The following is a 111972-nucleotide window of genomic DNA, read 5'->3' on the forward strand; positions in this document are numbered from 1 at the left end:
CGAGGCCGGCCACGCGTCGCGTGACCGGCCTCGTCGCAGAGTCTGCGGTGATCAGAGGATCACTCGCCAGCCTCGTCCTCCACAGCCACGTTCTTCACGCGGTTGGTGTCGACCAGGACGCCGGGGCCCATGGTCGTGGAGAGCGAGATCTTCTTGATGTAGCGGCCCTTGGAGCTGGCCGGCTTGAGACGCAGGACCTCGTCGAGGGCAGCGGCGTAGTTCTCGGCGAGCTGGAGCTCGGAGAAGGAGGCCTTGCCGATGATGAAGTGCAGGTTCGAGTGGCGGTCGACGCGGAACTCGATCTTGCCGCCCTTGATGTCGGACACGGCCTTGGCCACGTCCGGCGTCACGGTGCCGGTCTTCGGGTTCGGCATGAGGTTGCGGGGACCGAGCACGCGACCGAGGCGGCCGACCTTGCCCATCATGTCCGGGGTCGCGACCACGGCGTCGAAGTCGAGCCAGCCGCCCTGGACCTTCTCGATCATGTCGTCGCCACCGACGAAGTCGGCGCCGGCCTCACGGGCAGCCTCGGCCTTGTCGGCGTTGGCGAACACGAGGACGCGGGCGGTCTTGCCGGTGCCGTGCGGCAGGTTGACCGTGCCGCGGACCATCTGGTCGGCCTTGCGGGGGTCAACGCCGAGGCGCATGACGACGTCGACGGTCTCGTCGAACTTCTTCTTGCTGTTCTCCTTGGCGATCTTGATCGCGGAGAAGGGCGAGAAGACCTCGTTCTTGTCGAACTTGGCCGCGGCCTCGCGGTAGCTCTTGCTGCGCTGCATGTCTGGTTACTCGTTTCTTCCAGTGTGGTCAGTGAGCCAGCGCGGCTCTGCCACGGGATGTGGTTCGGGGAGGGAGGATCAGTCGGTGGTGATGCCCATGGAGCGGGCGGTGCCTTCGACGATCTTCATCGCTGCGTCGATGTCGTTGGCGTTGAGGTCGGGCAGCTTGGTCTGCGCGATCTCACGAACCTGGTCCTTGGTCAGCTTGCCGACCTTCTCCTTGTGCGGGACGCCCGAACCCTTGGCCAGGCCGGCGGCCTTCTTGATCAGCTCAGCGGCCGGCGGGGTCTTGGTGATGAACGTGAACGAACGGTCCTCGTAGATGGTGATCTCGACGGGGATGACGTTGCCGCGCATCGACTCGGTCTGGGCGTTGTACGCCTTGCAGAAGTCCATGATGTTGACGCCGTGCGGACCGAGGGCGGTACCGACAGGCGGAGCCGGGGTCGCGGAGCCAGCCTGGAGCTGGACCTTGACCAGGGCTGCGATCTTCTTCTTGGGAGGCATTTCTTGATCCTTCTGATCGTGACGTCGTGGTCTTGTCGAGCCGGACCGGGATGCCTCCCGACGGGCTCTGCCACCTGGGTGTTGCTCACGCCGCAGACGCGACGCTGGCGCGGATGCCGTTCACACGGCAGCGCCGACCGTCGGACAGTCTCGCATTTCCACCCCGGAGGGAGGAATTCGACGACTGCCGCACGGCCGGCGGCGCTGGTTGCCTCAGACCCGCTGGATCTGGCTGAAGCTCAGCTCGACCGGGGTCTCCCGGCCGAAGATCTCGACGAGGGCCTTGACCCTCTGGGACTCACCGTTGATCTCGGTGATGGTCGCGTGCAGCGTGGCGAACGGACCGTCGACCACCATCACGGAGTCGTTGACGTCGAAGTCGGCGACCTCGACCGGCTTCTTCGCGGCGGCGCTGCCCGACGACTTGGACGAGGCGGCCTCGGCCTCGGCCTCGGCCACGGCGACGGCGCTCGGGGCGAGCATCGACTCGACCTCGCTCATGGAGAGCGGGACCGGGTTGTGCGCGTTGCCGACGAAGCCGGTCACCGACGGGGTGTGGCGCACGGCCGACCAGGACTCGTCGGTGAGGTCCATGCGGACCAGGACGTAGCCGGGCAGGACGGTGCGGGTGACCATCTTGCGCTGGCCGTTCTTGATCTCGGCGACCTCCTCGGTCGGCACGACGATCTCGTGGATGTACTCACCCATGTCGAGGGCCTGGATGCGGTTCTCGAGGTTCGCCTTCACACGCTTCTCCATGCCGGAGTAGGTGTGGATGACGTACCAGTCACCGGGCTTGGCCCACAGCTCACGACGGAACGCCTCGAGCGCGTCGACCTCCTCGGCCGGCTCCTCGGCGGACTCGTCGTCGGTGTCGGTCTCCTCGTCGGTCGCGACCTCGTCGGTCACGTCGACGTCGACGTCGTCACCGCCCTCGGTGGCCTCGTCGTCGATGGACTCGGTCGCCTCGAGGTCGGCCTCGGTCGGCTCCGGCGAGTCGTTGTGCTCAGACACGTGCTGCTCCGTCACTTGGTTTCACTGGTTGCTGGTCGCGCTCAGGCTGCCAGGCCTCGGTCAGTTGGTGCCGCCGGTGAAGGCCCAGAAGACCAGACGTCCGAACCCGAGGTCCATGAGCGAGACGAGGGTCATCATCACGACGACGAAGACCATCACGACGATGAAGTACGTCACGAGCTGCTTCTGCGTCGGCCAGACGACCTTGCGCAGTTCTGCGATCACCTGGCGCAGGAACGTCACCGGGTTGGTGCGGCTCGTGCCCTTCTCAGCGCGAGGCTCGTGAGCCTTGGCGTCCGACACGTTGCCCTCCATGGTTTCGATGACGTTTCGATGCTGGTGCTACGAGTTTCCTGCCTCGGACAAGTCCTGCTGTTGCAGGGCACGAGGGACTTGAACCCCCAACCTTCGGTTTTGGAGACCGATGCTCTGCCAGTTGAGCTAGTGCCCTCCGACGGATCCCCCGCTCATTCCTGCCGGTTGAGGGGCAGGGATCAGCATGTGGGAGAACCACCAGTCGGAGAGTGTACGGGGCTGCTCGGGTCTCGTCCAAACGCCCTACGATGTGTCCATGACCGAGACTTCCTCCCCCAACCCCGCCAGCACCCCTCGTGACAAGCGCGTCTCCACCCGGATCGCCGCGATCGCCGAGTCCGCGACGCTGAAGGTGGATGCCAAGGCCAAGGCGCTCAAGGCCGAGGGACGTCCGGTGATCGGCTTCGGCGCCGGCGAGCCCGACTTCCCGACCCCGTCGTACATCGTCGACGCCGCGGTCGACGCGTGCCGCGACCCGAAGAACCACCGCTACACCCCCGCGGGCGGCCTGCCCGAGCTCAAGCAGGCCATCGTGGAGAAGACGAAGCGCGACTCCGGCTACGAGGTCACCCCCGCCCAGGTGCTCGTCACCAACGGCGGCAAGCAGGCGATCTACGAGGCCTTCGCCGCGATGCTCGACCCGGGTGACGAGGTCATCGTCCCGGCCCCCTACTGGACCACCTACCCCGAGGCGATCGCCCTGGCCGGCGGCGTGCCGGTGGAGGTCCTCGCCGACGAGACGCAGGACTACAAGGTCACCGTCGAGCAGCTCGAGGCGGCGCGCACCGAGCGTACGAAGGTCCTGCTCTTCGTCTCCCCCTCCAACCCCACCGGCGCGGTCTACACCGCCGACGAGATCCGCGCGATCGGCCAGTGGGTCGAGGACAACAACCTCTGGGTGCTGACCGACGAGATCTACGAGCACCTGGTCTACGACGACGTCGAGACGGGCTCGCTGCCCGTGCTCTGCCCCTTCCTCGCCGACAACTGCGTGGTCGTCAACGGTGTCGCCAAGACCTACGCGATGACCGGCTGGCGGGTGGGCTGGATCATCGGCCCGACCGACCTCATCAAGGCCGCCGGCAACCTGCAGTCGCACGCCACCTCCAACGTGGCCAACGTGTCGCAGCGCGCCGCGATCGCCGCGGTCTCCGGCGACCTCGCCGCCGTCGACGAGATGAAGGTGGCCTTCGACCGCCGCCGCAAGAAGATCGTCGAGATGCTCAACCAGGTCGAGGGCATCTACTGCCCCACGCCGCTGGGCGCCTTCTACGCCTACCCGTCGGTGAAGGGCCTGCTCGGCAAGACCTACGACGGCAAGGTCATCGACTCCTCGGCCGACCTGGCCGAGTACATCCTCGAGAAGGCCGAGGTCGCGGTCGTCCCCGGCGAGGCGTTCGGCTCGCCCGGCTACCTGCGCCTCTCGTACGCCCTGGGCGACGACGACCTGGTCGAGGGCATCACCCGCATCCAGAAGCTCTTCTCCTGAGCCACCGGCAGCCTCGGCTGCCTCCCGCAGGGGCGTCCCACCCGGGGCGCCCCTGCGGCGTTTCCGGACGCATGTAGCGTCTGGCCATGGCTCGTGACATCCGCGCGCTTCCCAAGGCGCACCTGCACCTCCACTTCACCGGCTCGATGCGTCACGCCACCCTGCTCGAGCTCGCGGAGCGCGACGGCATCACGCTCCCGGAGTCACTGGTCGAGGACTGGCCCCCGCAGCTCTCCGCGGCCGACGAGAAGGGCTGGTTCCGCTTCCAGCGCCTCTACGACGTGGCCCGCTCGGTGCTGCGCACGGAGGGCGACGTACGACGCCTGGTGCGCGAGGCCGCCGAGGACGACGTCCGTGACGGCGGGCGCTGGCTGGAGATCCAGGTCGACCCGAGCGGCTACGCGGCACGCTTCGGCGGCATCACCGCCTTCACCGACCTGGTGCTCGACGCGGTCGAGGACGCGTCGCGCGAGACCGGGCTGGGGATGGCGGTGGTGATCGCGGCCAACCGCACCCGCCACCCGCTCGACGCCCGTACGCTGGCCCGCCTCGCCGCGCAGTACGCCGGACGGGGCGTGGTGGGCTTCGGTCTCTCCAACGACGAGCGCCGCGGCCGGACGGACGAGTTCCGCGGTGCCTTCGAGATCGCCCGACGCGCCGACCTCGCGCTGGTGCCGCACGGCGGCGAGCTGCTCGGGCCGAGCCACGTGCGTACGTGCCTCGACTCGTTGGGGCCCACACGCCTGGGCCACGGCGTCCGCTCCTCGGAGGACCCGCAGGTGCTCGACCGGATCGTGCAGGCCGGGATCGCCCTCGAGGTCTGCCCCGTCTCCAACGTGGCGCTGGGCGTCTACCCCGACCTGAGCTCGGTGCCACTGCCCCAGCTGCTCGAGGCCGGGGCCACGGTGGCGCTGGGCGCCGACGACCCGCTGCTCTTCGGGTCGCAGCTGGCCGGGCAGTACGCGACCATGCGTGCCGCGCACGACCTCGAGGACGACCAGCTCGCCGAGCTCGCCCGAATGTCGGTGCGGGCGTCCCGCGCGCCGAACTCGGTGAGAGACTCCGTACTCGCCGAGATCGACCTCTGGTTGAGCGAGGCCGACAGCAGCGGCGAGGGCCGCACCACGGAGAGGAAATCATGAGCGACCCCAGCAACCCCTACGGTGAGCAGCCCGACCCCACCAACCCCTCCGGCCAGGAGAACCCCTACGGCACTCCCCCGGCGCAGAACCCGTACGACCAGCAGCCCTACGGCCAGCAGTCGCCCTACGGCCAGCAGCAGTCTGGCTACGGCCAGCAGCCGTCGTACGGGCAGCAGCCCGGGTACGGGCAGCAGCAGCCGGCGTACGGTCAGGGATACCCGCAGGGCTACGGCCAGGGCGGCCTCGCGCCGGCCAAGCCCAACCACCCGTCGGCCACCACGTCGATGGTGCTCGGCATCATCGGCCTCGGCAGCCTGGTGATCGCCTGCGGCATCGGCCTCGTCCTCTCCCCCTTCGCCTGGGTCATGGGCAGCAAGGCGGTCAAGGAGATCGACGCCTCCAACGGCCAGCTCGGCGGCCGCGACCAGGCGCGCGCCGGCCAGATCATGGGCATCATCGGCTCGGTCATCCTGGTCCTGGGGATCATCGCCATCATCGCGTTCATCGCCTTCGCGGTCTCGGTCGGTTCGTCGGAGAGCGTCTACTACGACGGCTACTGAGCCCTGCGGCCGTCGGACGACGGCCGCAGCCTCGGCGAGCCGGTGCCCACCGGCTTCGCCGTTCTGCCTCCACGCGTCGCCGGCGTGCACCACCATGGTCCCGACCGAGCAGACGAGAGGAACTCCGTGAGCGACCCGAGCACCCCGCCCAACCCGTACGGCGACCCCGGCCACGGCCAGCAGCCGGGCTACGACCCCTACGCCGTCGGCGGGCTCGGCGGCGGACCGGTCGCCCACCCGCGGGGCACCACCGTCCTCGTGCTGGGCATCCTCGGCCTCGTCTGCTGCGGCTTCCTGGCGCCGGTCGCCTGGGTCATGGGCGCCAGCGCCGACAACGACGTCAAGGCCTACCCGGGCCGCTACAGCAACGCCGGCTCCATCAAGGCGGGCAAGATCCTCGGCATCATCGGCACGGCGATCATCGTGCTCACCTTCCTGGCCGTGATGCTCCTCTTCGCCTTCGGTGCCTCCATGGGGCTGGACAGCTCGAGCACCCCGAGCAGCCCGGAGGACTGGTCCGGCGTCCAGTAGGTCAAACCAGCCCTCTGGCCGACCGGCCGCGTCTCCCCCTAGGGTCGAAGAACCATCCCCGACCAGGAGGGACGACCCCCACGATGGACATCGTCCTCGTCCCGGGTCTGTGGCTCGACGCCTCGGCCTGGGACGCCGTCACCGCCCAGCTCACCACCCGTGGCCACCAGGTCAGCGCGCTGACCTTGCCCGGGCAGGGGGACGACCACCCGGACGCGACGCTCGACGACCAGGTCGACGCGGTGGTCGCGGCGGTCGAGTCGGCCGAGGCTCCCCCGCTCGTCGTCGGACACTCCGCCGCCAGCACGCTGGCGTGGCTGGCTGCTGACCGACGCCCCGACCAGGTCGCCGCCGTCGCACTCGTCGGCGGCTTCCCGGCGACCGACGGCACGACGTACGCCGACTTCTTCCCGGCGAAGCGCGGCAAGGTCGCCTTCCCCGGGTGGGAACCCTTCGAGGGACCGGACACGGTCGACCTCGACGCGCAGGCCCGCGCCCGGATCGCCTCCGGCATGCACCCGGTGCCGCACGCCGTCACCTCGGCCGAGGTCCGCTACCGCGACGAGCGGCGCCACGGCGTCCCGCTCACGCTGGTCTGCCCGGAGTACACCCCCGACCAGGCCCGCTCGTGGGTCGAGGCGGGCGAGGTGCCGGAGGCGGCGGCCGCCCAGCGGCTCGACTACGTCGACATCGACAGCGGCCACTGGCCGATGTACTCCGCTCCCCAGGTGCTGGCCGACCTGGTGGACGGGCTCACGCACCGCTGAAGTCGGCTCGGCTCAGAGCGTCAGGCCGACGAGCACCGGCTCGTTGACGAGGCGTACGCCGAAGGCCCGCTCGACGCCGTCACGCACGGTGCGCGCCAGGGTGAGCAGGTCGTCGGCCGTCGCACCGCCCCGGTTGGTCAGGGCGAGCGGTGTGCTTGGTGGAGAGGCTGACGCGGCCCTCGACCTCCGCCGGGCTGAACCCCTTGGCGAAGCCGGCGTGCTCGATCAACCAGGCCGCGCTCGACTTCACCGAGCCGTCCGGCTGCGCGAAGCGGGGCGCCCCCTCGGGCAGCGCCGCGGCCTGCTCGGCGCTCAGCAGCGGGTTGGTGAAGAACGAGCCGGCGCTCCACGTGTCGTGGTCGGCCGCGTCCAGCACCATCCCCTTGCCGGCGCGCAGCGCGAGCACGGCACGGCGTACGTCGGCGGCCGGGGCCCGCTCGCCGACGTCGACGCCGAGGGTGCGGGCGAGCTCGGCGTAGGCGACCGGCGCGGAGAGCGACGCCGTCGGCAGCTGGAAGGTGACCTCGAGGATGAGGTGGCGGTCGGGCTCTGCCTTGAAGCGGCTGTGCCGGTAGGAGAAGCCGCAGTCGGCGGCGGAGAAGGTGCGCTGGCGCTTCTCGACGCGGTCGTAGGTGCGCATCTGGGCGATGGTCTGGGCGACCTCCTGGCCGTAGGCGCCCACGTTCTGCACCGGCGTGGCACCGACCGAGCCGGGGATGCCGGAGAGCGCCTCGACGCCGCTCCAGCCCGAGGCGACGGCGTGCGCGACCAGGTCGTCCCAGACCTCGCCGGCGGCGACCTTGAGCACCGCGCCACCGCAGGAGGCGTCGTGGGGCTCGACGTCGGCGGAGATGCCCCGGGTGGCGATCCGCACGACGCGGCCCGCGAAGCCGGCGTCGGAGACGACCAGGTTGGAGCCGCCGGCGACGAGCAGGACCGGGATGCCGCGCTCGTCGGCCTCGGCGACGGCAGCAACCAGCTCGGCCTCCGTCGTGGCCTCGACCAGGTCGGCGGCGGGACCGCCCAGACGGAGCGTGGTCAGGTCGGCCAGGCGCACCTCAGGCACCGGACTCCTGCGCGTCGCCGGGCAGCACGACGACGGCCTTCGGCATGCCGAGCACCTTGGCGCCGCCGCTGGTGACCAGCAGGGCCAGGCTGACGACGTCGCGGCCGTCCTCCTCGGTGACGCTCTTCACGGAGGCGGAGACCTCGACGCCGACCGCGCCCTCGGCGGGGACGACGACGGGGTCGGTGAACTTCGAGCCGATCTCGCGGACCTCGGCGCCGGGGAACCAGTCGGTGACGGCGCGGGCCATCAGCGCCATCGTGTACATGCCGTGGGCGATCACGCCGGGCAGTCCGACGGAGTGGGCGACGGCCTCGTCCTGGTGGATCGGGTTGTGGTCGCCGCTCGCCTCGGCGTAGGCGACCAGGTCGGCGCGGGTGATGGCGAACGTACGCGGCCCGAGCTCGGCGCCCTCGGCCGGCAGGAGGGGCTGGTCGGCGCTCATGCGTCCTCCTCGGTGGCCTCGCCGCGGTGCACCAGGGTGGCGGTCGCGGTGCAGACGAGCTCGCCCGCGGCGTCGGTGACGGTGCTCAGGGTGCCGATGATGTCGTTGCCGCCGATCTGGCGCAGCCGCGCGACCTCGAGCGTCGCGACCAGGGTGTCGCCGGCGACGATCGGGCGGGCGTACGTGAAGCGCTGCTCGCCGTGGACGATCCGGTGCAGCGGGACCTGCTCGGCGTCGAGGAACGTCTGCATCGCCTCGAACGCCAGGACGATCGGGTAGGTCGGCGGTGCCACCTCGGCAGGGGCTCCCCCGGCCGCGGCGGCGAAGGCCGCGATCGACTCAGGCGTGACGTGGTGCTCGGCTGTCGGCGGGAAGGTCCGCCCGACGAGCGAGGAGTCGAGAGTCATGTGTTCCAAAATAGCGACAGACCCACCCGAGCGCGTCGGGCGGGTCTGTGCGGAAAGTCTGTTCGCGTCAGCGGGTCTCGCGGTGCGCGGTGTGCTTGCGGCAGCGCGGGCAGAACTTGTTCATCTCCATACGGTCGGGGTCGTTCCGACGGTTCTTCTTGGTGATGTAGTTGCGGTCCTTGCAGTCCACGCACGCAAGGGTGATCTTGGGGCGAACGTCAGAGCTCTTGCTGGCCACGGGAAGTCCTTAGTCGAATGCTGGTGTGATGCCTTTGCCGATGCTACCGGCTTGATGGAGATCAGGCTTCGTAGCGAGGGCGGGACTCGAACCCGCGACACCACGATTATGAGTCGTGTGCTCTAACCACCTGAGCTACCCCGCCACCGGGAGAGCGCCGCCCCCGTGAGGGGCGGCCAACTCTTTCCCAAGCCCCTTTACGGAATCGAACCGTAGACCTTCTCCTTACCATGGAGACGCTCTGCCGACTGAGCTAAAGGGGCAACGAGGAAGAAGATTACACAGGTCCTTGCACCGTGCAAAATCGCCCCCCACCTGCCGGACCCGCGGGTGTCGTCGCCGCTGGTCAGGCGCCCATCCGGGGCCACGGACGAGCCTCCTCGAGCTGCAGCGCGAGCTGCAGCAGGAGGGCCTCCTGGCCCCACCCTCCGCACAGCTGCATCCCCTGCGGGAGCCCCGCGGCAGTGGTCGCCAGCGGGAGGCTGACGGCCGGGTCGCCGGTCGCGTTCTGCAGCGGCGTGAAGGCCACCCAGTCCATGAGCCGGTCGATGACCTCCTCGTAGGGACGCGTCGGGTCGAGGTGGCCGACCGTGGGCGTCTCGGTGGCCAGCGTGGGCGTGAGCGTGACGTCGTACGCAGCGAAGTGGCGCTTGGAGGCCTGCTGCGAGGCGCCCATGGCGGCGATGGCGCCGGGCAACTTGGCGATGTTGCGGCGGCAGTGCCGCGCCAGGCCGAGGGTGAGATTGTCGAGCTTGGTCGAGTCCCACGAGGTGCCGCGGGCGCGCGGCCCGGTGCGCACCAGGTACATCGCGAGCATCGACCAGTAGAGGAGGAAGGCGTCGGCGAACCAGTCCGGGACCGGCGGGTCGACCTCCTCGACGTGGTGCCCCAGGGCCTCGAGGTGGGCGGCGGTCTCGAGGGTGAGGCGGCGCACCTCGGGGGTGGCCTCGCGGCCGATGCCGGCGGTGACGACGGCGATCCGCAGCGGCCGGTCGATCGGGCGGGTCACGTCGCCGACCGGGCCAGCCGCGGGTCGCGGTAGACCTTCTCCGCCTCCCGCAGGAAGGCGGCGGTGTCGCGGACCGAGCGGGTGAGGACGCCGTCGGCCACGATGCGTACGGGCATCTGGCGGGTCATGGCGTCGGAGGGCACGCGCCCGCGGGTGGGCTTGAGGCCGACCAGGCCGTTGACGGCGGCCGGGATGCGGATCGAGCCACCCCCGTCGTTGCCGTGGGCCAGCGGGACCGCCCCGGTGGCGACCAGGGCGCCCGCGCCCGAGGAGGAGGCGCCCGCGTAGTGGTCGCGGTGCCACGGGTTGCGGACGGGGCCCTGGCGCGGGTGGTCGCAGGCGCCGGAGAATCCGAACTCGGAGAGCCGGGTCTTGGCCAGGTTGACCGCGCCGAGGCGGTGGAAGAGGCGGGCGACGTCGCCGTTGACCGGGCTGGGCTTGGCGACGAAGGCGTCGGTGCCCTCCTGGGTCGGCAGGCCGCGGACGTCGACGTTGTCCTTGAGGACCATGGGGAGGCCGGCGAACCAGCCGCGCTGCGCGCCCTGGGCGCGGACCCGGGCGCGGCCGTAGTCGCGGACCGCGACGGCGCCGAGCTCGGCGTCGACGGACTCGATGCGGGCGATCGCTGCCTCGACGAGCTCGCTGGACGAGACCTCGCCACGCTGCAGGCGCGTGACCAGTCCGACCGCGTCGTCGGTGCCGAGGGCGTCGTCGGTGAAGGCGTGGATGGGCTCCATCCCGGCACCCTAGTGAGTCAGGTGACCTGACGGGAAGGAGTCGCGGACGCGCTGGATCGCCTCAGCGGTCGACATGCTGGGCCACGGTCGACCCATGTACGCAGCTGCCGTCGCGTCCGAGAATCCCCCACGAGCCCGTCGCCGCGACATCTGGAGGCCCGCAGCAGCTCGACGTGACGGGCGGGGACGAGGTCGCCGACCACGTCGACTGGATCATCCGGGGGAGCGACAAGGCGGCTGTGGGCTCCAACCGCTGATCAATGCCGAACCTGGTGAAGCAGCACCCGTTGCGCGATCAAAACTGTCGGCGGCCACTGGTTGGGTTGACCCATGGAAGCCACCACCCGCCCCGCCGACTCGGCCACTGCCGCCGAGCTGCTGCGTGAGCTGGGTGCGCACCGGCAGCTGATCGCGGCCGCGGAGGCCGAGGAGCTTGAGCTGGTCTACGCGTGGGTGGTCAGCCACCCCGCGCTCGGTGAAGGCGGGGTGCTGTCGGCCGATGAGTTCCCGGGCGGTGCGGGTACGCCGGGGGTGGCGGCCTTCACCGCGGAGCCGTTGGCGGGGGTGCTGCGGGTCTCGCCGGCAGCTGCGCAGTCGTTGCTGGCTGACACGGTGGATCTGGTGCACCGGTTGCCGCGGCTGTGGGACCAGGTCCAGGCCCTCGAGGTCGCCGTGTGGAAGGCCCGCCGGATCGCGACCGCCACCCGGTCGTTGTCGCTGGAGGCAGCACGGTGGGTCGACCGGCAGATGATCGGCGCCGCTGGCTCGATCGGCGCGGCGGCGTTGGACCGGTTGATCGCGCTCGCGGTGGCCCGCGTCGACCCCGCAGGCCAGAAGGAGAAGGAAGCCGCCGAGCGGGCGAAGTGGGACGTCGACCTGACTCACCCGCGTGGCTGGGCCGGGACCAGCCAGCTGACCGCTGTCGGTGACACCGTGGCCCTTGGTGAGGTGATGGACCGGATCAGCGCCGACGCCGATGCCCTGGCTGGCGCCGGGGACGCCGACACAGTCGGGGCGCGGCGGGTGAAGGCACTGCTCTCGCTCGCTCGCGAAGGTGTCGACCAGCTCGCGTTCGGGTTCGCCGCCGCCGACGCCGCTGCGTCCAAGACCGGTCGCGGACGACCGAGGCAGGCACTCAAGCTGTACGTCCACGCCTCCCTGGCCGACCTGGCCACGCTGGCCGCGGGTAGCGGGTCGGACGACACCGCGGTCGCCGAGGTGGAGCGGCTCGGCCCGATCACCAGCGACCTCCTCAAGCAGTGGTCCGGGGTCACGAGGGTGACGGTCACCCCGGTCCTCGACCTGGCCGACGCCCCGTGGAGCCCGCGGCACGACCCGCCACCCGGATGCGCGAGCACGTGGTCCTGCGGCACCGCGGCTGCGTCTTCCCGTTCTGTGGTCGCGACGCCAGATCCGGCGACCTTGACCACGTGATCCCGTGGGACCCCGACGCCCCGTCTGGCCCGGCCAAGCCCGGCACGACGCCGGACAACCTGGCGCCCCTGTGCCGACGCCACCACCGCGCCAAGACCGACGGCCGCTGGCGCTACGTCGTGCTGACCGATCCCGCAGCTGACCCACCCGGAGATCCGAACAACAGGCCGGGCCATCCTCCCGACCACCTCTGGACCGGACCCCACGGCGAGACCTTCCTCGTCACCGGCGGCCCGACCGTCACGCTCGGCGACCCCTGACTGGTCAGACCAGGCCGACGAGCCACAGCACCAGCGGCAGCAGCACGCTGGTCGCCAGGGCAGTGAGACCCATGGACAGCCCGGCGAAGGCGCCCTCGGTCTCGTCCTCCACCAGCGAGCGCGAGGTGCCGATGCCGTGCGAGACCGCGCCCATCGCGAGGCCACGCGCTCGGTGGTCCCGCACCCTCAGCAGCGTCAGCACCGTCGGCCCCAGCACCGCGCCGAGGATGCCCGCGGTGATCGTCACCACGGCGGTCAGCGGCGCCAACCCACCCACCTGCTCGGCCAGCGCGATGGAGACCGGGGTGGTCGTTGCCTTCGGCGCCATCGTCAGCGCCAGCGTCTCGCTGCCCCGAGGAGCAGCACCAAGGCGTACGCGGTCGCGATCGAGACCGCAGCGCCGAGCGGGATCGCCACCAGCATCGGTCCGACCACCCGCGCATCCGCCGCACCTGCCGGTGCAGCGGCACCGCGAGCGCCACCGTGGCCGGGCCCAGCCAGAAGCTGACCAGGGTGGCTGCGTCGGCGTACGCCGCGTAGTCGACGTCGAGCAGCGTGATGCCGAGCGCCGTGCCTGCGATCCCGACGACCACGGGCTGCGCAGCCGGGTGGCCCTGGGTCCGATGACGCAGCCACAGCCCGAGGCGATAGCTCAGCAGCGTGAGCAGCACCAGCGCGGCCGGCGAGGTCAGTGCCTCACGCATCGCGACCTCCCGCCGCCGCGCCGTCACCGTCGCCCTCGACGCCGCCCTCGACGCCGGGCTCCGGGTGGTGACGACCGAAGCCCTGGACGATCCAGCCGACCAGGGCCAGCGCCACCAGCCACGACACCACCAGCGACACCCGATCGGGAGCGCCTCGGTGCGCAGCACGGCGAGGTGGGTCACGATCCCCACCCCGGCCGGCACGAAGAGCAGCTGCAGGTGCTTGAGCAGCCCGTCCGCCGCGCGCATCGTGCCGGAGTCGGCCGCCGGTCGACGCCACTGCAGCCAGCCGAAGAGCAGCACCATGCCCACCACCGGCCCGGGCACCGGCAGGTGCGCCAGCTCGACCAGCAGCTCCCCCACCACCTGGCACAGCAGCAGGACGGTCAGTCCGCGGATCACCGCGCCGCACCAGCGCCGGCACCACCCACGGCAGCCCCACGACGGTGACAGTCGGGCAGGTGCGGGTCGAACAGGCCGCAGGCCTCCATCAAGGCATACATGGTGGTCGGTCCGACGAACGTGAACCCGCGCTTCTTGAGCGCCTTCGACAAGGCAACCGACTCCGCCGAGGTGGTCTCCGCCTGCGGCACCACCTCGCGGGTGGGGGCGTGGGCGAGGATCAGCTCCTCCAACCCCCCGTCGGCCCGCAGCGCGACGACGGCTCGGGCGTTGACCAGGGTCGCGGTGATCTTGCTGCGGTTGCGCACGATCCGGGCATCGGCCATCAAGCGCTCGAAGTCGGCGTCGTCGAGGGCCGCGACCGTGTCGGCGTCGAAGTCGGCGAACACCTCCCGGAAGGCCGGTCGCTTCGCCAGGATCGTGCGCCACGACAGCCCCGACTGGAAGGCCTCGAGCGTCAGTCGCTCGAACCACCTCGCCTCGCCGTGCACACGTACGCCCCACTCCGCGTCGTGGTAGTCGCGCATCAGCGCGTCACCCACCGCCCACGGGCAGCGCGCGAGGCCGTCGTCACCGACCACGCTGGTGGGGTGGGTCATGCGGGCTCCGGGTCAGGTCGGACGGCAGGGTCGAGGCGCGGATCAGCTCCGCGGTCGCAACCGTACGCCCGGCATCACCGGAGCCGGAATGGGAGGTAGGTGCTGGTCGGGCACGACGCCGAAGCGACCCGGCACCACCCGGGTGCTGTCGTCGACCAGCTGGCCGTCGCGGTAGAGGGCCTGCTGCCACTCCTCGCGTGCAGCGACGACCTCCTCCTGGGTGCGGCCGACGAAGTTCCACCACATCAAGATCTGCTCGCCGAAGGGCGGCCCACCGATCAGCACCAGCCGCACGGCCTGCCCCGCGGAGAGGGTGATCCGGTGGTGGCCGGTGCCGAGGTAGAGCATCTCGCCGGGCTCGACGTCCTCGTCGCCCACGGTCAGCGTGCCGGCGTCCAGCAGCAACCCGTGCTCGTACGTCGGGTCCAGGTCGAGCACCAGCGCGCTCTCCGCGTCGAGCAGCAGCTCGGCGCCGAGCAGCGGGGTGAACGTACGCACCGGGGAACTCTCCCCCAGCAGCGAGCCGACGAAGACCCGGGCCTCCCAGCCCTCACCGCGGACCGGCTCGGGGACGTAGTGCTCGAAGCCCGGCTCGACGTCCTTGGAGTCGGCCGGCAGCGCCACCCACATCTGCACGCCGTGGAGGATCTCCGTCTCGGGGGTGGAGACCTCGGAGTGGCTGATCCCGCGCCCGGCCGTCATCAGGTTGAACTCGCCCGGCCGCACCATCGCGTGCACGCCGGTGGAGTCGCGGTGCTCGACCTCGCCGGTGAAGAGCCAGCTCACGGTCTGCAGCCCGATGTGCGGGTGCGGCGGCACGTTCATCCCGCCGGTCTCGGTGACCGGGTCGGGACCGTAGTGGTCGACGAAGCACCAGGCACGATCAGCGAGCGGTCGCGGGCGGGCAGCGTACGCCGCACGGTCATCGCCCGTGGCCCACCCAGCGGCACCTCGCGCGGCGTGAGCACCTCCACGGTCACGTCCTCGCCGCAGGTCAGCACCTGCTCGCCGGGGTCACGCTCGGGGTTGGTCACGACTGCCCTCCTCGTGGCACCAGGCGGATGACGACCGACTTCGACGCCGGTTGGCGAGAGCCGTCGGCCATGTGGTCGAGCGGCACCAGCGGGTTGGTCTCGGGGTAGTAGGCCGCGGCGCACCCGCGCGGCTGGTCGTAGGGCACCACCCGGAAGTCGTGCACGCGACGCTCGACGCCGCCCCACACCGAGACCAGGTCGACGTGGTCACCGTCGGCCAGCCCCGCCTCGCGCAGGTCGGTGGGGTGCACGAAGACCACGCGCCTCCCACCGGTCACGCCGCGGTAGCGGTCGTCGAGGCCGTAGATGGTGGTGTTGAACTGGTCGTGGGAGCGCAGCGTCTGCAGCAGCAGGTGACCCTCAGGCACCTCCAGCACCTCCAGCGGCGACGGCGAGAAGACCGCCTTGCCCTGCGGCGTGGGGAAGGTCCGCGAGTCGCGCGGCGGGTGCGGCAGGGTGAAGCCGCCGGGCCGGTCGACCAGCTCCTCGTAGCCGTCGCAGCCGGGCACGACCCGGCCGATGCGCTTTCGAATCTCGGTGTAGTCGCGCCGCATCGCGTCCCACGGCACGACGTGGTCCTCCCCCAGCGTCGCGAGTGCCAACGAGCAGACGATGTCGACCTCGCTGCGCAGCATCTCGGACGCGGGCTCGAGCGGGCCGCGGGAGGCGTGCACCGCCGACATCGAGTCCTCGACGGTGATCCTCTGGAGCTGGCCGCCGGTCATGTCCTTCTCGCTGCGCCCGAGCGGCGGCAGGATCAGGGCGGTCCGCCCGTGCGCGAGGTGCGAGCGGTTGAGCTTGGTGGCGACGTGCACCGTGAGCGCGGCGTTGCCCATCGCCTCCTCGACGACCGCCGTGTCGGGGGCCGCGGAGACGAAGTTGCCGCCCATCGCGAAGAAGACGTCGAGGTGGCCGTCGCGCAGCGCCTCTATGGTGGCGATCGTGTCGAGGCCGTGCTCGCGCGGCGAGGTGATCGAGAACTCCGCGTCCACCCGGTCGAGGAACCAGTCGGGCGAGCGCTCCCAGATGCCCATCGTGCGGTCGCCCTGCACGTTGGAGTGGCCGCGCACCGGGCAGAGCCCGGCGCCGCGCTCGCCGATGTTGCCCTGCGCCAGCGCGACGTTGACGATCTCCTTGATCGTCGCCACCGCGTTCTTGTGCTGGGTGATGCCCATCGCCCAGCAGATCACCGTGCGCCGCGACCGCTTGAACTCCTCGACCACCGCGCCAACCGTCGCCTCGTCGAGGCCGGTGGCGCGGCGTACGACGTCGGGGTCGAGGCTGCGGACGTGGTCGGCCCACCGCTCGAAGCCGACGGTGTGGCCCGCGATGAAGTCGTCGTCGAGCACCTCCTCGCCGCGGTCGTGGGCCTCGACGAGCGCCTTGCCGATCGCCTGGAAGAGCGCCAGGTCGCCGTTGATCCGCACCGGCACGTGCAGGTCGGCCAGCTCGGTGCCCTTGCCGATCACGCCGCGCGGCTTCTGCGGGTTCTTGAAGCGCATCGTGCTCGGCTCGCGCAGCGGGTTGATGGAGACGATCCGGGCGCCGTTGCGCTTGGCCACCTCGAGGGCGCTGAGCATGCGCGGGTGGTTGGTGCCCGGGTTCTGCCCCATCACCACGATCAGCTCGGCCTCGTGGACGTCGTCGAGGGTCACCGACCCCTTGCCGACGCCGATGGTCTCGTGCAGCGCGTCGCCGCTCGACTCGTGGCACATGTTGGAGCAGTCGGGCAGGTTGTTGGTGCCGAAGGAGCGGGCGAAGAGCTGGTAGACGAACGCGGTCTCGTTCGAGGCCTTGCCGGAGGTGTAGAACGACGCGCGGTCGGGTCGTCGAGGGCGTTGAGGTGCTCGGCGACGAGCGCGAACGCCTCGCCCCACTCGATCGGCTCGTAGTGGCTGGCGCCGGGGCGCAGCACGACGGGCTCCACGATGCGACCCTGTTTGCCCAGCCAGTACTCGCTGCGCCCGCGCAGCTCCTCGACCGAGTGCGCCGCGAAGAAGTCGGCGCCGACGTGGGCCTGGGTGGCCTCCTCGGCGACGGCCTTGGCGCCGTTCTCGCAGAACTCGGCGTGGTGCCGCTCGCCGGGCGCCGGGTCGGGCCACGCGCACCCCTGGCAGTCGAAGCCGTCGACCTGGTTGAGCTTGGTCAGCGCCACCGCCGCGCGGGGCACCCCCATCTGCCCGGTCGCGTGCTCCAGCGCCACGCGTACGCCCGTCACCCCGGCCGCTGCCTCGGCTGGCGGACCGACGCGCAGGGCGGACTCGTCGACGTCGTCGGTCGGCGGGGGCTTCACCATGGCCCCATCCTGCCCCGTGTCGCAGGAAATCCAAGGCCCTCCGGGTCTAGGAGCGAGGCCGACTCACATCGAGTCGGTCGGCTCCAGCTCCTCCGGCGCCTCGTGGTCCGGGTCGACGCGGGCCTCGACCAACCGGTCCTCGACGGCCAGGTGCCACGACCAGCAGAGCTGCCCGAGCACCACGAAGACGAGCGAGGCGATCGCGAAGGCGAGCGTGGAGGTCACCAGCAGCGGGGCCAGCAGGGCCGCCACCGTGGCGTTGAAGAGCAACGTGACGAAGGTCGAGCCCGACATCACCGCGCCCCGGCGCTCGGGCAACAGGTCGAGCGCCATCAGCTGCAGCGTCGGGTAGGCCATCGCGGAGCCCAGCGCGACCACCGCGCATCCCAGCACCGCCCACGGGGCGCGGTCGCCCCACGGGCTCGCGGTCAGGGCGACGCCGAGCGCGCCGCCGGCCAGCGCGACCGTGAAGCCGCCGCTCACCAGGCGCCGTCCGCTGATCCGGCCGGCCGCCCGGCCGGAGATCCACGAGCCCGACGTCATCGCCACGATCATCGGCTCGAAGAGCACCCAGAAGTCGAGTTCGCCCAGGCCGAGCAGCTCGCCGACAAAGATGGCGGCGCCGCCGATGTAGAGGAACTGGGCGCCGAAGAGCAGGGTCCCCGACCACGCGACGCGGTGGAAGGCAGGGATCCGGAAGACCATCGCCAGGCCCCGCACGATCTCCACCGGGCGCAGCGGCGTGCGCCGCGACGGCGGGTGCGTCTCGGGCAGCACCAGCACCGCGGCAGCGATCAGGAAGAGGCCGAGCACGGCCATGAAGCCGAAGACCCACTCCCACGACCCGAGCTGGAGCACCGCGCCGCCGACGACCGGGGCGATGGCGGGGGCGAGGCCGAAGATCATCGCCACCCGGCTCATCAGGAGCTGGGCCTGCGCGCCGGAGAAGACGTCCCGGATGACGGTGCGGCTCACGATCGTCGCCGCCCCCGCCGAGAGGCCCTGGAGCACGCGGAAGGCGAGCAGCGTCGTGAGGTCGGGCGAGAAGGCGGCGCCGATCGACCCGACCACGTAGACGGCCAGCCCGCCGATCAGCACCGGGCGTCGACCCACGGCGTCGGAGAGCGGTCCGTGGAAGATGCTCATCACCGCGAAGGCCGCCATGTAGCAGGTCACGACGAGCTGCAGCTGGGTCGTGCTGGCGTCGAGCTCGCGCCCCATCGCGGAGAAGGCCGGGAAGGGCGTGTCGATGCTGAACGGGCCGATCATCGACAGCAGCGCCAGGATGACCGGGACGACGACGAGCGCGCGTCGGCTGGTGGGGTCGAGGGCCCGAGAAGTCATCCGACGAGTATGCGCAGGCGCCCGCCCGGCCCGGCTGGGCGGGGGTCACGGCTCGTTAGGCTCGCCACATGAGTGACGCGCCCTCCCCCGCCGTGCCGACACCGCCCGTCCCGCCCGCCTGGTCGGCCTTCGTCGACGACGCCACCCTCCTGACCCCCGACGCCGCCCCGACCCCGAGGCGACCGCGGCCCACGCCGCGCTGCGCGACGGCAGCGCCGGCGCGCTCGCCGTGCGCGACACCGACCTGCCGCTGCTGCGCGGCGTCACCCACCCGCTGCGGGTGGTGCTGACCACCGGCGCCGGGGCCGTGGCCGGCCCGCTCGGGCTGGCCGCGCGGCTCGGGCTGGACGTCCGCGCGGTGCAGGTGGCGCTGCGTGACGTCGACGACCTGGCCGGCAACGCCCGCCGCGTCGTGGCGGCGGTCGACGCCGCCCGCGGCGAGGGAGTCCTGGGCGACGAGGTCGCGGTCCACGTCGAGGTGCCGACCGACCTGCCCGGCGGGATCGCCGGCAGCTGGGCGCGCGCGGCCGACGAGGTCGCCGCAGCAGAGCTGGCGCTGCACTTCCGGGCGGCGGGGGGCGTGGACGTACGGCCTGAGGAGGTCGCGGGGTGGCTCGACGCGGCCCTCGACCGGGAGACGCCGTACTCCGTCTCCGTCGCTGCGGCGGTGAGCGGGCGGGGCGATCGGCGCGGTCAACCTGCTGCTCGCCACGCGGCGGGCCTTCGACGGGGAGCCGCGTGAGGCGGTCGCCGCGGTGCTCGCTGACGGCAGCGGGGTCGTGGACCAGGCCCGCGCCGAGGAGTACCTGCCCGGGGCGCGACGCTGGCTGACGTCGGTGGTCACGAGCGACCCGGCCGGCGTCATCGCCGACCTGCGGGCGACAGGGTTGACCGACCCCGGCTGAGCCCGGCCCTCCCCACGCCGACCCCGCTACGCTCACGGGGTGAGCCTCTCGACCCCGCGCCCGATCCGCCTGCTGCTGATGCGCCACGGTCAGACGTACGGCAACGTCGCGGGCGCGCTCGACACGGCCCAGCCCGGCCTCGAGCTCACCGACCTCGGGCAGGCGCAGGCGCGGGCCGCCGCGCGCGCCCTGGCCGACCGCGGCGTGCAGCACGTCGTGGTCTCCACCCGCGTACGCACGCACCAGACCGCCGCGCCGACGGCCGACAGCCAGGCGCTGGCGCCGGTGGAGCTGCCCGGCATCCACGAGATCAGCGCGGGCGACTTCGAGATGGCGACCGACGAGGAGTCGGTGAGGGGCTACCTGCGCACCGTACGCAGCTGGGTCACCGGTGAGCTCGACCTGCGGATGCCTGGCGGCGAGACCGGCCACGAGTTCCTCGAGCGCTACGACGCCGACGTCGAGGTGGCCACCAGCGGCGGCCACGACACGGTGCTGCTGGTCAGCCACGGCGCCGCGATCCGCACCTGGGTCGCCTCCCGGGTCGCCGACGCGATGGGCCGGCCGGAGGCGGTGCAGCCGCTGCACAACACCAGCCTGATCACCGTCGAGGGCCACCCGCGCACCGGCTGGCGGCTGCTCGACTGGCACGCCGATCCGGTCGGCGGCGCCTTCCTGGAGGACGAGAGCGCGCCCGACCCGACGGGCGAGCCGACCTCCGACCCCAGCCTCAGCTGAGTCAGATCCAGCCCATCCGGCGCGCGGTGGCGACAGCCTCGTGACGGTTGGTCGCGCCGAGCTTGCTGACGGCGGCCGACAAGTGGTTGCGCACCGTGCCCGCGGAGAGGTGCACGCGCCGGGCGATCTCCTCGACCGGCGCTGCGTCGGCGGCCGCCTCGAGCACGTCGGCCTCCCGCGGGGTCAGCGGTGAGTCACCGGCGGCGATCGCCTCGGCGGCGAGCTCGGGGTCGACGTGGCGCCCACCGGCGTGGACCGTGCGCACGACCGCGGCGAGCGTCGTGGCCGAGGTGGTCTTCGGCAGGAAGCCGCGTACGCCGCTGGCCAACGCCCGCTTGAGGTAGCCCGGCCGCCCGTGGCTGGTCACGATCACGCAGCCGCAGCCGGGCAGCTCGGCCAGGATCGCGGTGGCGGTCTCGATGCCGTCGAGGCCGGGCATCTGCAGGTCGAGCACGGCCACGTCGGGGCGCAGCCGCTGCGCCACCGCGACCGCCTCGGGGCCGGTGGCGGCCTGGGCGACCACCTCGAAGTCGTCGTCGAGGTCGAGGATCTGGGCCAGGGCACCACGGATCAGGTGCTCGTCGTCGGCGAGCAGGATGCGGATCATCGAGCCTCCTCCGGGTCGACCAGGTGCAGCCGCACCACGAAGTCGGCGTCCTCGACGCCCCACGTGAGGCGCCCGCCGCAGGCCGCGGCGTCGGCGGCCAGCGTACGCAGCCCGCTCCCGTCAGGGTCCTCTCCTGTGGTCGCCCGCGCGGTCACGCCGTCGTTGACCAGCGTGACCACGCCGTCGTCGTGGCTGATCGAGACGCGGGAGGCGCGGGAGTGGCGCAGGACGTTGGTGACGCCCTCGCGGACCACGCGGGCGATCGGCTCGGCCCACCCGGCGGGAAGGTCGGCGACGTCGGTCTCGGCCACGATCCCGGCGGAGGCGAGCAACGCCCGCGCACCCTCCAGCTCCTGGTCGAGGTCGACGGGACGGTAGCCGCGGGCCAGGGCGCGCGCCTCTCGCAGCGCCTCGTGCGCGGTGCTGCGCACCTCCCGGATCCGGTCGGCGGCGCGGCCGTCGCCGCGCTCGGCCAGCGTCGCGGCCAGCTCCGCCTGGACGGCGATGGTGGAGAGGTGACGCCCCATCACGTCGTGCACGTCGCGGGAGAAGCGCAGCCGCTCCTCCGCCACGGCCAGGTCGGCCTGCGCGGCACGGGCCCGGTCGAGCTCGTGCACCACGCCGAGCACCCACAGGGAGCTCTGCACCGAGAAGACGAAGAAGGCGGAGACCGCCGCGCCGTAGATCCACATCCACGAACCGGAGATGCCGCAGATCGCGGCGGCGAGCGCGATCGCGGTCCACGGCACCCACCTCACCCGGGACCCACCGAGCGCCCACGACACGGCCGCGCTCAGCAGGTAGCTGGTGGCGAACCGCTCGTCGGGCTCGACGCCCCACCAGATCCAGGCGATGCCCGGCACGAGCAGGGCGGCCAGCGCCCCCAGCCACCGCCAGGGCAGCGGACCGGGCTCGAACCACAGCGTCATGAAGGCGACGACGCACCGGTCGACGACCAGGGCGAGTGCGACGACGTACAGCACCACGACGGCGAAGGCCACCGGGGTCGTGACCGTGCTGAGCGCGGAGAGCGCGCCCAGCACGATCAGCAGCAGGACCAGCCCGCGCAGCGACCACCGGGTGTAGAGGTCGATCCGCTGCACGTTGGTGCGCCCGGACCAGCCGAGCAGCGACTTGGCGCTGAGGCTCACGCGCGCGGCTCCCAGCGCAGCGAGCGCCGCGCGACAAGCAGCGCCACGACTGCCCAAGCCAGCAGGAGCCCGAGCGCCGGCAGCGCCTCACCCCAGGTCGCCAGAAACCCAAGGGTTGCCTCGTCAGCACCCGGCTCCACCCCGAACCAGGCCACCCGCACCAGGTCGTTGATCGCCGCGCCCGGCAGGTAGTCCAGCCACTGGGCCACCGAGTCGGGCACGGCCGGCGCCATCATCCCGGCCAGGGCGACGATCATCACCGGACCGCTCGTCAGCTGTGCTGCCTCGGCGGTGCGGGTCCACGACGCCGTCCACACGGCCAGAGCCGCGAAGGTGCCACTGGCCACCAGCACACCGAGGAGCAGGAGCAGCGGGTTGAGCGGCAGGTCGAAGCCCGCGGCCGCAGCGATCGGGATGCTGAGCAGGGTCACGGCCAGGATGATGGCAACTCCCGGGAGCGCCATCGAGGTGACGATCTCGGCGTCGCGGACCTCTCCGGTCCGCAGGCGCTTGAGGACCAGCTCGTCGCGACGCGTGACGAACATCGACAGCAGGTTGTAGTAGCCGGGGAAGAGCAGCGCCATGACCAAGGTGATGCCGAGGCCGGCGACTCCCGCCAACGGCGTGGGCTCGGGCGCCGCGAAGAGCAGGGCCAGCGGGACGAGCGGGATCACGAACCCGTAGAGCATGGTCGTGCGGTTGCGCACCATCAGCAACAGGTTGAAGCGGGCCAGGCCCGTCGTACGGGACAGGGCAGCGGGGGTGCTCATGCCCTTACTCCTTCACGGTCGGCGGCCAGGGCCAGGAAGACGGACTCGAGGGTGGCGCTGCGGGCGTCCAGCATCGGCAGGCTCACGCCTGCCGCACGGGCCGAGACGAGCAGGTCGGTGAGGGCGGGCTGGAGGTCGGCGACCCGCAGCACGGTGGTCTCGCCGTCGTGGCTGACCTCGGCGCCGGTGGGCCAGGGCAGCTCGAGGTGGCCGCGGAAGGAGATCTCCGAGGGGTGTCCGGCGATGATCTCGGCGACGGTGCCCTCGCGGACGATCTCGCCCGCCCGCATGATCGAGACCTGGTCGGCCAGCTGCTCGGCCTCCTCCAGGTAGTGGGTGGTGAGCAGCACGGTCGCGCCGCCGTCGCGCAGCTCGCGGACCAGGCGCCACACCGCGCGGCGGCTCTCCGGGTCGAGACCGGTGGTCGGCTCGTCGAGCACCACCAGCTCGGGGTGGCCGGTCAGCGCGCAGGCCAGGTCGACGCGACGGTGCTCGCCGCCCGACAGGCCACGCATCCGGGTGTCGGCGACCCGCTCGAGGTCGAGCATCCGCAGCGACTCCTCCACCGGGCGGGCGTCGGTGACGGTGGCGGCCCACATCTGCAGCGTCTCGCGCACCGTGAGGTCGGCGACGAAGCCGCTGCGCTGCAGCAGCACGCCCGTACGCCGGCGCACCTCGCGCCGGTCGGCGACGGGGTCGAGGCCCAGCACCCGCACCTGGCCGGCCGAGGCGGCGGCCAGGCCCTCGATGACCTCGAGGGTGGAGGTCTTGCCGGCGCCGTTGACGCCGAGGAGGGCATGGACGGTGCCGGGGCGCACGGTGAGGTCGACGCCGCGTACGGCCTCGAAGGCGTCGTCGCCGCTGCCGTAGGTGCGGCGCAGGCCGGCCACCTCGACGGCGTGGGGGTTGCGTTCAGTCATGGCTCAAGCCTCTCCCGGCTCCCGGGGCTCGGACAGTGTCAGGTGTCATGACCTCAGACGTTTCTCCCACGGCTCGGGCATGACGGATGTCAGGGGCGGTGGTCGTCGGGCAGCCACGCCTGACCGGAGCGCAGCACCTCGATCGCGCCCGGGTGGGTGCGGTCGAGGTGGGCGCGCGCGAGGCGGCGCAGCCTCACCAGCTGCACCAGGCCGATCGCCCAGCAGAGGTACTGCGCGGCGAAGGCCAGCCGGAAGTCGGCCAGGTCGTAGGCGCCGGCCCCGCCCGGCTCGACCGCGTCGAGCAGCAGGCCGATCAGGGCGATGGTGACCAGGGAGGCGACGAACCCGCCGACGTTGACCAGCGCGGTCGCGCGCCCGACCGCCCGCACCGGCGTGAAGGTCCGGATGATGTCGAAGCCGATCACCGAGCTCGGGCCGCCGGTGGCGACGCAGGCCGCCATCACCAGGACCAGCCCGACCGGGGCCGGCCCGTCGAGGAGCAGCACCACGCTCCACACGACGACGATCGCCACCACGACCACGATCGCCATCCGTGCCCGGTGCAGCGGCAGCCGAGCGGTGAGCTGGCCGATCACGGCACCGCTGAGGATCACCCACCCGGTCATCGCCATCAGCAGCGTGCCGGCGGCGACCTCGCTCCAGCCCTGGCCGCGGACCAGGAACGGGAAGCCCCACAGCAGCACGAAGACGTTGAACGGGAACTGGGTGGTGAAGTGCACCCAGAAGCCAAGGCGTACGCCGGGGTTGCGCCACACGCGCCCCACCGAGGCGACGACCTCCCGCAAGGTCTCCGCCGACTCGCGCACGACGGCGTACGGGGAGTCCTTGACGACGAGGACGACCGCGACCAGCAGCACGACGCCGATGCTGGAGGTGACGGCGAAGGCGCGGGTCCAGCCCAGCTGGTCGAGCAGCAGGGTGAGCGGGGCGGCGGCCACGACCGCGCCCAGCTGGCCGGCCCACCCGGTGAGCTGGGTGGTCATCGGCACCTGCGTGGGGCGGAACCAGACCGCGACCAGGCGTACGACGGTCACGAAGACCATGGCGTCGCCCGCGCCCACGAAGCCGCGGGCGACGGTGGCGACGACGAAGGAGTCGGCGAACGCGAAGGCGAACTGGGCGCTCGTCATCACCACCAGGCCGCTGCAGAGCAGGGCCCGGGCGCCGAACCGGTCGAGCATCACCCCCACCGGCACCTGCATGGCGGCGTAGACGACCAGCTGGAGCACGGTGAAGAAGGCGAGCTGGGTCGCCGCGATCCCGAAGCGGTCAGCGGCGAGCAGGCCGGCGACGCCGAGCGAGCTGCGGTGGAAGACCGCCAGCACGTAGACCGAGACGGCGACGGTCCACACCATCCACGCGCGGGACCTGCCGATGTCGTGGATCTGTTCGCCCTGCACCGGTCCAGTCTGCCCCAGCGGCATCGGCTCAGGCGCCGGGCATCAGGCCGGTCCGGGCGATCGCCTCGTCCAGCGCCGGTGCGAGGGTCCGCGCGAAGGTGGCGGTGAGGTGGGAGTTGTCGAAGTAGACCGTCACGCCGCCCACCACGGGCTCGCAGCGCTCGGGGCCGCAGATCCGGTCGTTGACGTCGACGGAGACCACGCCCGGGGCGTCGATCCGCTGGACGGCCGTCACCGCCGGGTCGGGGTCGAGCGCCACCCAGGCGGAGCGCTCGCCCGCGCACGGGTCGGTCTCCGGCAGCGAGGCGGCCAGGCAGTCGGGGACGGAGTCGATGCCGCCGTCGCCCGGCGCCGGGGTGTCGTGCACGACGACGACCCGGATGCCGGCGTCGGCGAAGCGGCGCAGCACCCGCTCGTAGCCCTCGACGAAGCCGTCGATGCTCGCCGCGCGGTGCGGGTCGCCGACGAGCGGCTGGCCGGTGCGGTTGGACATGACCACCAGGTCGGGCGCCCGCTCGACCACCTCGGTCACGGCGCGGTCGGTCCACGCCCGGCAGGCTCGGGTCTGGGCGGGGGTCTCGAGCCGCAGGTCGGCGTCGAGGGTGGCGCACTCGGAGACCAGCACGGTCGAGGTGCGCCAGCCCCGCTCGGCGCCGATCTCCTGCAGCGTCGGCAGCAAGTGCCCGGCGTGGGAGTTGCCGAAGAGGACCACGTCGTGGGCGGCGCCGGGCTCACCGAAGTCGCAGGTGACCAGCTTGAAGGCCGGCTTCCACGACCAGCAGTCCCTGCCGCCCACCTGCGGGTAGGCCTCCGACTTGTCCTCGGCCGCCTGCACCGGCGACGGGACCGGCTCACCGGTCGGCTCGTCACAGGTGAGCGACGGGTCGAGCGCCCCGGCGCCCAGGCACGGGTCGTCGCTGGCGAGTGCTTGCCGTACGCGGTCCTCCGCCGCCGCCTGGCGCTGCTCGACGTGCAGCACGAGGGCTCCGCAGACGACGAGTACGCCGGCCATCCCGACCGCGCTCCAGCGGTAGGTGCGCCCGGTGCGGACGTTCCAGGCGGCTGTGCGGAAGGGGTCCTCGACCCAGCGCGTGGTGGCGGCCGCGAGCAGCAGGGTGAGCACCACGATGCCGGCCGCGTCGAGCAGCCCGAGCGGCGCGGAGAGGACGCCGACCAGCACCACCAGCGGCCAGTGCCACAGGTAGACCGAGTAGGAGACGTCGCCGAGCCACTGGGCTGGGCGCAGCCCGAGGAGGCCTCCGGGTGAGTACCAGCGCTGCGGCGTTCGCGCCCAGATCACTGCGGCCGCGCCGAGGACCGGCAGGGCCGCGGTCCACCCCGGGAAGGGGGTGGCGGAGTCATAGGTCACCGCAGCCGCGACGATGGCGACCAGGCCGAGCCAGCCGACGAGGATCCGTGCCCCGGCGGAGCGCTCGCTCGTGTCACGGTCGAGCAGGGCCAGGGCCACCAGGCCACCGGCTGCCAGCTCCCAGATCCGGGTCGGCGTCACGAAGTAGGCGCGACCCGGATCGGTCGCGGTCAGGTGGACCGACCAGGCCAGCGAGGCCGCGGCGACGGCGCCGAGGCCGACCGCCCACACCAGCTGCGGGCGTACGCCGGTGCGTCGCGCCAGCCAGGCCAGCGCGCCCACCAGCAGCGGCCAGAAGAGGTAGAACTGCTCCTCCACCGCGAGTGACCAGTAGTGCTGGACGCCGGTCGCGGCGTCGTCGGCCGCCAGGTAGTCGACGGCGTCGGCGGCCAGCAACCAGTTGACGACGTAGAGCGTGGCGCCGCCGGCCTGCCGGGCGGTGGCGTCCCAGAGCGTCTCCGGCCCGACCAGCCAGGTCGCGACCACCGTCACGGCCAGCACGAGCAGCGAGGCCGGCAGCAGCCGTCGGGCCCGGCGCGCCCAGAAGGCGGCGAAGTCGGCCGCGCGCCGGGGCGGGCGGGCCAGGAGGTGCGAGGTGATCAGGAAGCCGGAGATGACGAAGAAGACGTCGACCCCGACGAATCCGCCACGCAGCGACTCCGGCGCCACGTGGTAGGCGACGACCACGCCGACCGCGAGGGCGCGCAGGCCCTGGATGTCGGTGCGCGGGGCGCGCGCGGTCGGGGGAGCCATGGCGCCACATCCTTTCAGGGTCGCTGCGCCGCGGCGGGAACGGCCGCGACAATGGACGCCATGTCCTCGAGCGCTGCGTACGACCTGGTGGTGGTCGGCGGCGGCATCGTCGGCCTGGCATGCGCGCGCGAGTGGCTGCGGCATCGGCCCGGGGCGCGCGTCGCCGTGGTGGAGGCGGAGGCGGAGGTGGCGGCCCACCAGACCGGCCACAACTCCGGCGTCGTGCACGGTGGCCTCTACTACGAGCCCGGGTCGCTCAAGGCACGGCTCTGCGTCGAGGGCGCGGCGATGATGTACGCCTACGCCGCCGAGCACGGCATCGCCCATGAGCGCTGCGGCAAGCTGGTCGTCGCGCTGCGTCCCGACGAGCTCGGCCGGCTCGACGAGCTGGAGCGGCGGGGTCACGCCAACCGGGTGCCGGGGCTGCGCCGGGTCGGCGCGGAGGAGCTGCGCGAGGTCGAGCCGAACGCGACCGGCATCGCGGCGCTGCACGCGCCCGGCACCGGGATCATCGACTACGCGGCGGTGGCGCGTCAGGTGGCGCGCGACCTGGAGGCGGCGGGCGCCGAGGTGCTGCTGTCGACCCGGGTGACGGGGCTGCGCGAGGACGCCTCCTGCGTGGTCGAGGCGGTGGGGCCGACGGGTCCGGTCCGCCTGCGCGCCGCCCGGGTGATCACCTGCGGCGGCCTGTGGGCCGACCGGATGGCACGCGTCTCGGGGGCCGACCCGGACCCGCGCATCGTGCCGTTCCGCGGGGCGTACCTGCGGTTGAAGCCGACCGCGACGCCGGTGGTGCGCGGCATGGTCTACCCGGTGCCCGACCCGGCGCTGCCGTTCCTGGGCGTGCACGTGCACCGCACGATCGACGGCCACGTGATGATCGGCCCGACCGCGATGCTGGTGGGCTCGCGCGACGGCTACCGGCTCTCCACGCTGCGCCCCCGCGACCTCGCCGAGACCCTCGCCTGGCCCGGTACGTGGCGGGTCGCCCGCCGCTTCTGGCGCACCGGCGTCGACGAGGTCGCCACCGCGGCGAGCAGGCGGCGTCAGCTCGCCGCCGCGAGGGCGTACGTCCCGTCCCTGCGCGCCGAGGAGCTCGACGGCACGCAGCACGCCGGAGTGCGCGCCCAGGCCGTAGGCCGTGACGGCACCCTGGTCGACGACTTCGTGCTGTCGCGCAGCGGCGCCGTGACCCACGTACGCAACGCCCCCTCCCCCGCGGCGACCTCGGCGTTCGCGCTGGCGCGGGAACTGGTGGACCGGGTGAAGGCTTGACGCCCGTTAGTCGAAGTCGGGTTCTTCTGCGACGGGACCGCCACCAATCGTGGCTTCCCACGCGCGGAACTTCTTCAGCTCCTCGCGGACGGTCTTCGCCACGAAGATGATGACGGCAGCGTCGTCGACCAGACCACCCGGCAGTCCATCGGGAACCAAGTCATCGGCGAGACGACGTAGATCAAACCAGCAACGACGAGCAGGAACGCGTCGAGCGGGATGTCACGGTACCGACCACGTGCGTAAGCAACGACCAGGCGCACCAAGGTGCACCACCGAGCTGTCGGCGACCACGTCGGTGATCGAGCCGCTCCCGGACGACAGTCAGCCCCTGCTGCGAGCGGGGCGACACCCGGACGGCCGCCGGTTCCTGAAGGGGTTCGCCTCCTCGCCCAGCGCTGACAACGCCGTACTGCGCTCGCCTACTCCCATCCAGCACCTCAATCAGCGCAGCAGCCTGGCGCCGCTCACCGAGGACCGCGAGGACCTCGCCCGCCTCGACGGCAAGCGTGAGTCCCGGGACCAAGATGCTCTCCCTCCCGACGGGCCCCTCAGCCACGATCAGGTCCACAATGTCCAGGCGTGCTCTGGACACTTCTCCCCCGCGCGTCTTCTCCCCCCCCTCTGAGCATCGACCTCAGCTGGCCTTGGCCTCGAGGAACTCGAGTCGGTTGCCGAGCTTGTCAAAGGCGTAGAAGCGCTCGTGCCCAGGGAAGTTCTCGTCCCAGGTGACCTCGTGCCCGCCTTCCTCCAATCGTTGTGCGAGGGAACGGATGTGCTTCACCAGGATGCCGGGGTGAGCCTTCTTGGCGGGGCTGAAGTCCTCCTCCACACCGAGGTGCACCTCGAGCCCGCCCCCACGGAACCAGCAACCGCCGCGCGGCCAAGACCGGCGGCTTCTCCAGCTCAGTCATGCCGAGCACGTCTCCCCAGAAGGAGCGGCACTTGTCCTCCGCTCCCTTCGGAATCGCCAGCTGCACGTGGTGCAGCCCTTCGAAGTTGTAACCGGTGTCAGTCATGTTTCTGTCCTCTCTCGTTTTCGCTCAATGCTCACTGCCGTCGCGCCTCAGCCCGCGGTCGAGCTCGGCGCGACGGCCGCTTACCTCGGGCCTTGACGACAAACTCCTGCTCGTCACTCTTCACAATCTGGCCATCGGGCCCTTCGGTGCGAAAGACCCGACCGCCCTGCCGGTGGATGAACACCAGCCCCGGAGCGTGCTCTCCTAGGTCGGTGACGTCCTCGACACGGATGCCGAAGGCCTCTCCGATGCGTAGGCCAAGGACTCGCATGATCCACCTGTCGAACTGGTGGACCACATGCATGTGGGCGGCCACTGCACGAGCACGCGTGAGTGAGATCGACACCCTCGGCTTGGCAGCGCCCTCGCGATCCTGCTCGCGCGCCTTCGGCAGGTTCGCATTGCCGAGACTGGCGTCGATCTCCAGACGCATGACGTCCCGGGCGTAGGTCACGACCTCCTTGAAGATCGACACCGGGTCCTTGGCTGTGCTGCGCTGCAGCACGTTGAACGTCGTGTCATCGTTGCGAGGACGCTTCCGCGCGAACAGCAACCGTTCACCTCTGGTGCTCAAAGGCTCGCTGGCGCCACTCACGCGGGAACGCCCACCAGGGGTCTCCTGGGGTGTTCGAGGGGTCGAACCCCGCGCGGCTTGAACAGAATCTTGAGCAAAGCCGGTCAAGAGGGGCCAATAACGCCTCAGGCCCCCGCCTGAGGCGAGGGCCTGAGTACCCACAAGGGTGGCAGGTGAAGGATTCGAACCTTCGAAGGCTACGCCGACGGATTTACAGTCCGCTCCCATTGGCCGCTCGGGCAACCTGCCGTGGGTGCCGCCCGGATCCCGTTTGGGCCCGCGCAACTACGGGAGAGAATAGCCCACGCACCGCGCGAGATGAAAAATCGCCCCGTACGAACCCCTTCAGGAGGGAACACATGGCCGACTCGTCGTTCGACATCGTGAGCAAGCTGGACCGCCAGGAGGTCGACAACGCGCTGGGCCAGACCGCTCGCGAGGTCTCCACCCGCTTCGACTTCAAGGGCACCGGCGCCACCATCGAGTGGCAGGGCGAGAAGGTCATCGAGATCTCCGCCTCGGCCGACGACCGCGCCAACGCCGTGCTCGACGTCTTCAAGACCAAGCTGGTCAAGCGTGACGTGTCGCTGAAGGTCCTCGACGCCTCCGAGCCGCGCCAGTCCGGCCAGGTCTCGAAGATCACGATCAACCTCAAGGAGGGCATCTCCTCGGAGGACGCGAAGAAGATCTCCAAGCTGATCCGCGACGAGGGCCCCAAGGGCGTCAAGGCGCAGATCCAGGGCGAGGAGCTGCGCGTCTCCTCCAAGAAGCGCGACGACCTCCAGGAGGTCATCTCCCTGGTGAAGAGCCAGGACCTCGACTTCGCGGTGCAGTTCGTCAACTACCGCTGACGCTTTTCCTCACTTACCGGAAGGTTCGAGTCACCTGGTGACTCGAACCTTCCGTCATGTTCGGCACCGCGGGCAACGTCGCGCGCGACCCACCCGCGCTGGCGGAGCAGGTCAGCCATCCGCGCGGCGGTCTCGCAGGGCGTGTGGAAGACCTGCCCCCATCCCCACCTCACCGTGAGGTGGCCGGCCGCAGCAGCCGCCGCGTCCCGCGCAAGGTCGGCGTAGCGATCGTGGGCGAGCGAGTGGAAGTCGCGGGTCGAGCTCCACCACCACCTTGGCCTGCTCGTAGAGGACGTCGTGGTGCGCCCGCATCCCGGGGATCGTCGCCTGACGACGGCCCCCGGCAGGCCGTGGGGACGCTCGACCCGCGTCAGGTAGCCGTGCTCCAGGACCGAGTCGGTCCCGTCCGACAGGTCAGCGAGCACGGCCGTGACCAAGGGTCTGTGCGCGAGCTTCGTACGGCTGCCCAAGGCCGCGGCCAGGCTCTCGGCCGACACGACTCGGGCTTGCACGGCGTCGGCGAGGACCGCGATCACCGCGAACTCGCCCTGGGCGATGGCCGCGCTGTCGAGCACGGCTTCCTCCGTCCGCATCCGGAATGGGGACGCGCACCAGCTCGTCCGCTCCCCCAGCCCGGTCACCCGTCAGGACGCGGCGCCTGACCAGACGTCGTACGTCGTGGACCTGCAGGCCGCACGCCAGCAGCTGTCGACGCGTGACGAGGCCGTCCTGCTGGCGCGCGCTCCACTCCCACTGCACCCGCCGATCGTCACGCATCCCCCGACAGCCCGCAGACCTCCCTGTGGACAACGAAGTCAGCGGAAGGTTCGAGCCACCAGGTGACTCGAACCTTCCGCTGTCGTGACTGCGGCGCGTCAGGTACGCGCGTGCCCACCCACCGACGCAGTCGTCGGCATGATGGTCGCCCCGGCGAGCGGGGTGAGCCACACGGTGCCGCCCTCGCGTACGCCGAGGCCGTTGGCCAGGGTGCGGGTGAGCTGCACGTGCACCTCCTCGCCGTCGAGGGTGTGCACGGTGAGGCGCACCTCGAAGCCGATCCGCAGGATGCGGGCGACGGTGCCCTCGACGGCGCGGTCGAGCAGCGGGCTCGTCGACACCTCGATGTCGTGCGGACGGATCGCCTGGCCACCCAGGGTGGTGACCTCGCCGAGGAAGCTCATGACGAAGTCGTTGGCGGGCTCGTCGTAGAGCTGGTCGGGGGTGCCGACCTGCTCGACGCGTCCGTTGTTGATGACCACGATCTCGTCGGAGACCTCGAGGGCCTCCTCCTGGTCGTGGGTCACGAAGACGGTGGTCACGTGGACCTCGTCGTGGAGGCGCCGCAGCAGTCGCGCAGCTCCTTGCGGACCTTCGCGTCGAGCGCGCCGAACGGCTCGTCGAGCAGCAGCACGCTGGGCTCGACGGCCAGGGCCCGCGCCAGCGCCATGCGCTGGCGCTGACCGCCGGAGAGCTGCGAGGGGAGCCGGTGGGCGAACTGGTCGAGATGGACGAGCTTGAGCAGCTCGTGCACCCGGTCGCGGATCTCCTCCTTGGGCTTCTTGCGGATCTCCAGGCCGAAGGCGACGTTCTTCGCCACGGTCAGTGCTTGAACGCTGCGTAGTGCTGGAAGACGAAGCCGACGTTGCGCTTCTGCGGCGCCAGCCGGGTCGCGTCGACGCCCTCGATCTCGATGGTGCCGGAGTCGGCGGACTCCAGGCCCGCGATGACGCGCAGCAGGGTGGACTTGCCGCCACCGCTGGGACCCAGCAGGGCGGTCAGCTGACCGGTGGGGATGGAGACGTTGACGTCCTCGAGGGCGACGAAGTCCCCGAAGCGCTTGGTCACTCCCTTGACCTCGATGCTCATGCGTGTGCTTCCTTCTCGTCAGAGTGACTGGGGCGGATCAGGGCGACGACGACGATGCAGACGACCGAGACCATCGCGAGCAGGAAGGCCACTGCGTACGCCTCCTGGGCCGCGAAGTTCAGGTACTTCTCCTCCACCACCAGCGTCGCGGTGCGGGTCTCGCCGAGCACGTTGCCCGACACGACCTTCACGGCACCGAACTCGCCCAGCGAGCGGGCCAGCGAGAGGACGACGCCGTAGACGATCGCCCACTTGATGCCGGGCAGGGTGATCCGGAAGAACGTCTGGACGGCGTTGGCGCCGAGGCTGCGCGCCGCCACCTCCTGGTCGGTCCCGATCTCCTCGAGCACCGGCACCACCTCGCGGATCACCAGCGGCAGGGCCACGAAGGCCGTGGCCATGACGATGCCGGGGGTGGAGAAGATGACCTGCAGGCCGATCGACTCCAGGAACGGCCCGAACCAGCCGTCCCGTCCGTTGTAGACCAGCACCAGGGCCAGGCCCACCACGATGGGCGAGACCGACAGCGGCAGGTCGATGAGCGCGCTGAGGGCGCGCTTGCCCCAGAAGTCGTACCGCACGAGCAGCAGCGACATCCCGACCCCGAAGAAGAGGTTGATGACGACCGCGAAGAAGGCGGCGGTCGCAGTCAGCCGCAGCGCGGCCTGGATGTCGGTGTCCTGCAGCATCTCCAGGAAGGCCTGCGGCCCTCCGTCGAAGGTGTTGACCACGACCAGCGAGACCGGCCAGGCCACGAGCAGGAAGAGGTAGGCGACGACGATCGCGATACGGATCCACTTAGCCACGACGGCTCACCCGCCTCTGGATGACGTCGAGCAGCACGATGACGGCCAGCGAGACCACCAGCAGCACCGTGGCGGTGGCAGCCGCCGCCTCGACGTTGTCGTTCTCGATGCTGCTGAGGATGCGGACGGAGGTGACCTCGGTCCTGAAGGGCAGGTTGCCCGAGAGCAGCACCAGCGAGCCGTACTCACTCACACCGCGCGCGAAGGAGAGCGCGGCGCCGGCCGCGATGGCCGGGACGAGCGCGGGCAGGATGATCCGACAGAACGTCGTGAACTTGCTCGCCCAGGGATGACGCGGCCTCCTCGACGTCTCGGTCGAGCTCGGCCAGCACGGGCTGCACCGTCCGCACGATGAAGGGCAGGGTCACGAAGAGGAACGCCAGGAAGACGCTGACCTTCGTGTTGGCGATGTCGACGCCCAGCGGGCTGCCTCGGCCGTAGAGCGAGAGCAGCACCAGGCCCGCCACGATCGTGGGCAGGGCGAAGGGGATGTCGATCAGGATCTCCAGCAGGGCCTTGCCCGGGAACCGGTCCCGCACGAGCACCCAGGCGATGAGGGTGCCCATGAAGATGTTGACCAACGTCACCAGGGCGGCCTGGGTCACGGTCAGCCTGATGGCGGCGGCGGTCTGCTCGTTGGTGACGGTGGTCCAGAAGTTGGCCCAGCCTCCCTCCGACGCCGTGATGACCACGGCGCAGAGCGGGATCAGGACGAGCAGGCTGAACCACGTCATGGCGATGCCCAGGCCGAGGCCCGAGGTCAACGTCAGGTTGGTGGCGGTACGTGCCCGCGGCGGGCGCGCCGACCGGCGCCGGGCCCGAGGGCCCGGCGCCGGTCGGTCAAGGAGCGGGGTGGTGGTCATTCACCCAGCCCGGCCTTGGCGATGGACTTCGTCACCAGGCCGTTCTCCGGGTCGAAGAACGTGGTGGAGAGCGCGTCCCAGTCGCCGAAGTCGTCGGCCACGGTGAGCAGGTTCGGCACGACCGGGAACGGGTTGCTCGGGTCGGCCGCACCCTCGACGGTGCCACCGAAGTCGACGTCGTCGCGGATCGGGCGGAAGCCGGTGAGGGCGAACTGCTTCTGGCCCTCGTCGCTCAGCACGAACTCCAGCCAGTCCTCGGCCACCGGGTTGGCGTCCTTCAGGATGGCGCCCGGGTTCTCGATCAGCAGGGTGGTCTCCGGGATGATGTACTCGAAGCCCTCGCCGTTCTGGGCGGCCAGGATGGCCTCGTTCTCGTAGGCCATCAGCACGTCCCCGGTGCCACCGAGGAAGGCCTGCGTGGCGTCACGACCGGAGCCGGGCAGCGCGACGACGTTCTTGAAGAACTTGTCGACGTACGCGCCGGCCTCCTTCTCCGAGGCACCGCCCTTGATCGCCTGGCCGTAGGCAGCCAGCGCGTTCCAGCGCGCGGCGCCCGACGAGGCCGGGTTGGGCGTGACGATCTCGACGCCGGGCTTGACCAGGTCGTCCCAGGTCTTGATGTTCTTGGGGTTGCCGTCGCGCACCCCGAGGACGACGACCGAGCGCGACACGACGCCCTTGTTGTCGCCCTGGTCCCAGTCCTCGGCGACGAGGCCGGCGTCGACCAGGCGGGTCACGTCGGAGACGACGGAGAAGTGGACGTAGTCGGCCTTGAGGCCCTTCTCCACCGCGCGGCTCTGGTCGCCGGAGGCACCGTAGGAGCCCTTGACCTTGAAGCCGTCGCCGGCGTCGGTCTTGACGAACTCCTTCTCGATGTTCTTGTTGGCGGCCTCGGGCACAGCGAAGCCGACGATGCGGAACTCGTCGTTGGCCCCTGCGTCGCCGCCGCAGGCGGTCAGGCCCAGGAGGCCCGCGACCGTCACGGCCACGCCGGCGGTGATCCGGCGCTTGATGGTGCTCTTCATTTTCTGACTCCTCTGTAGCCGGGCCGCCCGGGGGCGGGAGGCGCTTCGACTTCTTAGTCGCTAAGACTAGGTGACTTTGGAGCCTTAGTTGGTTTTTGAGACGCATTAGTGGTGTGTCGTAGGCGACTTACCCGAGATTGGGGCCTGCGGGTCTGGACCAGCCGGTCCCCTCCGGCCCACGGCCGCAGACGACACCGGTCCGGCCCGCGCACGATCGACCTGCCACCGCATGGGCGCAGGGCTACTGTGGAGAGCAGTTCCAGGTGAGACGGACGTGCCCAGGCACCCCCGGGAGGCACTCGGGAGGCCAGGGGCGGCCCTGAGCGAAGGACGCCCACGACGTGACGAAGCAGGTCAAGCAGCTCGACCGCGTGATCATCCGATTTGCCGGCGACTCCGGCGACGGCATGCAGCTCACCGGAGACCGGTTCACCCAGGAGTCAGCCGCGTTCGGCAACGACCTGGCGACCTTCCCGAACTTCCCCGCCGAGATCCGCGCCCCCCAGGGCACGCTGCCCCGTCTCCTCGTTCCAGGTGCACTTCGCCGACCACGACATCCTCACGCCGGGCGACCGCCCCGACGTGCTGGTGGCGATGAACCCGGCGGCCCTGCGCGCCAACCTCGGCGACCTGCCGCACGGCGCCACGATCATCGTCGACACCTACGACTTCACGAACCGCAACCTGCAGAAGGCCGGCTACACCACCTCCCCGCTCGAGGACGACTCGCTCGCCGAGTTCCAGGTGCACCCGGTCGACCTGACCGGCATGACGGTCGAGGCGGTGAAGGAGTTCGGGCTGTCCCGCAAGGACGCCGCCCGCGCGAAGAACATGTTCGCCCTCGGGCTGCTGTCGTGGATGTACGGCCGCCCCACCGAGACCACGGTCGAGTTCCTGTCGCGCCGGTTCGCCGGCGTCCCCGCGATCCGCGACGCCAACATCACCGCCTTCCGCACCGGCTGGAACTTCGGCGAGACGACCGAGGCCTTCGCCGTGTCGTACGAGATCAAGCCGGCGCCGATGTCGCCCGGCACCTACCGCAACATCACCGGCAACCTGGCACTGGCGTACGGGCTGGTCGCCGGAGCGGTGCAGTCCGGGCTGCCCGCCTTCCTCGGCACCTACCCGATCACCCCGGCCAGCGACATCCTCCACGAGCTCAGCAAGCACAAGTCGTTCGGCATCACCACCTTCCAGGCGGAGGACGAGATCGCCGGCGTCACCGCCGCGATCGGCGCCTCCTTCGCCGGCCACCTCGGCATCACCACCACGTCGGGCCCGGGCATCGCGCTCAAGGGCGAGGCGATCGGGCTGGCCGTGATGACCGAGCTGCCGCTGGTCGTGGTCAACGTGCAGCGCGGCGGACCGTCGACCGGGCTGCCGACCAAGACCGAGCAGTCCGACCTGCTGCAGGCGATGTTCGGCCGCAACGGCGAGGCGCCCGTGCCGGTGGTCGCGCCCTCGTCGCCGGGCGACTGCTTCGACGCGGCGCTCGAGGCGGTGCGGATCGCGATCACCTACGCACGCACGTGATGCTGCTCTCCGACGGCTACCTGGCCAACGGCTCGGAGCCGTGGCGGATCCCGGAGATCTCCGAGCTGCCCGCCATCGACCCGCAGCTCGCGACGACCACCAACCACACCAGCACCGGCAAGGACGGCGCCGAGAAGCACGACTTCTGGCCCTACCTGCGCGACGCCGAGACGCTGGCCCGCCCGTGGGCGGTGCCCGGCACGCCCGGCCTCGAGCACCGCATCGGCGGCCTGGAGAAGGGCGACGGGCACGGCAACATCTCCTACGACCCCGCCAACCACGACTTCATGGTGCGCACCCGGGCGGCCAAGGTCGCGGCGATCGCCGACCAGCTGCCGCCGCTCGAGGTCGACGACCCCGGCGCCGACCAGGGGCAGGGGGCGAAGGTCCTGGTGATCGGATGGGGCTCGACCTACGGCCCGATCGGGGCGTCCGTACGCCGCGTGCGCAAGGCCGGCGGTCGGGTCGCGCAGGCGCACCTGCGCCACGTGAACCCCTTCCCGAAGGAGCTCGGGGAGGTGCTGCGGCGCTACGACAAGGTGCTGGTGCCGGAGATGAACCTCGGCCAGCTGCGGATGCTGCTGCGCGCCGAGTTCCTGGTCGACGCCGTCGGCTTCAACCAGGTCAACGGGTTGCCGATCAAGGCGGCCGACCTCGCCCGGGCGATCGCCGACCTGGTCACGGAGGTCGAGGGCGCCCGGCTCGACCTCGACGCCACCGAAGGGAGCAACGCATGACCACCGACCTCGGCCTCCCCACCGTCGGCCCGTCGGGCCTCGGCTCCGTGCCGACCGCCGACGTGCAGCTGACCGGCAAGGACTACACCTCCGACCAGGAGGTGCGCTGGTGCCCGGGCTGCGGCGACTACGCCGTGCTCAAGGCGGTGCAGTCGTTCCTGCCGGGGCTGGGCCTGCGCCGCGAGAACATCGTCTTCGTCTCCGGCATCGGCTGCTCCTCGCGCTTCCCCTACTACCTCGACACCTACGGCATGCACTCGATCCACGGGCGCGCCCCGGCGATCGCGACGGGCATCGCCACCGCCCGGGAGGACCTGTCGGTCTGGGTGGTGACCGGCGACGGCGACGCGCTGTCGATCGGCGGCAACCACCTCATCCACGCCATGCGGCGCAACGTCAACATGACGATCCTGCTCTTCAACAACCGGATCTACGGGCTCACGAAGGGGCAGTACTCCCCCACCTCCGAGGCCGGCAAGGTCACCAAGTCGACCCCGATGGGCTCGGTCGACCACCCGTTCAACCCGGTCTCCCTGGCGCTGGGCGCGGAGGCCACCTTCGTGGCTCGCACCATCGACTCCGACCGCAAGCACCTCACCGGTGTGCTCGAGGCGGCCGCGGCGCACCGGGGCACCGCACTGGTGGAGATCTACCAGAACTGCCCGATCTTCAACGACGGCGCCTTCGACGACCTGAAGAACCCCGACACCCGCACCGACTCGATCATCCCGCTGGTCCACGGCCAGCCGATCACCTTCGGCGCCCCGCTGGAGGACGGCCGCGGCTCGAGGGCCGTGGTCCGCGACGCGGGTGGGGTCGCTGTGGTCGCCACCACCGACGTCGACCCCGACGCCGTGCTGGTCCACGACGCGCACCGCGAGGACCCGTCGACCGCCTTCGCGATCAGCCGGCTGACCGACGCGGGCTACCTGCACCAGTCCCCCATCGGGATCTTCCGGCAGGTCGAGCGGGCGACGTACGACGACCAGGCCCGTGCCCAGGTGGTCACCGCCCAGGGTGCGGTGGGCGAGCCCGACCCCTCCGCACGACTGGCGGCGCTGATCGGCGGCGGCGACACCTGGACGGTCGTCTGAGCCTGCCGCCGCGGTCGACACGAAAACGATGCGAGGCAGGCACCCGGGGCCACGTATGGTGCGGAGGTGAGTGACTCCCGTCGTGGCGTGGTGGCCGGTTTCGCGGCCTACCTGATCTGGGGGCTCTTCCCCCTGTACTGGCCCCTGCTGAAGCCCGCCGGCGCGGTCGAGATCCTCGCCCACCGGATGATCTGGTCGGCGCTGAGCATGGCGGTCGTGGTCGTCGTGCTGCGCCGCGTCGGCGGCGTACGGGCGGCCTTCGCCGACCGCCGCCGGCTGGCCATCCTGGCCGGCGCCGCCGCCGTCATCTCCATCAACTGGGGCACCTACATCTGGGGCGTCAACAACGGCCACGTCGTGGAGACCTCGCTGGGCTACTTCATCAACCCGCTGGTCACCGTCACCCTCGGCGTCGTGGTGCTGGGCGAGCGGTTGCGGCCGTTGCAGTGGGGTGCGGTCGCGGTCGCGCTGCTCGCGGTCGTGGTGCTCACCCTCGACTACGGGCGCCCGCCGTGGATCGCCCTGGTGCTCGCGGTCTCCTTCGCGACCTACGGCCTGGCGAAGAAGAAGGCCGACACCGGCGCCTCCGAGTCACTCACCGTCGAGACGACGCTGGTGGCGCCGTTCGCCATCGCGTACGCGGTGTGGCTGGCCTCGACGGGCGAGGCGACCTTCGGCCACGAGGGCGCCGGCCAGGCGGCCCTGCTGGTGGTCGCGGGCGTGCTGACCGCGGTGCCGCTGGTGCTCTTCGGGGCGGCGGCGACGCGGATGAGCCTGGTCAGCCTGGGGCTGCTGCAGTACCTCGCGCCGATCCTGCAGTTCTCGATCGGCGTGCTGGTCTTCCGCGAGGAGATGCCGGCCGCGCGCTGGGCCGGCTTCCTGCTCGTCTGGGTGGCCCTGGTCGTCTTCACGACCGAGTCGATCAGCCACCGGCGCAGGCAGCTGGCGTTGGCCGCTGACGCGTCCGCGCTCTGAGGCAGGCTCAGGAGGAGCGGACGGCGACCACGTCGGCGAACGCCTCCAGGGCCTGGCGGACACCACCCTCGGGCAGCACCGCGAGGAGAGCCTTCGCGTCGTCGGCCTGGCCGCGTACGTAGTCGCGGGCGGAGTCCATCGCCGGGTGCTTGCGCAGCAGGTCGAGGGCTTCGGCGTGCAGGGCGTCGTCGCTGAGGTCGGCGTCGAGCAGCTCGAGCAGACGGGCGTCCTCGGGACGGTTGGCGGCGCGCGCCATCAGCACGGGCAGCGTCGGTACGCCCTCGCGCAGGTCGGTGCCCGGCGTCTTGCCCGACTCCTCGCTCTCGGAGGCGATGTCGAGGATGTCGTCGGAGAGCTGGAAGGCCGAGCCGACGATCTCGCCGTACTGGCGCAGCGCCTCGCAGACCTCTGCGGAGGCGCCGGAGAACATGCCACCGTAGAGCGCCGAGGCGGCGATCAGCGAGCCGGTCTTGCCGGCGACGACCTCGAGGTAGTGGGCCAGCGGGTCCTCACCCTCGCGCGGCTTCACCGTCTCGAGGATCTGCCCCTCGACCAGACGGGCGAAGGTGCGCGCCTGGATCAGCACGGCCTCCGGACCCAGCTCGGCGGTGAGCTCGGACGACTTCGCGAAGAGGTAGTCGCCGGTGAGGATCGCGACGTGGTTGTCCCAGCGGGCGTTGGCCGAGTCGGCGCCGCGGCGCACGTCGGCCTCGTCCATGACGTCGTCGTGGTAGAGCGAGGCGAGGTGGGTCAGCTCGACCACCGAGGCGGCACGGCGCACCTGCTCGGAGTCGGGATCGGGGCCGGCCTCCGCCGCGAGCAGCACCAGCAGCGGACGGAACCGCTTGCCACCGGCCGCCATCAGGTGGCCGGCGGCCTCGTTGATGAAGTCGGCGCTGCCGGAGACGTGCGACGCGAGGTCCTCCTCGATCGCCGCCAGGCGGGTCTTCAGGCGTGCGGCGAGCTCCTCGTCGACGACGGGAAGGGCCAGTCCGGCGGAAGCAATGGAGGTCACCTGATGAATTCTCCAGCACTGGCCAACACGTCGAGCAGCGGGTCCGGCACGACGCCGAGCACGAGCGTCGCGGCAGCGGTCACGGCGATGGCCACCGAGGTCAGCACCGAGGGGTCCGCCACCGACGCCGAGTCGGGCTCCGGCTCGCGGAAGTACATGAGCACGATGACCTTCAGGTAGATCCACGCGGCGACCACGCTCATCAGCACGGCGAGCAGCACGACCGGCCAGGCGCCGGCCGCCAGGGCGACCGAGAAGACCGCCCACTTGCCGGCGAAGCCCGAGGTGAGCGGGATGCCCGCCATGGCCAGCAGGAAGAAGGCGAAGACGCCCGCGACCACCGGGGAGTCCTTGCCCAGCCCCGCCCACCGCGACAGCTGGGTGGTCTCGCCGCCGCCGTCGCGCACCAGGCTCACCACCGCGAAGGCGCCGAGCGTGGTGAGGCCGTACGTCGTCAGGTAGAAGAGGACGGCCTCGGCCGAGCTCAGCTCGCCCGGCGCCATCTGGCCGGCGGACTGCACGCCCAGGACGCCGGTGAGCACGAAGCCGGCGTGGGCCACCGACGAGTAGGCCAGCAGGCGCTTCACGTCGCTCTGGCCGATCGCCAGCACCGTGCCGACGACCATCGACAGGATCGCGACGACCCAGAAGACGGGGAGCCACGACGTACGGTCGTTGCCCAGCGCCACGTAGAAGAGGCGCAGGATCGCGCCGAAGGCCGCCACCTTGGTGGCCGCCGCCATGAAGGCGGTCAGCGGCGTGGGGGCGCCCTGGTAGACGTCCGGGCTCCAGGCGTGGAAGGGGGCGGCGCCCACCTTGAAGAAGAGGCCGACCGCCAGCAGGCCGGTCGCGACCAGCAGCAGCGCCCGGTCGTCGGTCTTGTTGGCGATCGCCTCGCCGATGGCACCGAACTCCATCGAGCCGGCGTAGCCGTAGAGCAGGGCCGCGCCGTAGAGGAAGAAGGCGGAGGCGAAGGCGCCGAGCAGGAAGTACTTGAGCGCGGCCTCCTGGCTGAGCAGGCGGCGGCGACGCGCCAGGCCGGCCAGCAGGTAGAGCGGCAGCGACAGGATCTCCAGCGCCACGAAGAGCACCAGCAGGTCGTTGGCGGCCGGGAAGAGCAGCATGCCCGTGACCGCGAAGAGCAGCAGCGGGTAGACCTCGGTGTGCTCCCAGCGCTCGCGCGAGGCGGCCCGCTCGGCGTCCGATCCCGGCGCCGCGGCGGCCTGACCGGCGAAGGCGCTCAGGCCTCCGTCGAGGTGCCGCTCCGCGAAGAGCGCGGTGCCCAGCAGGGCGAGCACGAGGATGACGCCCCACAGGAAGAGCGTCGGTCCGTCGACGGCGACCGACCCCATCGCCGCGACCACGCCGAAGCCACGGCCGTCGGGGTGCGGGGCCGGGCCGGCGTCGGCGAAGTCGAGCGCCACGAGGACGACCGTCACCAGCGCGGCGAGCAGCGCGAGGAAGGTCAGGACGACCTGGGCGGCGTACCGCGCCGGGCGGGGCGCGAAGGCCTCGACCAGCACGCCGATGCAGGCGGCACCGAAGACGAGCAGCAGCGGGGCGAGCTCGAAGTACTCGATGGACGGCTTGACGAACTCGTTCACTGGTCCGCTCCCTCAGTCGCGTCGGAGGCCTCGGCCTCCACCGTCGGTGGCTCCTCGGTCACGCCGACCTGGGTGAGGATGTCGTCCACCGCGGGGTTGATCACGTCGAGCACCGGCATCGGGAAGAAGCCGAAGACGACCAGGGCCACCAGCAGCGGCACCACCGCGCCGAGCTCGCGCCGGTCGATGTCGACGACCGCTGCGAACTCCGGGCGGGCCGGGCCGGTGAAGGTGCGCTGGTAGGTCCACAGGATGTAGATGGCGGCCAGCACGATGGAGGTCACCGCGATCGCACCCGCCCACCAGGCGTGGTTGAAGGCCGCGATCAGCACCAGCACCTCGGAGACGAAGGGCGACAGGCCGGGCAGTCCCGCCGCCGCCATGCCGGCCACAAGGAAGACGCCGGCCAGCACCGGGACGGTCTTCTCCAGACCACCCATGGCGCTGATCGAGGCGGTGCCGGTGCGGCGGATGACGAAGCCCGCGATCAGGAAGAGCGCGGCTGTCGAGATGCCGTGGTTGACCATGTAGAGCACCGCACCCGACGAGCCGGCGCCGGAGAAGACGAAGATGCCCAGCACGATCAGGCCGAAGTGCGACAGCGAGGTCAGGCCGATGAGGCGCAGCACGTCGTCCTGGCCGATCGCCACGAAGGCGCCGTAGACGATCGAGATGAGCGCCAGCACGACGACGACCGGGGTCGCCCACTCCGACGCCTCGGGCAGCAGGCCCAGGCAGAAGCGGAGCATGCCGTAGGTGCCGATCTTGTCGAGCACGCAGACCAGCAGCACCGAGGTGCTCGGCGTCGCCTTCTCGGTGGTGTCGGCCAGCCACGTGTGCAGCGGGAAGAGCGGCGCCTTCGCCGCGAAGGCGATGAAGAAGCCGACGAAGAGCCAGCGCTGCGCGGTCTCGTCGATATGCATCGCGGCCAGGTCACTGATCAGGTACGACGGGTTGCCGGCGTCGGAGGAGACGACGTACAGGCCGATGACGCTGGCGAGCATCACCAGACCACCGCCGAGCTGGTAGAGCAGGAACTTGGTCGCGGCCCGGCTGCGGCCCTCGCGGCCGAAGCCCGCGACGAGGAAGTACGCCGGGATCAGCGTCGCCTCGAAGACCACGTAGAAGAGGAAGACGTCGGTCGCGGTGAAGACCGCCAGCGACATCGCCTCGAGCGCCAGCACCCAGCCGAAGAACGACTTGGTGCTGCCCTCGTCGGACTCGTGCCAGCTGGCCAGCATCACCAGCGGCACCAGGACGACGGTCAGCACGACCATCACCAGGCTGAGGCCGTCGACACCGAGGGCGAGGTGGGCACCGAAGAGCGAGATCCAGTCGTACGAGACGTCGAACTGGGCGCCGCCGCCGGCGGAGCTGGAGTCGTCGCCGAGCGTGTAGCCGGCGAGGACTCCCAGCCCGAGCAGCAGGGTCAGCAGGGCGACGCCGAGCCCGACCTTCTTGGGCAGCGGCTCACCGCTGCCCGAGGGCAGGAACGAGACGGCCACCGCGCCGACGAGCGGCACGAGGACGAGGGCGATCAGCCAGGGGAAGTCGCTCATGCGAGGTTCACCGCCAGGAGGGCCAGGACGACGATGAGGACACCGCCGACGACGGACAGGGCGTAGGAACGGACGTAGCCGTTCTGGATGCGCCGCGAGACCCGCGACAGGCCGCTCACCGAGGCCGCCCCTCCCTCGACCACGCCGTCGACGACGACGCGGTCCATGGTGGTCAGGCCGGAGACCAGGCGGCGACCGGGCTCGATGACGAGTACGTCGTTGATGCCGTCGCCGTACAGGTCGGCGCGGGCGGCCCGCGTCGCGAAGGAGACGTCGCTGGGAGCGGTCTTCGGGATGTCGCGCTTGAGCACGAGGAAGACCGCGGCCGCGACACCGAGCGCCGCCGTGGCGGTGATGATCAGGGTGATCACGATCGGCGGGAGCGGGGGCTCGTGGTGCTCGACGTGGCCGACGACCGGGGTGAGCCAGTCGACGATCCAGTTGCCGAGCAGCAGCACGCCGCCCAGCACCGAGAGCGCCGCCAGGACGACCAGCGGGACCGTCATCACCTTCGGCGACTCGTGCGGGTGGACGCCGGCGTTCCAGCGCTTGGAGCTCCAGAAGGTGAGGATCATCAGGCGGGTCATGTAGAAGCCCGTGATGCCGGCGCCCAGCAGGGCCAGGATGCCGACGACCGGGTTCTCGGCCAGGGCGGTCTCGATCACCTTGTCCTTGGACCAGAAGCCGGAGAAGCCCGGGAAGCCGATGATCGCCAGGTAGCCCATCAGGAAGGTGAGGTAGGTGACCGGCAGCGCCTTGGTGAGCGCGCCGTAGTTGCGCATGTTCACGTCGTCGTCCATGCCGTGCATGACGGAGCCCGCGCCCAGGAACATGTTGGCCTTGAAGAAGCCGTGGGTGAGCAGGTGCATGATCGCGAAGGCGTAGCCCGCGACGCCGAGGCCGGCGGCCAGCATCATGTAGCCGATCTGGCTCATCGTGGATCCGGCGAGCGCCTTCTTGATGTCGTCCTTCGCGCAACCGAGCACGGCACCCCACAGCAGCGTCACCGTCGCCACGACCACCACCGCGGTCTGGGCGGCCGGGGCCAGCTCGAAGATGAAGTTGGAGCGGACCACCAGGTAGACGCCGGCGGTGACCATGGTCGCCGCGTGGATCAGGGCCGAGACCGGGGTCGGGCCCTCCATGGCGTCGAGCAGCCAGGCCTGCAGCGGCACCTGGGCCGACTTGCCGCAGGCACCGAGCAGGAGCAGCAGGCCCAGCGCGTTGAGGGTGCCCTCGCCGGCGCGCTCGGTGGCGGCGCTGACGACACCGAAGTCGGTGGAGCCGAAGGTGGCGAACATCAGGCCGATGGCCAACGCCAGGCCGACGTCACCGACGCGGTTCATCACGAAGGCCTTCTTGGCCGCGGCAGCCGCCGAGGGCTTGTGCTGCCAGAAGCCGATCAGCAGGTAGGACGCCAGGCCGACGCCCTCCCAGCCGAAGAAGAGACCCACGAAGTTGCCGGCCAGGACCAGCATCAGCATCGCGGCGATGAAGAGGTTGAGGTAGCCGAAGAAGCGGCGGCGCCGCTCGTCGTGCTCCATGTAGCCGATCGAGTAGACGTGGATCAGCGCACCGACGCCGGTGATCAGCAGCAGGAAGAGCGCCGACAGCGGGTCGTAGAGCAGGTCCATGCCGACCTCGACCGACCCGGCCGAGAACCAGGTCCACAGCTCCTGTCCGACCTGTCGCTCGGCCTCGTCCCGGCCCAGCAGGGCCAGGAAGAGGGTCAGGCTCAGGACGAAGGAGCCGGCGACCGTCGCGGTGCCGAGCCAGTGGCCCCACCGGTCGATCGCGCCCCTGGTCAGCGGGCCGCCCAGCAGCAGGACCAGCGCGCCCAGCAGGGGCAGGCCGATCACCAGCCAGAGCAGCGAGAAGACGCCGTCGGCGGCGGTCGGGGCGACCACCGGGACGTGGGCCTCCCCCGCGGCGGACAGCAGGCTGCCCACCTGGGTGATCCCAGCGGTCAGTGACAGTGCACTCATCGACAACCCCTCAGTACTTCAGCAGGCTCGCGTCGTCGACCGAGGCCGAGCGACGGGTCCGGAAGATGCTCATGATGATGGCCAGCCCGACGACGACCTCGGCCGCGGCCACCACCATCACGAAGAAGGCGGTCACCTGGCCGTCGAGGTTGCCGTGCTGCTTGGCGAAGGTGACCAGGGCGAGGTTGCAGGCGTTGAGCATCAGCTCGACGCACATGAAGACCACGATCGCGTTGCGACGGGTCAGCACCCCCACGGCCCCGATGGTGAAGAGGATCGCCGACAGGACGATGAAGGGAGTCAGGCTCATTCGGTCTCCTCCTCGACCTCGACGCCCGCGGTCGCCGCGGGGCCGGTGCCACCGGTGAACTTCTCGATGCGGCCCGCCTCGGCCGGGGCCGAGCGCACGGTGCCGCGCGCGGCGAGCACCCGCGAGATCGACGCCTCGGACGCCGTGCCGTCGGGCAGCAGCGCAGGGGTGTCGACGGCGTTGTGCCGGGCGTACACACCGGGCGAGGGCAGCGGGCCGGGGTGCTTGCCCGACTCGGCGTAGTCACGCATGCGCTGCGCGGCCAGGTCGGCCTGGGTGACCTTGACCTCCCGCTCGCGGTGGGCGAGGACCATCGCGCCCAGCGCCGCGGTGACCAGCAGGGCGCTGGTCGCCTCGAAGGCGAAGACCCAGCGGCTGAAGAGCACCTGCGCGAGCGCCTGCACGTTGCCGCCGGAGTTGACCTCGTCGAGGCCGACCGCGGTGCCGAGGGTGACCTGTCCGAGCGCCAGCACCAGGGTCGTGCCGAGCAGCAGCCCGGCCACGATCGAGGTGACGCGCTGGCCGGGAATCGTCTCCACGACCGAGTCGGAGGCGTCGACGCCGACCAGCATCAGCACGAAGAGGAAGAGCATCAGGATCGCGCCGGTGTAGACGATGATCTGCACGACGAAGAGGAACGGGGCCTCCAGCGCCAGGTAGAGCACGGCGAGGCTGACCATCACCACGGCCAGCAGCATCGCGGCGTGCACCGCCTTGCGCACGAACAGGATGCCCAGGGCCGCCAGCACCATCACCGGCGCCAGGATCCAGAAGGCGGTCACTGGTCGGCCTCCTTCTTCTTGAAGTTGCCGCGGTAGTAGTCGCCCTCGTCGTCACCCAGGAGCATCGCGTGCGGCGGCTGCTCCATGCCGGGCAGCAGCGGGGCGAGCAGGTCGGACTTCTCGTAGATCAGCGACTCACGCGAGGAGTCGGCCAGCTCGTACTCGTTGGTCATCGTCAACGCGCGGGTCGGGCACGCCTCGATGCAGAGGCCGCAGAGGATGCAGCGCGCGTAGTTGATCTGGTAGACGCGGCCGTAGCGCTCACCGGGGCTGAACCGCTCCCCCTCGGGACCGTCGGTGTTGGAGGCGCCCTCGACGTAGATCGCGTCGGCGGGGCACGCCCAGGCGCAGAGCTCGCAGCCCACGCACTTCTCCAGGCCGTCGGGCCAGCGGTTGAGCTGGTGCCGGCCGTGGAAGCGCGGCGCCGTCGGCACCTTCTCGAAGGGGTACTGCTCGGTGACGACCTTCTTGAACATCGTCCGGAAGGTGACGCCGAAGCCGGCGATCGGGTCCCAGAGCTGCTCCTTGAGCTGCTCGCCCACGCCCTTGCGGGACTCGGGCTTCTCCTCGGCCATCAGTTCTCCTCCTCCGCAGCGGCGGCGTCGCCGGGCACGGTCTGGCTCGCACCCAGGAAGGTGAGCGGGGCGGCGGCGCCGCGGACGGCACCCCCGGCGGGCATGGCCGGCACCGGGAAGGTGCTCGGGCCGGTCTCGGGCGCGGCGGCGGGCGCCTCGTCCTCCTCGTCGGCCCTGGTGGGCCAGAAGAGCACCACCGCCAGCACGAGGAGCAGCACGCCCGCACCGATCAGGATGCTGCGGTTGTCGAAGCCGCCCTCGAGCGAGATGGCGCGGACGGTGGCGACCAGGACGATCCAGGCCAGCGACGCCGGGATCAGCGCCTTCCAGCCGAAGGCCATGAACTGGTCGTAGCGCAGCCGCGGGAGCGTGCCGCGCAGCCAGATGAACAGGAAGATGAAGAGGAACATCTTCGAGAAGAACCAGAGCAGCGGCCAGTAGCCGGAGTTGGCGCCCTCCCAGACGTGCTCGATGCCCCACGGCGCCATCCAGCCGCCCAGGAAGAGCGTGGTGGCCAGGGCCGAGACGGTCGCCATGTTGATGTACTCGGCGAGGAAGAACATCGCGAACTTCATGCCGGAGTACTCGGTGTGGAAGCCGCCGACCAGCTCGCCCTCGGCCTCGGGGAGGTCGAAGGGGGCACGGTTGGTCTCGCCGACCATGGCGATGACGTAGATGACGAACGACGGGAAGAGCACCAGCCCGAACCAGAAGTCGTCCTGAGCGGCGACGATCTCCGACGTCGACATCGAGCCCGCGTAGAGGAAGACCGCGACGAGCGCCAGGCCCATCGCCACCTCGTACGAGATCATCTGGGCGCTGGAGCGCAGGCCGCCGAGCAGCGAGTAGGTGGAGCCGGACGACCAGCCTGCCAGCACGATGCCGTAGATGCCGACCGAGGCGACCGCCATCACGAAGAGCACGGCGACCGGCATGTCGGTCAGCTGGAGCGGGGTGACGGTGCCGAAGAGGTTGACCTCGGGTCCGAACGGGATCACCGAGAAGGTCACGAAGGCCGGGACCACGATGATCAGCGGAGCGAGCAGGAAGACGACCTTGTCGGCCGCCTTCGGGATGATGTCCTCCTTGAACATCAGCTTCGCGCCGTCGGCCAGCGACTGGAGCAGGCCGAAGGGTCCGTTGACGTTGGGGCCGATGCGGTGCTGCATGCGGGCCACCACGCGGCGCTCGAACCAGATGTTGAACAGCGTCAGCAGCACCAGGACCAGGAAGACCAGGAGGGTCTTCACGACGACCATCCAGAGCGGGTCCTGGCCGAACGCGCTCAGCGACGCCCCTTCGGCGGCGAAGATCTGCGGGCTCATCACTCGACTCCCTTCACGACGACGGAGCTGCCGGGCGAGGCCAGGTCGGCCCAGACGCCGCGCCCGAAGGAACGCGTCGGGATCCACGCCGTGCCGGCGGGCAGGTCGGCGACGGCGACCGGCAGGACCACCTCGCCGCGGTCACCGACCACGGTGACCGAGGCTCCCTCGGCGACGCCGAGCGCCTCGAAGTCGGCGGGGCTGAGCTTCACGACCGCCGGGCGGGCGGTGGCCAGGTGGTGGGCGTCGTACGACTGCAGCGTGCCGAGGTCGACGAGCTGCTTCCAGGTGACCAGCTGCAGCGCGCCGTCGCGGGTGGTGGCGGCGGTGGGCCCGGCCGCCGGCGCCACGCCGACGTCGTACGCGGCCCGCTCACCGTCCCAGGCACCGAACGCGAGCAGCTCGCGACGGATCTCCTCGGTCGTGCGCCAGCCCAGGGGCGCCCCCATCTCCTCGGCGATGCCGGCCAGGATCCGCAGGTCGGGCAGCGAGGACGGGCTGGAGAGCACCGCGTCGAACTGGCGGGCGCGCCCGTCCCAGGTGACGAACGTGCCGGCCTTGTCGGTGACCGGGGCGACCGGGAGGACCACGTCGGCCATCCGGGTCACGTCGGTCTCGCGCTGCTCGAGGGCCACCACGAAGGAGGCGGCCTCGAGGGCGGCGCGGAAGGCGGCCGGGTCAGCGGTGTCGTCGGGGTCGACGCCACCGACGAGGAGTCCGCCGACCTCGCCGGCCAGGGCTGCAGCGACGATCGCGTCGCCGTCGCGGCCCACGGCGCTGGGCACCGACTCGACGCCCCATGCGGTGGCCACGTCGACGCGCGCGGCGGCGTCGGCGACCGGGCGGCCGCCGGGCAGCAGGGTGGGCAGGCATCCGGCGTCGACCGCACCGCGGTCACCGGCACGGCGCGGCACCCACGCCAGGCGGGCGCCGGTGCGCGAGGCCAGGTCGGCGGCGGCGCCGAGGGCGCCGGGCACCAGGCCGAGACGCTCGCCGACGAGCACCACGTCACCCGCGCCGAGCTCGAGCCCGGCCAGGGCGGCGGCCTCGTCACCGGGCGCGGTCACCTGCACCTGGGCGGAGAGCTTACGCAGGCCGCGGGTGGTGAAGGGGGCGACGGCGACCACCTTCGTACCGTGGTCGGCGACGGCCTTGCGCAGGCGCAGGAAGATCGTGCCGGCCTCGTCCTCGGGCTCGAGGCCGGCCAGCACCACGGTGCCGGCGGTCTCGAGGTCGGAGTAGGTCACGCCCCCGGCGTAGTGCGCGGTCATCGCGACGTGGGCGGCCAGGAAGTCGGCCTCCTCGGGCGAGTGCGGGCGGGCCCGGAAGTCGATGTCGTTGGTGCGCAGCGCGACGCGGGCGAACTTGCTGTAGGCGTAGGCGTCCTCGGCGGTCACGCGCCCGCCGGTCAGCACGGCACCGGCGCCGGCCGCGGCCAGGCCACGGGCCGCGACCACGAAGGCCTCGGGCCACGACGCCGGGCGGAGCTGTCCGTCGCCGCCGTCCTCGACGCGGTCGCGCACCCACGGGTGGGTCAGGCGCGTCGACGCCTTCGTGTAGGAGAAGGCGAAGCGGTCCTTGTCGGTGATCCACTCCTCGTTGACCGCCGGGTCGTCGCCGGACAGGCGGCGGACCACCTTGCCGCGACGGTGGTCGACGCGGATCGCGGAGCCGCAGGCGTCGTGCTCGGCGACCGAGGCCGTGGAGACCAGGTCGAAGGGGCGCGCGCGGAAGCGGTACTCCTCGCTCGTCAGGGCGCCGACCGGGCAGATCTGGATCGTGTTGCCGGCGAAGTAGGAGAGGAACGGCGCGTCGGGCGCGATGCCGATCTGCTGCGAGGCGCCGCGCTCGATCAGCGCGATGAACGGGTCGCCGGCGATCTCATCGGCGAAGCGCGTGCAGCGCTGGCAGACGATGCAGCGCTCACGGTCGAGCAGGATCTGCGGCGAGATGTTGATCGGCTTGGGGAAGGTGCGCTTCACCATGTTCTGCGCGGCGAAGCGGGACTCGCCCGCGCCGTTGCTCATCGCCTGGTTCTGCAGGGGGCACTCGCCGCCCCTTGTCGCAGACCGGGCAGTCGAGCGGGTGGTTGATCAGCAGCAGCTCCATCACGCCCTGCTGGGCCTTGTCGGCCCCGGCGGAGGTGAGCTGGGTGTTGACCTGCATGCCCTCCGACACCACCAAGGTGCAGGACGGCTGGGGCTTCATCCGGCCGGGCGGGCCCTGCATCTGCCGCAGCTCGCCGTCGGGGCCCGGCAGGGCCACCTCGACCAGGCACTGGCGGCAGGCGCCGGCCGGCTTGAGCAGCGGGTGGTCGCAGAACCGCGGGATCTGCACGCCGACCTGCTCGGCCGCGCGGATCACGAGGGTGCCCTTGGGGGCGGTGGTGGTGATCCCGTCGATGGTCAGGGTGACCTCGTCGGTGACCTCGGGTGCCTTGGAGTTGCTGGTCATGCGCGCGCTCCTGCGGGTGCGAAGAGGGTCGATGCCGCGGGGTCGAACGGGCATCCACCGTGCGTCAGGTGGGCGACGTACTCGTCACGGAAGTACTGGATGGACGAGGTGATCGGCCCCACCGCACCGTCGGCCAGCGCGCAGAACGAGCGGCCGAGGATGTTGTCGCACTGGTCGAGCAGCTGGTCGAGGTCGGACTCGCTGCCCTGCCCCTGCTCCAGCTTCCGGAGCACCTGGACCAGCCACCACGTGCCCTCACGGCACGGGGTGCACTTGCCGCAGGACTCGTGCTTGTAGAACTCGGTCCAGCGCAGGGTCGCGCGGACCACGCAGGTGGTCTCGTCGAAGACCTGCAGCGCGCGGGTGCCGAGCATGGAGCCCGCCGCCGCGACCGACTCGAAGTCGAGCGGGACGTCGAGGTGCTCCTCGGTCAGGATGCCGGTCGACGAGCCGCCCGGCGTCCAGAACTTCAGCCGGTTGCCGTCGCGCATGCCGCCACCGAGCTCGATCAGCTCGCGCAGCGTGATGCCGAGCGGGGCCTCGTACTGCCCGGGGTGGGTGACGTGGCCCGAGAGGCTGAAGATGCCGAAGCCCTTCGAGCGCTCGGTGCCCATCGAGGAGAACCACTCGGGGCCGTGGGCGATGATGCTCGGCACCGACGCGATCGACTCGACGTTGTTGATCACCGTGGGGCTCGCGTAGAGGCCGGCGACGGCGGGGAACGGCGGCCGCAGCCGCGGCTGGCCGCGACGCCCCTCCAGCGAGTCGAGGAGCGCGGTCTCCTCGCCGCAGATGTACGCCCCCGCTCCCGCGTGGACGACGAGCTCGAGGTCGTGGCCCGAGCCGTGGATGTTCTTGCCGAGGTGGCCGGCCAGGTAGGCCTCGGCCACCGCGTGCTGGAGGCGGCGGATGACGTGGAGGACCTCGCCGCGCACGTAGATGAAGGCGTGGTTGGCCCGGATCGCGTGGGCGGAGATGATCACGCCCTCGATCAGCGTGTGCGGGCTGGCCATCATCAGCGGGATGTCCTTGCAGGTGCCCGGCTCCGACTCGTCGGCGTTGACGACGAGGTACTTCGGCTTCGGGTTGTCCTGCGGGATGAAGCCCCACTTCATGCCGGTCGGGAAGCCGGCGCCACCGCGGCCACGCAGGCCGGAGTCCTTGACGGCGGTGATGACCTCGTCGGGCGACATCGTGAGGGCCTTCTTCAGCGCCTCGTAGCCGCCCTGGGCCTCGTACGACTCGATCGTCCAGGAGCGCTCGGCGTCCCAGTTGTCGGTGAGGACGGGGGTCAGGGTGTCGGTCACTTGCCCTCCTCCTGGTCGGACGCTGCCTGGTCGGCCGCCGCGGTCACCTCGGGGGTCTGCGCGGCAGGAGCGGTCCAGCCGCGCTCACGGGCGATCGCCCGGCCGCGCAGCGACGCGGGGCCGGCCGAGGGGCCCTCGTTGGCCAGTCCGTCGTTGAAGCCGGCGATCACGCGCTCGGCCTCGCGCCAGGTGACCAGCTTCGGCCCACGGGTGGAGTGGACCTCGGCACCGGCGCGCAGGTCGTCGACCAGCTGGACCGCCGACTGCGGGGTCTGGTTGTCCATGAACTCCCAGTTGACCATCGCCACGGGGGCGTAGTCGCAGGCCGCGTTGCACTCGATGCGCTCCAGCGAGACGGTGGCGGCGTCGCCCTCGCGTCGCGGCGCGGTCTCGTCGTTGCCGCAGCCCAGGTGCTCGCTGAGGGTGTCGTAGATGGCGTCGCCACCCATCACTGCGCAGAGCGTGTTGACGCAGACCCCGACGTGGAAGTCGCCGACCGGGCGGCGCTTGTACATCGTGTAGAAGGTCGCGACGCCGCTGACCTCGGCGGGGGTGATGTCGAGGACCTGCGCGCAGGCCTCGATGCCCTCCGGGGTGATCCGGCCCTGGGCCGACTGCACCAGGTGCAGCATCGGCAGCAGGCCGGAGCGCTTGTGCGGGTAGCGGGCCGCGATCTCGCGGAGCTCGGCCCAGGTCGTGTCGTCGAGCGGTGCACTCGTCATTCCCTGGACCCCTCGGTCGCTCGCTCGTCCCTCGCTCGGCTCTGTCGAGGTCATCGGTCAACACCTCCCATCACGGGGTCGATCGAGGCGATCGCCACGATGACGTCGGCGATCATGCCGCCCTCACTCATCACGCTCGTGCCCTGCAGGTTGACGAACGACGGGTCGCGGAAGTGGGCGCGGAAGGGCTTCGTACCGCCGTCGGAGACGACGTGCGCGCCGAGCTCGCCGCGGGGGCTCTCGACGGGGACGTACGCCTGTCCCGGCGGCACCCGGAAGCCCTCGGTCACCAGCTTGAAGTGGTGGATCAGGGCCTCCATCGACTCCCCCATGATGTGGCGGATGTGGTCGAGGCTGTTGCCCATGCCGTCGGAGCCGATCGCGAGCTGGCTGGGCCAGGCGATCTTCTTGTCGCCCACCATCACCGGCGCACCCTCGAGGCGGGCCAGCCGGTCGGCGGCCTGCTCGACCAGGCGCAGCGACTCCCACATCTCGTCCAGGCGCACCCGGAAGCGGCCGTAGGCGTCGGCGGTGTCCCAGGTGATGACGTCGAAGTCGTAGTCCTCGTAGCCCGAGTAGGGCTGCGCCTTGCGCAGGTCCCACGCGTAGCCGGTCGAGCGCAGCGGCGGGCCGGTGATGCCCAGCGCCAGGCAGCCGGCGAGGTCGAGGTGGCCCACGCCCTCGAGGCGTCCCCGGAAGATCGGGTTGGCGTTGCACATGGCGGCGTACTCCGGCAGCCGCTTCTTCATCAGCGCGACGAAGGCGCGGATGTCGTCGAGGCCGCCCGCGGGCAGGTCCTGCGCGACGCCACCGGGACGGATGAAGGCGTGGTCATCCGCAGGCCGGTGATCGTCTCGAACAGGTCGAGCACCAGCTCGCGCTCACGGAAGCCCATCGTCATGACGGTCAGCGCGCCGATCTCCATACCGCCGGTCGCGATGGCGACCAGGTGGGAGGAGATGCGGTTGAGCTCCATCAGGAGCACGCGCATGACCTGCGCCTTCTCGGGGACCTGGTCCTCGATGCCGAGCAGCCGCTCGACGCCCAGGCAGTAGGTCGCCTCGTTGAAGAACGGGGACAGGTAGTCCATGCGGGTGCAGAAGGTCACGCCCTGGGTCCAGGTGCGGTACTCCATGTTCTTCTCGATGCCCGTGTGCAGGTAGCCGATGCCGCAGCGGGCCTCGGTCACCGTCTCGCCCTCGAGCTCGAGGATCAGGCGCAGCACGCCGTGGGTGGAGGGGTGCTGCGGCCCCATGTTGACCACGACCCGCTCGGCGGCGGAGTCGCCGATCTCGGAGGTGATCGACTCCCAGTCCTGGCCGCTGACGTTGAAGACGCGGCCCTGGCTGGTCTCGGAGGTGGAGGCGTAGAAGTCCTCGGTGGAGTTGCTGGCCATCAGTTGTACGACCTCCGCTGGTCGGGGGGCGGCGTGGTCGCGCCCTTGTACTCGACGGGGATGCCGCCCAAGGGGTAGTCCTTGCGCTGCGGGTGGCCCGGCCAGTCGTCGGGCATGAGGATCCGGGTGAGGGCGGGGTGGCCGTCGAAGATGATCCCGAACATGTCCCACGCCTCCCGCTCCTGCCAGTCGGCGGTGGGGTAGAGGCTCACCACGCTCGGCACGTGCGGGTCGGAGTCGGGAGCCGTCACCTCGACGCGGATCCGGCGGTTGTAGCTCATCGAGAGCAGGTGGAGCACGACGTGCAGCTCGCGGCCGGTGTCGGCCGGGTAGTGCACGCCGGAGAGCGAGGAGAGCAGCTCGAAGCGGAGCTTCTCGTCGTCGCGCAGCACCCGGGCCACGGCGAGCAGGTCCTCACGGCGGACGTGGAAGGTGATCTCGCCGCGGTCGACGACCACGTGCGAGACGGCGGTGTCGAGGCCACCGGCGGCGAGCCCCTCGGCGAGGGCGTCGGCCGCCTCGTCGAACCAACCGCCGTACGGCCGCTGCGAGGCGCCCGGGAAGACGACCGGTGCGACCAGCCCACCGAAGCCGGAGACGTCGCCGGTGCCGGCGACGCCGAACATGCCCTGGCGTACGCCGACCGCACGGTCGACGACGGTGTCGTCGCTGACCACCTCCGAGGAGACCGTCTCCTGCGAGCCGGCGTCGGGGGCCTTCACCCCGGGGGTGGAGACGACCGCGTCCTCGCGGGACGGGCTGGTCTGCTGGGCACCCGCCTCGGGGGTGGCGCCCTCGCTGTCGGTGCGGCCCTTGCCGGGCTCGCTGGGGGTGCTCTGCTTCGGGGTGTCGGCCTTGGGGGTGCCGGGGTCGTCGGTCATCGCAGCATCCCTCGCTGGGCCGAGGTCGGCAGCGCGTTCAGCGCAGCGGTCTCGCGCTCGGTGATCTCGTCGGCGCGGTGGGCGCCCATCTTGGTGGACTGCACCTGCTGGTGGAGCTTGGTGATCGCGTCGATCAGCATCTCCGGCCGCGGCGGGCAGCCGGGCAGGTACATGTCGACCGGGACGACGTGGTCGACGCCCTGGACGATCGCGTAGTTGTTGAACATGCCGCCCGACGAGGCACAGACGCCCATCGAGAGCACCCACTTGGGCTCGGGCATCTGGTCGTAGATCTGGCGCAGGACCGGAGCCATCTTCTGGCTCACCCGACCGGCCACGATCATCAGGTCGGCCTGGCGGGGGCTGGCCCGGAAGACCTCCATGCCGAAGCGACCGAGGTCGTACTTCGGGCCACCGGAGGTCATCATCTCGATGGCGCAGCAGGCCAGGCCGAAGGTGGCCGGCCAGAACGACGCCTTGCGCATGTAGCCCGCGAGCCCCTCGACCGTGGTCAGGAGCACGCCCGCGGGGAGCTTGTCTTCTACGCCCATATCCCTAGTCCCAGTCCAGTCCGCCGCGGCGCCACACGTACGTGTAGGCGACGAAGACGGTCGCGATGAAGAGCACCATCTCGATCAGGCCGAAGACGGCCATCGAGTCGAAGTACACGGCCCGGGTAGAGGAAGATGATCTCGATGTCGAAGATGATGAAGAGCATCGCGATGATGTAGTACTTCACCGGGAACCGGCCACCACCCGCAGGCTGCGGGGTGGGCTGGATGCCGCACTCGTACGAGTCGAGCTTGATCTTGTTGTATCGCTTGGGCCCGATGATCGCGGCCATCGCGATCGAGGCGACAGCGAAGACCGTCGCGAGGATGATCAACGCCAGAACTGGCGTGTAGAGCTCCATCCCTGCTTCCTTCCGTAGCCGTGGCCGACGTGAGGGGCACCACTCGGTTGAGAGTTTGTGAAAACCTTCACGAACGGCAGTGGTGCCAGTGTAGGCCCGCGAATGATCTGCGTCACGTCGGCCCTCCGATTCATTCGAGAACGCTCTGACCAGCGCATTTAACGCACGAATGTGTTGCGAATTACATCTCGGCTGGATGCACGCAGCCCCCGGCCCGCCGGACGGCGGGACGAGGGCTGTCGTGAGGGCAGGTGTCGCTCAGGCAGTGGCGTTCAGGCGGTGGCGCGGTGAAGCGCCACGATGCCGCCGGTGAGGTTGCGGAACTCGGGGTCCTGCCAGCCGGCCTCGGCCATCAGCGCGGCCAGACCCTCCTGGTCGGGCCAGGCGCGGATCGACTCGGCCAGGTAGACGTAGGCGTCGGGGCTGGAGGAGACCGCGCGGGCGATCGCCGGGAGCGCCTTCATCAGGTACTCGATGTAGAGCGTGCGGAACGGCTTCCACGTCGGGTGGCTGAACTCGGCCACCACGATCCGGCCACCGGGGCGGGTCACGCGGCGCATCTCGCGCAGGCCCGCGACCGTGTCGACGATGTTGCGCAGGCCGTAGGAGATCGTCACCGCGTCGAAGGTGTCGTCGGCGAAGGGCAGCTGGGTGCCGTCGCCCGCCACGAAGGGCAGGTGGGCGTGCTTGGCCTTGCCGACCTGGAGCATGCCGACCGAGAAGTCGCAGGGCACCACCACCGCGCCGGCCTCGTGGAACTGCACCGACGAGACACCGGTGCCGGCCGCCAGGTCGAGGACCAGGTCACCCGGACGCGGGTCGACCGCGGCGAAGGTCTCGCGGCGCCACATCGCGTCCTGCCCGCCGGAGAGCACGGTGTTGGTGATGTCGTACCGCTTCGCGACGGCGTCGAACATGCGACGGACGTCGGAGGGCTTCTTGTCGAGTTCAGCGCGGGCCACGGGGCGAGCCTACGCAGGTGCGGAGCAACCTCGGTGACGGGTTCTGCGTCAACCAGGCATGAAGACCCACCTCGCTCGGGACCGCGCGCTGCGCACCCTGGGCCGCCTGGCGGCCCTCCTCCTCACCATGGCCGTGATGCTCGCCGTCCTCGTCGTCAGCAGCCAGCTCAGCGGCCGCGACCACCGTGCCTCCTCCCGCGCGGAGAGCCCGCGTACGGAGGTCGACCGTCCCACGGCGCCGCAGACGCGCGCCGCCTCCCCGTCAGCCACCCCGTCGGCCACTCCGTCGGCCCAGCCCTCGACGCAGCCCTCGACCCGGCCGACTGCCCGGCCGACGAGGAAGCCCCGCGCCACGCTGCGGCCCGGCCCGGCGCTGCTGGCTCCCGGCGCGCAGGGCGACGCGGTGCGCGACCTGCAGCACCGTCTCGTCCAGGTCGCCTGGCTGACCGGCCCGGTCACCGGCACGTACGCCGACGGGACCGCCCGCGCCGTCTCCGGCTTCCAGGCCAAGCGCGGCTTCCCGGTCACCGGGGAGGTCGACCGGCGTACGCTGCGGCGCCTGCACGAGATGACCGTGACCCCGACCGAGGACCAGAAGCACAACCGCGTCCCCGGCCTCGACGCCCGCTGCCGCACCGGCCGCGTGCTCTGCGTCGACAAGACCACCCGCACCCTGCGCTGGATGGTCGACGGCGAGGTCCGGATGACGCTGGACGCCCGCTTCGGCGGTCCGTCGACGCCCACCCGGGAGGGCACGTTCCAGGTCCGGTCGAAGTCGCGCGACCACGTCTCGAGCCTCTACGACACCTCGATGCCCTTCGCGATGTTCTTCTCCGGCGGCCAGGCCGTCCACTACTCCCCGACTTCGCCGCCCGCGGCTACGCCGGGGCCTCCCACGGATGCGTCAACATCCGCGACCACGCGGGCATCAGCTGGCTCTACGACCAGGTCCGGGTCGGCGACCGGGTCGTGGTGCACCGGTCCTGAGCCGTCCGGAACGGGCGCGTCGGGCAGGCGTACGCTGCTGCCTTGTGACGACCCATCCGACGCCCCCTGCCACGCCCTCGTTGGTCGTGGTCACCGAGGCCGTCGAGGTGGCCGCGGTGGAGGCCCTGCTCGACCACCTGCCGCGCACCGAGCCGGTCACCTGGCTGCGCAACGGTGAGGGCATGGTCGGCTGGGGCGTCGCGGCCCGGGTCCGCACCAGCGGCTCCACCCGCTTCCGCGACGCGGACAAGTGGTGGTCTGAGCTCTGCGACCAGGCGCAGGTGCGCGACGAGGTCGACGAGCCCGGCACCGGGCTGGTGGCCTTCGGCTCCTTCGCCTTCGCCGACCACCCCGGCGACTCCGTGCTCACGGTGCCCTCGGTGCTCCTGGGCCGCCGCGGCTCGGTCGCCTGGCGCACCACGGTCCACGTGGCCGGCGCTCCCACCCCGGCCGACGTCGAGGTCGAGCCGGTCGTGGCCCCCACCGGGGTGCTCTTCAGCGACGGGGCGCTCGACGGCGAGACCTGGATGGGCGTGGTCGCCGACGCGGTGGACCGGATCAACGCCGGCGACCTCGAGAAGGTCGTCCTGGCCCGCGACCTGATCGCGACCGCGGACGCCGAGGTCGACGTACGCGCGCCCGTCGCCCACCTGGCCACGCACTACCCGACCTGCTGGACCTTCCACGTCGACGGCATGTTCGGTGCGACGCCGGAGATGCTGGTGCGCCGTGAACGCGGGCTGGTCACCTCGCGCGTGCTGGCCGGCACCATCCGCCGCACCGGCGACGACGAGCGCGACCTGGCCCTGGCCGCGACGCTCGCGCGCAGCTCCAAGGATCTCGAGGAGCACGAGTACGCCGTCCGCTCGGTTGCCGACGCCCTCGAGCCGCACTGCTCGTCGATGAACGTGCCCGAGTCGCCCTTCGTGCTCCACCTGCCCAACGTGATGCACCTGGCCACCGACGTGAACGGGGTCGTCCACGACGCAGCGACGGTCTCCTCGCTGCGGCTGGCCGAGTCGCTTCACCCCTCGGCGGCCGTGGGCGGCACCCCCACCCCGGTCGCGGTCGCCCTGATCGCCGAGATCGAGGGGATGGACCGGGGTCGCTACGCCGGGCCGGTCGGCTGGATCGACGCCGACGGCGACGGCGAGTGGGGCATCGCGCTGCGCTCGGCGAGCGTCGAGGGCGCGCAGGTGCGCCTCTTCGCCGGCTGCGGGATCGTCGGCGACTCCGCGCCCGAGGCCGAGCTGGCCGAGTCGCAGGCCAAGTTCGTGCCCGTGCGCGACGCCGTCACCGGCGCCTGACCTACCGGTCAGAGCTGTGGCAGCTCCGCGCCGACCGCCAGACGGGTCCAGCCCAGCCCCTTGGGCTCGTTGACCTTCGCCATCAGCATGTCGACGAGGCCGTGGCCGGCCTCGGAGTAGATCGCGTCGTGGATGGCGAGGTTGTGCTTCGCCCCGACCTCCTGGACGAAGTCGATCGCCTCGCCGACCTTGAGCCACGGCGCGCTCGACGGGGTGAGCAGCAGGTCGACGGTCTCGCCGGGCGCGGTCAGGGCGTCGCCGGGGTGGTAGACCTTCGTGCCGCCGAAGTCCATGAGGTAGCCGGAGTTGTGGATCCGCGGGATCTCGGAGTGGATGATCGCGTGGTCGACGCCGACCACCGTGACCGGGACGCCGCCCGCGGTGAGCTGCTCACCCGGGGTGACGACCGTCAGGCGCTCCACCAGGTCGGGGGCACCGGAGCGGATCTGGTCGGCGACTCCGTCGATCGTGTAGATCTGCGCGTCGCAGCGGCGCAGGTTGTCGGGGGCGTAGTGGTCGCCGTGCTCGTGGGTGATCAGGACGACGTCCGCGCCCTCCACCGCCTCGGGGCGGGTGAAGCCACCGGGATCCAGCACCAGGGTGGTGCCGTCGTGCTCGATGCGGACGCAGGCGTGACCGAACTTCGTGATCCTCATGACACCGCAGCCTAACCATCAGGGCCCCACGGGCCGGTCCCAGTGAGTGGACGCCTGCAGGGCGCGAGGACATGCGTGGCGCCAGGCCGTTGCGTAGGCTCTGTGCTCAGTCACGTCCGGCCGGCCGCCACGGTCAGGCCCAACCATCCCGGGGGAATCTCTTGTCGACCGCGCGCCTCGCTGCCCTCCTGGTCGGGCTGATCCTGCCCGTCAGTGGCATGGCCTTCTCGCCCGCCCTCGCCGGACCTGCTCCGGCCGACGCACCGGGAGGACCGGTCAGCCTGCGTGTGCTGCCGCCGATCTCCCAGCCCGGCGCCAGGGCCACCAGCGCCGACAAGGCCAAGGTCGTGCTGATCACCCGGGTCAAGCCCCGCCGCGCGGCCGCCGTCCGCCTCCAGGTCAGGACCAGCTCCGGCTGGCGCACGATCAAGAAGGCGCGCACCGACAGCAAGGGCACGTACGTCTTCCGCGCGGCCCTGCGCCGCGGCAAGGGCGCCGCGACCTACCGCGTCCGCTCCGGCGGCAACGCCTCGTCGCCGGTCTCCACGACCCGCTGGCTCACGCCCTCCTTCTCCGACAGCTTCGGCGGTCGCAAGCTCAAGAAGGCGTGGACGCACCGCGGCACGTCGTACAACCCCGCCGTGCGCCGCTGCTCGCGGGCCGACAAGCGCGCCACCAAGGTCGGTGGCGGCGTCCTGCGCCTCAGCGTGATGAAGGACCCCAAGCGCAAGAAGAAGTGTGTCGCGGCCAGCAACGGTGTCTTCGGCAAGTACGTCTACCGCCTCAACGGCCACGTCGGCACCCAGGAGAGCTACACGTTCACCTACGGCGTCGCCGCCGCCCGCGTGAAGTTCCCCCGCCAGAGCGGCCAGCACGGCGCCTTCTGGCTCCAGGTGGACAGCCCCGACCTGCGCAAGGTCAACGCCAAGCGCAACGGCACCGAGATGGACGTCGTCGAGTCGTACGGCGCCGACATGGGCGCCGCCGAGAAGTCGCTGGGCCTGGGCACCGGCGTCCACCGCTACGTCAAGCGCAACGGCCAGTTCACGACCGTCTCCGACGGCGGCTACGTGAAGAACGCCGCGCAGTACCTCTCCGGCCGCAACGACAGCTTCTGGGGCCGCTACCACGTCTTCTCGGTCGAGTGGACGCCGCGCTACTACATCTACCGGATCGACGGCAAGGAGTACTGGCGCACGCACAAGGGCATCTCGGGCACCCCGCAGTTCCCGATCCTGTCCAACCTGTCGTCCGACTACGAGCTGGGTCGCCTCAAGAACGGTGACAAGGACCTTCCCCAGCACATGAAGGTCGACTGGCTGCGGGTCTGGGAGACGGGTCCGGGCGCCAAGCGCTGACGTCCCACCAGTCACGACATCACCACTGGTCTTTTCCCCAAGAGCCCACGAAGTCGGGTGCTCGCGGGTAACGTGCAAGGCACTTCTGCGCGGCCCACACGAGCCTCCGGCCGCATCCCACCTTCCCCGAGGTCACCATGAACGCACCACGCCTTGTGGCGCTGGCCACCGCCCTCCTGCTGCCGATCAGCGCGCTCGCCTCCGGCGCAGCCGTCGCCGACCAGGCACGGAGCGGTTCCAGCGTCCTCACCTCCGACCTCGCCGACCACCCGTCGGCGAAGGCCAAGAAGAAGAAGCGGAAGCCGAAGGTCGCCACCAAGGCGAACTCCATCTCCGTGCGGGTCCTCCCGCAGATCGCGCAGGCGGGCAAGGGCGCCGCCAGCCCCGCCAACGCCCAGGTCGTGCTCCCGGTGAGCGTGAAGCCGGTGCGCCGCACCGCGCTGGTGCTCGAGGTGAAGTCGGGCCGCAAGTGGAAGACCCTGCGCAAGGCCAACTCCGCCGCCAACGGCCAGCACGTCTTCACCGCCGCCGCCAAGCGGGGCAGCAGCGCCGCGCAGTACCGCGTCCGCGTGGGCAAGCGCGTCTCGAAGGCGCTCAGCACCAAGCAGTGGCTGACCCCCTCCTTCTCCGACACCTTCAGCGGCAGCAGCCTGAGCAAGGCGTGGAACCACCGCGGCACGCACTACAACGAGGCCGTGCGCACCTGCTCGAAGGGTGACCCGCGCGCCACCCGCGTGGCCAACGGCACCCTGCGCCTCAGCGTGCTGAAGGACCCGGACCGCGGCGAGCTCTGCACGCCCACCAGCGGCAGCGCCACCGGCCAGTACGCGTACCGCCTCAACGGCCACGTCGGCACGAAGGGCGCCTACTCGTTCACCTACGGCATCGCCGCCGCACGCGTGCGCTTCCCGAAGGACAGCGGCCAGCACGCCGCCTTTTGGCTCCAGGTCGAGAACCCGGACCTGCGCACGGTCAACCCGAAGATCAACGGCTCCGAGATCGACGTCATCGAGTCCTACGGCATCGACTCCGGCAAGGGCGCGAAGTCGCTCGGCCTGACCACCGGCGTGCACCGCTACTCCACGGTCGACGGCAAGACGGTCACCTACCCCGAGGGCGGCTGGGTCAAGAACGCGGCGCAGTACCTCTCCGGCCCGAAGGACTCCTTCCACGGCGGCTACCACGTCTTCTCCGTCGAGTGGACGCCGAAGTACTACATCTACCGCGTGGACGGCAAGGAGTACTGGCGCACGACGAAGGACATCTCGGGCACCCCGCAGTTCCCGGTCCTGTCGAACCTGTCGTCCGACTACGAGCTCAACCGGCTCAAGGGCGACGCCAAGGGCCTCCCCCAGCACATGGACGTCGACTGGATCCGCGTCTGGGAGACCAAGCACTGAGCTGACACTGAGCTGGCGCTGGGCTGAGCTGACGCCGAGAGTCAGCACCACTCACCCAGGTGAGCCGCGAGCGGGTCAGGGACGCAGGTTCCTGACCCGCTCGTCCATCTCCCGGCGGGTGTCACGACGTACGCGCGCCTCGACGACCTCGATGCCGCCGGCGGGCTGCGCCAGGGCGTGCTCGAGCTCGGCGAGCGACTCCACGCGCCAGTGCGGCGTACGCGTGGCGGCGCAGAGCGAGGCCAGGTCGACGCCGTGCGGCGTGCCGAAGAGCCGCTCGAACTCCTCGGCGTGCTCGGGCGCCCCCTGCTCGAGCATCGAGAAGATCGAGCCGCCGTCGTCGTTGACGACGACCAGGGTGAGGTCGGGGCGCGCCTCGACCGGGCCCAGGACCAGCCCCCCGGAGTCGTGCAGGAAGGTGACGTCGCCGAGCAGGGCGACCGTACGCTGCGTGCCCACCGCCTCCGCCTCGCGTCCCGCCCCTGCCGAGCGACCCAGCGCGACACCGATGGCGCTGCTCACGACGCCGTCGATGCCCGCGAGCCCCCGGTTGGCGACCACGGTCGGGGTCGACGCCGCGGAGCGCGGCACCATCATCAGGTCCAGGTCACGCACCGGGCTGGACGGACCGACGAAGAGGAGCCCGTCGCGGCCGAGCGCGCGGCTCACCGCACCGGCCACCTCGTAGGGCGTCAACTCGGGCTCGGCCGCAAGCAGCGCGGCGACCTGGGCGTCGAGCGAACGACCCGCCTCCTGCCAGCGGCGCAGCCAGTCCGCGTCGGCCGGGGCCGCCTGCTCCGGGGCAACCGTCCAGGCGGGCGCCGCGGCGTCGACAGCGAAGGGGCGCGGCTGCCAGCGTCCGTCGCCGACCAGGTCGACCACCTCGACGTCCGCGCGAGCCAGCAGCCGGGTGACCGGGCGGGAGAGGGTGGGGTGGCCGACGACGACCACCCGCTCGACCTCGGCGGCCAGCCTCTCGGCCGCGCCGAGGAGGAGCCGGTAGGGGCCGATCGCGTGCGGGCCGCAGCGGGCGCCCGAGCTCGGCTCGGCCAGCAGCGGCCAGCCGCCCTGCTCGGCCAGCTCGCGGGCGGCGTCACCGGCGCCGTCGCCAGCGACGACGACGGTGCGTGGGCCCCTCGCCAGGACTGCGGGCTCGTCGGCGGGCACGACCGGCAGCTCCGGGGAGGCGGGTGCCCGTGGCACCCACCGGTCGGGCGGGGTCAGCGGGTCGTCGAACTGGACGTTGAGGTGCACCGGGCCGGTGACCCGCAGCAGCTCGGCGACCACGCCGGCTGGGTCTGCTGCCCCGAACGCCAGGTCGTGGGTGGTCGAGCGGGGCAGCAGGCCCAGCTGCTCGGTGGTCTGGTTGGCGCTGGTCCCGCGGAGCCGCTCGGGGCGGTCGGCGGTGACGGCGACCAGCGGCAGCTGCTCGTGGTGGGCCTCCAGCGAGGCCGGGGCGAGGTTGGCCACGGCGGTGCCCGAGGTGCACGAGACGACCACCGGCCGCCGCGAGGTGCGGGCGAGGCCGAGGGCCAGGAAGCCGGCGCTGCGCTCGTCGATGCGGGTGTGCAGGCGCAGCAGCCCGGCCCGCTCGGCGTCGAGCAGGGCGAACGACAGCGGCGCGTTGCGCGAGCCCGGTGACAGCACTGCGTCGCGCACGCCCGCGTCGAGCAGGGCCTGGACCACCTGACGGGCCAGCAGGGTGGAGTCGTTCATCAGGAGAGATCCTGCCCCAGCACCGGCGCCAGGTCGGGCAGCAGGGCGGCGACCTCCGTCAGGCGCGCCTGCCAGTGGGCGACGCGGTCGGGGGTGGCGGCGAGCCGGAGCAGGGCCTCGGGGTCGACGACGACGCCCGGAGGGGTGGGCCGCACGGGCAGGAAGCCGTCGACCGGCAGCATCGGCTCGACGGCGAGGTCGTCGGTGAGCAGCTGCACGGTCGCCAGGCCGCAGGCGTGCTCCAGCTCGGGCAGCGCGGCGGCCAGCGCCACGCCGGCCGCGATCCCCACGCTCGACTCCAGCGCGGAGGAGACGACCACGGGCAGGCCGATCTCCTCGGCGATGCGCAGGCACGCGCCGACGCCACCGAGCGGCTGCACCTTCAGCACCGCGACGTCCGCAGCCTCCAGGTCACGCACCCGGTAGGGGTCCTCGGCGCGGCGGATCGACTCGTCGGCCGCGATCGGGACGTCGACCCGACGGCGTACGAGCGCCAGCTCCTCGACGTCGGCGCAGGGCTGCTCCACGTACTCCAGCCCGCCAGCGGCCCGGTCGAGCAGCGGGATCGCGGCGACCGCCTCGTCGACGCTCCACAGGCCGTTGACGTCGATGCGCAGCCGGCCGTCGGGGCCGAGCGCGTCGCGCACCGCCTCGACGCGGGCCAGGTCGTCGGCGAGCGTCTGGCCGGGGTCGGCCACCTTGACCTTGGCCGTCGCGCAGCCGCCGGCGCGGGTGATCGCGTGGGCGCGCTCGGCGTCGACCGCCGGCACGGTGACGTTGACCGGGACCCGGTCGCGCACCGGCGCCGGCCAGTCGCCGGAGGCGGCCTCGACGGCGCAGCGCAGCCACGGGGCGGCGACCTCGGGCGGGTACTCCAGGAAGGGGCTCCACTCACCGAAGCCGTGCTCGGTCTCGAGCAGCACGCCCTCGCGCACGGTGATGCCGCGGAAGCGGGTGCGCATCGGCACCGACCAGACGTGGACGCGCATCAGGCGACGCCCTCCCCCGCGGTGGCAGCAGTGGCAGCGGTGAGGAGTGCCTGCCGGTCGATCTTGCCGTTGCCGAGCAGCGGCAGCGCGTCGAGGCGTACCAGGCGGCGCGGTGCCCAGGCGCGGGGCAGCTCGTCGGCCACCCAGTCGCGCAGCGCGGCCAGGTCCGGGAGTTGGCCGGGCGCGAGGTCCGGGTCGTCGACGCAGCAGGCGACCACCACCTGGCCCCACTCCTCGTCGGGCACGCCGACGACCTCGACCTGCTCGAGCGCGGGATGGGCGCGCAGGCGTCGGGCGACCGCGGGCAGCGGCACGTTGACGCCACCGCTGACCACGACGTCGTCGACCCGGCCGAGCACGACCAGGTGGCCGTCCTCGTCGAGGCGACCGGCGTCGGAGGTGAGGTACCAGCCGTCGGCCAGCGTCTGCGCGGTCAGCTCGGGGTCACCGTCGTAGCCGGAGAAGACCACCGGGCCGCCCAGGCGGATCCGGCCGTCGGCACCGAGCCCGACCCCGACGCCGTCGAGCGGCACGCCGTCGTAGACGCAGCCGCCGGCGGTCTCGGAGGCGCCGTAGGTCGCCACCACCCGGATGCCCGCCTTCTCAGCGGCGCGACGCAGTGCCGGGTCGATCGGGCCACCGCCCAGCAGCACGGCCTGCATCGCGGCCAGCGCCGCCACGTCGTCGGGCGAGCCCATCAGCCGGTGCAGCTGGGTGGGCACCAGCGAGGTGTACGCCGCCGCTCCCTGCTCGTCGGCCCAGGCGCCGAGCACCGGCCGGTGGCCGGCGACGAGTGAGCGCACGACGACCTGGACGCCCGCGACGTACGAGGACGGAAGGACCAGTGCCCACCGTCCGCCCGCCCCGGCGCCGAGGTCGCGCAGCCGACGCGCGGAGGCGTGGGCGGAGGCGAGGACGGCGTCGCGGGTGAGCACGACCCGCTTGGGCCGGCCGGTGGAGCCGGAGGTCTCGATCAGGAGCCGGGGGGCGACGTCGGCCGCCACCCACTCCTCGAGCTGGGCCACGGCGGTGCCCGGTCGTCGGACGGTCGCAGGAACTCCACCCCCTCACGCTAGTGCCCGCGAAAACCACATGACACCGGCACCCGGCGCGTGTGACGCTCAGGGGCGATGTCCAGACTGCTCGACCGCGCGAAGCCCCCTTCCCCCCTCGCAGGCCGCCTCGCCACCCAGTCCCTGCTGTTCGCCCTCGGCGACGGCACCTTCATGACCGGCTCCGCCGTCTTCTTCACCCAGGTCGTCGGGCTCTCCGCCGCCCAGGTCGGCCTCGGTCTCACCCTCGGCGGCCTGGCCGCCTTCCTGGTGGCGGTGCCGACCGGCAAGCTGGTCGACCGCTTCGGCGCACAGCGCTGCTGGGCGGTCAGCGCCGCTGCCCAGGCCTGCGTCTACGCGGCGTGGCCCTTCATCGGTGACTTCACCGGCTACGTGCTGATGGCGATCGTGATGGAGGTCTTCGGTGCGCTCGGCCAGGCGGCCTACGGCGCCTACACGATCGACGTGCTGCCGCCCGCCGAGCGGGTGGTCTCGCGGGCCTACACCTACTCCGCGCTCAACGTCGGCTTCACCCTGGGTGCCGCCCTGGGTGGCATCGCGCTGGCCTTCGACTCCAACGACGTGATCCGGGCGCTGCCGTGGTTCACCACGGTCGCCTTCCTGGTCAACGCGGCGGCGATCCTGCGGCTGCCCACGAGCCCCGCCGAGCTGCGTACGCCCGAGGAGCGGCGCGCGGTCGTGCCCGGCCCCGGCCCGTTGCGCAACCCCGGCTGGCTGGCCACCAGCTTCTTCACCGGCGTGATGTGGACCAACCAGGTGCTGCTCAACGTGGTGATCCCGCTGTGGCTGGTCGAGGAGACCGACGCGCCGCGGGTGCTGCTGGCCTTCCTCTTCGGCACCAACACCGTCATGTGCATCGTGCTGCCGATGGCGACCGCGCGCGGCGTCAAGGACCTCACCACGGCCCTGCGCGCGGTGAGGATCTCGACCACCTTCTTCGTCGTCTCCTGCCTCATCACGCTGGCCACCCACGAGACGATCGGGTGGGTCACGATCGCGCTGATCTGGCTGGGCCACGTGACCGTGACCGGCGCGGAGCTCTACCTGACTGCCGCCAGCTGGTCGTTCGAGGCCGAGCTGATGGACCCGCGGCGGCGCGGCGCCTACCAGGGCTCCCAGGGGTTGACGCACACCCTCGGCTCGGTCTGGGCGCCGGCGCTCTACACCTTCCTGGCGATGGAGTGGGGGTCCGGCGGCTGGCTGGTGATCGCCGGGATCGTCGCCCTGGCGGGCGCAGGCATCCACCCCGCTGTGCGCACCGGCGAGCGGTGGCTGGAGCGCCACGTCCCGGCGGAGGACCTGGCGGCGGCCCGCGGAGGCACGGCCAGCGTCCCGGTCAGTGCGCGGGTCGGCGATCCGGCCGACCCGGCGGGAGAGGCGCTCAGGGAAGGGTGACCCGCCGGAACCGGGGGCGGTAGAGCCGCGGGTTCTGCTCGACCACCTCGAGGTCCATCGCGTTGACGCTCCAGCTCACCACGACGGTGCCCTTGCGGGGCAGCAGGTCGGGGTGGGCGAGCGGCATGTACTGGAAGACCTCCTGCCCGCTGGGGATCTCCGCGACCGGGCCGGTGGAGACGAAGGGCCCGGTGGGCGAGTCGGCCTTCCAGATCACCATCTCGGTGCCGATGAACTCGTACTGCTTGCTGACCGCGTACCAGGAGCCGTCCTGCTCGAAGACGCTCAGCACCCGCGAGACGCCGGTCGCGGCCGGGATCAGGTCGGCGACCTGCGTGGGGTCGCGGACCCACGACCGGCCGTCGAAGTACTCCCACGACGACTCGTCGAGGTAGTCGTCGACCGTGGTGCGGGCGACGTGCAGCGAGTAGCCGAATACGTAGTCGCCGCCCGGCGTGGAGGTGCCGTAGACGTAGACCTGATCGCCGGTGACCTCCACCGCGGCGCCCCACAGCGGCCGTGACAGGTCTGGCACGTCCGGCCCGAGGTCGGTGACCCCGACCAGCTCGGGGTGCCGTTGACCGGGACGCGGAAGTTGGCGACGCTCGACCCGAGGACCTCGAAGTCCCACATGCCCGTGCCGGTGGCGCGCACCCGCATCAGGCCGACCGCCACCCGGTCGCCGCCCTCGGCCGGGTCGGGCACCGCGACCACGCTCATCGGCCAGTAGCCGACGCCGTCCTCCCGGTCGGGCACGGCGGCGCCGTTGTCGGCCGAGCGCAGGACCGAGGCGCACCCGTTGCCCATCACCAGCAGGGAGTTGCGCACCATCGAGGCACCGGCCTCGTCCACCGGACGGGTGGTGTCGCCGAAGACCCAGAGGCTGCGGCCGTCGGAGAGCTGCGCCGAGGCCCCGACGTCGCCGCCGGCGAAGCCCGGGGTGGCACCGGTGCTGCGCACGAACCGGTTGATGTCGGCGACCGACTTCGGCGTCGTGTAGGGCAGGCAGTCGAGGTAGTCCCCGACCACGCCCGGCGGGTCGGTCTCGGACTGGATCGCCAGCGCGACGACGAGCGGCACCCCGATGATCAGCAGGACCACCAGGACCACGCGGCGGCGGAACTCGGCGGTCATGCTGGGCAGCGTAGCGGCGCCCCGGCCACCTCCCCCGTCGCCGTGCCTGCGCCGTGCGCGCGGCGTGGGCGCGACGTGCGTGCGGCCCGGCGAGCGGCGCCTGCCAGAATCGACAGGTGGTCCACGCTTCCCAGCCCCGTCCCGCCAGCGCCGCCGACTGGCTCGCCGGCGCCCGCCCCCGCACCCTGCCCGCCGCGGTCGCACCCGTCCTCGTCGGCACCGGCGTCGCGGCGTACGTCGACTCTCTGGTCGGGTGGAAGGCGCTGCTCGCGCTGGTCGTGAGCCTGGCGCTGCAGGTGGGCGTCAACTACGCCAACGACTACTCCGACGGCATCCGCGGCACCGACGCCGACCGCGTCGGTCCGATGCGCCTGGTCGGCTCGGGCCGGGCGACCCCGGCCGCGGTCAAGCGGGCCGCCTTCGCGGCCTTCGGCGTCGCCGCGGTGGCCGGCCTGGTGCTGGCCGCCACGACTGCCTGGTGGCTGGTCGCGGTGGGCGTGGTCTGCATCGTCGCGGCGTGGTTCTACACCGGCGGCAAGAAGCCCTACGGCTACCTCGGCCTGGGCGAGGTCATGGTCTTCGTCTTCTTCGGCCTGGTCGCGGTGGTCGGCACGACCTTCGTGCAGACCGAGACCTGGGAGTGGCCGGCGCTCTACGCCGGCATCGGCATCGGCGCCCTGGCCTGCGCGGTGCTCGTCACCAACAACCTGCGCGACATCCCGACCGACCTCGTGGCCGAGAAGCGCACGCTCGCCGTGCGCCTGGGCGACGAGCGGACGCGCGGCTTCTACGCCCTGCTGGTGGCTGCCTCCGCGGTGGCCGTCGTCGCGGTGGCAGCCAGCACCCACTGGGGCGTCGTGCTCTCGCTGGTCTTCCTGCTCCGCATGGTCCCGGCTCTGCGCACCGTGCTCAACGGCGCCACCGGCCCCGCGCTGATCCCGGTGCTGGCCGCGACCGGCATGGGTCAGCTCTGGTGGGCCGTCCTGGTGACGGTCACCCTCAACGCGTTCTGAGGATCCCGGCGTCCGGGGCAGCTCAGAAGGACGTGAGCGAGTAGGGCACCGGCCCGCCGTCGCTCATCGCGGCCCACGTACGCAGCGCATCGGCGTCTCCGCGGACCCGTCCGGCCGCGACCTGGGTGCCGACGGTGGTCACGCCCAGGTAGAGCGAGCCCAGCGTGCTGACGTCGAGGCTGACCTGCGGCGCGGCGTCGCTGGGCACCACCTCGGCGCGGCCGTCGCGCACCGTCACGGCCCAGCGGCCCTCGGCGAAGCCGAGGGGGTCGGTCACGCCGACGACGACCTCGCCGTCGGCCGACCAGGGCCGGGCAGCGAGGGCGGCAGCCACGTCGAGGATCCGCACCCAGATGTGGTCCGAGGGGCCCTTGCTGGCCACGCAGCGGGGGTCGACGAGCGCCCACGGCAGCGGGTGGTCCGGGCGTACGGTCGCCGTGACCCGGTCGGTGAGGTCGACGCCGGCCAGGAAGTCCCACAGCGCGAGCTCGCCCTCGGCGGTCACCGAGGCCATGTCGCGCACCTTGACGGTGTGGTCGTCGCCCCAGCCGCCGTGCTCGTAGAGCGCGTAGCCGTGCGGGACGTCGTCGGCGTCGAGGTGGACCACGGCGCGCATCTTCTTCGACGGGGCCTGCTCCGACCAGTCCCAGCCGCCGTGGGTGAAGGACGAGTAGCCGGCGGGGCGCGAGACCGACCCGCGGTGGGTCGCGTGCCACTGGGCGAAGATCCGGCTCGGCACGTCACCCAGCTCGGCGGGCTCCAGCACGACGAAGCGGCCCGAGGAGCTGAACTCCTCGAAGGCGAAGCGTCGGGTCACGTCGACCTCGACCTTGGTGACCTGGGTGGCCGGGCCGAAGCCGAAGCGGCGGTAGATCCCGCCCTCGGAGACGGTGAGCGCGGCGATCGACTTGCCGGCGGCGGCCGCGCCGGCAAGGTCGGCGCTGAGCAGGCGGCGCGCGAGCCCCTGGCGGCGGCTGGAGGGGGCGACGGTGACGTCGCTGATCATGTGCAGCGGCACGACCTCGGCGCCGGTGTTGAGCTCGCCGTCCCAGCTGGTGACGGTGGCCACCGGGACGGGGCCGGAGCCGTAGCTGCCCTCGGGCAACCAGGCGCCGTGCAGGCGCGCTGAGTTGCCGCGTACGTCGGAGAGCCAGACGTCCTCGCCGCGGCTGTCGGCGCGGACCAGGTGGAAGCCGCGGTTGACGGCCTCGAGGTAGCCGCGCAGCAGCGCGGCCGGGGTCTCGGGGTGGTTGGGGTCGAGCGTGCGGACGTCGTACTCCATCGCTCCACCGTATCGGTGGGGCTCAGGCCGCCCGCACAGGTGCCCCGGACCCGAGGGGCCGGTCAGTCCTCGTCGTCGCGGGCCTTGTAGGCCTCGAACTTCTCCGAGGCGCGGGCCGAGCGCTCCTGGATGACGCGGGCCAGGGCCTCACGCTGACGGGCCAGCAGGAACCACGACGAGACGCCCGACAGGAGCAGCGCGAGGATGAGGGCCCACAGCAGGGGCACCTCGTCGGCGAGCAGCGACCAGATCCCGATCACGATCACCAGCGACGAGGCCAGCAGCAGGAAGCGCATCAGGTTGTAGATCCAGAACTCCTTCACGCCGCCCACTCTACGAGCCACCCGCTGCGTGGGCCGCAGGCGCCGTCGGCCCCGGCCCGGCACCAACCCAGCACCAACGGCAGCACCAACCGCGGCACCGGCGCCTCTGCGGGCTCGGCTAGAGTTCCGGGGAACTGACCAACGGGTGCCAACGGGTGGATGCGGAGGATCATGTTCGAGCGCGTGCGTCGTCGTCTGCGACGCCCAGACCGGCAGGCCCGGCCTGCCCCGCCGAACCCGACCCCCGCCCCGAGCGCCACGCAGCGCCGGGCGCCGGACCAGATCGAGGTCCTCTCGATCGCCTTCGAGCTCGACGTGAGGCTCTGCCAGCTGCAGCTGACCTCGTTCGACCGGTTCTTCGACCTCGACTCGCTGGCCCGCTTCACGGTGCTGGTCAACGGCGGCGAGCCGGTGCTCGAGGAGCTGCGCCGCCACGCCGAGACGCTGAGGCCGCAGCTGCGCGACAAGCTCGTGCTGATGGAGCCGCACGAGCTGCGCGGCGGCGACTTCAACTCGTGGCGCGGCCAGCAGATCCTCAAGCTGATCTTCTCCCGACGCGTGGAGACGTCGCACTACCTCGTGCTGGACGCCAAGAACCACCTCATCAAGCCGGCCACCGCGGGTGACTGGTTCGACGAGCAGGGCCGCGCCCGCACCACGATCATCCCGACCAGCAACCTGATGCGGCCGCTGCTGATCGCGTCGTACGAGGTCTTCGGGCTCGACGCCGACCCGATGGCGCCGGTGATGCCGACGATCACGCCCTACCTGATGCACACCCGCCTGACCCGGGCGATGATGCGCGAGGTCGGCCAGCGCGCCGGGGTGCCCTTCGTCCGGGCCTTCAAGCGCAACTACCCGCAGGTCGGGAGTTCTTCCTCTACTACGCCTACCTGCTGTTCCGCTTCGGCACGGTCGACGACCACTACTACGACGACCTGCCCTACTGCGTCACGCTCTTCACGACCTACCCGCAGGACCCGGACGTGATCCAGATGGAGCTCGACCGCCTCGACGACCCCGAGATCCAGTTCTTCGGGCTGCACCGCAACCGGCTCCCCCAGCTCGACGACCCGCAGAAGAAGCGGATCACCCAGGTCTGGGAGGACGCCGGCCTGCTGACCGCCCACCCGGCGGGGTACTACCTCACGCCGCTCGGCTGACGGCGCCCGGCCGGCTGGCTGCTCGTAGGCGCGTTGTGCACCTTGCCTAGGCTGGTGGCGTGCTCAAGTTCCTGATCGTCGTGCTGCTGGTCGCAGTGGCCATCTACCTCGTCACCCGCGCGATCGAACGGCGCGGCGGTGTCACGCCAGCCGCGTCGCGGGCCGCGCGGCGGGGCCGTGCAGCCGCCGCGCCAGGTCGCCCCGGACGACGACCCCGACTTCCTGTGGGACCTCGAGCGCAAGCGCCGGCGTGAGGCCAAGGAGCACGGTCAGGCGCCGCCCGGCCGGGACGGCACCCCCGAGACCAGCCAGGACGGCACGGATCAGGACGGCACCGCTCAGGGCGAGGGGACCGGCGAGGAGTCGACCGGCACCAGCTGAACCTGGCTCGCGCCCTCGGCGTACGAGTGCTGGGACGTCGTCGAGAAGAAGTTGACGCCGATGAAGCTCCACCACAGGGTCGCCAGGCCGATCAGCGCGAGCACCGAGGCCACCTTGCCGCGCAGGCCGGCGGTCGTGCGGGCGTGCAGGTAGGCCGCGTAGACGACCCAGGTGATGAAGGCCAGACCTCCTTTGGGGTCCCAGTTCCAGTAGCGGCTCCAGGCCTCGTGCGCCCAGATCGGGCCGGTGATCAGCACCGCGAAGGTCCACACCGGGAAGCCGAAGGCGTGCATCCGGTAGGCCAGGCGGTCGAGGACCTTGGTGCTCGGCACGCGCGAGAAGTAGCCGGTCGTACGCTCGACGCCGCGCTCGGCGTCCTTCTTCTCGATCCGCTCCTGGACGAGGAAGAGGATGACCAGCAGGCCGCCGAGGGTGAAGGCGGCGGTGGCGATCACGGCCGAGACCACGTGGATCACCAGCCACGGCGAGTCGAGCGCCTCGGTGAGCGGCGCGACCGGCTTGTGCAGCCAGATCACGGCGAACATCAGCACCGTCAGCACGGTCGCCACGACCAGCGGCGCCAGCCAGGAGAGCTTGAACTTCTTGTAGGTGGCCAGGTAGATCACCACGACGAACCAGGCGCCGGAGATCGAGAACTCGTACATGTTGCCCCACGGCACCCGGTTGGGGTCGGCGGCCATGCCGCGGCCCAGGAGGGCCACGAAGTGCACCAGGCCGCCGAGGCCGGTCAGCAGCAGGCCGAGGCGCCCGAAGAGCGCGGTGCGGCCGGTGGTGACCTCCTCGGTGTGCGGCACCTGGCGCAGGCCCGCCCACTCGACGAGGTGGCTCAGCAGGGCGAGGAAGTAGACCACGCCGGCGACGGTGATCGCCTGGTTGCTGAGGACTTCCCACTGGGTGTCGGTCACGACTGCTCCTTCGGTGCTGCTCCGGCGGGGGCCGGCGCGAGTTCTGCGGTGATGCTCTCGATCTCCTCGGCGATGTCGCCGCCGCTGGAGCGGTCGAGGCCACCGATCTCCACGAGGGTGGTGCCGCCGACGCGACGGGCACGCACCCAGACGCGGCGGGGACGGACGTACAGGGAGCCGACCAGGCCGAGCAGGGCGAGGACGACACCGGCCAGGGCGACGAACTTGCCGGGGGTCTGGCTGATCTGGATCTTGTTCCAGCGCTCGACGCGCTCGAAGGTGACGCTGCCCAGGTCGCCGGGCAGCTCGACGGTGTCGCCGGGGCGCATGTCGAGGCGGAACATCTCGCCGTCGTCGGTCACCTTGGTCATCTTCGCCTTGTCGAGCACGTAGACCGACTGCGAGCGGCCGTCGTCGAGGCCGAGGTCACCGGTCCACACCTCCATCGAGACGAGCGGGTTGAGCAGGTCGCCGAAGGTCGACTGCGGACCGTTGTCGAAGACGTACGTCGGGTAGAACTCCCCCTCCAGCGCCAGCGGCGTCTTCGCGTCGGTCGCCTTCACGACGCCGAAGGAGCGGAAGTTCTGGTCGGTCGGGAGGAAGGGCGTCGCTCCTGAGATTGCGATCTCCCCGTCGGCGTCCCGCACCGTGATCACGGGGGCGTAGCCGTGGCCGATGAGGAAGATGTCGGTGCTCCCGATGGTGAGGGGGTGGTTGACCCGCAGGTCGTAGGTCTTCTCCTCCGCACCCGGCTCCTCGGTGTAGCGCAGCTTGGAGACGAAGTTGCGGGCTTGGCCCATGCCGGCCCCGGAGGTCAGCCAGTCGAGCTCGAAGTCGGCGATGTCGAAGGCGAAGGGCTCCATCCACTCCTGCTGGTAGAGCCCGCCCGGCACGAAGTCGTCGTACTGGGTGAGGTTGTTGGAGAAGCCGCCCCCGACGAGGATGATCGCCCCGCCCTGGTAGCCGAAGAGGCTGCCTGCCGCCACCCCCGCCATCACCACCAGGATCGAGAGGTGGAAGACCAGGTTGCCGGCCTCGCGCAGGTAGCCGCGCTCGGCGGCGACGAAGCCGCCGTCGGTTCCCTCGTCGTGGCGGTCGCGGCGGAAGCGGCGCTTGCCGAGCACCTTCTCGGCCCGGGCGAGCACCTCGTCGACCGACTCCTCGGTCTCGTACGACGCGCTCTCGCCCAACCGGGTCAGGTGGCGGGGCGCCCTCGGGGGACGCGCCCGCATGGCGCGGAAGTAGACCTTGGTGCGCGGGATGATGCAGCCCACCAGCGAGACGGTGAGCAGCAGGTAGATCGCGGCGAACCACGGCGAGGCGTAGACGTCGAAGAGGCCGAGCTTTTCGTAGATCGGGGTCAGCTTCGGTGGTTGTCCTGCCACTGCGACGCCTTCAACGCGTCGACGTCGGCCTGCGGGATCAACGACCCGGGCACGGCCGCCAGGGCCAGAAGGAGCAGCAGCACCAGCGCGGTGCGCATGGAGGTCAGCTGACGCCACGTCCAGCGCAGCAGCTCGACCAGGCTGAGGTCGTTCACACACTCACCTCGAAGTCGGAGACCAGGTGGACCTGGATCCAGGTCACCATCTCGAGCCACCAGCCGGTCACCATGAGCAGACCGACGGCGACCAGCATCAGGCCACCGACCCGCATGACGGCCACCTGGTGGCGCTTGAAGAAGGAGAAGGCGCCGAGCGCCTTGCGGTAGGCCAGCCCCGCCACGATGAACGGGATGCCCAGGCCCAGGGCGTACACGCCGGCGAGCAGGGCGCCGCGGCCTGCGGTGCCCTCGGTGTAGGCGAGGGTGAAGATCATCCCGAGCGTGGGGCCCAGGCAGGGCGTCCAGCCGAGGCCGAAGAGCACGCCGAGCAGCGGGGCGGCGCCCAGACCGACGGCCGGCACCTTGTGGATGCGCAGGTCACGTTGGAAGAGCGGCAGCCAGCCCGCGAAGGCGAGGCCCAGCACGATGGTCACGACGCCGAGCACGACGGTGATCTCGCGGGTCCAGGTCTGCAGCCACTCCCCCAGTGCGCCCGAGAGGGAGCCGAGCGCGACGAAGACGGCGGCGAAGCCCAGCACGAAGAGCACCGAGCCGAGCAGCATCCGGCCGCGGCGGCGCTCGGCCTCACCGGCGGCGAGGTCGGCCCCGGAGAGACCGGTCGCGTAGGAGAGGTAGCCGGGCAGCAGCGGGATCACGCACGGCGAGAAGAAGGAGACCAGCCCGGCCAGCATCGCCACCGGGATCGCCACGAGCAGTGAGCCCGATGCGGCGATCTCCCTGAACGCGTCACCCATCGACGGGCTCGTCGTCAGGTTGTTCCGTCGGGACCTTCGTGCCGGCGACGTCCTCGACAACGCCGACCAGGGTGGCCGCTGAAGGCAGGATCCCGATGATGGCTGCGGCTACCCGCCCCTCCGCGTCCAGCACGACCGTCGAAGGGATGGCTCGCGGCGGGATCGTGTCGTGGAAGGCCAGCAGGGCCTTCCCGTCGGGCGAGTAGAACGAGGGGTACTTGACCCCGAACCTTCGGACGAAGCTCTTGGCCTGACCGGTGGAGCCGTCACGGATGTTGATGCCGACGAAGCGGGCGATCCCCTCGGTCTCCTCGGCGGCCTCGAGCAGGTCCGGCATCTCCACGCGACACTGCGCGCACCACGCGCCCCAGACGTTGACGACGGTGACGTCACCGCGAAAATCTGCGAGGTCGATCGGGTCACCGTCGAGGTCGGTGCCGGTCAGCTCGACAGCCTTCTCGCGCTCGTCCGCCGGGACCATCTGCACGGCTCCGTCGGCCGTCACGTACCCCTTGCTTCCGGTGCCCTCAATGGAGGAGCAACCCGTCAGCGTCAGGACTGCGGCAGCGAGCGCTGCGGCCAAGCGGCTGCTCGGCGAGATGGAGAGGAGCATGGTCAGGGACGCTTCTCTTCCGGCGCGCCGCCCGCGGAGAAGGGCGCGTTCTTGTCCTTGGCCGGGATGAGGTCACCGGCCGGCTCGGAGTAGAGCACCTGCGTGAGGCGGTCGTCCTCGAAGTGCAGGGTGGTCAGCGAGCAGAGCGTGCACTCGCGCTTGCGCGGGTCGTGCAGGAACGACTTGCCCTCGGCGAACAGGCGCAGCGTCCAGATCGGCAGCTGGTGGGAGACCACCACGGCCTCGTGGCCCCGCGCCGCGTCGCGGGCGTCGTGCACGGCGGCCAGCATCCGGGCCGCCATTTCCTCGTAGGGCTCGCCCCACGACGGCTTGAACGGGTTGTAGAGGTGGCGCCACAGGTGCGGGCGCTTCACCAGGGTCATCGGGCCCTCGCCGAAGTTGATGCCCTCGAACTTGTTGGTCGACTCGATGACGCGCGGGTCGATCTCGGGCGTGAGGCCGAGTCGCTCGGCCAACGGCGCGGCGGTCTCCTGCGCGCGCTCGAGCGGGGACGTACGCATGTGCACGATGTCGCGGTCGCCGATCGACTCCGCGATCCGCTCGGCCATCTTCACGCCGCGCTCGGAGAGGTGGAAGCCAGGGCGGCGGCCGTAGAGGATCCCCTGCGGGTTGTGCACCTCACCGTGGCGCAGGACGTGGACGAGCGTGGTGGTCATGCGTTCTCTCCTGCGGCTGCGGCGGCCCGGGCTGCCCCGGGCAGGGCGTCGAGCACGGCCTGGACCGCGCGGTCGTCGTGGGCGGCGGACACGAACCAGCACTCGTACGCTCGGGGGCAGGTAGACCCCGGCGTCGAGCATGGCGTGGAAGAGCGCGGCGTACGCCTTCTCGTCCTGCGCGCTGGCGTCGGCGAAGTTGCGCACCTCGCCCTCGCGGAGGAAGACCGAGAACATCGTGCCGGCCGACTGGATGCGGTGCGGCAGCCCGGCGGCGGTGAACGCCTCGGTGATGCCGACCTTGATGGCGTCGCCGGCGGCGGTGAGGTGGGCGTACACCTCGTCGGTCGCACGGCGCAGCGTCGCGAGTCCGGCGGTGGTCGCGATCGGTTCCCGGAGAGGGTGCCGGCCTGGTAGACGTTGCCCTCGGGCGAGAGGTGACCCATCACGTCGGCGCGACCGCCGAAGGCCGCGGCCGGGAAGCCACCGCCCATCACCTTGCCGAAGGTCATCAGGTCAGGGGTCCAACCCTCGTGGACGCCGTCGAGGCCCCAGCCGCCGAGCTTGCTGGCGCGGAAGCCGGTCATCACCTCGTCGGAGATGAAGAGGGCGCCCGTGCTGCGGCAGGTCTCGGCGAGGAAGGCGTTGAAGCCGGGCTCCGGCGGGACGATGCCCATGTTGCCGGGGGTGGCCTCGACGATCAGCGCGGCGATCCGGTCACCGTGCTCCGCGAAGGCGGCGGTGACGGCGGCGCGGTCGTTGTAGGGCAGCACCAGGGTCAGGTCGGTGGCCGAGGTCGGCACGCCCGGGGTGCCGGGCACGGCGAAGGTGGCCAGCCCGGAGCCGGCCTGGGCCAGCAGCGCGTCGACGTGGCCGTGGTAGTTGCCGGCGAACTTCACGATCACGTCGCGACCGGTGAAGCCGCGCGCCAGCCGGATCGCCGACATGGTCGCCTCGGTGCCCGAGGAAACGAAGCGGACCCGCTCCACGGGTGTACGGACGACGATCTCCTCCGCGAGCTCGACCTCGGGCTCGGTGGGGGTGCCGTACGACGTGCCGCGCGCGACCGCGGCGTTGACCTCGGCCATCACCTCGGGGTGCGCGTGGCCCAGGAGCATCGGGCCCCACGAGCAGATCAGGTCGACGTAGTCGTTGCCGTCGACGTCGGTCAGCCAGGCGCCCTGCGCGGAGCGGATGAAGCGTGGCGTCCCGCCGACGGCGTTGAAGGCACGGACGGGGGAGTTCACTCCCCCGGGGGTCACGGCTCGGGCGCGCTCGAACAGCGCGCCGCTGCCGGCGTGGGGGCGTGGAGTCACCTGACCATTGTGGCCCAGTGGGCAAATGGGGTCACCATCGCGGAGGGGTGAGGTTGCCTACGCTCCGCGATCGAGCGTGGTCGAGCGTGGTCAGGCCCGCAGCAGCCGCGCGGCCTCGCTCGCCCAGTAGGTCAGGACCACGTCGGCGCCGGCCCGCCGGATCGAGGTCAGCGTCTCCAGGATCGCGGCCTCGCGGTCGATCCAGCCGTGGGCGGCCGCATCCTCGACCATCGAGTACTCCCCCGAGATGTTGTACGCAGCCACCGGCACGTCGACCGCATCGCGCACCTGCCGCAGCACGTCGAGGTAGGCCAGCGCCGGCTTCACCATGACGATGTCGGCGCCCTCCTCGACGTCGAGCAGCGCCTCGCGTACGCCCTCGAGCGCGTTGGCGGGGTCCTGCTGGTAGGTCCGGCGGTCGCCCGACAGCGACGAGTCGACGGCCTCGCGGAAGGGGCCGTAGAAGGCGGAGGCGTACTTCGCCGAGTAGGCCAGGATCGAGACGTCGGTGTGGCCCTCGGCGTCGAGCGCGTCACGGATGACGGCGACCTGGCCGTCCATCATCCCGCTGGGGCCGACCATGTGGACCCCGGCCGCGGCCTGGGCCTGGGCCATCTCGGCGTAGATCCGCAGGGTCGCGTCGTTGTCGACCCGTCCGTCGCCGCTCAGCACGCCGCAGTGGCCGTGGTCGGTGAACTCGTCCAGGCAGAGGTCGCTCATCACGGTGAGCGCGTCGCCGACCTCGGCGACGACGTCGGCGATCGCGACGTTGAGGATGCCGTCGGCCTCCAGCGCGCCCGAGCCGACCGCGTCCTTGGTCTCGGGGATGCCGAAGAGCATCACGCCGCCCAGCCCCAGCTCGGCCGCCTCGGCGACCGCGGCCTTGAGGCTGTCGCGGGTGTGCTGCACGACGCCGGGCATCGAGGAGATGTCGACCGGGGCGTCGATGCCCTCCCGCACGAAGACCGGCAGGACCAACTGGCGCGGCTCAACCGTCGTCTCGGCCACCATGCGTCGCAGCGCCGGGGTGGCGCGCAGGCGTCGGGGGCGGATCGCCGGGCCGGTCAGGTCGTCGAAGGAAGCCATGGGGTCGATCCTCTCACTGAGGTTCCAACGCAGACTGTGGAGTTGATGACGTCGACACCGGGGTGTCGCGCATCAACTCCACAGTTGCGGCTCAGGTGGCTCGTGGCCACCCAGCGGGCGTACGACTACTTCGCGGCGGCCTTGCGGCGGCCCGAGGCCTTGCGGTCCGACGGCTTCGTGACCGGCTGGCCGGCCTCGACCAGCGCGGCACGACGCGCGGCGCCGAAGTCGGCGAGCGCGTCGACCAGCAGGTCGACGTCGGGCTTGGGAGCCATCACGTCGACGCGCAGGCCGTGCTCCTCGGCCGTCTTGGCCGTGGCCGGACCGATGACCGCGATGATCGTCGAGGGGTGCGGCTTGCCGGCGATGCCGACGAGGTTGCGCACGGTGGACGACGAGGTGAAGACCACCGCGTCGAACTTGCCCGTCTTGATCGCGTCGCGGGTCGGCGCCGGCGGCGGGGCCGCACGCACGGTGCGGTAGGCCGTCACGTCGTCGCACTCCCAGCCGAGCTCGCCCAGGCCGGTCACGAGGACCTCCGTGGCGATGTCGGCACGCGGCAGGAAGACGCGGTTGATCGGGTCGAGCACGTCGTCGTAGGGCGGCCACTCCTCGACCAGCCCGCGGGCGGACTGCTCACCGGTCGGCACCAGGTCGGCACGCAGGCCCCAGGCGGCGATCGCCTCGGCGGTCTTGTCGCCGACCGCGGCGATCTTCAGGCCCGAGAAGGAGCGGGCGTCGAGGCCGTACTCCTCGAACTTCTCGCGCACCGCCTTGACCGCGTTGACCGAGGTGAAGGCGATCCACTCGTAGCGGCCCTCGACCAGGCCGCGCACGGCCTTGTCCATCTGCAGCGGGTTGCGGGGCGGCTCGACCGAGATGGTCGGGACCTCCTCCGGCACGCCCCCGAAGTCGCGCAGGCGGGAGGAGAGCGAGCCGGCCTGCTCCTTCGTACGCGGCACGAGGACGCGCCAGCCGAAGAGCGGCTTGGTCTCGAACCACGACAGCGTCTCGCGCAGGTTGACCACGTCGCCGATCACGATGATCGCCGCGGGGCCACCCGGGCGGCGCGCACGTCGGCGGCCACGTCGGCCAGCGTCGAGGTCAGCGTCGACTGCTCGGTGGTGGTGCCCACCCGGGTCACGGCGACGGGGGTCTGCGGCGAGCGGCCGGCCTCCATCAGCGACCGGGCGGCCTCGCCGATGGCGCCGACGCCGGACAGCAGCACCAGGGTGCGGTTGTCGGCGTACTGCCGCCAGTCGATGGTGCCGCCGCAGGTCACGACGGCGACCTCGCGGTGGTTCTTGTCGGTGAGCGGGATGCCGGCGTACGCAGGCACCGCGGCGACCGCGGAGACGCCCGGGACGATCTCGAAGCCGATGCCCGCCTTGACGCAGGCCTGCGCCTCCTCGGGACCCGAGGCGTACATGAACGGGTCACCGGTCATCAGGCGGACCACCCGCGACTTCTTGCCGTGCTTCACCACCAGGCGGCCACGCGCGGCGTTGGTCAGCGGCTGACCGTCGTCACCGAAGCCACCGTCGACGAAGAGCGGGCCGACCGGGGCCTCCGGCTCGGCGCCCTCGGCGGGCTCCACGGGGGCGGGCAGGCCGAGGACGGCACGCACCATCGCCTCGTGCTCGGGCGCCTCGGTCACCACCACCTCGGCGGAACGCAACAACTCGACGGCACGCACGGTCAGCAGGCCGGGGTCGCCGGGACCACCGCCCACGAACGACACCCACCCGGTGGGCGACGGCTTGTCAGGGGTCTTGCCAGAAGTCATGGACTGCTGCTTCCTCACTGGTGTTTCCATCAGGCTGGTTCCTCCATCAGTTCGGCTGCGCCCGCCGCGAGCATCTCGCTCCCCAGTCGGGTGCCGATGCCAACGGCATCACCGGGCAGGCCGGAGGCGCTCATGCGCACCGTGCGACTACCGTCCCCGGACAGGGCCACGGCCCTGATCCAGAGTTCCTCCCCTTCGTCTCCTTCGACCACCTCGGCCAGCGCGCCCAGCGGGGCGCTGCATCCAGCCTCCAAGGTGGCCAGCACCTGCCGCTCGCAGACCACAGCGGCCCGCGTGGCGGCGTCGTCGAGTGCGGAGAGCAGCTCGACGAGCTCGGTGTCGTCAGTGCGGCACTCGATCGCCAGCGCGCCCTGGCCGGGGGCCGGGAGCATCTGCAGCGGGTCGAGCGACTCGGTGGCCTCGTCGGCCCGGTCGAGACGGTTGAGGCCGGCCCCGGCGAGCACCACGGCGTCGAGCTCACCGGAGGTGACCTTGCCGATCCGGGTGCCGACGTTGCCGCGGATCGCCACGACGTCCAGGCCGAGGCCGAGCGCGTGGAGCTGGGCGGCGCGACGCGGCGAGCCGGTGCCGACGCGGCTGCCGACCGGCAGCTCGCCCAGCGTCAGGCCGTCGCGGGCCACCAGGACGTCGCGCGAGTCCTCGCGTCTCGGGATCGCCGGCAGGGCGATGCCGTCGGCGGGCGTGGTCGGCAGGTCCTTGAGCGAGTGCACGGCGAAGTCGACACGACCCTCGAGCAGCGCGTCACGCAGCGCGGAGACGAAGACCCCGGTGCCGCCCATCTGGGCCAGCGGTCCGCGGTTGACGTCGCCCTCGGTGCTCACGTGCACCAGCTCGACCTCGTGGCCCAGCGCGCGCACCATCTCGGCGACCATGCCGGACTGGGTGGTGGCCAGGGCGGAGGCGCGGGTGCCCAGGCGCAGGACGCGGCTCATGCGTTGCCTCCCTCGACGATGTCGCTGCGGGTGACCGCCTGCACGGCGTCGGGGTCGAGCGCGAAGAGCTCGGCCAGGGCGGTCGCGTAGGAGACCGCGCCGTCCTCGTCGGCGAGTTCGCGCACCCGGACGGTGGGCTGGTGGAGCAGCTTCTCGGCGACCCGGTGGACCGTGCGGCGGACCTCCGCGATCACCTCGGGATCGGCGTCACCCAGGCGCGCCTCGAGGCGCTCCAGCTCCGACTCCACGACGCCGGTGGCCATCGTGCGCAGCGCCACCACGGTCGGGGTGACCGACGCCTGGCGACGGGCGAGAGGAAGGCCTGGACCTCCTCGGCGACGATCTCGCGTACGCCGTCGACGCTGCGGACGGCCTCGTGGTCGCGGCCCAGGCGGTCGGCCAGGTCGGCCAGGCCGAGCACCTCGACGCCGGGCAGCTCGGCGGCCGCGGGGTCGACGTCGTGGGGCAGCGCGAGGTCGAGCACGGTGAGGGGCTGCGTACGCCCGTCGCGCGCCTCGGCGACCTCGGCCGCGGTGAGCACGACGCCGGAGGCGCCGGTGCAGGTGATCAGCACGTCGGCGGTGCCGAGCTCGTCGGAGAGCTCGTCCATCGGCACGGCCCGCACGCCGTACTCGGCGGCCAGGCGCTCGGCGTTGGCGAGCGAGCGGTTGGCCACCACGACCTGGCGGGCGCCCTGGCGGGTCAGCGTGGCGACGGCGAGCGAGGCCATCGAGCCGGCGCCGAGCACGAGGGCGGAGACACCGCGTACGCCGTCGTCGCCCAGCGCCTCGCCCAGCGCGGCGGAGACCATCGAGGGGGCGGCGCTGTCGACGTCGGTCTCGGCGTGGGTGCGCTTGCCGACGCGCAGCGCCTGCTGGAAGAGCGAGTTGAGGGCGGGGCCGACGGTGCCGAGCTCCTGCCCGACCCGCAGGGCCTCACGGGCCTGGCCGAGGATCTGGCCCTCGCCGAGCACCATCGAGTCCATGCCGGCGGCCACGTGGAAGAGGTGCGAGACGGCACCGTCCTCGTAGTGCACGTAGAGGTGCGGGACCATCGTCTCGGGCGCGGCGCCGGAGCGGGCGACCAGGAGGCGGGAGAGGTCCTCGACCGAGCCGTGGAACCGCTCGACGTCGGCGTAAATCTCGAGGCGGTTGCAGGTGGAGATGACCGCCACCTCGCCGACGTGGTCGGCCTCGACCGCGTCGAGCACCAGCTTGCGGGCGCCGTCGGCGTCGAGCGCGAGGCTCTCCAGGACCGAGACGGGGGCCGACTTGTGGGAGATCCCCACGACCAGGACGCTCATGAGACACCCTCCGGGGACAGGGCGGCAGCGCTCGAGCCGACGGCGCCCTGGGGGACGGAGCCCGGGTCGACGGCCGCCTTGCGCTGCTCGTGGTAGGCGAGGATCTGGAGCTCGATCGACAGGTCGACCTTGCGCACGTCGACGCCGGCCGGGACGGTCAGCACGCTGGGCGCGAAGTTGAGGATGCTGGTGATGCCGGAGGCGACCATCCGGTCGGCCACCGACTGGGCCGCGGCGGCCGGGGTGGCGATGACGCCGATCGCGACGGCGTTGTCGGCGACGATCTGCTCGAGCTCGTCGAAGGGGCGCACCGCGATCCCGGCGACCTCCTGCCCGGCGCGCTCGAGGTCGGCGTCGAGGAGGGCGACGACCCGGAAGCCGCGGCTGCGGAAGCCGGAGTAGTTGGCGAGCGCGTGGCCCAGGTTTCCGATGCCGACGATGACGACCGGCCAGTCCTGGGTGACGCCGATCTCGCGGGCGATCTGGTAGGTCAGGTACTCGACGTCGTAGCCGACGCCGCGGGTCCCGTAGGAGCCGAGGTAGGAGAGGTCCTTGCGCAGCTTGGCGCTGTTGACGCCCGCCGCGGTCGCGAGCTCCTCGCTGGAGCAGGTCGCGATGCCGCTCTCGGTGAGGCCGGTGAGGGCCCGGAGGTAGACGGGAAGTCGGGCGATGGTCGCTTCAGGGATCTCGCGCGCACTCTCTGCAGAGGACCGTGAACTCACTGGGACTTCTCTTTCCAGCCGGGCGATCCACCGGGGGCTCCGGGGGCGGGAATCGTTCGGCCCGTCCACTTTATGAGTTTGTGAACGCGGGAACAAAATCATCCCGCCCTGCGGCTAGCACAGGTGAGATGCGCCACAGCAGGCGGGGCGGCGGTTTTCCGAGGCCCCGGGAGCGCGGGCTCCGTGCGCGCAGGTCAGCGGGCCAGCGCGGCGCGCAGCCGGGACTCGTCGACACGCCAGAAGTCGTGCTGGCGGCCGTCGACGAAGGTCACCGGGATCTCCTCGCCGAAGCGGTCCAGGAGGTCCTCGTCGGAGTCGATGTCGACCTCCACGAACGACTCCCCCAGGTCGGCGCAGACGCGCTCGACGACGGCGCGCGCGTCGTCGCACAGGTGGCAACCGGGGCGCCCGTAGAGGGTGATGCGGGGCACGGCTGGGTCGGGCATGCACCCATTCTCCCAGCCAGGTCCAGAGTCGTCGCGACTACTCCAGCAGGCCCAGCGCGCGGCGGCGCTCGATGCCGCGCAGCCGCCCCTTCTCCACGCGGCCGGTGACCGTGGTCGGCAGGGCGTCGACGACCTCGATGCGCGACGGACGCTTGAAGCGGGCCAGGCGCGTCTCCACGTGCGTACGCACGGCGGCGGCGACCTCGTCGGCGTCCCGGTCGGTGCCGTCGGGGACGACGTACGCCACCACGGCCTGCCCGGTGGTCGAGTCCTCGACGCCGATCACGGCGGCGCTGCTGACGCCCTCGACCTCGGCGATCACGTCCTCCACCTCGGAGGGGTAGACGTTGAAGCCGGAGACCACGAGCATGTCGCGCACCCGGTCGACGAGGAAGAGGTCACCGCTGGCGTCGTGGTAGCCGACGTCACCGGTGGACCACCAGCCGTCCTCGCCGGGGGCGTCGGCGCCGTCGGGCCAGTAGCCGCTGAAGAGGTTGGCGCCGCGCACCTGGATCTCGCCGGGGTCGTCGCCCTCGAGGTGGCCGGTGTGCTCGTCGACCAGCCGGACCTCGACGCCCGTCAGGGGGCGCCCGACCGAGCCCGGCACCGACGGGGCGCCCCGCATCGTGGTGGTGACCACGGGGGCCGCCTCGGTGAGGCCGTAGCCCTGGTGCACCTCGAGGCCGGTCTCGGCGGTGAACCGCTCCATCACCTCACCAGCCAGCACCGCGGAGCCCGAGAGCACCAGGCGCACCGGGCCGAGGCGCTCCTTGAGCTGGTCGCGGCCGACCCAGTGGCCGAAGACCGCGGGCGCGACCGGCACCACCGAGATCGCCTCGTCGTCGATCAGGTCGAGGGTGCCCTCGGGGTCGAAGTGGTCGACCAGGACCAGCTTGGCGCGGTGGCGCAGCACGCTGCCCAGCACGGCGTTGAGGCCGTAGACGTGGAAGAGCGGCAGCACGCCGAGGACCACGTCGTCGCCGTGCATCATCGGCGGGTCGGTGTCGGCGACCTGCTCGATGTTGGCCAGGAGCGCGCGGTGGGTGAGCATCGCGGCGCGCGGGCGGCCGCTGGTGCCGGCGGTGTAGAGCAGCACCGCGAGGCGCTCGGGGTCCGCGATCGGCGCGAAGGCCTGGGGCGGCCCGGAGACCAGGTCGGCGTACGTCGTCTCGCCGTCGGCGCCCTCGCCGACCACCACGACGTGCGGGTCCTTGGCCCGGGCGAGGAGCTCGGGCTCGAGCTCGCGTGCGCCTGGGACCGGGCTGCCGGCCAGGGCGGCCTGCACCATCGCGACCGCCTCACGGGCGCTGGCGACGGTGGTGGCGTCGGCGACGATGAGGCGCGAGCCGGAGTCGGCGATCATCCGGGCCAGGTCGTAGGGCTCGGTACGCGGGTTGACCGGCACGGAGACGGCGTGGGCGCGCAACGTGCCCAGGTAGGTGGTGACGAACTCGAGGCGGTTGCCCAGCACCAGCATCACCCGGTGGCCGCCGACGACGTGCAGCCGGTTGAGGCCGTGGGCCACCCGGGCGACCTCGTCCTCGAGGCGCTCCCACGTCAGGCTGCGGCCTCCCACCTCCACCAGGGCGAGGCGGTCCGGGCTCTCCGCAGCAGCGGAGGCCACGAGGTCGGAGACGTCAGTGGGACTCGGCATGCTGGTGATACTGGCACATCCGACCACCCCCTCTCGCCTAGTCTGGACACGTGACCCAGTCGGAGAAGCACCGGCCGCCCGCTCGGCCACAGGACCTGCGCCGCCGCTCGACGCTGGCCGGGGAGGCCGCCGCGGCCACCGCCGAGGTGGAGAACGCCCTCTCCCTGCCCCAGGACGACCGCGCCGCGGCCTTCTTCGACGTGGACAACACCGTGATGCAGGGCGCGAGCATCTACCACCTGGCCAAGGGCCTCTACAAGCGCCACTTCTTCTCCACCAAGGACATCGTCGGCGCCGTCTACAAGCAGGCCTACTTCCGCTTCGTCGGGGTCGAGGACCCCAGCCACATCGCGGAGACCCGCGAGTCGGCCCTCGGCTTCATCAAGGGCCACACCGTCGCCGAGCTCGAGGAGCTGGGCGAGGACATCTTCGACGAGGCGATGGCGCACCGGATCTGGCCCGGCACCCGGGCGCTGGCCCAGATGCACCTCGACCAGGGTCAGCGGGTCTGGCTGGTGACGGCGGCCCCGATCGAGATCGCCTCGACCATCGCGCGCCGCCTCGGCCTGACGGGGGCCATGGGCACCGTGGCCGAGCGCGAGGACGGCGTCTACACCGGCCGTCTGGTCGGCGACCTGCTCCACGGCCCGGCCAAGCGCGAGGCGATCCTGGCTCTCGCCGAGCGGGAGGGGCTCGACCTGGCCCGTTGCTCGGCCTACTCCGACTCCTCCAACGACCTGCCGATGCTCGAGCTGGTCGGCCACCCGGTCGCCATCAACCCCGACTCCGAGCTGCGCGCGCACGCCCGGGCCCACGGCTGGGAGATCCGCGACTACCGCACGGGACGCAAGGCGGCCCGGCTCGGCCTGCTGGCCGGTGCCGTCGGTGGCGTCGTCGCGGGTGGCGTCGCCGCCGGGCTCGCGGCCCGCGGCCGCCACCGCTGAGCGTCAGCCGAAGACTCAGCCGAAGACGGAGTCGCGCTCGAGCAGCAGCGAGAAGAGGGTCTGCTGGATCGTCTCGCGCACCTGGTCGGTGAGGTTGAAGACCAGCATCGGGTCCTCGGCCTCGGCCTCCGTAGGCGTCGGTGCGGATCGGCTCCCCGAACTCCAGCAGCCACTTCGACGGCAGCGGCACCAGGCCGAGCGGACCGAGCAGCGGGAAGAACGGCGTGATCGGGACGTACGGCAGGTTGAGCATCCGCGCGAGCGTGGGCAGGTTGCCGACGATCGGGTAGATCTCCTCGGCGCGACGACCGAGAGAGGCACGATCGGGACGCCCGTACGCAGCGCTGCCGACACGAAGCCGCCGCGGCCGAAGCGCTGCAGCTTGTAGCGCTCGGTGAAGGGCTTGCCGATCCCCTTGAACCCCTCGGGCCAGACACCGACCAGCTCGCCGCTGGTCAGCATCCGCTCCGCGTCGGCCTGGCAGGCGAGCGTCGCGCCGAGGCGACGGGCCATGCCAGCCACGACGGGGAGGCGGAAGACCAGGTCGGCGCCGAGCGGGCGCAGAAAGCGGTCGGTCTGGTCGTGCACCGTGACCATGGTCATCAGCGCGTCGATCGGGACCGTGCCGGAGTGGTTGGAGACGACCAGGGCACCGCCCTCGTCGGGGATGTTGTCGATGCCGCGCACCTCGATGCGGAACCACTTCTCCGCCAGCGGGCGCAGCATGGCCAGCAGCAGCCGCTCGGTGAGCTCGGCGTCGAAGCCGAAGTCGTCGATCTCGTAGTTGCCCTCGAGGCGGCGGGGTGAACGACATCAGCTCCGCCAGGCGTCGCTCCCACTGGCCGCCGAGGACCTCGCGGGCGCCGGACTCGATGGCGTGCTTCCAGTCGGCGAGCGGGATGCCGGGGATCGCGCCACGGTCGTGGGTGGTGGTGGAGGAGGAGGTCGCGGTCTGCTCGCCGGCCTTCTTCGGCGTCGGTGCGGGCTCCTGCTCGGCGGCGGGTGCGGGCGCGACCTGCTCTGCGGCGTGCTCTGCCGCCTGCTGGGCCTCCGCCTGCTTCGCTGCCTCGGCAGCGGCCTTGGCGCCGCGCGAGGCGGCGGGGGGACGCGGCGTACGCCGTTCCCCTGCGGCCCCGGACCCGCCGGCGAGACCGCGGGCGGCGGCGGAGGGCTTCGTACGCCCACTGCCACGACCGGGAGGGCCGTTGGTGCCGATCGGGATGATCTCTGCCTCAGGCACGCCGCGCTCCTGCCGTTGCCGGGGTGGACTCAGCCTCCAGACTCTCGGCGAAGTCCGCAAGGGCGTCCCTGGTCGTCCACTGCGGGCTGAAGCCCAGGACGGTGCGCATGCAGGTGGTGTCCACACCACGACCGTAGGTCAGGAAGGCCAGCTGCTCGCGGGAGAAGTCCGTCAGGCGGGCGGAGCGCAGAGCGCTGGCGGTGCGTCCGATCGCGAAGGCAGGCATCGGGACGTTGGCCTTGCCGAGGTGGCGGATGACCTGCGAGAGCAGCAGCATCCCGTCACCGGCGATGTTGAAGGTGCCGCCCACGTCGGTGGTGGCGGCATGGCGCAGGACCGCGAAGAGGTCGGTCTCGTGCAGGAACTGCACGCGCGGGTCGTAGCCGAGGACGGTCGGCACGAACGGCATGCGCAGGTAGTTGGTCAGCGGGCTGACGACGTGCGGGCCGATGACGTTGGCGCAGCGCAGCGTGGTGACGCGGACGTCGGGGCGGCGGCGGGCGAAGCCGCGGACGTAGCCCTCGATCTCGTAGACGTCCTGGGCGTAGCCGGAACGCGGGACCGACTTGGGCCCCATGTCCTCGGTGAACATCGCGGGGTCGCGGCTGCTGGCGCCGTAGACCGTGGTCGTCGACTTCACGACCAGGTGCTTGACCGTCTCGACCTTCTGGCAGGCAGCGAGGAGCTGCATCGTGCCGATGACGTTGAGCTCCTTCATGGCGTTGCGACCGCCGGACCTGCCGGGGGTCGCGATGACGCTCATGTGGACGACGGTGTCGACCTGCTCACGCGCGATGACCTTAGCGATGACGGGGTTGCGGATGTCCGCACGGACGAACGAGACGTCGCCGATGTCCCCGCGGGGCGGGACGACGTCCACCCCGATGACACGGTCGATGGAGGGGTCGGCTGCTGCGTGGCGCGCAAAACGGCGCCCGATGTCCCGGGATATCCCGGTGACCAGCACGACCCTCCCCATGGCCGCGAAGTCTTACTTGCCGAGCTTGCGACGCTGCACGCGCGTCTTCTTCAGCAGCTTGCGGTGCTTCTTCTTCGACATACGCTTGCGGCGCTTCTTGATGACAGATCCCATGGGACCACCTTTCACACGTACAACGGGCCGAGCGAGCCGGTCGACCCGTCGAGCCTGACAAGGGTAACGGCCCGGCCGCCCCGAGCCGAAACTGGTTCGACAGGTGGGGAGGCCGGGCCGCCGCTCCTCCAGGGTCAGCCCGCGTTGAAGAAGCTCTTGCGCAGGTAGTCGTTGACGTCGTCCTCGGTGACCCGGAACGAACGACCCACGCGCACCGCCGGGAGCTCGCCCGAGTGGACGAGGCGGTAGACGGTCATCTTGGAGACACGCATCACTGCGGCGACCTCGGCGATCGTCAGGAACTTGATGTCCGACATGTCCGACGGATTCACCATGGCACACCGATCCTTCTTGGCCGCACGGCACCGGCTTCCCCACCGGTGTCACAGAACGTGTGGCGCGTGAGGTGAGAATAGAACTTATGTGACTGGTGAGGAAGAAGAATCCTCAGCAAAATCACGCGAACCCGGCGTGTCGCGTTGATTTAACCCAAATTGGGGCACTCGGGTCGAGTTGCAGCCGTGTGGTTCTGGGTTGCTTGGCGCAGCCTCAGGGCAGCGGGTCCATGCCGTGCAGGGGGAAGACCTCCATCCGCGTGGCGTGGATCGCGCGGTCGAGCCAGGTCTCCGGGTCGTAGCCGTCACGCCAGTCGCGGTAGGCCGGCACCCGGCCGTCGGTCATCCGGAAGGGCACGCTCTCGCCGAGCTTCGAGGCGACGTAGTCGCGCCAGGTCGCGGGGGTGGCGGCGTGCGGGTCGATGGGTTGGCCGGACAGGATCGCCAGCAGGTGGGTCCAGGCGCGGGGGACGACCGACGAGATGGAGTAGCCGCCGCCACCAGTCGCCACCCACTTGCCCTCGGTGAGCTCGTGGGCGAGGTCGTGCAACGCCTCGTACGCCGCTCGTTGGCCGTCGACGCTGAGCATGAGGTGGGTGAGCGGGTCCTCCATGTGCGAGTCGCAGCCGTGCTGGGTGACCAGGACCTGCGGCTGGAACTCGCGCAGCAACGGCGGTACGACGGCGTGGAAGGCCCGGAGCCAGCCGCGTCGGCGGTGCCCGGCGGGAGGGCGACGTTGACCGCGCTGCCCTCGGCGCCCGGACCGCCGGTGTCGGAGGGGAAGCCGGTGCCGGGGAAGAGCATCTGCCCGGTCTCGTGCAGGGAGATGGTGAGGACGCGCGGGTCGTCCCAGAAGACCTTCTCGACCCCGTCGCCGTGGTGGGCGTCGACGTCGACGTAGGCGATGCGCTCGACGCCCTGCTCCAGCAGCCAGGTGATGCCGACGGCGACGTCGTTGTAGATGCAGAAGCCGCTGGCGCGGTCGGGCATGGCGTGGTGGAGGCCGCCGGCGATGTTGGCGCTGTGCAACGACTCGCCGCTGTGCACCTGGCGGAAGGCCTCGACGCTCGCGCCGACCACGTGGGCGGAGGCGTGGTGCATGTCGAGGAAGACCGGGTTGTCGTCGGTGCCGAGGCCGTGGCGGGGTCGGTCAGGCCGTGGCCGGTGCCGACGCGCTGGACCGCCTCGATGAGCGACTCGGAGTGGACCTTCGCGATCAGCTCGAGGTCGGCCATCGGGGCGGGCACCAGCTGGAGGCCGCCGTCGACCAGGCCGAACTCCTCGGCCAGTCGCATGGTGAGGTCGACCCGGATGGGCGCCATCGGGTGCTCAGGACCGAAGTTGTACTCCGTCAGCGACGTGTCGTAGACGACAGTCGCCGGGCCGTGACACTCCACCATGGGTGGGACGGTACTCGCTGGATGTGCTCTCCATCTCACCGTCCTCCGATTCGGTCACTGGGCGGTGGGCACGGTGCGGCGAGCGGTCAGGAGCCGGCGAGCTCCACCGAGCGGTCGCGCGCCGCGGCGGTAGCTGCGACGAAGGCGGCGCGGAGGCCGTGCTGCTCGAGCTGGCCGAGCGCGGCGGCGGTGGTGCCGCCGGGCGAGGTGACCTGCTCGCGCAGGAGCGTCGGGTGGGTGCCGGTCTCGCTCAGCATGGTGGCGGAGCCGAGGAGGGTCTGCACGGCCAGCTCGGTGGCGACGTCGCGCGGCAGCCCGAGGTGGACGCCGGACTCGATGAGCGCCTCGGCGACGAGGAAGACGTAGGCGGGGCCGGAGCCGGAGATCGCGGTGACCGCGTCGATCTGCTTCTCGGGCAGGGTGAGGACGCGGCCGCAGGCGCTGAGCAGCGACTCGGCCTCGGCGAGCGCGTCGTCGGTGGCGGCGGAGCCGGGCGACATGACCGACATGCCCGCACCGACCAGGGCGGGGGTGTTGGGCATGACGCGGATGACCACGACGCCGGCGGGGACGAGGCCCTCGAGGGTGGCGATGGTGACGCCGGCGGCGAGCGAGATGACGATCTGGCCGGGGCGCAGCGAGTCGGCGACCTCGGTGAGGACGGCGGCGACGACCTGGGGCTTGACCGCGACGACGAGGGTGTCGGCCTGCTGCGCGGCGGTGACGTTGTCGACGACTGCGATGCCGTGCTTCTCGGTGAGCTCGCGGGCGCGCGCCTCGCGCTTCTCCCCCACCAGGAGGGAGTCGAGCGGGCGGCCGGCACGGATCAGTCCGGCGAGCACGCTCTCGCCCATGGCGCCGGCACCCAGGATCGCGGTCTTCGTCATGCGGGCCATTCTGCCCGTACCCGCCGACAGCCGTGGGCGGACGTCACCCGAACTGGGGAACTCTCCGCGCGCCCACGCCTGCTCAGGCGTGGTTCTCCACAACCAGCCGTGGACGCGGGCCCATCCCGGTGCTGATTTCCCTACGCTCCCGAACAGTCACCTCGGGAAAGGCCCTCCATGCGTCGACGTACGTCCACCCTCCGCCCCCTCCTGTCCGCCGGGCTCCTCTCGCTCGCCCTCCTGTTGACGGGGTGTGCCAAGGACGAGCCGAAGCCGAAGTTCGAGGAGCCTGCGGCCTCGCCGACGCCGACTCCGGTCGAGGAGACGGCTGAGGAGTTTCTCGAGCGCTGGGCACGCCTCGACAGGGAGATGCAGAACACCGGGGAGACGGAGGAGTACCGGGCGATCACGCCGGGCTGCAAGGCATGCATCGCTTATGCCGATCGCGTCGACAAGATCTACGCAGCGGGCGGCGAAATCGTTGCTGAGGGCAAGACGATCCAAGGATCGAGCGCTCTCGGCACAAGCCAAGTACTCGTTTCAGCTCGGATCGGACCACCCAGTACCGAGAAAGCTCCGGATCCCCAACCAGGTCCATGAAGGGAGGGGAGAGCCGGTACGTCGTGACGCTCGAGAAGCGGCGGCAGGGCTTCGTCCTCACCGACATCAAGGAACAAGGATGAACCGCTGGGCTTTCGTCATCTGCGTGCTGCTTCTCGGGGTCCTCAGCGTTGCTGGCCCAGCGTCAGCTGCCGCCCCTCCCCCGTGCGCGGACGACACAGGCCTCGATGAGGCAGAAATGTCCTGCGAGAAGCCGGTGACGCCAGAAGAAGCGCGTCAGTACATCGAAGAACACGGGAGCGGCCCCCAGGCCACTCACGTCTACAGGACCGTCGCCCAATGCACACCCACCAGTTCCGACAGCGGGGGTGGTTGCACAGTGCTGCAGTGCCCCAACGGCGAGCCCGGCTCGCTCTACTCGCTTGAAGAGTCCCCCATCCAGGCCGACCCACGGATCTGGACGCACATCGCGTTCGTCTGCCTCGAATCCGCCGACGAGCTCCAGACCATCTCCGCCGCCGACGTCGCCCGCGAGTTCAAACGACTCACCTGGCCCGCCGCCCGCATGACCATCCAGCCACCCGACGGCGAAACCCTGGTCAACCTGCCCACCATCTTCTTCACCAACGACACCAGCACACAGACCCAGACCGTCACCCTGCTCGGCCAGACCGTCGAGATCGAAGCCACCCCCGCCGAATGGACCTGGCACTGGGCCACCCCCGGCGACGACGGCACCCCCGACGACCGACAACCCTTCACCACCGCCGACCCCGGCTCACCCCACCCCAACGCCACCGTCACCCACGCCTACACCCGCGCCGACGCCACCGTCAGACACGACTCGACGTCACCTACACCGGACAGTTCCGCGTCAACAACGGCCCCTGGGAAGACATCCCGAGACCCACACCGTCAACGGCGACCCCCAGAACCTCCGCGTCCTCGAAGCACGCCCACCCTCGTTCGTGACACCCCAACCAGCTCGCCATGAAGACATCTCGAAAGGCCTTTCATGCGTCGACGAAACGCCACGCTCCGTCCCCTGCTCTGTGCCGGGCTCCTCTCGCTCACCCTGCTGTTGACGGGGTGCGCCGAGGACGAGCCGAAGCCGAAGTTCGAGGAGCCTGCAGCCTCCCCGACGCCTAGTCCGGTCGAGGAGACGGGAGGAGTTCATTCAAGCGGTGGGCGCTTCTCGAGAAGGAGATGCAGAACACCGGGAGACCGAGGAGTACCGGGCGATCCCACGCCGGGTTGCAAGGCGTGCGTCACGTTGGCCGATCGCGTGGATGCGATCTATGGAGCGGGCGGCTACATCAAGGCGGGAGGCCGCACGGTGGTCTCGACCCAGCCGAGCGGCGCGAATGAGCACCACGTCATCGTGACCATCAAACCCACGACCTATGTGGAAACCACCGGTGGCCCGGAACAGTCCATGGCAGGAGGAACGAGCGAGTACTTGGTCACGTTGAAGGAACGAGAGTCCGGATATGTCCTAACTGACTACGTCAAGATCGCATCATGACGCGCCTGATCGGTGCGGGTCTCATGCTGCTATTCGCTTTCGTTGCCATCCCTGGCACCGCTCGGGCAGACAACCCATGCCCTGTTGCCGGAGACCTGGGCGAGGTTGGCGCCGATTGCGAGACCCCCATCTCTAAAGCCGAGGCACGGGCACGCATTAGCCAGAAGGGAAGTGGTCCTGCCGCGACCCACGTGTACAGAGCCGTGCCTCAGTGCAACCCGACAACGATCCGCGAGGACGGCAGTTGCTCGTTCATTCCTTGCACGGGTGCCGAGCCTGGGTTTCGGCACTCCTTGGAGGAATCCCCCATCAACGCTGACCCGAGGGTCTGGACGCGCATCGCGTTCGTCTGCCTCGAATCCGCCGACGAGCTGCAAACCATCTCCGCCGCCGACGTAGCCCGCGAGTTCAAACGCCTCACCTGGCCCGCCGCCCGCATGACCATCCAGCCACCCGACGGCGAAACCCTGGTCAACCTGCCCACCATCTTCTTCACCAACGACACCAGCACACAGACCCAGACCGTCACCCTGCTCGGCCAGACCGTCGAGATCGAAGCCACCCCCGCCGAATGGACCTGGCACTGGGCCACCCCCGGCGACGACGGCACCCCCGACGACCGACAACCCTTCACCACCGCCGACCCCGGCTCACCCCACCCCAACGCCACCGTCCCACGCCTACACCCGCGCCGACGCCACCGTCAGACCACGACTCGACGTCACCTACACCGGACAGTTCCGCGTCAACAACCCCTGGGAAGACATCCCCGAGACCCACACCGTCAACGGCGACCCCCAGAACCTCCGCGTCCTCGAAGCACGCCCCACCCTCGTGCGCTGATGCGGGCAGGGAGGCAGGCAGGGGTCAGGCGCAGGGGTCAGGCGCGGGGGGTGAGCCGTACGGGAGCGCGCCGACCTCGACGGTCCTGCCACCGCTGACCAGGAAGAGCTGGCCGTGGGGTCCGGTCCACAGGTGGTCGGGCGAATGGCTGGGCCTGACCCCCGGTCCGGCCGCCGGGTCGGGCACGACGTCGTACCGCCAACGGCCGTCGGTCTTGGCCCGGTGGTGTCGTCGGCACAACGGCGCGAGGTTGTCGGGCGTGGTGCCCGGACCTGACGGATCGTCGGGATCCCAGGGCACGACGTGGTCGAGGTCGCCGGACCGCGCATCACGACCGCAGAACGGGAAGACGCAACCGCGGTGCCGCAGCACCACCTGCCGACGCATCCGTGGCGGCGGATCGTGCCGCGGACTCCACGACGCATCGGCGAGGTCGACCACCGGAGTCACCGTCACCCGCGTGACGCCCAGCCATGCCTTCAACATTTCAGTCGTGACCGGGCCGAACCGCTCGACCTCAGCGATCGCCGCGTCGTCCGACCCGCCACCCGCGGCCAGCGTCGCCAGGTCCGCCAGCGAGGCGTGGACGTACAGCTTGAGTGCCTGCCTCGGTCCGCCGCCGGTCTTGGACGCGGCAGCGCCCTCCGCCGCGAACCCGAACGCGAGCTGGTCAGCACCTTCGCGGGCCAGCGACACCAATGCCTTCACCCGCCGCGCCCCGACCGCGTCGTCGTCGCCCGCCGCGGCCAGGGCGTCGGCGTCGGTGTTGATCCGGTCCATCACCTCACCCAGAGCGACGGTGTCACCGACCGCCCGCAGTTCGGAGGTCCCCGCCCAGCCCCGTGGATGGGTCAGCTGCACGTCCCACCGCGCACGCTCAGCGGCTTCTTTCTCCTTCTGGCCCGCCGGATCCACCCGCGCCACCGCGAGCGCGATCAGCCGGTCCAACGCCGCCGCCCCGATCGAGCCAGCAGCGCCGATCAGCTGCCGGTCGACCCATCGCGCCGATTCCGGCGACAACGACCGCGTCGCGGTGGCGATCCGCCGCGCCTTCCACACCGCGACGTCGAGGGCCCGCACCTGGTCCCACAACCGCGGCAACCGGTGCGCCAGGTCCAGCACGTCAGCGAGCATCGTCTGCGCCGACGCCGGCGAGACCCGCAATGCACCCGCCAGCGGCTCGGCCGTGAAGGCCGCGACCCCTGGCGTACCGTCGCCGCCGGGGAACTCGTCAGCCGAGAGCACCCCGCCCTCACCCACCGCAGGGTGGGCGTAGGCCCACCGCAGCACCCACTCCAGCTGCTGCACCTCGACCAGCGCGACCAGGTCGCGGTGCTCGGCGACGGCCGCGAGCATCGAGCGCTCGTCGAGGTCGTCTGCGGTGGTGGCTTCCATGGATCAACCCAACCAGGGGGCGCCGACAGTTTCGAAAGGCGGTTTTCAGGCTGGCGACAAGACGGCACGATGGGCGCATGCTCCGCTTCCCCGCACCCCTCGAGCCCGGCGACACCATCGGCGTGACCGCTCCCTCCGCAGGCGCGTCCGGCCCGGGCATGGACCGCCTGAGGTTCTGCATGGACTGGCTCCGCGACAAGGGGTACGAGGTCGTCGTCGGCGACTGCCTCGAGGGCGGCGGCGTCACCTCCGCCCCGTCGAGCAGCGGGCCGCCGAGCTCACCTCCATGCTGGCCGACCCGGCAATCCGCTGCGTCCTGCCGCCGTGGGGCGGGGAGACCGCGATCGACCTCGTCGACCTGCTCGACTGGGACACCCTCACCGCCGCCGAACCGACCTGGATGGTCGGCTTCTCCGACCTCTCCACGCTGCTGCTGCCGATCACCACCCGCCTCGGCTGGGCCACTGTCCACGGCGACAACCTCGCCGACACCCCCTACCGCCAACCCGACGGACTCCTCTCCTGGCTCGAGCTCGCCTCGTCTCCCGGACCGCACGTCCAGCGCGACTCCGGACTCATCACCACCTGGGGCGACTTCGCCGAGGAGCCGCGCGGCACCGAGTGGAAGCCAGTCGGCGAGGGCAGCTGGCGCCTGCACGGTGCCGACCGGCTCACCGCCACCGGCCGCCTCGTCGGAGGCTGCGTCGAGACGGTCGGCCACCTCGCGGGCACCGCGTACGGCGACGTCGCCTCCTTCGGTCGCGAACACGCCGACGACGGCCTCATCGTCTACCTCGAGGCCTGCGAGGACCCGGCGTACTCGATCTGCCGCCACCTGCACACGATGCGACTGGCCGGCTGGTTCGACCACGCCACCGCGATCCTCATCGGTCGCACCCGAGCCCCGACCAGCGACGGGCTGACGCAGGACGAGGCCGTGCTCGACGCCCTCGGCCGCCTCGACCTGCCGATCGTGCTCGACCTCGAGATCGGCCACGTCGGCCCTCACCTGCCGCTGGTCAACGGCGCGCTCGCGACCGTCACCGTCGACGGCGACACCCGTACGATCACGCAGGAGCTGCGCTGACGGCTCGGCGCTGGCTCAGCTCTGGGCTCAGCCCTGGGTGGTCGTCTGACCGAGGTGCGTACGCGCGAACTCCAGCGACTCGCGCAGGTCGGCGACCCGCTCCTCCTTGCTGGAGCAGCGGCGGGTGTTGATCTCCAGCACCACCGCGCCGTCGAAGCCCGTCTCGACGATGTGCTGCAGGAACTTGTCCGCCCCCATGGTCCCGCGGCGGGCACCAGGTGCTCGTCCTTGGCGCTGCCGGTGCCGTCGGTGAGGTGCACGTGCTGCAGCCGTGACCCCATCCGCTGGGCCATCTCGATGACGTCGTCGCCTGCGATCGCGGCGTGGGAGATGTCGATGGTGGTGTGCGCGAAGCTGCCGGACGAGGGGTCCCAGTGCGGCAGGTACATCCCGCCCGCGGTGACGCCCCGCTTGCCGGCGGTCGCGCGCCACGGATACATGTTCTCGACCGCGAAGTGCAGCCCGGTCGACTCCTCCAGGCCCGCGATGCCCTCCTCGAAGCGCGCCGCGTACTCCTTCTGCCAGCGGAACGGCGGGTGCACGACGACGGTCGGGGCGCCCAGCGCGTGCGCCAGCGCCGCCGAGCGGTGGAGCTTGCCCCACGGCTCGGTGCCCCAGACCCGCTGCGTCCACAGCAGGCACGGCGCGTGCACGGCGCAGACCGGCATCTCGTGGTGGTCGGAGAGCTGCTTGAGCGCCGCCGTCTGCTGGGCGACGCCGTCCATCCCGACCATCACCTCGACGGCGTCGTAGCCGACCTGCGCCGCGTAGGCGAAGCCCGCGGCCGTCGACTCGGGATAGATCGAGACCGTGGAGAGACCCACCGTGATCGCCATGTCAGCCCGCGCTCAGTCGAGGATGGAGATCTGGTCGAAGCGCTCGAGAATGACTCCCTCGCGCAGCGCCCACGGGCAGATCTCGAGCTCGGACAGGTCGAAGATGTCCATCACCCCTTGGGCGACCAGGGCACCGGGCAGCATCTGGTGCGCACGGCTCGGGGAGACCCCGGGCAGGTCGGCCATCTTCTCCGGCGGGGTGGCGATCAGCGTCGGCAGCCAGGCCTCCAGGTCGTCGCGGCGCAGCGTACGGGGCACGAGGTGGCCCTCCGACGACGGCGCGGCGCCGCAGATGCGGGCCAGGGAGCGGAAGGTCTTGGAGGTGGCGGCCGCTCGGTGCGGGGCGCCGTGGCGCAGCAGGTGGCCGGCGTCGCGGGCGATCTCGGAGCGGATCCGGCGACGCAGCTCGCGCAGGGTGACCTCGTCGGGCTCGGCCCCGCCGAAGAAGTCGCGGGCCAGGCGCGCGGCTCCCAGCGGGATCGACCAGGCGACGTCGGGCGACTCGTCGGGCCCGCCGGCGATCTCGAGCGAGCCGCCGCCGATGTCGAAGACGGCCAGGCGTCCGGCCGACCAGCCGAACCACCGGCGTACGGCCAGGAAGGTCAGCCGCGCCTCGTCCTCCCCCGACAGCACCTCGATGCGGGTGCCGGTCTTCTCCGCGACGTGGTCGAGCACCTGGTCGGTGTTGTCGGCCTCGCGCACGGCCGAGGTGGCGAAGGCCAGCATCTCCTCGCAGCCCCTGTCCTCGGCGACCTCCATCGCGGCGGCCGTGAAGTCGGTCAGCGCGTCGATCCCGGCCTGCGACAACGACCCGTCGGCGGTGAGGTGCTCGGCGAGGCGGAGCGGCTCCTTGTAGGAGAAGGCGGGCAGCGGCGCAGCGCCTCCGTGGGCGTCCACGACGAGCAGGTGGCCCGTGTTGGAACCGATGTCGAGGACTCCCAGCCGCATGGCCACCAACCTACCCGGCCGATCGTTCGGACAGGCAGCAGTCGCCCAGAACCTAGAATCGGCAGGTGCCCGAAGTCGACCTCGTTTTTCCCCGCGCCCACGTCGAGTTCGCCGACCCCGCCGACGCCGACCAGGTCTTCCGCTGCGACCTGACCTGGCTCACCTCCGCCTGGACCTGCATCTTCGGCCAGGGCTGCCCGGGCATCTACGACACCTCCCCCGACGTCGGCTGCTGCACCCTCGGCGCGCACTTCTCCGACGCCGAGGACGAGCAGCGGGTGGCGGGCTTCGTGGCCCAGCTGACGCCTGCGCAGTGGCAGCAGCACCCCGGCCGTGAGGTCGAGGAGGGCGACTGGATCGCACTGGACGACGACGGCGAGCGCAAGACCCGGGTCACCACGGTCGACGACCAGCCGGCCTGCGTCTTCGCCAACCGCCCCGGCTTCGCGGGCGGCGAGGGGTGCGCGCTGCACGGCCTGGCGCTGCAGGTCGGCCGCGACCCGCTCGAGACCAAGCCCGACGTCTGCTGGCAGCTGCCGATCCGGCGCACCTACCGCACCGTCGAGCTGCCCGACGACACGTCGTACCTCGAGATCTCCATCGGCGAGTACGACCGTCGTGGCTGGGGCCCGGGCGGGCACGACCTGGACTGGTACTGCTCGGGCAACACCGAGGCGCACGTCGCCGTCGAGCCCGTCTACGTGTCGTACGCAGCCGAGCTCACCGAGCTCATGGGCGCACCGGCGTACGCAGCCCTGGTCGCGCACTGCGAGGCGCACGTTCGGTCGCGCTCCGCACTGGCGATACACCCTGCCACCCGCGCTGCGCAAGGGTGACGCCGCTCCTGACCAACACCCTCGACGTCAAGAGACCTTGACCCCGGTTTAGGTCTGACATCTGGGGTGTGGGAACAATCTCAGCATGCGCCTCGACCACCTCAGCTACGCCGCTGGCCCTGACGGACTCGCAGGGACCGCCGCGCGTCTCGGCGAACTGCTCGGCGCCGAGTTCGTGGACGGTGGGGTCCACCCCCGGTTCGGCACCCGCAACCGCACGCTCGCGCTGGCGAACGACACGTACCTCGAGATCGTCGAGGTTCTGGACCACCCCGCCTCCGACAAGGCCCCCTTCGGGCAGGCCGTGCGCGCCCGCTCCGCCCTCGGCGGCGGCTGGCTCGGCTGGGTCGTCAAGGTCCGCGACATCTCGCACGCCGAGCGTCGCCTCGGCCGTGAGGCCGTGCAGGGCAACCGCCACCGCCCCGACGGCACCGAGCTCCGTTGGAAGCAGGTCGGCGTCAACGGCCTGATCTCCGACCCGCAGCTGCCCTTCTTCGTGCAGTGGCAGACCAGCAAGGAGCTCCACCCGAGCGCCGGCGCCGACGGCTCGCTCGCGCTGGAGCGCCTGGAGATCGCCGGTGACCCGCAGCGCGTCAGCGAGTGGCTCGGCCAGTCCGTCGAGGCTCCCCTCGAGGACATCGACGTCGAGTGGGTCGCGCCCAACGGCACCCCCGGCATCATGGCCGTCCAGTTCCGCACCCCGAACGGCCTGGTCCGGATCTGACCGCGTGGCGAGGACTCGCGCCGCACGGCGTGCGGCCGAGCCCCAACATCTGGCACCACACCGCGACGTACGAGGTCGAGAACCGCGCCGTCGACCCTGACGGCCACCTGGTCGCGGCGATGCGCGAGGTCGCGTCGTGGCGAGCCCGGACCGTGCTCGACCTCGGCTGCGGCACCGGCTTCCACCTGCCTTTCTTCGCCGAGGAGGCCGCGCAGGTGATCGGCGTCGAGCCGCACCCGCCGCTGGTGCAGCTCGCGCGGCGGCGCACGAAGTCGCTCCCGCACGTCTCGGTCCTGGGCGGCACCGCCCAGCAGGTGCCGCTGCCCGACGCGTCGGTCGACGTCGTGCACGCGCGCTGGGCCTACTTCTTCGGCCCCGGCAGCGAGCCCGGGCTGGCGGAGCTGGACCGCGTCGTACGCCGCGGGGGCACCGCGATGGTGATCGACAACGACGCGACCCGCTCGACCTTCGGGCCTGGTTCCGCCGCGGCTACCCGATGGTCGACCCGGACGCCGTCGAACGGTTCTGGTCCTCGCACGGGTGGCAGCGGCGCAGCGTCGACATGGGGTGGCGCTTCGACACCTGGGCGGACCTCGAGGCCGTGCTCCGCATCGAGTTCGACCCGGCCACCGCGGAGGCCGCGATCGCCGAGCACCGCGAGCGCCACGGGGCCGCGCTGTCGGGGCTGTCGGTCGACTACGCGGTCAACCTGTGGTGGAAGAGCTACTGAGCGGCCTCCGGGGCGGGGCAACGGAGTTGTCGGCGCCCTCCCCTACCGTGCTCGCATGACCAAGTCGACGCGCACCCGTGCCACCTACCGCTGCTCGGAGTGCGGCTGGGAGACCGCCAAGTGGGTGGGCCGCTGCGGCGAGTGCCAGGCCTGGGGCTCGGTCGCCGAGGCCGCTGCCACCGCGCCGTCGGGGCGCACCGCACCGAGCGCGGTCACCTCGCCCGCCGTCCCGATCGGTCAGGTGCCGGTCGAGGACTCCGCCTTCCGCACCAGCGGCATCCCCGAGCTCGACCGCGTACTGGGTGGCGGACTCGTGCCCGGCGCCGCGATCCTGCTGGCCGGTGAGCCCGGCGTCGGCAAGTCGACGCTGCTCCTGGAGGTGGCCGCGCAGACGGCCCGCATGCGGCACCGCACGCTCTACGTCACCGGTGAGGAGTCCGCCTCGCAGGTCCGGCTGCGCGCCGACCGCACCCAGGCCATCCACGACGAGCTCTACCTCGCTGCCGAGACCGACCTGGGTGCGGTGCTCAGCCACATCGAGGAGGTCCGCCCCACCCTCCTGGTCATCGACTCCGTGCAGACCATCGGCGCCTCGGGCGTCGAGGGCGTGCCCGGCGGCGTGACCCAGGTGCGTGAGGTGGCCGCCGCCCTGGTCCGGATGGCCAAGACCCGCAACATCACCACGGTCCTGGTCGGCCACGTCACCAAGGACGGCTCGATCGCCGGCCCGCGCGTGCTCGAGCACGTCGTCGACGTCGTCCTGCACTTCGAGGGCGACCGCAACTCCCGCTTCCGGATGGTCCGGGCGATGAAGAACCGCTTCGGTCCGGTCGACGAGGTCGGCTGCTTCGACCTGGGCGCCGACGGCATCACCGCCGTCACCGACCCGACCGGGCTCTTCGTCGAGCACCACTCCACCCAGGTCCCGGGCACCTGCGTCGCCGTCACCATGGAGGGCCGGCGTCCACTGCTCGCCGAGGTGCAGGCCCTGGTGACACCGACCGCGTCGGAGCGCCCACGGCGTACGACGTCGGGCATCGACTCCTCCCGCCTCTCCATGGTCCTCGCGGTCTTGCAGCAGCACTGCGGGATCCGGCTGCACAACCACGACGTCTTCGTCTCCACGGTCGGCGGCGCCAAGCTCGTCGACCCGGCGAGCGACCTGGCGATCGCGGTCGCGGTGGCTGGCGCCTGCTTCGACGTGGCCGCACCCACCGGGGTCGTGGCGATGGGCGAGATCGGCCTGGCCGGCGAGCTGCGGCGGGTCCGCGACCTCCCGCAGCGCCTCGGCGAGGCGAGTCGTCTGGGCTTCCGGGTGGCCGTCGTCCCGGGCGAGCGGGGCCCGGCGAAGAGCCGGACACCGGAGTCGTGGACCGTCGACGGGATGCGCGTCCTGGACGTGCAGGACGTCGCCTCCGCGCTGCGCCTGCTGCGCCTGACAAGGGGCGACTGACGACGCGCGGGCGCAGCGTGACCGCAGGCGGCGGGAGCCGGTGGACCGGCCGCTACACTGACGCTGACCTGAGGGCTGGGCGTCCTGGGCGCCGACGGACGGAGGGACCACGTGGTCAACATCGAGCGCAGCGAGGAACTCCTGCGCCTACGGGCCACGCTCGCCTCGATCGCCCCCGGCACCACCCTGCGTGACGGCCTCGAACGCATCCTGCGCGGCCGCACCGGCGCCCTGATCGTGCTCGGCCACGACAAGCTGGTCGAGTCGATCTGCACCGGCGGCTTCACCCTCGACGTCCCCTTCACCGCCACCGGGCTGCGCGAGCTGGCCAAGATGGACGGCGCGATCATCCTGGACAAGGACGTCTCGCGCATCCACCGTGCCGCGGTGCACCTGATGCCCGACCACACGATCCACTCCGACGAGACCGGCACCCGTCACCGCACCGCCGACCGGGTGGCCCGCCAGACCGGCTTCCCCGTCGTCTCGGTCTCGCAGTCGATGCAGATCATCGCGATCTACGTCGGCGAGACCCGCCACGTCCTCGAGGACGCCGGCCAGATCCTGTCCCGCGCCAACCAGGCCCTGGCGACGCTGGAGCGCTACAAGCTGCGCCTCGACGAGGTCTCCTCCACGCTGTCGGCGCTGGAGATCGAGGACCTCGTCACCGTCCGCGACGTCGCCGTCGTGGCCCAGCGCCTCGAGATGGTCAGCCGGATCTCCGCCGAGATCGAGGACTACGTCCTGGAGCTCGGCACCGACGGCCGACTGCTCTCCCTGCAGCTGGAGGAGCTCATCACCGGCGTCGACGCCGACCGCGAGCTGGTCATCCGCGACTACCTGCCGGCGAGCAAGAAGCAGAAGTCACCCGCCGAGGTGCTGGCCGCCCTGGGTGCGCTCTCCCCCACCGAGCTCGTCGACCCCGCCGCCGTCGCCAAGGCGCTGGACCTCACCACGGGTGACCACCTCGACGGCGCCGTCGCCCCGCGCGGCTTCCGCCTCCTGGCCAAGGTGCCGCGCCTCCCCGCCACGGTGGTGGAGCGCCTGGTCGAGAACTTCGGCGGGCTGCAGCAGCTGCTCTCCGCCGGCATCGACGACCTGCAGACCGTGGAGGGCGTCGGCGAGCTGCGCGCCCGCTCGGTCCGCGAGGGGCTCTCCCGCCTGGCGGAGTCGAGCATCCTCGAGCGCTACGTCTGACCCACCAGCCCTGAGGCAGCCGCCCCGAGCGAGCAGGATCAGCCGTTCGGCTCGACGGCGCCCGACGGCTTCGGCGACGAGGACGGCTTCTTCTTCGCCTTCTTCGGCTTGGGGTCGACCGTCTTCGTCACGGTGACTGCCGAGGGCCGGGTGAGCTTGAACTGCACCGAGGTCGGCTCACCGGCATATGCGGCCGCGTTGACGTGGTACCAGCCGGCGCGCGCCCAGTCGGTGAGGTTGGAGCACTCGTCGTCGGAGCGGCGACCGCTCCACGTCATCTCGACCTTGGTCTCGTGGTCGCGGTAGACGGTGACGTCCTTCGTCGGGATCGCCTGCGGGCAGTGCCGGCTGTGCCAGATCTCGTCGGGGTCCTTGCGCGGACCGGAGTCGATCTTGACCGTCACGCTGCGCGAGGAGACCTGCCAGGTGCACGCCTCGGCCGTCTGCGTGGTCAGCACCAGGGTGATCGGCAGCTTGGCCGTCGACCGCTTGCTCGGCACGTCGGGGGTGACCACGACGTCCTCGTTGGAGCAGACGCCCTCCGGCGCGGGAAGCGGCGGCTTGGTCGGCTTCGCGCTCGGCGACGCCGAGGCGGTGGCCGTGGGGGTCGCGGTCGCCTCGGGCGCCTCGACCACCTCCGTGCTGACCGTCGTCGCGGCGTCCTCGCCGCCGGACGAGGCGTCACTGCTGCTGGTGAGCAGGCGGGCGGCGCCGAAGACCACCAGGAAGACCGTGCCGAGCACCAGGGCACGGCGGAACCAGTAGACGCGGGGCGGCAACGGACCCTTGGGGGAGGTCAGCGCGGACATGCCCGAAACGTTAGCCACCGGCGGCGCCCGGACCGGGGAGGCTCTCCGAGGCCGCGCGAGTTGTTCGCGGTCACCGTGGCTACGATCGCGGCGATGAGCACGCTGCACGCCCCGATCCTCGACTGGTACGCCGCCCACCAGCGCGACCTGCCGTGGCGCCGCCCCGAGGCCTCGCCCTGGTCGGTCATGGTCAGCGAGTTCATGCTCCAGCAGACCCCGGTCGCGCGGGTGCTCGGACCCCACGAGGCCTGGCTGACCCGCTGGCCGACCCCCGCGGCACTGGCGGCCGAGCCGACGGGCGAGGCCGTACGCGCGTGGGGACGCCTCGGCTACCCCCGCCGCGCGCTGCGGCTGCACGCCGCAGCCACCGCCATCGTGGAGCGGCACGACGGGGAGGTGCCGGCGGCGTACGAGGACCTCGTCGCGCTGCCCGGCGTCGGTGACTACACCGCCTCGGCCATCGCCAGCTTCGCCTTCGGCCGCCGCCACGTCGTCCTCGACACCAACGTGCGTCGGGTCCTCGCCCGCGCCGTGAGCGGCGTCGAGTTCCCCACCACCGCCCCGACCCGCGCCGAGCGCGACCTGGCGACCGGGTTGCTGCCCGACGAGGCACCCGTCGCCGCCGAGTGGGCGGTCGCCGTGATGGAGCTGGGCGCGCTCGTCTGCACCGCGAAGTCACCCGACTGCGGCGCCTGCCCGGTGCGCGACCAGTGCGCGTGGCTGCTGGCCGGGCGACCGGCGTACGACGGCCCGCCGCGCCGCGGCCAGGCCTGGGACGGCACCGACCGCCAGTGCCGTGGTCGGTTGATGGCCGTGCTGCGTGAGGCGCACGGCCCGGTGCACGTCAGCAGCCTGGTCGCGGCGTGGCCCGACCACGTGCAGCGCGAGCGCTGCCTGGCCTCGCTGCTCGCCGACCAGCTGATGGTGCAGGTCGGGGACGAGACGTACGCCCTCCCCTGACGCGCGGCTGGCAGCCGGGGAGGCGGAATGGCGACGGCCCGGCTGCCACCGCTCTCGCGGGGCAGCCGGGCCGTCGTCAGTCAGACCTGGAAGGTCACTCGCCCTCGGCACGGGGGACGTCGACCGGGCCGGCCGAGTCGTCGGGGCCCTCGGTGGGGGCACCCTCGACGTCGATCGTCTCCAGCGGCGGCATGTCCGGCACGGTCGAGTTCTTCTGGCCGGTGAAGGTGAAGGTCGCGGTCGGACCCTCGCCCTCGGCGTCCACGAGCACGATCTGGCCGGGACCGACCTCGCCGTAGAGCATCTTCTCGGCCAGCACGTCCTCGATCTCGCGCTGCACGGTCCGGCGCAGCGGGCGGGCGCCCAGCACCGGGTCGTAACCGCGCTCGGCGAGCACCTTCTTGGCCGCGTCGGTGACCTCGATGGTCATGTCGCGGTCGCGCAGGCGCTTGTCGACGGAGGCGATCATGTTGTCGACCATCGCCACGATCTGCTCCTGCGTCAGCGGCGGGAAGACGATGATCTCGTCGACACGGTTGAGGAACTCGGGGCGGAAGTGCTGCTTGAGCTCCTCCGACACCTTGGCCTTCATCCGGTCGTACGTGCCCTGGGTGTCGGACGCGTTGCCGAAGCCCAGGCTCACGCCCTTGGCGATGTCGCGGGAACCGAGGTTCGTGGTCATGATGATGACGGTGTTCTTGAAGTCGACCACGCGGCCCTGCGAGTCGGTCAGGCGACCTTCCTCGAGGATCTGCAGCAGCGAGTTGAAGATGTCCGGGTGGGCCTTCTCGACCTCGTCGAAGAGGACGACCGAGAACGGCTTGCGGCGCACCTTCTCCGTCAGCTGGCCACCCTCCTCGTAGCCCACGTAGCCGGGGGGCGAGCCGAAGAGGCGCGAGACCGTGTGCTTCTCGGCGAACTCGGACATGTCGAGCTGGATGAGCGCGTCCTCGTCACCGAAGAGGAACTCGGCCAGCGTCTTCGACAGCCACGTCTTACCGACACCGGACGGACCGGCGAAGATGAACGAACCGCCGGGGCGCTTCGGGTCCTTCAGGCCGGCACGGGTGCGGCGGATGGCCCGCGAGATCGCCTTGACGGCGTCCTCCTGACCGATGACGCGCTTGTGGAGCTCGTCCTCCATCTTGAGCAGACGGGTGGACTCCTCCTCCGACAGCTTGACGATCGGGATGCCGGTCGCGACGGCGAGCACCTCGGCGATGATCTCCTCGTCGACCTCGGCGATCTCGTCCAGGTCGTTGGAGCGCCACTGCTTCTCGCGGTCGGCCTTGGCGGCGATCAGCTGCTTCTCCTCGTCACGCAGGCGCGCGGCCGCCTCGAAGTCCTGGCCGTCGATCGCGGCCTCCTTGCGCTGGCGCACGTCGGTGATCTTGTCGTCGTACTCGCGCAGGTCGGCGGGAGCGGTCATGCGGCGGATGCGCAGGCGGGAACCGGCCTCGTCGATCAGGTCGATGGCCTTGTCCGGCAGGAACCGGTCGGAGATGTAGCGGTCGGCCAGGGTCGCCGCCGAGACCAGGGCCTCGTCGGTGATGGTGACGCGGTGGTGCGCCTCGTAGCGGTCACGCAGGCCCTTGAGCATCTCGATCGTGTGAGCGATCGACGGCTCGGCGACCTGGATCGGCTGGAAGCGGCGCTCGAGCGCGGCGTCCTTCTCGAGGTGCTTGCGGTATTCGTCCAGGGTGGTCGCACCGATGGTCTGCAGCTCACCGCGGGCCAGCATCGGCTTGAGGATGCTGGCGGCGTCGATCGCGCCCTCGGCGGCACCCGCACCCACCAGGGTGTGGATCTCGTCGATGAAGAGGACGATGTCGCCGCGGGTCTTGATCTCCTTGAGCACCTTCTTGAGGCGCTCCTCGAAGTCACCGCGGTAGCGCGAGCCGGCGACCAGGGCACCCAGGTCGAGGGTGTAGATCTGCTTGTCGCGCAGCGTCTCGGGGACGTTGCCCTTGACGATGTCCTGCGCGAGGCCCTCGACGACGGTGGTCTTGCCGACGCCGGGCTCACCGATCAGGACCGGGTTGTTCTTCGTGCGGCGCGAGAGGATCTGCATGACCCGCTCGATCTCCTGCTCACGGCCGATCACCGGGTCGAGCTTGCCCTCACGGGCGGCCTGGGTGAGGTTGCGGCCGAACTGGTCGAGGACCAGCGACGACTGCGGGGTCTCGCCCTGCGAGGAGCTGGCGCCGGTGCTGGCACCGGCGGTCTCCTTGCCCTGGAAGCCGGAGAGCAGCTGGATGACCTGCTGGCGGACGCGGTTGAGGTCGGCGCCGAGCTTCTGCAGGACCTGGGCGGCGACGCCCTCGCCCTCGCGGATCAGCCCGAGCAGGATGTGCTCGGTGCCGAGTAGGAGTGGCCGAGCTGCAGCGCCTCGCGCAGGGACAGCTCGAGCACCTTCTTGGCGCGGGGGGTGAAGGGGATGTGGCCCGAGGGAGCCTGCTGACCCTGGCCGATGATCTCCTCGACCTGGGCGCGCACGGCCTCCAACGAGATGTCGAGGGACTCGAGCGCCTTGGCGGCCACACCCTCGCCCTCGTGGATGAGGCCGAGCAGGATGTGCTCGGTACCGATGTAGTTGTGCGAGAGCATGCGGGCCTCTTCCTGGGCCAGCACCACCACTCGTCGGGCTCGGTCGGTGAACCGCTCGAACATCTGCGCTCCTAACGTTTCTGGTCCCCGGCCGCGCACGGTGCACGCACAGGCGTGGAGACACTGGGCTCAACGCCCGGGACCAGCCTACGTGTTCCCACCGACAGGACCAGCCCGTCCGCTGCCAGCGAACACCCCGGCCCGGCGCGCCGCAGGATCACCGGCGCTGGCGCACCAGCAACGACACCCTCTTCGGCGCCGCGGCCCTCACGTAGGCGGTCCCGACGTGCTGCACGCGCAGCTGGTGACGGCCCGGACGCATCCTCGGCAGCATCAGTCGCGCCCACCCGTCCCTGCCGACCGTCGCGTGGAGCACGCGGCGACCCACGACGACGCGCACCGTCCCCTGGGGAGCGGCCGCACCCTTGACGTACGTCTCGGAGCCCGGCAGCGTGCGCACCCGCACCCGCAGGGTCACCCTGGCCGCGCCGACGCGCAGCCGCGCCGGAGCCAGGAGGCGGGCCAGGTCGGGCTTGACCTTGTAGCCCCGCGACGTGGCCACGCCCACCGGGAGGCCGGGCACCCGCAGGCGCTCGCGGACCTTGATCTCGCGGCCGAGGTCGGCGGCGGTGATCTCGTACGTCAGCCCCGTCGCCCCGCGGATCGGGCGGCCGTTGCGCAGCCACTGCCGCTCCACGCGGGAGGTGCGCAGCGGCTCCCACACGGCCGGGTCGACGCGCAGCACGTAGCCGCGGCCGCGGGCGGGCGTCGACGCCCGCTGGACGAGCGGATTCCACATGGCGTTGGGCGCGCCCACCTCGGACGGACGGTCCACGTCGACGACCCAGACGGCGCCGTCACCGACGTGCACGACGTGCGCGCCGTCGGTGGAGAGGTCGTGCCCCGCGGACGGGTCGACACCCCGCGCCAGGACGCGCGTCGTACCGAGGTCGACGTCGCGCTCGACCAGCTCGGTGCCCTCGGCGCCGGCGAGCGCGAAGAGGACCGACCCTCCGTCACGGTCGAGCACCGGCGCGGCGGAGTCGCCGCGCAGCGGCCAGCCCTTGTCCTCGACGTCGGCCTGGACCTCGCTGCCGGTGGCGAGCGTACGCACGTAGGTCGCGCTCCGCACCACGCCGCCGGGCTGGCTCTGGGTCCGGACGAGCGCCAGGCTCGACCCGTCGGCGCTGAGCGCCGGGGCGCTGCCGACGGCGACCTCGGCGAGCGACGCAGGACCACCGGCCGCGCGGTCGGCGAGCACGATCCGGCTCCCGCCGACGCTGCTGCGGGTGAAGGCGATCCGGTCGGCGTCGGCGTCGACCGTGGGCTCGGAGAAGTCGACCCCGGCCTCCTCGGCCGAGACCAGCCGCGGCTGGGACGGCCCCTGGGCCCCCAGCGACGCCACCACGACGTCGCTGCCGGGAGCAGCGGCGTACGGCCCCTCGACGACGTCGGTGGCCCGGGTGGTGAAGACGACGTGGCTGCCG

General features: G+C 71.4%; 106 protein-coding genes, 4 tRNA genes and 16 pseudogenes (1 of these 126 cut by a window edge). 38 read left to right on the forward strand and 88 right to left on the reverse strand.

All coding sequences use genetic code 11. From position 1 onward, the window contains the following. Window positions 1-59 precede the first annotated feature (59 nt). The 5 genes from rplA to E2C04_RS15195 all read right to left on the reverse strand — a co-directional run bounded on the left by rplA (window position 60) and on the right by E2C04_RS15195 (window position 2751). Window positions 60-779, reverse strand: a complete 720-nt coding sequence (rplA, locus tag E2C04_RS15175) for a 50S ribosomal protein L1 (protein WP_135833235.1) — start codon at window positions 777-779, stop codon at window positions 60-62. 78 nt (window positions 780-857) lie between these two features. Continuing rightward, a complete protein-coding gene (gene rplK / locus E2C04_RS15180) occupies window positions 858-1286 on the reverse strand; it encodes a 50S ribosomal protein L11 (protein ID WP_135833236.1) in 429 nt (142 codons plus the stop codon). A 213-nt stretch (window positions 1287-1499) separates the two neighbouring features. Then, window positions 1500-2300 (reverse strand): transcription termination/antitermination protein NusG, encoded by an 801-nt coding sequence (gene nusG / locus E2C04_RS15185; RefSeq protein WP_135833237.1) that lies wholly within the window; start codon window positions 2298-2300, stop codon window positions 1500-1502. Between the two features lie 60 nt (window positions 2301-2360). After that, window positions 2361-2615 carry a preprotein translocase subunit SecE gene (gene secE / locus E2C04_RS15190; protein WP_135833238.1) on the reverse strand — a complete coding sequence of 85 codons (255 nt, stop codon included), beginning with the start codon at window positions 2613-2615 and terminating at the stop codon, window positions 2361-2363. Between the two features lie 63 nt (window positions 2616-2678). Further along, a tRNA-Trp gene (locus E2C04_RS15195) sits at window positions 2679-2751 on the reverse strand. A gap of 120 nt (window positions 2752-2871) precedes the next feature. Between E2C04_RS15195 and E2C04_RS15200 the strand changes: the two genes are divergently transcribed. The 5 genes from E2C04_RS15200 to E2C04_RS15220 all read left to right on the forward strand — a co-directional run bounded on the left by E2C04_RS15200 (window position 2872) and on the right by E2C04_RS15220 (window position 7104). Then, complete coding sequence (locus E2C04_RS15200; RefSeq protein WP_135833239.1) at window positions 2872-4104, forward strand: pyridoxal phosphate-dependent aminotransferase; 1233 nt, start codon at window positions 2872-2874, stop codon at window positions 4102-4104. Between the two features lie 86 nt (window positions 4105-4190). Then, window positions 4191-5246 carry an adenosine deaminase gene (locus E2C04_RS15205; protein ID WP_135833240.1) on the forward strand — a complete coding sequence of 352 codons (1056 nt, stop codon included), beginning with the start codon at window positions 4191-4193 and terminating at the stop codon, window positions 5244-5246. Beyond that, on the forward strand, window positions 5243-5806 hold the full coding sequence (locus E2C04_RS15210) for a DUF4190 domain-containing protein (RefSeq protein WP_135833241.1): 564 nt from the start codon (window positions 5243-5245) through the stop codon (window positions 5804-5806). Before E2C04_RS15205 ends, E2C04_RS15210 begins: the two co-directional genes overlap by 4 nt. A gap of 126 nt (window positions 5807-5932) precedes the next feature. After that, window positions 5933-6337: a DUF4190 domain-containing protein gene (locus E2C04_RS18280; RefSeq protein WP_188421677.1), complete on the forward strand. Its 405-nt coding sequence runs from the start codon at window positions 5933-5935 to the stop codon at window positions 6335-6337. An 83-nt stretch (window positions 6338-6420) separates the two neighbouring features. Beyond that, window positions 6421-7104, forward strand: coding sequence for an alpha/beta fold hydrolase (locus tag E2C04_RS15220; protein WP_135833242.1), 684 nt, complete (start codon window positions 6421-6423; stop codon window positions 7102-7104). Between the two features lie 12 nt (window positions 7105-7116). Here E2C04_RS15220 and E2C04_RS15225 read toward each other — a convergent pair. From E2C04_RS15225 to E2C04_RS21140, 8 genes and pseudogenes are all read right to left on the reverse strand, one after another. Beyond that, a pseudogene (locus E2C04_RS15225) lies at window positions 7117-8170 on the reverse strand (UDP-N-acetylmuramate dehydrogenase). After that, window positions 8163-8615 (reverse strand): MaoC/PaaZ C-terminal domain-containing protein, encoded by a 453-nt coding sequence (locus E2C04_RS15230; RefSeq protein WP_135833243.1) that lies wholly within the window; start codon window positions 8613-8615, stop codon window positions 8163-8165. The pseudogene E2C04_RS15225 and the gene E2C04_RS15230 overlap by 8 nt, the downstream one beginning before the upstream one ends. Continuing rightward, the gene (locus E2C04_RS15235; protein WP_135833244.1) at window positions 8612-9022 is read right to left on the reverse strand and encodes an FAS1-like dehydratase domain-containing protein; all 411 of its coding nucleotides are present in this window, start codon (window positions 9020-9022) and stop codon (window positions 8612-8614) included. The genes E2C04_RS15230 and E2C04_RS15235 overlap by 4 nt, the downstream gene beginning before the upstream one ends. A gap of 67 nt (window positions 9023-9089) precedes the next feature. Then, window positions 9090-9260, reverse strand: a complete 171-nt coding sequence (rpmG, locus tag E2C04_RS15240) for a 50S ribosomal protein L33 (protein WP_135833245.1) — start codon at window positions 9258-9260, stop codon at window positions 9090-9092. 71 nt (window positions 9261-9331) lie between these two features. Further along, window positions 9332-9405 (reverse strand) — tRNA-Met (locus E2C04_RS15245). Between the two features lie 45 nt (window positions 9406-9450). Beyond that, a tRNA-Thr gene (locus E2C04_RS15250) sits at window positions 9451-9523 on the reverse strand. An 83-nt stretch (window positions 9524-9606) separates the two neighbouring features. Next, window positions 9607-10269, reverse strand: coding sequence for an amidase family protein (locus E2C04_RS21135; protein WP_275106519.1), 663 nt, complete (start codon window positions 10267-10269; stop codon window positions 9607-9609). Continuing rightward, window positions 10266-11006, reverse strand: coding sequence for an amidase family protein (locus tag E2C04_RS21140; protein ID WP_275106520.1), 741 nt, complete (start codon window positions 11004-11006; stop codon window positions 10266-10268). Before E2C04_RS21140 ends, E2C04_RS21135 begins: the two co-directional genes overlap by 4 nt. Before the next feature lie 330 nt (window positions 11007-11336). On the opposite strand from E2C04_RS21140, the gene E2C04_RS15260 reads away from it, so the two are divergent. Continuing rightward, window positions 11337-12440, forward strand: a complete 1104-nt coding sequence (locus E2C04_RS15260) for a DUF222 domain-containing protein (protein WP_135833246.1) — start codon at window positions 11337-11339, stop codon at window positions 12438-12440. Beyond that, window positions 12437-12700, forward strand: a complete 264-nt coding sequence (locus tag E2C04_RS15265) for an HNH endonuclease signature motif containing protein (protein ID WP_135833247.1) — start codon at window positions 12437-12439, stop codon at window positions 12698-12700. Before E2C04_RS15260 ends, E2C04_RS15265 begins: the two co-directional genes overlap by 4 nt. Before the next feature lie 4 nt (window positions 12701-12704). Here E2C04_RS15265 and E2C04_RS21145 read toward each other — a convergent pair whose 3' ends face one another. The 9 genes and pseudogenes from E2C04_RS21145 to E2C04_RS15295 all read right to left on the reverse strand — a co-directional run bounded on the left by E2C04_RS21145 (window position 12705) and on the right by E2C04_RS15295 (window position 19079). Next, entirely contained in the window at window positions 12705-13028 is a 324-nt protein-coding gene (locus tag E2C04_RS21145; protein WP_202977812.1) for an LrgB family protein, read from the reverse strand. Window positions 13029-13197: 169 nt separating this feature from the next. Then, window positions 13198-13404: pseudogene (locus tag E2C04_RS22165) on the reverse strand (LrgB family protein); the annotation flags it as partial. After that, complete coding sequence (locus E2C04_RS18860; protein ID WP_202977813.1) at window positions 13397-13543, reverse strand: hypothetical protein; 147 nt, start codon at window positions 13541-13543, stop codon at window positions 13397-13399. The gene E2C04_RS18860 and the pseudogene E2C04_RS22165, both read right to left, overlap by 8 nt. A gap of 62 nt (window positions 13544-13605) precedes the next feature. Next, window positions 13606-13806, reverse strand: a pseudogene (locus tag E2C04_RS22170) (CidA/LrgA family protein); the annotation flags it as partial. Then, window positions 13803-14405, reverse strand: coding sequence for a DNA-3-methyladenine glycosylase I (locus E2C04_RS15280; RefSeq protein WP_135833248.1), 603 nt, complete (start codon window positions 14403-14405; stop codon window positions 13803-13805). The gene E2C04_RS15280 and the pseudogene E2C04_RS22170, both read right to left, overlap by 4 nt. 42 nt (window positions 14406-14447) lie before the next feature. Beyond that, window positions 14448-15230, reverse strand: a complete 783-nt coding sequence (locus tag E2C04_RS15285; RefSeq protein ID WP_238694333.1) for a pirin family protein — start codon at window positions 15228-15230, stop codon at window positions 14448-14450. Next, complete coding sequence (locus E2C04_RS20315) at window positions 15227-15439, reverse strand: hypothetical protein (RefSeq protein ID WP_238694334.1); 213 nt, start codon at window positions 15437-15439, stop codon at window positions 15227-15229. Before E2C04_RS20315 ends, E2C04_RS15285 begins: the two co-directional genes overlap by 4 nt. After that, window positions 15436-17547: an FdhF/YdeP family oxidoreductase gene (locus E2C04_RS15290; protein ID WP_338088778.1), complete on the reverse strand. Its 2112-nt coding sequence runs from the start codon at window positions 17545-17547 to the stop codon at window positions 15436-15438. Before E2C04_RS15290 ends, E2C04_RS20315 begins: the two co-directional genes overlap by 4 nt. A gap of 251 nt (window positions 17548-17798) precedes the next feature. After that, window positions 17799-19079: a multidrug effflux MFS transporter gene (locus E2C04_RS15295; protein ID WP_135833249.1), complete on the reverse strand. Its 1281-nt coding sequence runs from the start codon at window positions 19077-19079 to the stop codon at window positions 17799-17801. A gap of 68 nt (window positions 19080-19147) precedes the next feature. On the opposite strand from E2C04_RS15295, the gene E2C04_RS15300 reads away from it, so the two are divergent. The 4 genes from E2C04_RS15300 to E2C04_RS15310 are packed head-to-tail and all read left to right on the forward strand — an operon-like array spanning window position 19148 to window position 20722. After that, window positions 19148-19369, forward strand: coding sequence for a hypothetical protein (locus tag E2C04_RS15300; protein ID WP_135833250.1), 222 nt, complete (start codon window positions 19148-19150; stop codon window positions 19367-19369). Next, complete coding sequence (locus tag E2C04_RS15305) at window positions 19309-19821, forward strand: hypothetical protein (protein WP_135833251.1); 513 nt, start codon at window positions 19309-19311, stop codon at window positions 19819-19821. Before E2C04_RS15300 ends, E2C04_RS15305 begins: the two co-directional genes overlap by 61 nt. A 13-nt stretch (window positions 19822-19834) precedes the next feature. Beyond that, window positions 19835-19984 (forward strand): hypothetical protein, encoded by a 150-nt coding sequence (locus tag E2C04_RS17855; protein WP_158630715.1) that lies wholly within the window; start codon window positions 19835-19837, stop codon window positions 19982-19984. Window positions 19985-20023: 39 nt separating this feature from the next. Beyond that, a complete protein-coding gene (locus E2C04_RS15310) occupies window positions 20024-20722 on the forward strand; it encodes a histidine phosphatase family protein (protein WP_229721543.1) in 699 nt (232 codons plus the stop codon). 1 nt (window position 20723) lies between these two features. Here E2C04_RS15310 and E2C04_RS15315 read toward each other — a convergent pair whose 3' ends face one another. The 6 genes from E2C04_RS15315 to E2C04_RS15340 all read right to left on the reverse strand — a co-directional run bounded on the left by E2C04_RS15315 (window position 20724) and on the right by E2C04_RS15340 (window position 27713). Then, entirely contained in the window at window positions 20724-21329 is a 606-nt protein-coding gene (locus E2C04_RS15315; RefSeq protein ID WP_135833252.1) for a response regulator transcription factor, read from the reverse strand. Beyond that, window positions 21326-22480, reverse strand: a complete 1155-nt coding sequence (locus E2C04_RS15320) for a sensor histidine kinase (RefSeq protein ID WP_135833253.1) — start codon at window positions 22478-22480, stop codon at window positions 21326-21328. Before E2C04_RS15320 ends, E2C04_RS15315 begins: the two co-directional genes overlap by 4 nt. Next, on the reverse strand, window positions 22477-23250 hold the full coding sequence (locus tag E2C04_RS15325; protein WP_135833254.1) for an ABC transporter permease: 774 nt from the start codon (window positions 23248-23250) through the stop codon (window positions 22477-22479). The genes E2C04_RS15320 and E2C04_RS15325 overlap by 4 nt, the downstream gene beginning before the upstream one ends. Beyond that, window positions 23247-24170, reverse strand: coding sequence for an ABC transporter ATP-binding protein (locus E2C04_RS15330; RefSeq protein ID WP_135833255.1), 924 nt, complete (start codon window positions 24168-24170; stop codon window positions 23247-23249). The genes E2C04_RS15325 and E2C04_RS15330 overlap by 4 nt, the downstream gene beginning before the upstream one ends. Window positions 24171-24259: 89 nt before the next feature. Continuing rightward, entirely contained in the window at window positions 24260-25591 is a 1332-nt protein-coding gene (locus tag E2C04_RS15335) for an MFS transporter (RefSeq protein ID WP_229721542.1), read from the reverse strand. A 28-nt stretch (window positions 25592-25619) separates the two neighbouring features. Further along, on the reverse strand, window positions 25620-27713 hold the full coding sequence (locus tag E2C04_RS15340; RefSeq protein WP_158630716.1) for an acyltransferase family protein: 2094 nt from the start codon (window positions 27711-27713) through the stop codon (window positions 25620-25622). Window positions 27714-27773: 60 nt separating this feature from the next. Between E2C04_RS15340 and lhgO the strand changes: the two genes are divergently transcribed. After that, window positions 27774-28988: an L-2-hydroxyglutarate oxidase gene (lhgO, locus tag E2C04_RS15345; RefSeq protein WP_135833258.1), complete on the forward strand. Its 1215-nt coding sequence runs from the start codon at window positions 27774-27776 to the stop codon at window positions 28986-28988. A gap of 6 nt (window positions 28989-28994) precedes the next feature. Here the strand turns inward: lhgO and E2C04_RS17860 are convergent, their stop codons facing one another. The 4 genes from E2C04_RS17860 to E2C04_RS15360 all read right to left on the reverse strand — a co-directional run bounded on the left by E2C04_RS17860 (window position 28995) and on the right by E2C04_RS15360 (window position 30830). After that, window positions 28995-29147 (reverse strand): hypothetical protein, encoded by a 153-nt coding sequence (locus E2C04_RS17860; RefSeq protein ID WP_158630717.1) that lies wholly within the window; start codon window positions 29145-29147, stop codon window positions 28995-28997. A gap of 478 nt (window positions 29148-29625) precedes the next feature. Next, window positions 29626-29820: a VOC family protein gene (locus E2C04_RS20320; RefSeq protein ID WP_238694335.1), complete on the reverse strand. Its 195-nt coding sequence runs from the start codon at window positions 29818-29820 to the stop codon at window positions 29626-29628. A 218-nt stretch (window positions 29821-30038) separates the two neighbouring features. Then, a complete protein-coding gene (locus E2C04_RS15355) occupies window positions 30039-30560 on the reverse strand; it encodes a hypothetical protein (RefSeq protein ID WP_135833259.1) in 522 nt (173 codons plus the stop codon). 188 nt (window positions 30561-30748) lie between these two features. Further along, window positions 30749-30830, reverse strand: a tRNA-Tyr gene (locus tag E2C04_RS15360). 110 nt (window positions 30831-30940) lie between these two features. Here E2C04_RS15360 and E2C04_RS15365 point away from each other — a divergent pair. Further along, window positions 30941-31432, forward strand: a complete 492-nt coding sequence (locus tag E2C04_RS15365; RefSeq protein WP_135833260.1) for a YajQ family cyclic di-GMP-binding protein — start codon at window positions 30941-30943, stop codon at window positions 31430-31432. On the opposite strand, the gene E2C04_RS15370 is transcribed toward E2C04_RS15365, so the two are convergent. The 6 genes and pseudogenes from E2C04_RS15370 to E2C04_RS15390 form a co-directional block, all read right to left on the reverse strand. Beyond that, window positions 31423-32007: a hypothetical protein gene (locus E2C04_RS15370; RefSeq protein WP_194098868.1), complete on the reverse strand. Its 585-nt coding sequence runs from the start codon at window positions 32005-32007 to the stop codon at window positions 31423-31425. The genes E2C04_RS15365 and E2C04_RS15370 overlap by 10 nt on opposite strands. A gap of 300 nt (window positions 32008-32307) precedes the next feature. After that, window positions 32308-32751 carry a TOBE-like domain-containing protein gene (locus tag E2C04_RS22420; RefSeq protein ID WP_238694336.1) on the reverse strand — a complete coding sequence of 148 codons (444 nt, stop codon included), beginning with the start codon at window positions 32749-32751 and terminating at the stop codon, window positions 32308-32310. Next, window positions 32748-33298, reverse strand: a pseudogene (locus tag E2C04_RS22425) (sulfate/molybdate ABC transporter ATP-binding protein). The gene E2C04_RS22420 and the pseudogene E2C04_RS22425 overlap by 4 nt, the downstream one beginning before the upstream one ends. Beyond that, the gene (locus E2C04_RS15380; RefSeq protein WP_135833261.1) at window positions 33295-34104 is read right to left on the reverse strand and encodes a sulfate ABC transporter permease; all 810 of its coding nucleotides are present in this window, start codon (window positions 34102-34104) and stop codon (window positions 33295-33297) included. Before E2C04_RS15380 ends, E2C04_RS22425 begins: the two are co-directional and overlap by 4 nt. Next, window positions 34097-34967 (reverse strand): annotated as a pseudogene (cysT, locus tag E2C04_RS21645) (sulfate ABC transporter permease subunit CysT). Before cysT ends, E2C04_RS15380 begins: the two are co-directional and overlap by 8 nt. Continuing rightward, on the reverse strand, window positions 34964-35992 hold the full coding sequence (locus E2C04_RS15390) for a sulfate ABC transporter substrate-binding protein (protein ID WP_135833262.1): 1029 nt from the start codon (window positions 35990-35992) through the stop codon (window positions 34964-34966). Before E2C04_RS15390 ends, cysT begins: the two are co-directional and overlap by 4 nt. Before the next feature lie 341 nt (window positions 35993-36333). Between E2C04_RS15390 and E2C04_RS15395 the strand changes: the two are divergent. From E2C04_RS15395 to rarD, 3 genes and pseudogenes are all read left to right on the forward strand, one after another. Continuing rightward, a pseudogene (locus tag E2C04_RS15395) lies at window positions 36334-38262 on the forward strand (2-oxoacid:acceptor oxidoreductase subunit alpha). Next, a complete protein-coding gene (locus E2C04_RS15400; RefSeq protein WP_135833263.1) occupies window positions 38259-39356 on the forward strand; it encodes a 2-oxoacid:ferredoxin oxidoreductase subunit beta in 1098 nt (365 codons plus the stop codon). The pseudogene E2C04_RS15395 and the gene E2C04_RS15400 overlap by 4 nt, the downstream one beginning before the upstream one ends. A 66-nt stretch (window positions 39357-39422) precedes the next feature. Continuing rightward, complete coding sequence (gene rarD, locus E2C04_RS15405) at window positions 39423-40331, forward strand: EamA family transporter RarD (RefSeq protein ID WP_202977814.1); 909 nt, start codon at window positions 39423-39425, stop codon at window positions 40329-40331. 7 nt (window positions 40332-40338) lie between these two features. Here the strand turns inward: rarD and E2C04_RS15410 are convergent, their stop codons facing one another. The 17 genes and pseudogenes from E2C04_RS15410 to E2C04_RS15485 all read right to left on the reverse strand — a co-directional run bounded on the left by E2C04_RS15410 (window position 40339) and on the right by E2C04_RS15485 (window position 58121). After that, window positions 40339-41337 (reverse strand): polyprenyl synthetase family protein, encoded by a 999-nt coding sequence (locus tag E2C04_RS15410; protein ID WP_135833830.1) that lies wholly within the window; start codon window positions 41335-41337, stop codon window positions 40339-40341. A gap of 5 nt (window positions 41338-41342) precedes the next feature. Next, entirely contained in the window at window positions 41343-42950 is a 1608-nt protein-coding gene (gene nuoN / locus E2C04_RS15415; RefSeq protein ID WP_135833264.1) for an NADH-quinone oxidoreductase subunit NuoN, read from the reverse strand. Continuing rightward, entirely contained in the window at window positions 42947-44509 is a 1563-nt protein-coding gene (locus E2C04_RS15420; protein ID WP_135833265.1) for an NADH-quinone oxidoreductase subunit M, read from the reverse strand. The genes nuoN and E2C04_RS15420 overlap by 4 nt, the downstream gene beginning before the upstream one ends. Then, window positions 44506-46494, reverse strand: a complete 1989-nt coding sequence (gene nuoL / locus E2C04_RS15425) for an NADH-quinone oxidoreductase subunit L (RefSeq protein WP_135833266.1) — start codon at window positions 46492-46494, stop codon at window positions 44506-44508. Before nuoL ends, E2C04_RS15420 begins: the two co-directional genes overlap by 4 nt. Window positions 46495-46504: 10 nt before the next feature. Continuing rightward, entirely contained in the window at window positions 46505-46804 is a 300-nt protein-coding gene (gene nuoK, locus E2C04_RS15430; RefSeq protein ID WP_135833267.1) for an NADH-quinone oxidoreductase subunit NuoK, read from the reverse strand. Beyond that, on the reverse strand, window positions 46801-47586 hold the full coding sequence (locus E2C04_RS15435) for an NADH-quinone oxidoreductase subunit J (protein ID WP_135833268.1): 786 nt from the start codon (window positions 47584-47586) through the stop codon (window positions 46801-46803). The genes nuoK and E2C04_RS15435 overlap by 4 nt, the downstream gene beginning before the upstream one ends. Next, a complete protein-coding gene (gene nuoI / locus E2C04_RS15440) occupies window positions 47583-48161 on the reverse strand; it encodes an NADH-quinone oxidoreductase subunit NuoI (protein ID WP_135833269.1) in 579 nt (192 codons plus the stop codon). The genes E2C04_RS15435 and nuoI overlap by 4 nt, the downstream gene beginning before the upstream one ends. After that, a complete protein-coding gene (gene nuoH, locus E2C04_RS15445) occupies window positions 48161-49486 on the reverse strand; it encodes an NADH-quinone oxidoreductase subunit NuoH (protein ID WP_135833270.1) in 1326 nt (441 codons plus the stop codon). Before nuoH ends, nuoI begins: the two co-directional genes overlap by 1 nt. Beyond that, window positions 49486-51513: an NADH-quinone oxidoreductase subunit G gene (locus E2C04_RS15450; RefSeq protein WP_338088781.1), complete on the reverse strand. Its 2028-nt coding sequence runs from the start codon at window positions 51511-51513 to the stop codon at window positions 49486-49488. Before E2C04_RS15450 ends, nuoH begins: the two co-directional genes overlap by 1 nt. Then, a complete protein-coding gene (locus tag E2C04_RS21650; protein WP_338088782.1) occupies window positions 51410-51940 on the reverse strand; it encodes a 2Fe-2S iron-sulfur cluster-binding protein in 531 nt (176 codons plus the stop codon). The genes E2C04_RS15450 and E2C04_RS21650 overlap by 104 nt, the downstream gene beginning before the upstream one ends. Next, window positions 51937-53247 carry an NADH-quinone oxidoreductase subunit NuoF gene (gene nuoF, locus E2C04_RS15455; RefSeq protein WP_135833271.1) on the reverse strand — a complete coding sequence of 437 codons (1311 nt, stop codon included), beginning with the start codon at window positions 53245-53247 and terminating at the stop codon, window positions 51937-51939. Before nuoF ends, E2C04_RS21650 begins: the two co-directional genes overlap by 4 nt. Further along, window positions 53244-53969: an NADH-quinone oxidoreductase subunit NuoE gene (gene nuoE, locus E2C04_RS15460; RefSeq protein ID WP_135833272.1), complete on the reverse strand. Its 726-nt coding sequence runs from the start codon at window positions 53967-53969 to the stop codon at window positions 53244-53246. Before nuoE ends, nuoF begins: the two co-directional genes overlap by 4 nt. Before the next feature lie 50 nt (window positions 53970-54019). Continuing rightward, window positions 54020-55365 (reverse strand): annotated as a pseudogene (locus E2C04_RS15465) (NADH-quinone oxidoreductase subunit D). Beyond that, window positions 55365-56136: pseudogene (locus E2C04_RS15470) on the reverse strand (NADH-quinone oxidoreductase subunit C); the annotation flags it as partial. The pseudogenes E2C04_RS15470 and E2C04_RS15465, both read right to left, overlap by 1 nt. Window positions 56137-56242: 106 nt before the next feature. Continuing rightward, complete coding sequence (locus E2C04_RS15475) at window positions 56243-56797, reverse strand: NuoB/complex I 20 kDa subunit family protein (RefSeq protein WP_135833274.1); 555 nt, start codon at window positions 56795-56797, stop codon at window positions 56243-56245. Window positions 56798-56801: 4 nt separating this feature from the next. Next, a pseudogene (locus tag E2C04_RS15480) lies at window positions 56802-57159 on the reverse strand (NADH-quinone oxidoreductase subunit A). A gap of 272 nt (window positions 57160-57431) precedes the next feature. Then, on the reverse strand, window positions 57432-58121 hold the full coding sequence (locus tag E2C04_RS15485) for a demethylmenaquinone methyltransferase (protein WP_135833275.1): 690 nt from the start codon (window positions 58119-58121) through the stop codon (window positions 57432-57434). Window positions 58122-58257: 136 nt separating this feature from the next. On the opposite strand from E2C04_RS15485, the pseudogene E2C04_RS21655 reads away from it, so the two are divergent. The 3 genes and pseudogenes from E2C04_RS21655 to E2C04_RS15495 form a co-directional block, all read left to right on the forward strand. Continuing rightward, window positions 58258-58923, forward strand: a pseudogene (locus E2C04_RS21655) (L,D-transpeptidase family protein); the annotation flags it as partial. Window positions 58924-59030: 107 nt separating this feature from the next. Further along, window positions 59031-59108: a hypothetical protein gene (locus E2C04_RS21660; protein ID WP_338088849.1), complete on the forward strand. Its 78-nt coding sequence runs from the start codon at window positions 59031-59033 to the stop codon at window positions 59106-59108. 80 nt (window positions 59109-59188) lie between these two features. Further along, the gene (locus E2C04_RS15495; RefSeq protein WP_238694338.1) at window positions 59189-60415 is read left to right on the forward strand and encodes an isochorismate synthase; all 1227 of its coding nucleotides are present in this window, start codon (window positions 59189-59191) and stop codon (window positions 60413-60415) included. Window positions 60416-60423: 8 nt separating this feature from the next. Here the strand turns inward: E2C04_RS15495 and E2C04_RS15500 are convergent, their stop codons facing one another. Continuing rightward, window positions 60424-61071, reverse strand: a complete 648-nt coding sequence (locus E2C04_RS15500; protein WP_135833277.1) for an MBL fold metallo-hydrolase — start codon at window positions 61069-61071, stop codon at window positions 60424-60426. 161 nt (window positions 61072-61232) lie between these two features. On the opposite strand from E2C04_RS15500, the gene E2C04_RS15505 reads away from it, so the two are divergent. Further along, window positions 61233-62429: a glycoside hydrolase family 16 protein gene (locus E2C04_RS15505; RefSeq protein ID WP_158630718.1), complete on the forward strand. Its 1197-nt coding sequence runs from the start codon at window positions 61233-61235 to the stop codon at window positions 62427-62429. 137 nt (window positions 62430-62566) lie between these two features. Beyond that, window positions 62567-63829: a glycoside hydrolase family 16 protein gene (locus tag E2C04_RS15510; RefSeq protein WP_135833279.1), complete on the forward strand. Its 1263-nt coding sequence runs from the start codon at window positions 62567-62569 to the stop codon at window positions 63827-63829. Between the two features lie 75 nt (window positions 63830-63904). Here E2C04_RS15510 and menD read toward each other — a convergent pair whose 3' ends face one another. Genes menD through E2C04_RS15525 form a run of 3 tightly spaced genes read right to left on the reverse strand, consistent with a single transcriptional unit; the run spans window position 63905 to window position 67559 of the window. Further along, entirely contained in the window at window positions 63905-65545 is a 1641-nt protein-coding gene (menD, locus tag E2C04_RS15515; RefSeq protein ID WP_135833280.1) for a 2-succinyl-5-enolpyruvyl-6-hydroxy-3-cyclohexene-1-carboxylic-acid synthase, read from the reverse strand. Then, entirely contained in the window at window positions 65545-66534 is a 990-nt protein-coding gene (locus E2C04_RS15520) for an o-succinylbenzoate synthase (RefSeq protein WP_135833281.1), read from the reverse strand. The genes menD and E2C04_RS15520 overlap by 1 nt, the downstream gene beginning before the upstream one ends. Further along, complete coding sequence (locus E2C04_RS15525) at window positions 66534-67559, reverse strand: AMP-binding protein (protein ID WP_135833282.1); 1026 nt, start codon at window positions 67557-67559, stop codon at window positions 66534-66536. The genes E2C04_RS15520 and E2C04_RS15525 overlap by 1 nt, the downstream gene beginning before the upstream one ends. 105 nt (window positions 67560-67664) lie before the next feature. Between E2C04_RS15525 and E2C04_RS15530 the strand changes: the two genes are divergently transcribed. Beyond that, window positions 67665-69002, forward strand: coding sequence for an MFS transporter (locus E2C04_RS15530; RefSeq protein ID WP_135833283.1), 1338 nt, complete (start codon window positions 67665-67667; stop codon window positions 69000-69002). A 318-nt stretch (window positions 69003-69320) separates the two neighbouring features. Here the strand turns inward: E2C04_RS15530 and E2C04_RS17865 are convergent, their stop codons facing one another. Further along, a complete protein-coding gene (locus tag E2C04_RS17865; RefSeq protein WP_158630719.1) occupies window positions 69321-70136 on the reverse strand; it encodes a hypothetical protein in 816 nt (271 codons plus the stop codon). Window positions 70137-70252: 116 nt separating this feature from the next. Here E2C04_RS17865 and E2C04_RS15545 point away from each other — a divergent pair, with 116 nt between their 5' ends. Beyond that, window positions 70253-71149 (forward strand): 1,4-dihydroxy-2-naphthoate polyprenyltransferase, encoded by an 897-nt coding sequence (locus E2C04_RS15545; RefSeq protein ID WP_135833285.1) that lies wholly within the window; start codon window positions 70253-70255, stop codon window positions 71147-71149. A gap of 22 nt (window positions 71150-71171) precedes the next feature. Here E2C04_RS15545 and E2C04_RS15550 read toward each other — a convergent pair whose 3' ends face one another. After that, window positions 71172-72431: a GNAT family N-acetyltransferase gene (locus tag E2C04_RS15550; protein ID WP_135833286.1), complete on the reverse strand. Its 1260-nt coding sequence runs from the start codon at window positions 72429-72431 to the stop codon at window positions 71172-71174. A 62-nt stretch (window positions 72432-72493) separates the two neighbouring features. Beyond that, on the reverse strand, window positions 72494-72754 hold the full coding sequence (locus tag E2C04_RS15555; RefSeq protein WP_135833287.1) for a DUF4229 domain-containing protein: 261 nt from the start codon (window positions 72752-72754) through the stop codon (window positions 72494-72496). A gap of 171 nt (window positions 72755-72925) precedes the next feature. On the opposite strand from E2C04_RS15555, the gene E2C04_RS15560 reads away from it, so the two are divergent. The 3 genes from E2C04_RS15560 to E2C04_RS15565 all read left to right on the forward strand — a co-directional run bounded on the left by E2C04_RS15560 (window position 72926) and on the right by E2C04_RS15565 (window position 74298). After that, complete coding sequence (locus E2C04_RS15560) at window positions 72926-73744, forward strand: DUF6492 family protein (protein WP_135833288.1); 819 nt, start codon at window positions 72926-72928, stop codon at window positions 73742-73744. Further along, window positions 73741-73917 (forward strand): hypothetical protein, encoded by a 177-nt coding sequence (locus E2C04_RS17870; RefSeq protein WP_158630720.1) that lies wholly within the window; start codon window positions 73741-73743, stop codon window positions 73915-73917. Before E2C04_RS15560 ends, E2C04_RS17870 begins: the two co-directional genes overlap by 4 nt. A 138-nt stretch (window positions 73918-74055) precedes the next feature. Beyond that, window positions 74056-74298: a hypothetical protein gene (locus tag E2C04_RS15565; protein WP_135833289.1), complete on the forward strand. Its 243-nt coding sequence runs from the start codon at window positions 74056-74058 to the stop codon at window positions 74296-74298. Here the strand turns inward: E2C04_RS15565 and ccsB are convergent. From ccsB to E2C04_RS15630, 14 genes and pseudogenes are all read right to left on the reverse strand, one after another. Next, window positions 74256-75224 carry a c-type cytochrome biogenesis protein CcsB gene (gene ccsB / locus E2C04_RS15570; RefSeq protein WP_135833290.1) on the reverse strand — a complete coding sequence of 323 codons (969 nt, stop codon included), beginning with the start codon at window positions 75222-75224 and terminating at the stop codon, window positions 74256-74258. The genes E2C04_RS15565 and ccsB overlap by 43 nt on opposite strands. Continuing rightward, window positions 75221-76707 (reverse strand): annotated as a pseudogene (gene resB / locus E2C04_RS15575) (cytochrome c biogenesis protein ResB). The gene ccsB and the pseudogene resB overlap by 4 nt, the downstream one beginning before the upstream one ends. A 53-nt stretch (window positions 76708-76760) precedes the next feature. Then, a complete protein-coding gene (locus tag E2C04_RS15580) occupies window positions 76761-77522 on the reverse strand; it encodes a cytochrome c biogenesis CcdA family protein (protein ID WP_135833291.1) in 762 nt (253 codons plus the stop codon). Continuing rightward, window positions 77515-78135 (reverse strand): TlpA family protein disulfide reductase, encoded by a 621-nt coding sequence (locus E2C04_RS15585; RefSeq protein ID WP_135833292.1) that lies wholly within the window; start codon window positions 78133-78135, stop codon window positions 77515-77517. Before E2C04_RS15585 ends, E2C04_RS15580 begins: the two co-directional genes overlap by 8 nt. A gap of 2 nt (window positions 78136-78137) precedes the next feature. Beyond that, window positions 78138-78812, reverse strand: coding sequence for a histidine phosphatase family protein (locus E2C04_RS15590; RefSeq protein ID WP_135833293.1), 675 nt, complete (start codon window positions 78810-78812; stop codon window positions 78138-78140). Further along, a pseudogene (gene hemL / locus E2C04_RS15595) lies at window positions 78809-80125 on the reverse strand (glutamate-1-semialdehyde 2,1-aminomutase). Before hemL ends, E2C04_RS15590 begins: the two are co-directional and overlap by 4 nt. A 90-nt stretch (window positions 80126-80215) precedes the next feature. Then, entirely contained in the window at window positions 80216-81211 is a 996-nt protein-coding gene (gene hemB / locus E2C04_RS15600; protein WP_135833294.1) for a porphobilinogen synthase, read from the reverse strand. A 125-nt stretch (window positions 81212-81336) separates the two neighbouring features. Next, a pseudogene (locus E2C04_RS22180) lies at window positions 81337-82997 on the reverse strand (bifunctional uroporphyrinogen-III C-methyltransferase/uroporphyrinogen-III synthase). Between the two features lie 29 nt (window positions 82998-83026). After that, a complete protein-coding gene (gene hemC, locus E2C04_RS15610) occupies window positions 83027-83950 on the reverse strand; it encodes a hydroxymethylbilane synthase (protein WP_135833295.1) in 924 nt (307 codons plus the stop codon). Then, the gene (locus E2C04_RS21675; protein ID WP_338088785.1) at window positions 83947-84198 is read right to left on the reverse strand and encodes a hypothetical protein; all 252 of its coding nucleotides are present in this window, start codon (window positions 84196-84198) and stop codon (window positions 83947-83949) included. Before E2C04_RS21675 ends, hemC begins: the two co-directional genes overlap by 4 nt. Then, window positions 84141-85253 (reverse strand): glutamyl-tRNA reductase, encoded by a 1113-nt coding sequence (hemA, locus tag E2C04_RS15615; RefSeq protein WP_338088786.1) that lies wholly within the window; start codon window positions 85251-85253, stop codon window positions 84141-84143. Before hemA ends, E2C04_RS21675 begins: the two co-directional genes overlap by 58 nt. Continuing rightward, on the reverse strand, window positions 85250-85975 hold the full coding sequence (locus E2C04_RS15620) for a redox-sensing transcriptional repressor Rex (RefSeq protein WP_188421631.1): 726 nt from the start codon (window positions 85973-85975) through the stop codon (window positions 85250-85252). The genes hemA and E2C04_RS15620 overlap by 4 nt, the downstream gene beginning before the upstream one ends. Window positions 85976-86169: 194 nt before the next feature. After that, window positions 86170-86421, reverse strand: coding sequence for a glutaredoxin family protein (locus E2C04_RS15625; protein ID WP_135833297.1), 252 nt, complete (start codon window positions 86419-86421; stop codon window positions 86170-86172). A 37-nt stretch (window positions 86422-86458) separates the two neighbouring features. After that, window positions 86459-88075: a class I adenylate-forming enzyme family protein gene (locus tag E2C04_RS15630; RefSeq protein ID WP_135833298.1), complete on the reverse strand. Its 1617-nt coding sequence runs from the start codon at window positions 88073-88075 to the stop codon at window positions 86459-86461. A gap of 50 nt (window positions 88076-88125) precedes the next feature. Between E2C04_RS15630 and E2C04_RS15635 the strand changes: the two genes are divergently transcribed. Further along, complete coding sequence (locus tag E2C04_RS15635) at window positions 88126-89019, forward strand: HAD family hydrolase (protein ID WP_135833299.1); 894 nt, start codon at window positions 88126-88128, stop codon at window positions 89017-89019. A 15-nt stretch (window positions 89020-89034) separates the two neighbouring features. On the opposite strand, the gene E2C04_RS20335 is transcribed toward E2C04_RS15635, so the two are convergent. The 6 genes and pseudogenes from E2C04_RS20335 to proC form a co-directional block, all read right to left on the reverse strand. Continuing rightward, the gene (locus E2C04_RS20335; protein WP_238694339.1) at window positions 89035-89745 is read right to left on the reverse strand and encodes a lysophospholipid acyltransferase family protein; all 711 of its coding nucleotides are present in this window, start codon (window positions 89743-89745) and stop codon (window positions 89035-89037) included. Window positions 89746-90251: 506 nt separating this feature from the next. Further along, window positions 90252-91238 (reverse strand): NAD-dependent epimerase/dehydratase family protein, encoded by a 987-nt coding sequence (locus tag E2C04_RS15645; protein WP_135833300.1) that lies wholly within the window; start codon window positions 91236-91238, stop codon window positions 90252-90254. 12 nt (window positions 91239-91250) lie between these two features. Further along, a complete protein-coding gene (locus E2C04_RS15650; protein WP_110241215.1) occupies window positions 91251-91352 on the reverse strand; it encodes a 30S ribosomal protein bS22 in 102 nt (33 codons plus the stop codon). Window positions 91353-91486: 134 nt separating this feature from the next. Next, window positions 91487-91687 carry a helix-turn-helix domain-containing protein gene (locus E2C04_RS15655; protein ID WP_135833301.1) on the reverse strand — a complete coding sequence of 67 codons (201 nt, stop codon included), beginning with the start codon at window positions 91685-91687 and terminating at the stop codon, window positions 91487-91489. Window positions 91688-91901: 214 nt separating this feature from the next. Next, window positions 91902-92788, reverse strand: a pseudogene (locus E2C04_RS22185) (acetoin utilization protein AcuC). A 385-nt stretch (window positions 92789-93173) separates the two neighbouring features. Then, window positions 93174-93974: a pyrroline-5-carboxylate reductase gene (gene proC / locus E2C04_RS15665; RefSeq protein ID WP_135833302.1), complete on the reverse strand. Its 801-nt coding sequence runs from the start codon at window positions 93972-93974 to the stop codon at window positions 93174-93176. Between the two features lie 177 nt (window positions 93975-94151). On the opposite strand from proC, the gene E2C04_RS15670 reads away from it, so the two are divergent. The 3 genes from E2C04_RS15670 (at window position 94152) to E2C04_RS15680 (ending at window position 96060) form a co-directional block, all read left to right on the forward strand. After that, window positions 94152-94574 carry a hypothetical protein gene (locus E2C04_RS15670; protein WP_135833303.1) on the forward strand — a complete coding sequence of 141 codons (423 nt, stop codon included), beginning with the start codon at window positions 94152-94154 and terminating at the stop codon, window positions 94572-94574. A 340-nt stretch (window positions 94575-94914) separates the two neighbouring features. After that, window positions 94915-95529 (forward strand): hypothetical protein, encoded by a 615-nt coding sequence (locus E2C04_RS15675; protein ID WP_135833304.1) that lies wholly within the window; start codon window positions 94915-94917, stop codon window positions 95527-95529. A gap of 291 nt (window positions 95530-95820) precedes the next feature. After that, window positions 95821-96060: a hypothetical protein gene (locus E2C04_RS15680; RefSeq protein WP_135833305.1), complete on the forward strand. Its 240-nt coding sequence runs from the start codon at window positions 95821-95823 to the stop codon at window positions 96058-96060. 867 nt (window positions 96061-96927) lie between these two features. Here the strand turns inward: E2C04_RS15680 and E2C04_RS15685 are convergent. Beyond that, window positions 96928-98298, reverse strand: a complete 1371-nt coding sequence (locus tag E2C04_RS15685; RefSeq protein ID WP_135833306.1) for an HNH endonuclease — start codon at window positions 98296-98298, stop codon at window positions 96928-96930. A 286-nt stretch (window positions 98299-98584) separates the two neighbouring features. Here E2C04_RS15685 and E2C04_RS15690 point away from each other — a divergent pair, with 286 nt between their 5' ends. Continuing rightward, window positions 98585-99385, forward strand: a complete 801-nt coding sequence (locus E2C04_RS15690) for a S66 family peptidase (protein WP_238694340.1) — start codon at window positions 98585-98587, stop codon at window positions 99383-99385. On the opposite strand, the gene E2C04_RS15695 is transcribed toward E2C04_RS15690, so the two are convergent. Together E2C04_RS15695 and E2C04_RS15700 are read right to left on the reverse strand one after the other, a co-directional pair. Next, window positions 99304-100221, reverse strand: coding sequence for a sugar phosphate isomerase/epimerase family protein (locus E2C04_RS15695; protein ID WP_338088788.1), 918 nt, complete (start codon window positions 100219-100221; stop codon window positions 99304-99306). The two genes, E2C04_RS15690 and E2C04_RS15695, sit on opposite strands and share 82 nt — an antisense overlap. Before the next feature lie 12 nt (window positions 100222-100233). Next, a complete protein-coding gene (locus tag E2C04_RS15700; RefSeq protein WP_135833307.1) occupies window positions 100234-101169 on the reverse strand; it encodes a Ppx/GppA family phosphatase in 936 nt (311 codons plus the stop codon). A 65-nt stretch (window positions 101170-101234) separates the two neighbouring features. Here E2C04_RS15700 and E2C04_RS15705 point away from each other — a divergent pair, with 65 nt between their 5' ends. The 6 genes and pseudogenes from E2C04_RS15705 (at window position 101235) to disA (ending at window position 106109) form a co-directional block, all read left to right on the forward strand. Then, on the forward strand, window positions 101235-102005 hold the full coding sequence (locus E2C04_RS15705; protein WP_135833308.1) for a DUF3109 family protein: 771 nt from the start codon (window positions 101235-101237) through the stop codon (window positions 102003-102005). A gap of 85 nt (window positions 102006-102090) precedes the next feature. After that, complete coding sequence (locus tag E2C04_RS15710; protein WP_135833309.1) at window positions 102091-102729, forward strand: VOC family protein; 639 nt, start codon at window positions 102091-102093, stop codon at window positions 102727-102729. 119 nt (window positions 102730-102848) lie between these two features. After that, window positions 102849-103121: pseudogene (locus E2C04_RS20340) on the forward strand (class I SAM-dependent methyltransferase); the annotation flags it as partial. 104 nt (window positions 103122-103225) lie between these two features. Continuing rightward, window positions 103226-103459 carry a hypothetical protein gene (locus E2C04_RS20345; protein ID WP_238694561.1) on the forward strand — a complete coding sequence of 78 codons (234 nt, stop codon included), beginning with the start codon at window positions 103226-103228 and terminating at the stop codon, window positions 103457-103459. Window positions 103460-103514: 55 nt separating this feature from the next. Next, the gene (gene radA, locus E2C04_RS15720; RefSeq protein WP_135833310.1) at window positions 103515-104912 is read left to right on the forward strand and encodes a DNA repair protein RadA; all 1398 of its coding nucleotides are present in this window, start codon (window positions 103515-103517) and stop codon (window positions 104910-104912) included. Window positions 104913-105023: 111 nt separating this feature from the next. Beyond that, the gene (gene disA / locus E2C04_RS15725) at window positions 105024-106109 is read left to right on the forward strand and encodes a DNA integrity scanning diadenylate cyclase DisA (RefSeq protein ID WP_135833311.1); all 1086 of its coding nucleotides are present in this window, start codon (window positions 105024-105026) and stop codon (window positions 106107-106109) included. Window positions 106110-106147: 38 nt separating this feature from the next. On the opposite strand, the gene E2C04_RS15730 is transcribed toward disA, so the two are convergent. Beyond that, window positions 106148-106918 (reverse strand): hypothetical protein, encoded by a 771-nt coding sequence (locus E2C04_RS15730; RefSeq protein ID WP_135833312.1) that lies wholly within the window; start codon window positions 106916-106918, stop codon window positions 106148-106150. A gap of 93 nt (window positions 106919-107011) precedes the next feature. On the opposite strand from E2C04_RS15730, the gene E2C04_RS15735 reads away from it, so the two are divergent. Then, window positions 107012-107878: an HhH-GPD family protein gene (locus E2C04_RS15735; protein WP_135833313.1), complete on the forward strand. Its 867-nt coding sequence runs from the start codon at window positions 107012-107014 to the stop codon at window positions 107876-107878. A 94-nt stretch (window positions 107879-107972) separates the two neighbouring features. Here the strand turns inward: E2C04_RS15735 and E2C04_RS15740 are convergent. Together E2C04_RS15740 and E2C04_RS15745 are read right to left on the reverse strand one after the other, a co-directional pair. Beyond that, window positions 107973-110548, reverse strand: a pseudogene (locus E2C04_RS15740) (ATP-dependent Clp protease ATP-binding subunit). Between the two features lie 154 nt (window positions 110549-110702). Continuing rightward, window positions 110703-111972 carry the 3' portion of a TolB family protein gene (locus E2C04_RS15745; protein ID WP_158630721.1) on the reverse strand. Its footprint extends 434 nt past the window's final position, so only the last 1270 of its 1704 coding nucleotides appear in the window; the start codon falls outside the window, past its right edge; the stop codon is at window positions 110703-110705.

It is taken from the genome of Nocardioides daphniae, assembly GCF_004777465.1.
In the GTDB taxonomy this organism is placed as follows: domain Bacteria; phylum Actinomycetota; class Actinomycetes; order Propionibacteriales; family Nocardioidaceae; genus Nocardioides; species Nocardioides daphniae.

Excerpts from the sequence above, each read along its gene's own strand:
- E2C04_RS15475 (WP_135833274.1), bottom strand. The coding sequence starts at position 56,797 with ATGGGCGTAGAAGACAAGCTCCCCGCGGGCGTGCTCCTGACCACGGTC.
- E2C04_RS15210 (WP_135833241.1), top strand. The coding sequence starts at position 5,243 with ATGAGCGACCCCAGCAACCCCTACGGTGAGCAGCCCGACCCCACCAAC.
- E2C04_RS15650 (WP_110241215.1), bottom strand. The coding sequence starts at position 91,352 with ATGGGATCTGTCATCAAGAAGCGCCGCAAGCGTATGTCGAAGAAGAAG.
- E2C04_RS15520 (WP_135833281.1), bottom strand. The coding sequence starts at position 66,534 with ATGCGCGTCCACGTCTGGTCGGTGCCGATGCGCACCCGCTTCCGCGGC.
- E2C04_RS20345 (WP_238694561.1), top strand. The coding sequence starts at position 103,226 with ATGGTCGACCCGGACGCCGTCGAACGGTTCTGGTCCTCGCACGGGTGG.
- E2C04_RS15550 (WP_135833286.1), bottom strand. The coding sequence starts at position 72,431 with ATGGAGTACGACGTCCGCACGCTCGACCCCAACCACCCCGAGACCCCG.
- E2C04_RS15205 (WP_135833240.1), top strand. The coding sequence starts at position 4,191 with ATGGCTCGTGACATCCGCGCGCTTCCCAAGGCGCACCTGCACCTCCAC.
- E2C04_RS15260 (WP_135833246.1), top strand. The coding sequence starts at position 11,337 with ATGGAAGCCACCACCCGCCCCGCCGACTCGGCCACTGCCGCCGAGCTG.
- E2C04_RS15280 (WP_135833248.1), bottom strand. The coding sequence starts at position 14,405 with ATGACCCACCCCACCAGCGTGGTCGGTGACGACGGCCTCGCGCGCTGC.
- nuoK (WP_135833267.1), bottom strand. The coding sequence starts at position 46,804 with ATGAGCCTGACTCCCTTCATCGTCCTGTCGGCGATCCTCTTCACCATC.
- E2C04_RS15235 (WP_135833244.1), bottom strand. The coding sequence starts at position 9,022 with ATGACTCTCGACTCCTCGCTCGTCGGGCGGACCTTCCCGCCGACAGCC.
- E2C04_RS15420 (WP_135833265.1), bottom strand. The coding sequence starts at position 44,509 with ATGAGCGACTTCCCCTGGCTGATCGCCCTCGTCCTCGTGCCGCTCGTC.
- E2C04_RS21140 (WP_275106520.1), bottom strand. The coding sequence starts at position 11,006 with ATGGAGCCCATCCACGCCTTCACCGACGACGCCCTCGGCACCGACGAC.
- lhgO (WP_135833258.1), top strand. The coding sequence starts at position 27,774 with ATGTCCTCGAGCGCTGCGTACGACCTGGTGGTGGTCGGCGGCGGCATC.
- hemA (WP_338088786.1), bottom strand. The coding sequence starts at position 85,253 with ATGAGCGTCCTGGTCGTGGGGATCTCCCACAAGTCGGCCCCCGTCTCG.
- E2C04_RS15645 (WP_135833300.1), bottom strand. The coding sequence starts at position 91,238 with ATGGGGAGGGTCGTGCTGGTCACCGGGATATCCCGGGACATCGGGCGC.
- E2C04_RS15580 (WP_135833291.1), bottom strand. The coding sequence starts at position 77,522 with ATGGGTGACGCGTTCAGGGAGATCGCCGCATCGGGCTCACTGCTCGTG.
- E2C04_RS17865 (WP_158630719.1), bottom strand. The coding sequence starts at position 70,136 with ATGACCGCCGAGTTCCGCCGCCGCGTGGTCCTGGTGGTCCTGCTGATC.
- E2C04_RS15655 (WP_135833301.1), bottom strand. The coding sequence starts at position 91,687 with ATGGTGAATCCGTCGGACATGTCGGACATCAAGTTCCTGACGATCGCC.
- E2C04_RS15390 (WP_135833262.1), bottom strand. The coding sequence starts at position 35,992 with ATGAAGAGCACCATCAAGCGCCGGATCACCGCCGGCGTGGCCGTGACG.
- radA (WP_135833310.1), top strand. The coding sequence starts at position 103,515 with ATGACCAAGTCGACGCGCACCCGTGCCACCTACCGCTGCTCGGAGTGC.
- E2C04_RS15220 (WP_135833242.1), top strand. The coding sequence starts at position 6,421 with ATGGACATCGTCCTCGTCCCGGGTCTGTGGCTCGACGCCTCGGCCTGG.
- E2C04_RS15400 (WP_135833263.1), top strand. The coding sequence starts at position 38,259 with ATGACCACCGACCTCGGCCTCCCCACCGTCGGCCCGTCGGGCCTCGGC.
- E2C04_RS15710 (WP_135833309.1), top strand. The coding sequence starts at position 102,091 with ATGCGCCTCGACCACCTCAGCTACGCCGCTGGCCCTGACGGACTCGCA.
- E2C04_RS15330 (WP_135833255.1), bottom strand. The coding sequence starts at position 24,170 with ATGACTGAACGCAACCCCCACGCCGTCGAGGTGGCCGGCCTGCGCCGC.
- E2C04_RS15340 (WP_158630716.1), bottom strand. The coding sequence starts at position 27,713 with ATGGCTCCCCCGACCGCGCGCGCCCCGCGCACCGACATCCAGGGCCTG.
- E2C04_RS15295 (WP_135833249.1), bottom strand. The coding sequence starts at position 19,079 with ATGACTTCTCGGGCCCTCGACCCCACCAGCCGACGCGCGCTCGTCGTC.
- nuoH (WP_135833270.1), bottom strand. The coding sequence starts at position 49,486 with ATGAGCCCGCAGATCTTCGCCGCCGAAGGGGCGTCGCTGAGCGCGTTC.
- E2C04_RS15560 (WP_135833288.1), top strand. The coding sequence starts at position 72,926 with ATGTTCGAGCGCGTGCGTCGTCGTCTGCGACGCCCAGACCGGCAGGCC.
- E2C04_RS15695 (WP_338088788.1), bottom strand. The coding sequence starts at position 100,221 with ATGGCGATCACGGTGGGTCTCTCCACGGTCTCGATCTATCCCGAGTCG.
- E2C04_RS20335 (WP_238694339.1), bottom strand. The coding sequence starts at position 89,745 with ATGCTGCGCCCGCTGGCGGAGAAGTGGTTCCGCATCGAGGTGCGCGGC.
- nuoE (WP_135833272.1), bottom strand. The coding sequence starts at position 53,969 with ATGACGAGTGCACCGCTCGACGACACGACCTGGGCCGAGCTCCGCGAG.
- E2C04_RS15730 (WP_135833312.1), bottom strand. The coding sequence starts at position 106,918 with ATGTCCGCGCTGACCTCCCCCAAGGGTCCGTTGCCGCCCCGCGTCTAC.
- hemB (WP_135833294.1), bottom strand. The coding sequence starts at position 81,211 with ATGGCTTCCTTCGACGACCTGACCGGCCCGGCGATCCGCCCCCGACGC.
- E2C04_RS15585 (WP_135833292.1), bottom strand. The coding sequence starts at position 78,135 with ATGCTCCTCTCCATCTCGCCGAGCAGCCGCTTGGCCGCAGCGCTCGCT.
- hemC (WP_135833295.1), bottom strand. The coding sequence starts at position 83,950 with ATGAGCCGCGTCCTGCGCCTGGGCACCCGCGCCTCCGCCCTGGCCACC.
- E2C04_RS15510 (WP_135833279.1), top strand. The coding sequence starts at position 62,567 with ATGAACGCACCACGCCTTGTGGCGCTGGCCACCGCCCTCCTGCTGCCG.
- E2C04_RS15630 (WP_135833298.1), bottom strand. The coding sequence starts at position 88,075 with ATGCCGAGTCCCACTGACGTCTCCGACCTCGTGGCCTCCGCTGCTGCG.
- E2C04_RS15735 (WP_135833313.1), top strand. The coding sequence starts at position 107,012 with ATGAGCACGCTGCACGCCCCGATCCTCGACTGGTACGCCGCCCACCAG.
- E2C04_RS15530 (WP_135833283.1), top strand. The coding sequence starts at position 67,665 with ATGTCCAGACTGCTCGACCGCGCGAAGCCCCCTTCCCCCCTCGCAGGC.
- E2C04_RS15325 (WP_135833254.1), bottom strand. The coding sequence starts at position 23,250 with ATGAGCACCCCCGCTGCCCTGTCCCGTACGACGGGCCTGGCCCGCTTC.
- E2C04_RS15285 (WP_238694333.1), bottom strand. The coding sequence starts at position 15,230 with ATGAACGTGCCGCCGCACCCGCACATCGGGCTGCAGACCGTGAGCTGG.
- E2C04_RS15670 (WP_135833303.1), top strand. The coding sequence starts at position 94,152 with ATGCGTCGACGTACGTCCACCCTCCGCCCCCTCCTGTCCGCCGGGCTC.
- proC (WP_135833302.1), bottom strand. The coding sequence starts at position 93,974 with ATGACGAAGACCGCGATCCTGGGTGCCGGCGCCATGGGCGAGAGCGTG.
- E2C04_RS15450 (WP_338088781.1), bottom strand. The coding sequence starts at position 51,513 with ATGAGCAACGGCGCGGGCGAGTCCCGCTTCGCCGCGCAGAACATGGTG.
- E2C04_RS21650 (WP_338088782.1), bottom strand. The coding sequence starts at position 51,940 with ATGACCAGCAACTCCAAGGCACCCGAGGTCACCGACGAGGTCACCCTG.
- E2C04_RS15200 (WP_135833239.1), top strand. The coding sequence starts at position 2,872 with ATGACCGAGACTTCCTCCCCCAACCCCGCCAGCACCCCTCGTGACAAG.
- secE (WP_135833238.1), bottom strand. The coding sequence starts at position 2,615 with ATGGAGGGCAACGTGTCGGACGCCAAGGCTCACGAGCCTCGCGCTGAG.
- rplK (WP_135833236.1), bottom strand. The coding sequence starts at position 1,286 with ATGCCTCCCAAGAAGAAGATCGCAGCCCTGGTCAAGGTCCAGCTCCAG.
- E2C04_RS15590 (WP_135833293.1), bottom strand. The coding sequence starts at position 78,812 with ATGACCACCACGCTCGTCCACGTCCTGCGCCACGGTGAGGTGCACAAC.
- rplA (WP_135833235.1), bottom strand. The coding sequence starts at position 779 with ATGCAGCGCAGCAAGAGCTACCGCGAGGCCGCGGCCAAGTTCGACAAG.
- E2C04_RS15625 (WP_135833297.1), bottom strand. The coding sequence starts at position 86,421 with ATGCCCGACCCAGCCGTGCCCCGCATCACCCTCTACGGGCGCCCCGGT.
- E2C04_RS15500 (WP_135833277.1), bottom strand. The coding sequence starts at position 61,071 with ATGAGGATCACGAAGTTCGGTCACGCCTGCGTCCGCATCGAGCACGAC.
- E2C04_RS15700 (WP_135833307.1), bottom strand. The coding sequence starts at position 101,169 with ATGCGGCTGGGAGTCCTCGACATCGGTTCCAACACGGGCCACCTGCTC.
- E2C04_RS21145 (WP_202977812.1), bottom strand. The coding sequence starts at position 13,028 with ATGGCGCCGAAGGCAACGACCACCCCGGTCTCCATCGCGCTGGCCGAG.
- E2C04_RS15230 (WP_135833243.1), bottom strand. The coding sequence starts at position 8,615 with ATGAGCGCCGACCAGCCCCTCCTGCCGGCCGAGGGCGCCGAGCTCGGG.
- E2C04_RS15365 (WP_135833260.1), top strand. The coding sequence starts at position 30,941 with ATGGCCGACTCGTCGTTCGACATCGTGAGCAAGCTGGACCGCCAGGAG.
- E2C04_RS15690 (WP_238694340.1), top strand. The coding sequence starts at position 98,585 with ATGCTGGCCGACCCGGCAATCCGCTGCGTCCTGCCGCCGTGGGGCGGG.
- E2C04_RS15685 (WP_135833306.1), bottom strand. The coding sequence starts at position 98,298 with ATGGAAGCCACCACCGCAGACGACCTCGACGAGCGCTCGATGCTCGCG.
- nuoI (WP_135833269.1), bottom strand. The coding sequence starts at position 48,161 with ATGGCCGAGGAGAAGCCCGAGTCCCGCAAGGGCGTGGGCGAGCAGCTC.
- nuoL (WP_135833266.1), bottom strand. The coding sequence starts at position 46,494 with ATGAGTGCACTGTCACTGACCGCTGGGATCACCCAGGTGGGCAGCCTG.
- E2C04_RS15315 (WP_135833252.1), bottom strand. The coding sequence starts at position 21,329 with ATGATCCGCATCCTGCTCGCCGACGACGAGCACCTGATCCGTGGTGCC.
- E2C04_RS15300 (WP_135833250.1), top strand. The coding sequence starts at position 19,148 with ATGAGTGACGCGCCCTCCCCCGCCGTGCCGACACCGCCCGTCCCGCCC.
- menD (WP_135833280.1), bottom strand. The coding sequence starts at position 65,545 with ATGAACGACTCCACCCTGCTGGCCCGTCAGGTGGTCCAGGCCCTGCTC.